We start from the raw sequence: 115343 nt of genomic DNA, 5'->3' as shown, positions 1-115343 counted from the left end.
TCTGCTCCGCAGTGAACGTGTAGGAGCCGAGCTCGCGGCGCTGGCCGACCTGAAGATCCTCGAAGAAGCGCATCAGACGACCTGCCCGCTGCGCTCACGCCGCTCGACGATGATCGGAGATTCCATCTCGCAAAGCCTCTCGCCGGCCTTGTTGCGCACGCTGCATTTGAACGTGACGATCCCGGTCGACGGCCGGCTGCGCGACACCCGGCACTCCTTCACCTCCACATCGAGCATCAGTTCGTCGTTCGGTCGCAATGGCGACAGCCAGCGCACCTCGTTGACCCCCGGTGAGCCCAGCGAGGCGGTGCGGCCGATGAAGCCGTCGAACATCATGCGCATCATCAGCGAGCACAGATGCCAGCCTGACCCTGAAAGGCCCTTGAGCATCGACTGCGAAGCAGCCTCGTCGTCCAGGTGCATCGGCTGCGGATCGAACTCGGACGCAAAGGCGATGATCTCGTCGCGCGAGACGTGTCGCGGGCCGAAGCTGCCGAACGGGCCTTGGGGAAAATCTTCGAAGGTGAGGGTCATGGGGTCGGGAATGGCTGAAAGAAGCCCGATTGTGGCCGCACTTTGCAGCAATCACAACCGGGCCGCTCGCATGGCTGAGGCCCGGTCACGTCGCACGAGAGTGCCAGAAGGCGCCAGATACCGGGATCAATTCGGCTGCCGCGCCTGCCGTCTGGCGCCGGATTCGAGCAGGACTTAAAGACGGATTTGCGTTGCGATTCGGAAGTGGCTGGGGGATCAGGATGTTGGAATTTCGCGATTTGTTCCAGTGGGACCGCTTCATCACGCCCACCATCATCAAGACGTTCTATTGGCTGGTGATTGCGCTCATCATTCTCTGGGGCATCCGCGGCATCTTCACCGGCCTTGCCGAGATGGCGATCAGCCCGTTCGGCGGCTTCCTGCTGCTGCTCTCGTCGCTCGCCGGCGTCATCGTCGGCATGGTGTTCTCGCGCATCATCGCCGAATTCGTGCTGATCGTCTTCCGCATCAACGAGCACCTCGGCGCGATCCGTGAGCAGGGGCGGATGTAGTCCGCCCCATGCGGCGCCTCAATTGTTGAAGCGGAAGTGCATCACGTCGCCGTCGGCGACGACATACTCCTTGCCCTCGAGCCGCAGCTTGCCGCCCTCACGCGCCCCGGCCTCGCCGCCGAGCGCGACGTAGTCGGCATAGGCGATCGTCTCGGCGCGGATGAAGCCCTTCTCGAAATCGGTGTGAATGACGCCCGCCGCCGCCGGGGCCTTGGTGCCGCGGTGGATGGTCCAGGCGCGGGCCTCCTTCGGGCCGACGGTAAAGTAGGTGATCAGGTCGAGCAGCTGATAGCCGGCCCGGATCAGCCGGTCGAGGCCGGCTTCTTCGAGGCCCAAAGTCTCGAGGAAATCGACGCGCTCCTCGCGCGACAGGGTCGCGATCTCCGATTCGATCTTGGCGGAGATCACGACGGCGATCGCGCCTTCTTCCTTGGCGCGCGCGAACACGGCCTGCGAAAAGCTGTTGCCGTCCTTGGCCGAGCCTTCCTCGACGTTGCAGACGTACAGCACCGGCTTCGAGCTCAGCAGGCCGAGCATGCCGAAGGCCCGCTCCTCCTCCGGCTTGCGCTCCAGCAGCCGCGCCGGCTTGCCGTCGCGCAGCAGCACCAGCGCGCGGGTGACGAGATCGTGCTGCTCCTTGGCGTCCTTGTCGCCGCCCTTGGCTTTCTTGGCGAGGTTGTCGACGCGCTTCTCGAGGCTGTCGAGATCGGCCAGCATCAGCTCGGTCTCGATGGTCTCGATGTCGGCGAGCGGGGCGATCTTGCCCTCGACATGGGTGATGTCGGAATCCTCGAAGCAGCGCACCACATGCGCGATGGCGTCGACCTCGCGGATGTTGGCGAGAAACTGGTTGCCGAGGCCTTCACCCTTGGAGGCGCCGCGGACGAGGCCCGCGATGTCGACGAAGGTCAGCCGCGTCGGAATGATCTGGCCCGACTTGGCAATGGCCGCGAGCTTCTCCAGCCGCGGATCGGGCACGGCGACCTCGCCGACATTCGGCTCGATGGTGCAGAACGGATAGTTCGCCGCCTGCGCCGCTGCCGTCTCCGTCAGCGCGTTGAACAGCGTCGACTTGCCGACGTTAGGCAGACCGACGATCCCGCATTTGAATCCCATGATCCGTCTCGCATCCTCTCACAGCGACAACCGCGCGCGCCTCACGCGGCGCCGGCGTCGCCCTTGTCCAGAAAACCTTTGGCCTGCAGCGCCAGATGCACCTTGTTGGCGAAGGTGGAGTCGCGCTTGCCGGTCAACAAACCTGCATTGTCGGCCACCGCCTCGCACAGCGCCTCGACCCAGGGCATCTCGGACTTGGCGAAGTCCGACAGCACGTGGCCGTGCACCAGCTCCTTGACGCCGGGATGGCCGATACCGAGGCGGACGCGGCGGTAGTCGTTGCCGAGATGCGCCGAGATCGAGCGCAGCCCGTTATGTCCGGCAATGCCGCCACCGACCTTCACGCGCAGCTTGCCGGGCGGCAGTTCCAGCTCGTCCTGAAACACGGTGACGTCGCCGATCCCGAGCTTGAAGAAGCTGGCCGCTTCCTGCACCGCGCGGCCGGACTCGTTCATATAGGTCGTCGGCTTCAGAAGAATGACGCGCTCGCCGTCGAGCGCACCTTCCGAGGTCTCGCCTTGAAACCGGCGGCGCCACGGCGAGAAGCGGTGGCGCCGGGAAATCTCGTCCACGGCCATGAAGCCGATATTGTGCCGGTTGCGCGCGTATTTCGCGCCGGGATTGCCGAGACCGACGAACAGCAGCATGGCGCGGCACCGGGATCTGCCGTCGCTCCGGGGCGCGCAGGACCAGCCCGCGCGCCCCGACAGCGGATCGGCTTACTTCTTCTTCTCGGGGGCCTTGGCTGCGGCGGCAGGAGCCTTCGCGGCGGCGGCAGGGGCCTTGGCACCGGCAGCCGGAGCGGCGGCAGCGGGAGCCGCGGCAGCGCCAGCAGCAGCCTTCTGCTCCTCGCCATAACCCGACGGCGGCACGATGGTGACCAGCGTGGCGTCGTCGCGCGACAGCGTCTTCACGCCGGTCGGCAGCTTGACGTCGGAGATGTGCAGCGAGTGGTTGATTTCCAGCGCGCTGACATCGGCCTCGATGAACTGCGGAATGTTCTCCGCGAGGCACTCGAGCTCGAGGGTGTGGGTCACGATGTTGACCGTGCCGCCACGCTTGACGCCCGGCGCGCCTTCCGAGCCCACCACGTGCAGCGGCACGCTGACGCGGATGGTCGCGCCCTGGCCGAGCCGCATGAAGTCGACGTGGATCGGGAAGTCCTTGACCGGATCGAGATGGAAGTCGCGCGGGATCACCCGGTGCTTCTTGCCGTCGAGGCTGATGTCGAAGATCGTGGTCAGAAACCGGCCTGCGAGGATGCGCTGGCGCAGCTCGCGGTCTTCCACCGAGATCGGCAGCGGGGGCTGGTTGTCTCCATAAATCACTCCGGGCACTCTCCCGGCGCGACGCTCTGCCCGTGCGGCCCCCTTGCCGACTGACGGACGGGCGGTCGCCTTCAGTTCTCTGACGGTCGCCATCTTGCTTAAGTCCTTGTTTTAAAAAGTTAAAGGCCGCAATGCGGCCCGTTGCTGGACGTCCTTCGGCAAGCCTCCAGGGGTGCGGGGGCCGCGGACGTGGCGGCGTTCTAGCGGCAAACCCGGGAAATGACAAGGAAATGAAGGGGCAGGCGGCCCCTTCGTCCCGTCCCGGTCCGATTTGCCCCCGGCATCAGCCATCCGCGCTGCCGGCGCCCGGCGTGCCGGCCGCTCCGCCGAGCTTGGCCTCCAGCGCCGCGATCCGCGCCTTCAGCGCCTCGTTCTCCTCGCGGGCGAGCCGGGCCATGTCCTTGACCGCCTCGAACTCCTCGCGCTTCACGATGTCGAGGTCGTTCAGGATCTTTTCCGCCTGGTTGCGGATGACGGAATCGACCTCCCGCTTCATGCCCTGGGCGGCGCCGGCGGCGTCGTTCATCAGGCGGCCGATCTCGTCGAAAAACCGGTTGTTGGTCTGGGTCATGCTCAAACTCCGCTTTCCGCCTCGCGCTCGCTCACAGGATGGCGATCCGTCCCGCCACCTTCAAGATGGGCCCGTCTTGTCATGCCGCGGTTTCCTTGTCATCGTACTTGTTGCGTCGGCCCGCCGCGCTGTATGAGCGGCCCTGGATGACATCGATGGATGACATCGCGCCGTCCTTGTGGCGGGGCCCGTTCAGAGCCCGCATCGCCCGCGTGCTTCCCCGGACACCGGAATGCCGTGCCCATGAAAGCCTGTAAATGACGCCTCTCCTCATCGACTTCCCCGTGTTCGATCCGGTCGCGATCGCGATCGGCCCGCTCGCCATCCGCTGGTACGCGCTGGCCTATATCTGCGGCATCGTGATCGGATGGTTCTATGCCCGCTCGCTCCTGAAGAAGGAGCGGCTGTGGGGCGGCCCGGCGCCGGTGTCCGCCGTCCAGCTGGACGACTTCATCCTTTGGGTCACGATCGGCATCATTCTGGGCGGCCGCACCGGCTATGTGCTGTTCTACAATCTCCCTCACTTCATCCAGGATCCGCTCGACATCTTCCAGCTGTGGAACGGCGGCATGTCGTTCCATGGCGGCTTCATGGGCTGCGTCATTGCCGTGATCTGGTTTGCCCGCCGCAACGGCCTGCCGATCCTCTCCCTCGGCGACATCACCACCGCGGTCGCGCCGATCGGCCTGCTGCTGGGCCGCATCGCCAATTTCATCAAACCGGAACTGTGGGGCAGGGCAGCTGATCCTGATCTCCCTTGGGCCATGATCTTTCCGACCGATCCCACCCATCTGCCGCGTCACCCGAGCCAGCTCTACGAGGCCGGCCTCGAGGGCCTGCTGCTGTTTTGCATCCTGGCTGTCATGATCCGGTTCGGGGCATTGAAGCGGCCCGGCTTGGTGCTTGGTAGCTTCGTCGCCCTGTATGGCACAGCCCGCATCGTCAGCGAGCTGTTCCGCGAACCGGATCCGCAACTCGGCTTCCTCTGGCGCGGCATGACCATGGGCATGCTGCTGTCGGTGCCGATGCTGATCGTCGGTGCGATCCTGGTGATCAGGGCGCTGCGCAAGCCCGGCGTACATCAGGCCACTCCCTCGCTGCAGGCCCATCCGTGATCGAGACGTCTCCGCTCCACACCGAGATCAAGCGGCTGATCAAGGCGTCCGGTCCGATGCCGGTCTGGCGCTACATGGAGCTGTGCCTGATGCACCCCGAGCACGGCTACTACATCTCGCGCGATCCGCTCGGACGCGAGGGCGACTTCACCACCGCGCCCGAGGTGAGCCAGATGTTCGGCGAGCTGCTCGGCCTGTGGGCGGCGTCGATCTGGAAGGCGGCCGGATCGCCGCAGCAGTTCCGGCTGATCGAGCTGGGGCCGGGCCGCGGCACCATGATGTCGGATGCGCTGCGCGCGCTGCGCGTGCTGCCGCCGCTGTACCAGACGCTCTCGGTGCATCTGGTGGAGATCAATCCCGTGCTGCGCGAGAAGCAGAAGGCGACGCTGACCGGGCTGCGCAACGTCACCTGGCACGACAGCTTCGACGACGTGCCGGAGGGGCCGAGCGTCATCTTCGCCAATGAGTATTTCGACGTGCTGCCGGTGCACCAGATGGTCCGGCGCGAGACCGGCTGGCACGAGCGCGTGGTCGAGCTCGACGAGGAGGAGAACTTCGTCTATGGCGCGGCCGCTGATCCGACCGCGGGATTCGAACTGCTGCTGCCGCCGCTGGTGCGCGCCGCGCCGGCCGGCGCGATCTTCGAATGGCGGCCGAACACGGAGATGATGGCGATTGCCAAGCGCCTCCGCGAGCAGCGCGGCGCCGCGGTGATCGTCGATTACGGCCATGTCCGCAGCGATGTCGGCGACACGTTCCAGGCGATCGCCCGCCACAGCTTCGCCGATCCGCTGAAGACGCCCGGCCTTGCCGACATCACCGCGCATGTCGACTTCGATGCGCTCGCGCGAGCGGCGGATGCCGTCGGCGCGCGCGTGCACGGTCCGGTCACGCAGGGCGAGTTCCTGCAGCGGCTCGGCATCGAGACGCGGGCGCTCACATTGATGCAGAAGGCCTCGCCCGAGGTCTCCGCAGACATTGCGAGCGGCCTGAAGCGCCTCACCGGCGGCGGCCGCGAGGGCATGGGCTCGCTGTTCAAGGTGCTCGGCGTGTCCGATCCGTCGATTCCCATGCTGGCCGGGATCAGCGACGAGCACACCAACGAGAAGACGGGAGGCGCGTGATGCTGGTGTCATCGGATGTGATGTCCGCGATCCCGGGGCTGCGCCACGCCTTCTTCACCCGCGAGGGCGGCGTCTCCGACGGCATCTATGCGGGCCTCAATGGCGGCCTGGGATCGAACGATCAGCCGGGCGCCATCAGGGAAAACCGCCGCCGCATGGCGCTGCATCTCGGCGTCGCGCCCGAGCAATTCCTCAGCGTTCATCAGATCCATTCGCCCGACGTCGTGGTTGCCACCGGACCATGGGAAGGTCCGGTCCGGCCGAAGGCCGATGCGCTGGTCACCGCAACGCCCAATCTGGCGATCGGGGTGACGACGGCCGATTGCGGGCCGATTCTGTTCGCCGATCCCGAGCGGCGCGTGATCGGCGCGGCGCATGCCGGCTGGAAGGGGGCATTGACCGGTGTGCTCGAAGCGACGCTGCAGGCGATGGAGCAACTCGGCGCCGAGCGCGGCCGGATCATTGCCGCCATCGGCCCGCTGATCCGCCAGCAGAGCTACGAGGTCGGCGCCGAGTTCGTCACCCGCTTCATCGACGACGATGCCGAGCATGCGCGCTTCTTCCTGCCCTCGGCCCGCGAGGGGCATGCGATGTTCGACCTCGGCGGCTTCATCCGGATGCGGCTGGAAAATGCCGGCGTGCTGCTGATCGACGACCTCGGCCTCGACACCTATGCGGATGAGCGCTTCTTCAGTTACCGCCGCTCGGTGCATCGCAAGGAGCCGGACTATGGCCGGCACGTTCATGCGATCATGCTGGAAGGCTGAAGCGGGGCGCGATTGTGGCCGCATGTGGATTGCTTAACCCTTTCTGTACAACTGAGTGCACTCTGTCCCAATCTGTGGCAGCCGCGACCTAGACGTTAATCGATTTTAACGATATCGCTCCCGACGATGAGGGGAGCGCCGACACCACTTCGACGGATCAGCCGCGCCGCGCAGCACGCCTGCGTTGCCGCCTTGCTGATCGCGTCTGCTGCAACGCTCGGCGGCTGCGCGAGCAGCAGCGGCCCGTCCAACGCCTATGCAATGGCGCCGTCGTCGAGTGGCGCCACCATCGCCTTCGAGCAGATCGACGGCCCGCCGCCGCAGATCTTCGACCGCATGGTCAGCGTGCTCGACAGCGAGTCCAAGCTGCGCAGCCTTGCCGTCGTCTCGCGCGAGGCGCCCGCCGCCTATCGCGTCCGCACCTATCTCTCCGCCCAGGTCGTGAGCGGCAAGAGCGTGATCGCCTGGGTGTTCGACGTCTACGATCGTAATCAGCAGCGCGCCCTGCGGCTGTCGGGCGAAGAGCCGGTCGGACGCGGCGGCCGCGATCCCTGGAACAATGTCGACGACATGGTGCTCAGGAAGATCGCACAGGCCGGATTCAGCGGGCTCGCCAACATGCTGAACGGCACGCCGCCGAGCGAGAGCGCGCCGCCGGCGGTGCCGGCCGCGCGCGGCCCTGCCGTTGCCGCCGTCGAATCCGTCGCGCCGTCGTCCGACGGCACCAGCGTCGCCGCCCTCGGCTACACCGACCATTAGGCAAAGAGGCGCATTTTGCGCCGCTTTTGACCGGGAAAAACACCTGCGGCGGGTTGCCAGCTGCGCAGTGTCCTTGATATCACCTCGCCCGTGCAAAACCGCCGGTTCCACGGATAACCCGATATGCTGAACAAGGTCTCCAGCGAGCCGCGAGGAGAATTCGCGATGTCGGCCAAGAACGGCTCCATCAAACTCGTCGCCGGAAATTCCAATCCGGCCCTGGCCGCCGGCATCGCCGCCGAGCTCGGCCTGCCGCTGACGAAGGCCGTGGTCCGGCGCTTCGCCGACATGGAGATCTTCGTCGAGATCCAGGAGAACGTGCGCGGCTCCGACGTCTTCATCATCCAGTCGACGTCCTATCCGGCGAACGACCTGCTGATGGAGCTCTTGATCATCACCGATGCGCTGCGCCGCGCGTCCGCGCGCCGCATCACCGCGGTCGTTCCGTATTTCGGCTACGCCCGTCAGGACCGCAAGTCCGGCTCGCGCACGCCGATCTCGGCCAAGCTGGTCGCCAACCTGATCACCCATGCCGGCGTCGACCGCGTCATGACGCTCGACCTGCATGCCGGGCAGATCCAGGGCTTCTTCGACATCCCGACCGACAATCTCTATGCCGCGCCGCTGATGGTGCGCGACATCAAGGACCGCTTCGATCTCTCCAACGTCATGGTGGTGTCGCCCGACGTCGGCGGCGTGGCGCGCGCCCGTGGGCTGGCCAAGCGCATCAACACGCCGCTCGCCATCGTCGACAAGCGCCGCGAGCGCCCCGGCGAGTCCGAGGTCATGAACGTGATCGGCGACGTCTCCGGCCACACCTGCATCCTGATCGACGACATCGTCGATTCCGGCGGCACGCTGGTGAACGCAGCGGATGCGCTGCTGAAATACGGCGCCAAGGACGTCTACGCCTACATCACCCATGGCGTGCTCTCCGGTGGCGCCGCGACCCGCATCACCTCGTCGCGCCTGAAGGAGCTCGTCATCACCGACTCCATCATGCCGACGGAGGCGGTGCGCAACGCCCCGAACATCCGCGCGCTGCCGATCGCCCCGCTGATCGCCGAAGCGATCGGCCGCACGGCGGCGGAAGAGTCGGTGTCGAGCCTGTTCGACTGAGGTTGGTCGATTGAGGTTGTCGAGTTCGACGGGGTGGCTGAGGCATCTCGGCCGAGACTGTCGAACTTCGTTCGATTGAGCTGACCGTCCCTACATCGGAAGCGTCGCCTTTAGTCCCCACTGTCATTCCCCGCGAAAGCGGGGAATCCAGTACGCCGCGACCCATCGATCCAATCACGAACGTCTCGGAGTACTGGATCGCCCGGTCAAGCCGGGCGATGACAACGGAGTGTTTGGCATCAATCCCGCCCACACGCGTCGTCCCGGCGAACGCCGGGACCCATACCCCCAGGGTGCTGATTGAGGCACGCTGACCGTTGACCTTTTGCTCATCATGATCGCCGCGGCGTATGGATCCCGGATCGGTGCCGCAACGCGTTGCCGCGCGCTGCGGCTTGTCCGGGACGACAGTCGAGGATGAGGCGCATTCACGGCTCCAACTACAATCTGCATCAGTATGGGGACGCGTCGCCTCGTTCTCGCGGCGCACATCGCGTCCGAGCTTTGCTCTCAGCACCGCCCTCCACATCGAAGGGCGCAGGGAAGGCCGGGCGCTGGCCGCGCCCGTGGCCCGCCTGCGAAAAAAATGCAGGCGGCAGGTACCACAGGTCTGGCCGAGAACGCCCGGCCCTCCCTGCGCGATGGTTTTGACGGCTGCTTCGCGTTCTCCCCGGTGCACCGGCTTTTGGCCACCGTTGCTCGCGCGACGCGTGAGCGTCGGCGCAAGCGTGATACCAGCGTCGGGGTATCAGGACCGCGCGACTTGACCGTGCATGCCGGATCGTTCGTCGGCGCAAATCACTTCACGCTGCGACCCGACATGCCCACCGCATTCCGCTGCCGACGTCCATGACGACCGCGATACGTCCCCTCCGACGCAACGGAACGGGCGGGACCATAATGCTGATTTGGCGAAAATGTCAAGCCATTTTTCATTTTCCGAAGGAAAGTGGCGGGAGGGATGGGAACGACGAGCAGCGACGCAGGACGGCCGTCGCCACAATCGAGGTGCGCTCCCTCTCCCCGTTCTTCACGGGGAGAGGGTTGGGGGTGAGGGGCAGCCGCACGGGCGGTGCCACTTCCTCAGCGACCTATCCCTTGTTCGCCATCTCTTGCTGAATGACAGTGAGGACCCCTTCAATATTTCCTAGAACATCGTTGTTCCAGAAACGAAGGACCCGATAGCCCTCCTCGGCGAGCCGATGATCGCGAACGACGTCTCCTGCGGACTCGCTGTGCTGCCCGCCATCAACCTCGATGATGAGAGATATTTCCCGACAGACGAAATCGCAGATGTATTCCGCAATGGGCCGCTGCCGAACGAACTTGTAACCTTCCAGTTGGCGGTTACGAATCCTGTTCCACAGCGCAGTCTCCGCGTCTGTCTGATCGACACGGAGCCGCCGTGCCCGTCCGATGGATTTGAGATCTGGGCCCCGCATGTGCCATGCCCCTCACCCGGATTGCTGCGCAATCCGACCTCTCCCCGCAAGGGCGGGGAGAGGTTGCACCGACCGTGTCGAGAAACAGTTCGCCAACGACGTGATAAACGCAACGGCCCACCCCGTTGTCATCATTGCCCGCCGCTGACGGTCCACTCCCCCTCCCCGTTCTTCACGGGGACGGGGAAGGGGCAGCCGCGCCGGAAGTATCAGTTGTGAGTTCGACTCTTGTTAGTCTCCGGCCTTTCGATGGACGCGTCCTACCGCTTCTTCCACCCGCCACGCTTGCCCGGTGCGCCGCCGGTCGAGCGTGGCGCGGGGCCGAACTCCGGGCCCGACTCGCGGGAGTTGGTCGGCTGGATGATCTTGCTGCTGCTGCCGAACGGTTTTGGCGGCAGCTTGGCGTTGGGGCGGTAGGGGAGGGATTCCGGGCCGTGCATCTCGTCGAGATGGGGTTTGTGGACTTTGGAGGTGGAGGGAGTCCCCGTGGGGCGCCCCTCACCCCGACCCTCCAAGGGCGAGCTTCGCTCGTCCCGACCCCGTGAAGGACGGGGAGAGGGGGCGGAGGGACCGTCTTCGCGGCGGGAGCCGCCACCGAGGATTTCGTCCATCGAGGGCGCCAGCGGGTCGCGCTCGCGGGACTTCGCACCGCCGCGCGCGGCCGCGCCGCGGCCCTTCATGGCCGTGGTCGGCAGATTGGCGGCGTCGCCGTATTTCTTGGCGCCGGCGTAGGCGCCCGCCTTGCTCTGCACGGTGCGCTGCTTGGCGGTGGGGTCGTCGACGACGGCGAGCTCGGTGGCGCGCAGGCGCTTGACCTCGTCGCGGAGGCGGGCGGCTTCCTCGAAGTTCAAATCGGCAGCGGCCTCGCGCATGCGGGTTTCGAGATCGGCCAGCACCGTCTCGAAATTGTGCCCGATCGAGATCGCGTCGTCGGTGGCGGTGCCGCCGCCGGTTTCGATCAGCACGTGGTCGCGCTCGTAGACCGAGTTGAGGATGTCGCCGATCGACTTCTTGACGCTCTCCGGCGTGATGCCATTGATGGTGTTGTACTCGACCTGCTTCTCGCGGCGGCGATTGGTCTCGGCGATGGCGCGCTCCATCGAGCCGGTCATCTGGTCGGCATAGAGGATCACCTTGCCGTCGACGTTGCGCGCGGCGCGGCCGATGGTCTGGATCAGCGAGGTCTCGCTGCGCAGAAAGCCTTCCTTGTCGGCGTCGAGGATGGCGACCAGCGCGCATTCGGGAATGTCGAGACCCTCGCGCAGCAGGTTGATGCCGACCAGCGCGTCGAACGCGCCCAAGCGGAGATCGCGGATGATCTCGATGCGCTCGATGGTGTCGATGTCACTGTGCATGTAGCGGACGCGGATGCCCTGCTCGTGCAGATATTCGGTGAGGTCCTCGGCCATGCGCTTGGTCAGCACCGTTATCAGCGAGCGATAGCCCTTCTGCGCGGTGGCGCGGACCTCGCCGAGGAGATCGTCGACCTGGGTGCGGGCGGGGCGAATGTTGACGGGAGGATCGATCAGTCCGGTCGGGCGGATGACCTGCTCGACGAACACGCCGCCGGCCTCGTTGAGCTCCCAGCCGCTCGGCGTCGCCGACACCGCGACCGTCTGCGGCCGCATCATGTCCCACTCCTCGAAGCGCAGCGGGCGATTGTCCATGCAGGAGGGCAGGCGGAAGCCGTATTCGGCGAGGGTTGCCTTGCGGCGGAAGTCGCCGCGGAACATGCCGCCGATCTGCGGGATGGTGACGTGGCTCTCGTCGGCGAACACCAGCGCGTTGTCGGGGACGTATTCGAACAAGGTCGGCGGCGGCTCGCCGGGCAGGCGCCCCGTGAGATAGCGCGAGTAGTTCTCGATGCCGGCGCAACTGCCGGTCGCCTCCATCATCTCGATGTCGAAGGTGGTGCGCTGCTCCAGCCGCTGCGCCTCGAGCAGGCGGCCCTGCGCGTGCAGCTGGTCGAGCCGGATCTTGAGCTCATGCTTGATCGACTTGATCGCCTGCACCAGAGTCGGGCGCGGGGTCACATAGTGCGAATTGGCGTAGACCTTGATGAACTCCAGCTCGTCCTGCTTGTGACCGGTGAGCGGATCGAACTCCTCTATATTCTCCACGGTGTCGCCGAACAGGTTCACGCGCCAGGCGCGGTCCTCATAGTGCGCCGGGAAGATGTCGACGACGTCACCGCGCACACGGAAGGTGCCGCGGGTAAAGTCGTGCTGGGTGCGCTTGTATTGCAGAGCGACGAGGTCGGCGATCAACTGGCGCTGGTCGATGCGCTCGCCCTTCTTCAGCGCAAAGGTCATCGCGGTGTAGGTCTCGACCGAGCCGATACCGTAGATGCAGGACACCGAGGCGACGATGATGACGTCGTCGCGCTCCAGCAGCGCGCGCGTCGCGGCGTGGCGCATGCGGTCGATCTGCTCGTTGATCGAGGAGTCCTTCTCGATATAGGTGTCGGTTCTGGGGACGTAGGCCTCGGGCTGGTAGTAGTCGTAATAGGAGACGAAGTACTCCACCGCGTTGTCCGGGAAGAAGCTCTTGAACTCGCCATAGAGCTGCGCGGCCAGCGTCTTGTTCGGCGCCAGGATGATCGCCGGACGCTGCGTCGCCTCGATCACCTTGGCCATGGTGTAGGTCTTGCCCGAACCGGTGACGCCGAGCAGAACCTGGGTACGGTCGTTGCGGGCGATGCCCTCGACCAGCTCCTTGATCGCCTGCGGCTGATCGCCCTTCGGCTCGTAGGCGGACTTGATCTCGAAGCGGACGCCGCCTTCGCTCTTCTCCGGACGTGGCGGCCGGTGCGGAGTCCACACTCGCAAGCTGCCGTCGTCCTTGCGGAACTCGGGACGGCCTTCGCGGATCAGCGACTCCAGCGCTTCCGCCGTGGCCTTGACGCCGAGCGCCTCCATCTTGTTGCGCGGCGGGCGCGCCAGGGCCTCGTCGTCGTCCTCGGCCGTCGGCAGGCCGAGCTGTCGCGCCAGCTCGGGATCGAGCGTCGGGATGGTGGCCGCCGTGCCGTAATTGGCCTGCGGGGCTTCGGACAGACCGGCCCGCTCCTCGCCGTCGCCCGCGACCTCAGCCCGACGCGCACCGCTGGGCTGCGGATTCGGCCGCAGCGGCATCGGGCGGTTCGCCGAATCGCGGCTTGCAACGTCGGCGCTCTTGTCCCTGGTCGACACGCGCGCCCGGTGCGCTGCGGCCTCGCCGCCGCTGCGGCGGTCCCAGGAATTGTCGGGCGGCGGCGTCAGTCCGGTCGAGGACCCGATCCCGCTCTCGCCGCGATTGATGGCGGGGTTGAGCAGCTCGGCGAGTGCCGGCGCGATCGGCTGAACGTCCGGGCGATGCGCCTTCGATTTCGGTGTGCGGCCGGGCTTCTTCGGGGTGTCGGGGGTCTTCGCCATGGGCGGAATATGGGACTGATGGAGCCGACATGAAAGAGCGATCGCGGGCCACCCACCGCCTTGCTGACAGCATGGTGGCAGCAGGATCTGTGGACAAGTCGCGGGTCATGAACCGGCGATCGCCCTGGGGAGCGATCGCCGGATTGATGGGCACCGGAGCGAGCGGCGCCGCGGATGACGGCTAATGCCGGGTGGGAGGCTCGACGATGTCGAGATGGACGCCGTGACAGGCGACGCATTGCAGGGCCCAGTACTCAGAGCCGCCGCGACCATTGATGACGCTGAGGATGCTCAGTTCCGCATCACAGTCCGGGCATCGCGTGCGAACCGAATAAGTGAGGTGTTTGACGGCAGGCTCAGCCATGAATTGCAGTCCGCATTACGAATACACTCGGCATTTCGAATTGGCGTTGTGAATGGCGGCTCGGAACCGTAGGGCGCAGGGGTGGACAGTTGGAGATGACACTCTCTGAGATTGCTCCACGCCGCGCTATCCGTCTTTTCCCGGGGTTCGATCGATATCCTCCGTCGGCTGTAATTTCGTCGCACTATCCCCAGCGTTTCCGGAACCGGTCGATGTGGCTCTTTGCATCGGCGATCGCCATGTCCGCATCCGACCAGGCAAAGCCGACTTCGAGAGATGGGAACGAAACACCATTGATCACCACCGGAGTCATGTCAGCGCGACGAATCCGCGCGTGCCACAAGCCTTTTCCTGCTTCGAACGGCTCGATGGCGAAGTCCTCGTACAAGTACGTCATTGCCCAGTCCTGGATGTCCCGAACGGCAATGACAGCATGAATACGTCTGGCCAAGTGTGAACGGGTTCACACCGCAGTGTCTTTTTTGACAGTATCCTTCCGCTGAGCGTTCCGTGTGGCGGATTGCGCGGCCGCGCGCATGATCCAGCGCCGAAACGCTGAAAAATCGCGCTGTCCGGCCTGGAAGCTGCGATAGACCAGATACCAGCGCTCGCCTTTTGGGACGGTCAGCGCGAACGGTGCAACCAGGCGTCCCGCGGCGAGATCGTCATCGATGTAGGGCCGGATGCCCATGGCGACGCCGAGGCCGTCGATCGCGGCCTGCAGCGCATGGCCGTAGTACTGGAACTCGGTGCCACGTGCGGTCACGCGGGTGACGCCGGCGGCCTTCAGCCACAGCGACCAGTCCTCGGCCGCGTGCGACACCCGCAGCAGGCTCGGACCCTTGAGATCGGCCGGCCGCTTCAGCGTCGCCGCAAGCCGCGGCGTGCACACCGGCACGAGATCGGCGGCGAACAGCGGCTCGGCGACGAGGCCGGGCCAGGCGCCGTCGCCGAGCCTGATGCCGCAGCTCCAATCGTCGCCGAACGGCACCGCCGCGCCGCCGGTGGTGATGCGCACCTCGATGTCCGGCTCCTCTGTGCTGAAATCCGCCAGCCGCGGGATCAGCCATTTCATCGCGAAGGTCGGGCCGACGCCGAGCGTCAGCACGCGCATCGACGACGGCGCCATGATCTGTGCGGTCAGGCTCGACAGCGCATCGAAGATCGGCGTCAGCCCGCTCTGGTAGGCGCGGCCGGTGGCGGTCAGCGCCAGCCGGTTGGCCTTGCGCTCGAACAGCACGACGCCGAGCCGCTGCTCGAGCAGGTTGACCATGCGGCTGATCGCGGCCGCGGAGACGTTGAGTTCGCTGCCGGCCGCCGCGAAGCTGCCGGTGCGCGCCGCCGCCTCGAATGCCTTGATGCCGTTCAGGAACAGAAGCCGCCGCATGCCGCCCTCAGGAAAACTGATGCAGGGCAAGATAACTCGGTTTGTGTCGCCGCCGCCAGTGCGACACTGTGCGTGCAGAGGAGATCAGCCATGACGCCCGTCCTGATTGCAGCGCTCGGATTGCTGATGGTCGCAACGGCGTTTTTGTCGGGGCTGTTCGGCATGGCGGGCGGGCTGGTCCTGATCGGCGTGCTCTTGGCCATCATGCCGTTGCCGGCGGCGATGGTGCTGCATGCGATCACGCAGATGGCCTCCAACGGCTGGCGCGCGGTGCTGTGGCGGCGGCACATCCGCTGGCGGCCGGTCGCGGTGTATCTGATCGGCTGCGCGCTGGCGCTCGGCCTGTGGTCGCTGATCCGCTACGTGCCGGACAAGCCGGTTGCGCTGCTGCTGCTCGGCGTCACCCCGTTCCTGGCGCGGCTGATGCCTTCGGGCCTCAAGCCCGACCCTGAAAGCGTGTGGCAGGGCGCGGTCTACGGCATGATCTGCATGGGGCTGATGCTGATGACCGGCGTGTCCGGCCCGCTGCTCGACACCTTCTTCCTCGGCGCGCGCTTCGACCGCAAGTCGATCGTCGCCACCAAGGCGACCTGTCAGGTCGCGAGCCATCTCACCAAGCTGATCTATTTCGGCGGCATCATCGACCAGGCGGCGCAGCTCGATCCGGTGCTCGCGGCCGTGGCGATCGCGGCGTCGATGCTCGGCACCACCCTGGCGCGGCGCATCCTCGAAGCGATGAGCGAGCAGCAGTTCCGGGTCTGGGCCAACCGCATCATCACGGCAGTGGCGAGCTACTACATTCTTTACGGCGGCTGGCTGCTGGTGATCGCGCAAAGCTCCATTGCAGCCGAATGAGGTAGCCATGACTGGATCAGCCGATGCCCTGGTGCTCGATTTCGTCGAGTGGATCGCTCGGGAGCCGCGCAGCCATGCGGAGGTGATCGAGACGTGGCGGACGAGCTGTCCGCGGCTGACGATCTGGGAGGATGCCGCCGACGCCGGCTATGTCGCGCGCAGGCCGGCCGCGGGCGGCGGCGTCATCGGCGTCACCGAGGCCGGCACGCAGCTGCTGCGCGACAATGGCCGAGTCGTGAGCTAGAACGTTCTCCTCGCAGGGAGAGGGGACCGAAGCATGTCACTGAAGCTGTTCGAACTCGTGGGCACCGATGCCGGGCGCCCGTTCAGCCCGTTCTGCTGGCGGACCCGCATGGCGCTGGCGCACAAGGGACTGACCGCGGAGACGATCCCCTGGCGCTTCACCGAGAAGAGCGCGCTCGCGCCGCATGGTTCGGAGAAGGTGCCGGTGCTGCTCGACGGCGACCGCACGATCGTCGATTCCTGGGTGATCGCCGGCTATCTCGAAGATACTTATCCCGATCGTCCCTCGCTGTTCGGCGGCGCCGGCGGCCACGCGATGGCGCGCTTCATGAACGCGTGGGGCGACATCGCAATCGTTGGCGGCATCTTCCCGCTGATCATCGCCGATATCCCGAAGAACCTCGCGCCCGAGGACGCAGCCTATTTCCGCACCTCGCGCGAGGCGCGGTTCGACAAACGGCTGGAAGAGGTCATGGCGCCGCGCGACCAGGCGGTGATCGGCTTCCGCAAATCGCTGGAGCCGCTGCGCCAGACCTTGAAGGCGCAGCCCTTCATCGGCGGCCATGCGCCAGACTATGCCGACTACATCGTGTTCGGCGGCTTCCAATGGGCCCGCGTGGTCAGCCCGTTCAAGCTGCTGGAGGAGACGGACAGCATCTACGCCTGGCGCGAGCGGCTGCTCGATGCATTCGACGGGCTGGCGCGCAAGTCGCCGGGATTTCCGGTCTAGCGAGAGAGCCGCGGCGGCCGGCGTTCGCACCACGCCGCCAGGCCTTCCGTCAGGTCGCGGCCGCCGACCAGGCTCGCGAACTGCTCGGCTTCGACCTGCAGCCCTTCTCCGATCGTCATGTTGAGGCCGCGCGTCGCCGCGGTGATCACGCTGGCAACGGCGTCCGGACCATGGCGGATGATGCGCTGGGCGAGCGCGCGGGCGGCCGGCAGCAGCTCGTCATGCGGCACCACCGCGTTGACGAGGCCGATGTCGAGCGCGTGCCGCGCCGGAAAGGGATCGCCGGTCAGCAGCAGCTCGAGCCCGCGCTTGCGTCCGATCAGCCGCGGCAGCCGCTGCGTGCCGCCGAAGGTCGGCGGCATGCCGAGCCGGATCTCCGGCTTGGCGAAGCTGGCGCGCGCGCTGGCCACGGCCAGATGCACCGCCTCGGTGATCTCGCAGCCGCCGCCGAACGCAAGCCCGTTCACCGCGGCGATGATCGGCTTCCTGAACGCCTCCAGCCGCGCGGTCATCGCCTGGCCGCGCCGCACGAAGTCGCGCAGCGCGGTGGCGCGCCCCTGGCGGACGCTGTCGGAGAATTCGTCGATGTCGGCGCCTGCAGAGAAGGCACGGTCGCCGGCGCCGGTCAGGATCACGGCCCTGATGCCGGCATCCGTCTCGATGCGGTCGAGCGCGGCCATCAGCGCATCGATCAGGGCGTAGCTGAGCGCATTCAGCCGCTCCGGCCGGTTGAGCGTGACCAGGGCGATGCGGTCGGAGATGTCGAGCAGGATGGGATCGGCCATGAGGCGCCTCTCTAGGCTGGCAGGTGATGCCGCCAAGACTAGGCGGGCCGGCGCGCAAGGTATATTCACTGGTCAGTATACATTGGCATGAGCGCAGTCATGGCCCGTTCGTCCGATCCGACCCGCACGCGCATCCTCACCGCGGCGAGCCGGCTGTTCTATGCCGAGGGCCGGCATCACCAAGAAGACGCTGTACTATCATTTCCGCAGCAAGGACGATCTCGTCGCGGCCTATCTCGCCGCGCGCGACCAGCCGAACCTCGAGCTGTTCAAGCGCTGGTTCGATGACGGTGAGGGTGCGTTGCCGGACAAGGTCGCCGCGATCTTCCGTCAGCTTGCTCGGGCTGCTCGACATCCGAAATGGCGCGGCTGCGGCTTCCTGCGCACGACGGCCGAGCTCGCCAATCTGCCCGGCCATCCCGCGATCAGGATCGGCGCCGCGCACAAGAAGAAGTTCGAGGCCTGGCTGCAGACGACGTTCGAAGCCGCCGGCATCGCGGCGTCAGGCGAGCTGGCGCGGCAGATGCTGCTGCTGCTCGACGGCGCATTCGCGGTCGTGCTGCTGCATCGTGATGCCAGCTACATGGAGACCGCGGGTGAGGCCGCGCGGGCGCTGACGACTGCGGCGCTGGCGCGACGCGCGAAATCCGCGGCCCCACGCCGGCCGCCTGCCGCGCGGTGAACCTGCCAGACGCGGTCTATGTCGGCGGCACGAACTGCAGGCGCAATCCCAGCATCTCGCGGACGGCGTCGAGATCCGGCAACACGGCTTCGCATTTCGCACGTGTCTCGTCGGTCGGCGGCACGATGTCCGGCACCATCAGCGTGATCGCGCCGGCGGCGTGGGCCGCGGCGACGCCGGGATTGGAATCCTCGATCGCCACGCAGGCCGGCGCGCGCGTCCGCAACCGCTCGGCGGCGAGCAGATAAAGGTCGGGATGCGGCTTGGCGCGACTGACGTCGTCGCGGGTCAGCACCGCATCGAAGCGGTGGTCGATGCGCGCGAGCCGCAGGTGCTCGGACGCGGTGCGGCGCGAGGACGAGGTGACGACGGCTTTGGGCAGGCCGGCTGCCTCGATCGCATCGAGCAGCGTCAGCACGCCCGGCTTCAGCGGCATGCCGGCATCCAGGATCTCGATGGTCTTGGCGGCGAACAGGCGATTGACTTCAACGAGCGGGAAGTTGTCACCGAAATGGTCGCGCAGCGTCCGCTCGTTGTCGGGGCCGGGAATGCCGATCATGGCGTGGCAGAGCTCGGTCACGCCTTCGCTATAGCCGAGGGCGTTGAACGCGGCGATCGATGCTTCGAGATAGACCTTCTCGGTGTCGAGCAGCGTGCCGTCCATGTCGAGCAGGACGGCGTCGACCTGCCACCGCGTCATGAGCTCCGCTCCGCCTCGCCGGCCAGCCGCTTCAGGCAATGGACGCACAGGCAGTCCTTGAACGGGCTCTGCCCGGCCTTCGGCAAGGGCAGGCGGATGGACTCCTCGAAGCACCAGCAGGCGCCCTCGGGATCGCACGTGAATTCCGTCCCGCACGACTCACAAGCGAGTTTTCGCGCGGTAACGTTTGCTAAACGATTTGTCACCTTCGGAACCACGTCCGATCGGTCCTTTTCATGCCCGGTTCATCTGCTGCCGCAAGTATAGTGCCGGGCTGCACAGGGCGCCAGCGCGCCGGTGTCGAACCCGTTCACGAGGTCGGCGCACTCATTCTGGCGCAGTTTTTGACGAGGACGAGGCATGGCCCGTGATCCCCAGGCGGCCCTCGTGGCGTTGAACCGCTTCGGCTTCGGCGCGCGTGGCGGCGCCTCGGGCGATTTCGTCAACGCGGCGTCGGATCCGCGCGGCTTCGTCAAGGCCGAGCTCCTGCGGCCCAATGGCGCGCTGCTGGAGGTGCCGGGTCTGCTGGCCACGCCCGCGCTCGCGGACGCCGTCTTTGCCTATCAGGACGAGGTGAAACGAGCCCGCGAGGCGGCGGCGAAGTCGGAGGCGGCACCGGAGCAGCCGGGCCAGACGCGCGGCCTGTCGATGAATGCAGCCGACATGCCGGTGGCCGTGCCGCCGGCGGCAGCGTCGCCGAGTGCCGGCATGGCGGCGGCCGGTGAAGCTGCGCCGGCGATGCAGGCTGCTCCTGCGAAGCCGGCACCGCCGCAGCAGCCGCCCAACGTCGTCCAGAAGACCTTTCGCGCCGAAGCGCTGGCGCGACTCCAGCGCGCCGTGCTCGCCGATTGCGGCATCACCGAGCGCCTGGTGGCGTTCTGGTCGAATCATTTCTGCATCTCCGCCGCCAAGGGCGAACTGGCGCGGATGTGGGCGGGCGCGTTCGAGCGCGAAGCCATCAGGCCGCACGTGCTCGGGCGCTTCGCCGATATGCTGAAGGCGGTCGAGCAGCATCCGGCGATGTTGTTCTTTCTCGACAACCAGGACTCGCTCGGGCCGGACTCGCGGGCCGGCCAGAACCGCAAGCGCGGACTCAACGAGAATCTCGCGCGCGAGATCATGGAGCTGCATACGCTCGGCGTTGGTGGCGGCTATACCCAGCAGGACGTGACGTCGCTGGCGCGCATCATCACGGGCTGGAGCTTTGCCGGCCGCAACAGCCGCAACGCCGCGCCCGGCAGCTTCGTGTTCAACGTCAATGCGCATCAGCCAGGGCCGCAGACCCTGCTCGGCAAGATCTATCAGGATAACGGCCTTGCGCAGGGCGAGGCTGCTCTCGCCGACCTCGCGCGCCACGCGTCCACGGCGAAGTTCATTGCCACCAAGCTCGCCCGTCATTTCGTCGCCGATGATCCGCCGCCCGCGCTCGTCACCCGGCTCGAGGCCGCGTTCAGAACGACCGACGGGGATCTCAAGGCGGTGACGTTGGCCCTGCTCGATTCCGATGAGGCCTGGTCGGCGCCGCTGACCAAGATCCGCTCGCCCTACGAGTTTCTCGTCGCCGGCGGCCGGCTGCTGGCGCGCGTGCCCGAGGATCCCGGCTTCTATCTCAATTCGCTGAACACGCTCGGCCAGCCGCTATGGGCGCCGGCCGGTCCAAATGGATTTGCCGATAGCAACGCGATGTGGGCCGCGCCGGAAGGCATGAAGCTGCGGCTCGACATCTCGGCACAGCTTGCGTCACGTCTCGGCAACAATCTCGATCCACGCGACCTGCTCGATCTCGCCGCGGGCAGTGCGACCTCGGCCGAAACGCGGCGCACGATCGAGCGGGCGGAGTCGCGCCAGCAGGCGCTTGCGCTGCTCCTGATGTCGCCGGAATTCCAGAGGAGATGACGATGGAGCGGATCACGACCTCGCTGCTGCCCTCGCGCCGGCAATTGATGCTGGCGGGCGCCTCCTTCGCCGCCTGGGCCTACTTGCCGAAATTCGCCCGCGCTGCCGGTTATCGCGATCCACGGCTGATCGTCGTGATCCTGCGCGGTGCGCTCGACGGGCTCGCGACCGTTGCGCCGATCGGCGACCCCGACTATGCGGGGCTGCATGGCGCGATCGCACTTGCGGCCGATGGACCGCACCCTGCGCTGCCGCTCGACTCGTTCTTTGCGCTGCATCCGTCGATGCCGGAATTCGCGCGCATGTACCGTGACAACAAGGCCGCCGTGATCCATGCGGTCGCCACGCCGTATCGCGAGCGCTCGCATTTCGATGGTCAGGACGTGCTCGAAAGCGGCTTTGCCGGACCGGGCCGGGTGCAGTCCGGCTGGCTCAATCGCGCCATTGAAGCGCTGCCGCGCGGGCCGCGCGTCTCCGGCGGGCTCGCGGTTGGACCGACGGCGCCGCTGGTGCTGCGCGGTGCGGCTCCCATCGTCGGCTGGGCCCCGGTGACCTTGCCGCAGGCCGACGACGACACCGCGATGCGCCTGGTCGACCTCTACACGCATCGTGATCCCGCACTGGCGTCTGCTCTGTCGCAGGGGTTGAAGCTGGAGAAGGTGGCGTTCGGCGACGACATGAAGCCCAGGCCGGGCGGCAATCAGATCGCGGCGATGCGCCAGGTCGCGCGTGGTGCTGCGAAACTGATCGCCGCCGATGACGGACCGCGGATCGCGGCGCTGGCGTTCGATGGCTGGGACACGCATGCCAATGAAGGCGGCGCGGTCGGCCGGCTGGCACAGCTGCTGTCGGGACTCGATGGCGCGCTCGCGGAATTCGAAGCCGGCCTCGGGCCGCGCTGGCGCGACACGGTGGTCGTCGTCGCGACCGAGTTCGGTCGTACGGCGCGGATCAACGGCACGCAGGGGACCGACCATGGCACCGGCACCATCGCATTGCTCGCCGGTGGCGCGGTGAAGGGGGGACGCGTCATCGCCGACTGGCCGACGCTGAAGCTGGCGAGTCTCTATCAGGGCCGCGACCTCGCGCCGACCACCGATCTGCGCGCCGTGTTCAAGGGCGTGCTCACCGATCATCTCGGATTGAACGAGAATGTCCTCGGCGGCGTGGTGTTTCCCGAGAGCGCGGCGGTGAAGCCGATCAAGGGGCTCATCGCCTGAGGCTGTGTCGGTCGGCGTTGCCGCCGGATGTTCAAGACATCGCCGCATCAGCGACGAATGCGGCAGGCGCATCGTTGCGTGAAGTCTGCTATCCCTGGGCGCTGCGGCACAACATCCAGGAGATATATCCATGTTCATCGCCATGAATCGTTTTCGCGTCGCCAAGGGCTCGGAAGCCGCCTTCGAGCAGGTCTGGCTGTCGCGCGACAGCCATCTCGACAAGGTGCCCGGCTTCGTCGAGTTTCATCTGCTGAAGGGCCCCGAGGCCGAAGACCACACGCTCTACGCCTCGCACACGATCTGGGCCTCGAAGACCGCCTTCGAGGACTGGACCAAATCCGAAGCCTTCCGCATGGCCCACAAGGGCGCCGGCGACAACAAGCCGCTCTATCTCGGCCCGCCGCAGTTCGAGGGCTTTGAGGTCAGGCAGACGGTGGGCGGGAAGAAGTAGCTCTCGTTTGGTTCCCGCTGCACCGCGACGGCGGTGCGCTCCCTCTCCCCGTTCTTCACGGGGAGAGGGTTGGGGTGAGGGGCAGCGGCGCGGGTGGTGGTCATTCGGATCGCATTGGTCCCCGTCTTCTGCTGGTATTTCAGTTGGTTCTTTCGACGCTGGCGAATACTTTCGATGAGAGCGGGGCACATGAGAGGCCTAGATCTGGACTCGCTCGGCGTCTCCGCACCGCACAGACGAAGGCCGAGAGCGCGCTGTGGAGTAGGATTCGTAACCGCCAGGTTGATGGTCACAAGTTCGTTCGGCAAATGCCGATCGGAGGATACATCTGCGATTTCGTCTGCCGGGAAAGATCTCTCATAATTGAAATCGATGGTGGTCAACACAGCGAGTCCGCGCGGGATTTCGTTCGTGACGGTCGCTTAGCTGACGAAGGTTATCGGGGTCTTCGCCTTTGGAACAATGACGTTCTTGGAAATATCGAAGGGGTGCTTGCGGCGATTCAACAGGAGCTGATGAGAGAAGATTGATCTGCTGGACAGCTGAAACCTCCCGTGCCGCTGCCCCTCACCCCAACCCTCTCCCCGTGAAGAACGGGGAGAGGGGGCACACCGCATGCGTGGCTACTCTCTCGCCAACAAACCCTTCCGTGATCACAAACGATGCCCGGGTCTGTTGAAGCGAGGCCTGTCCCTCGAAGCCGCTGATCGTCGCGCATGCGACGAAAGGCGCACCGGGGAACCGGACGCTCACGGCCTCGTTATTGCGTGTCGGAAACGGGCGACCGACGCGGGGCGGACCGCGCTCGTCGAGCTCGCCGTTTCATCCAGCCAACGCCCGAGCGTCGTGCGCGCTTCCTCGCTCGGAAAGAGAGTTTGATGATCAGCCGGCAGCCGCTCAAGGTTCGTACCACCGAGGAAGTTCTCGGCCTGATCAGCGCTTTGGCCGTCGCCATTTTTGCGGTCATCATCATCGCGCTGCTGTATTTCGGTCGCGACATCTTCGTTCCGGTGGCGCTGGCCATTCTGCTCAGCTTCGTGCTGGCGCCGCTGGTCGCGCAATTGCAGCGGCTTCGTGCTCCGCGGGGGCTGGCCGTTGTCAGCGTGGTCGTTCTCGCCTTCGTGGTGATCTTTGCGCTGGGCAGCCTGCTCGCCACGCAACTCGCCCAGCTCGCCAGCGAGTTGCCGAACTATCAATCAACGATGAGCAACAAGATCCAGTCCTTCCGCGACACAAAGGCCGGGCGAGGGACACTCGAGCGGGCATCGGACATGCTCAAGGATCTGGGCAAGGAGCTCGACAAGCCGAAGGAGCCGGAGGCCCGGACGCCAGGTGGACTGCGCACGACGACGTCAGCTCCCGTGGCCCCGATTCCGGTCGAGGTGCGCCAGCCTGATCCCGGCGCCCTGGACAGTCTTCGCACGCTGATTTCGCCGCTCATTCATCCGCTGGCGACCACCGGCATCATCATCATCTTCGTCATCTTCATCCTGCTCCAGCGCGAAGATCTGCGGAATCGGCTCATTCGCCTTGCGGGCTCATCGGACCTGCAGCGCACCACCGCGGCGCTCGACGACGCCGCCTTCCGGCTCAGCCGGCTGTTTCTCACGCAACTCGCCCTGAACGGCGGATTCGGCGTCGTCATCGGCGTCGGCTTGTGGCTCATCGGCATTCCCAGCGCCATTCTTTGGGGGATTCTGGCCGCAGCGCTTCGATTCGTGCCTTATATCGGCGCGGTCATCGCAGCGGCGTTTCCGCTCGCGCTGGCGGCAGCGGTCGACCCCGGCTGGACGATGCTGATCTGGACGCTGGCGCTGTTTGTGGTCGTCGAGCCGCTGCTCGGCCACGTCATCGAACCGATGGTTTACGGGCGCAGCACGGGTCTGTCCCCCGTGGCCGTGGTGGTCTCCGCCGCGTTCTGGACCGCCCTGTGGGGCCCCATCGGGTTGGTGCTGGCGACCCCGCTGACGGTCTGTCTCGTCGTCATCGGACGGCATGTGGAGCGCCTGGAGTTCCTCGACGTCATGTTCGGCGATCGTCCGGCGTTGTCCCCTCCCGAGATATTCTACCAGCGCATGCTCGCAAACGATCCGACGGAAGCGGCCGAGAAGGCCGAGGAGTATCTCAAGGAGCGCTCGTTGATTGCCTATTGCGACGAGGTTGCGGTGAAGGGGCTGCAGTTGGCCCAGGCGGACGCCGAACGAGGCGCGCTCGCCTACGACCGTCTTGCGACCATCCGCGACGCGGTGACCGAGTTGACCGTCGATCTCTCCGACCAGAATGACGCGCCGGCGGCGACAGGCGAGAGGACCACCGATCCAGAGGCGGCTTCAGCCATCGACGATTCGGCGAGCAACGGGGCCGTCGACACGTTGCCGGTGCTCAGCAAGGAGAGTCTCGCAGATGGGTGGCGAAGCGAACAGCCGCTGCTGTGCGTGGCTGGTCGAACCCCGATCGATGAAGCCGCTGCGGTGCTTCTCGCCCAACTGCTCTCGGCGCACGGATTGGGGACGAAGGTTTCGGGAGCGGAGGCGCTTTCGACGGCGAATGTCATCAAGCTCGAGCCGGCAGGAATTGCGATTGCTTGCCTGGTCTACCTCGGCCATTCCGGCGTTGCGCATATGCGCTACAGCGTCCGTCGTTTGAAGCGGCGGCTCCCCAGAGCCAGGGTGATGTTGGTCTGCTGCGCAGCGGATCTCGATGAGCAGGCCGTGAAGGCGCTGCAAGAGGCAACCAAGGCCGAGCTGGTCGCGGTCAGCATGGGCGAGGCCGTCAAGCTGTGCATCGACGCCGCGCAGGCCAGAACGTCTCCGCCGTTGCCGTCGGTCAAGCTGGATCCGACGACGAATGTTGCATGAGACTCGGTCGCGGCCGCTGCTCCACCGCCACCTGCAACTCTAAAAAGGCGCGGCCCCGGTCAGAGACGGCGTCTGACGGGGACCGCTGACGCGCGTGATCCGTGACGGGGGGCCGATCAAGCGCTCGGCCTGAGCGTAGGCGCGGGGCATGACGGCGGCATGACAGCCGCTGGCCTACACCGCCTTGCGGTAGACGATGAAGCCCGAACGTTCGGCGATCTTGTCGTAGAGCGCCTGTGCCGTGATGTTGGTCTCATGCGTCTGCCAGTAGACGCGGGGCGCGCCGGCCTGCCGGGCGGCGTGGTAGACGGCTTCGATCAGCGCGCGTCCGACGCCCTTGCCGCGGGCGGCTTCGCTCGTGAACAGGTCGTTGAGGTAGCAGAGCGGCCCGATCGATGTGGTGGCGCGGTGAAACAGATAATGCGTCAGCCCGATCAGCTCGCCGCCGCTCTCGGCGACCAGGGCGTGCACCGGCTCAGCGGCATCGAAGAAGCGAGCCCAGGTGGTGGCGGTGATCTCGGCCGCCAGCGCGGTCGGTCCGGAGCGGCCGTAGAAGGCGTTGTAACCGTCCCACAACGGCAGCCAGCGATCATAGTCGTCGCGCGCGATCGCGCGAATGGTCGGGGCGTCGGTCATCAGGGCTTCACCGTCGGCTGGAGTCGGACGGGACCTCGATACGTGCCGCTCGATCCGAGATCAACCGGGGACCGTCTGCACCGGGACGGTGCTGGGCGGCCCGATCAGCCGGACATGCATCGTCCGCGCTTCTTCGGTGAGCGGCGACAGCGACAGCTCGCCGCGGCGCTCGATGATGATGAGCAGTGAAGCCGCCAGCAGGATCGCGAGTGCCAGGGTCACGGCAACAATTACGACCGTTGATTTCATCGCCATTTGCAGCGCGAGACAATCATCGCCTGTTGTCGCGAAAACCGCGAAGGGTTGTCAAAATGGCTTCCTGGCTAAGCGGGCATCGAGATGACGGCCTGGATCGACAGCACAACGATGCTGACGCTCACACCCAATGAGAGCGTGCTGGCTGCAATCGTGGCCGCGACCACAGTGGTCAGGTCGGCAGAAAGGGTGAGCGTGACGTGGTCGTGAAAGCCGCTGACGGTCGCTGTGACCGGCCCTTCACTGTGTTCGGATGTCCCGGGCGACCCAGGGCCACGGACCCAACTGAACTTCGGAACGGAAGCACCACGCCACCGGGACATGAAGTCGAATCCCTTACCCATACATCCGCGAGCGAATCACTCGCAGAGGTAAATTCTAAGGTAACGCTGGGCAGGATTGGGGCGGCAACTGGCCAAAAATGGCAAAAAGATGGCGTTACCGGTATCTGTTCCCGCCCGCGCGTGTATTTTTCCCGCGGTTCTACGGGCGGTCGGTAGTCTTACGGTGCACCGTCAATCGTAGTCGGCGGCAATGCCCGCTGAATCGATCATGGCCGGCTGCCAGTCCATCGCCACGAAACCGGGCGCATGCTCGACCCGGCGCAGCCAGTTGCGGATCTTCGGGAAGGTCGAGAGATCGAAGTCGCAACGGTCGGCGACATGGGTGTAGCCGTAGAGCGCGATGTCGGCGACGGTCAGCTGCTTCGCTGCAAAGTAGTCGTTGCTCTTGAGATGATTCTCCATCACCTGCAGCGCCGCGTAGCCGCGCTCCATCCAGTCCTCCAGCGCGTGGGTCTGCAGGTCACGCCCGCCCTTGACGAGCAGCAGCCAGAAATAGGCGGCGCCGATGTTCGGCTCCAGCGCGTGCTGCTCGAAGAACATCCATTGCAGCGCCTCGGCGCGCTCGATGCGTGATTCCGGCACCAGCGGCGTGCCGCCGGCGACATACCACAGGATCGCGTTGGACTCGGCGATGTAGCGGTCCTCGCCGACCTCGAGCAGCGGCACCTGGCCGCTCGGGTTCTTGGCGAGGAAGTCCGGCGTGCGGCTCTCGCCGCGGAGAATGTCGATCTCGATCGCCTGATAGGGCGCGTTCAGGAGCGCCAGCGCAAGGCGGACCTTGTAGCTATTGCCCGATCGCTGCATCGAATAGAGCTTGTACATCCGGCCGTATCGAGTTCGAGGAATCGTCGCGTTGGAGAATCACGCATCTGGACGCCAGATCGTCCCGCAATGCGGCCAGACAATGATGCCGATGGGCGCGGGCTGCAAGAGCCGAGGGATGGAAAAAGTCGAAAACAGCTACTGCACCGCACTCGCGAACAACAACTTTCCAACAGCTTCAAATAATCGAGATCACGCTTGTGCGATGCGCGCGTGTCCGTCGATCTCGGAGGCGCGATCGGCCAGCGCGCGGCGCAGAGTCAGCGCAAACAGACCCATCAGCACGATCAGACCGAGCGGTATCGTCGTCAGCCCGGCGACGCTGCGCGACAGCAGCGGCACGATCCACGCAGCGGCGAGCACGCTGAGCTCATAGTCGCGAAAGCCGTCGGCGAGGCCATGGCGAACGAAGAAGATGATCGCGACGGCCAGCACGACGAGGTCATAGTCGAGAACGTAAGGCGTTGCCAGCAGGCTCGCGCTGGCGAGCGCCGAGGCCTTCAGATCGAACGCCGCCTCGCTCTGCCACAGCCATGCAAGGCCGCCCGCGAGCGACAATGCGAGCAAGGTCTGCAGCGCATAGGCGGTGCGGACATCGGCTCCCCAGTGACGTGCCGCCGAGAACACGGACTGTATTTTCTCCCAGCCGGTGCCGCCTTGCTCGAGCACCACGGTCTGGGTGAAGGTCATCGACTGGAAGAAGGCATGCCAGACGTCGGTGCCCAGCACGGCGAAGCTGATCGCGATCAGCGCGGCCACCGTGACACCTGCTGCAGCGATCGTCGGCCAGCGCCCGCTTGCGAGCAGGGCGATCGGGATGAGCACGCCGAATTGCGGCTTGTAGGCCAGAAGCCCGATCAGCACGCCTGCGATCCACGGCCGGCCGCGCTCCATCATCAGCAACGCGCCGCCGAGCAGCGCGGCCGTGAAGAACGCGTTCTGGCCATGACCGATGTTGACGAACACCGCGGGGAAGGCGGCGGCGACCAGCAACGTCTCCGACCGCGGCAGGATCGCGCGCATGACAGCGAGATAGGCGAGCAGGCTCGACACCACCCACAGCGCCAGCCCCCCGGCATAGGGCAGCAAAGCCGTGACGGCGGCGATTGCGAAGAAGAATGGGGGATAGTGCCAGCCGAAGAACGGCACGTCGCGGCCGTCGAACACGGCCTTCTCCATCGCATGCTGCAACGGTGGGTCGTAGGCGTCGGCGGCCTTGCCGTGAAGGGTCAATACCCCTGCCGCATAGACATTGGAGAAATCGGTGCCGATCGGCTTGCCGTTGCGATCGATCAGGCCGTCGGAGAGCGCGATCCAGCCCGCGACCGCGGCGGCCGCGAACGCGAGCAGAAGCCAGCTGTAGGATCTGATCCGCGCGGCCGTCAGCCAGTTGCCGGATCGCAGGGCGCTCCCGATAGTGGTCATTTCGGCCTGAAAATTGGGACAATCGTTGGTCCACGCTAGCCGGGTCGCTTTAACGTTCCCTAAACTCTTGGGAGCCATGTGCCCAAGCTTCTTGCGATGCGGGCTTTCGGGCCGTAAAAGCAGGCGTTTCCCTGACATGACTGGTCGTGGCCCCGAGGGGGTGATCCACGACGCCTGCATAGGAGCTGATGATGTCCTTTCTCGCCGCTGCGCTCGACCGTGTGAAGCCGTCCGCGACCATCGCGGTCACGGATAAAGCGCGTGTCCTCAAAGCGGCGGGCCGCAACGTCATCGGCCTCGGCGCCGGCGAGCCGGATTTCGACACGCCCGACAACATCAAGCAGGCCGCGATCAAGGCGATCCAGGACGGCAAGACCAAGTATACCGCGGTCGATGGCATCCCCGAGCTGAAGGAAGCCATCATCGGCAAGTTCCAGCGCGAGAACGGCCTCACCTACAAGCCGAACCAGGTGATCGTCGGCGTCGGCGGCAAGCAGGTGCTGTACAATGCGCTGATGGCGACCATCAATCCGGGCGACCAGGTGATCATCCCGGCGCCGTATTGGGTCAGCTATCCGGAGATGGTGGCGCTCGCCGGCGGCGAGCCGGTGCCGGTGGTCTGCACCGCCGCCCACGGCTTCAAGCTGCAGCCGGAGGCGCTGGAGAAGGCGATCACGCCGAAGACCAAGTGGCTGATCCTGTGCTCGCCGTCGAACCCGACCGGCGCGGCCTACACCAAGGCCGAGCTGAAGGCGCTCACCGAGGTGCTGGTCAAGCATCCGCATGTCTGGATCATGACCGACGACATGTATGAGCACCTGGTCTATGACGACTTCGTGTTCACCACGCCGGCCCAGGTCGAGCCCTCGCTGTACGACCGCACGCTGACCGTGAACGGCGTCTCCAAGGCCTATTGCATGACCGGCTGGCGCATCGGCTATGCCGGCGGTCCGGCGCAACTGATCAAGGCGATGGCGACCATCCAGTCGCAGTCGACCTCGAACCCGTGCTCGATCGCGCAATGGGCGGCGGTGGAGGCTCTCAACGGCCCTCAGAGCTTCATCCCGGCCAACAACAAGGTGTTCAAGGAGCGCCGCGATCTCGTGGTCTCGATGCTGAACCAGGCTAACGGCATCGAGTGCCCGCGGCCGGAAGGCGCGTTCTACGTCTATCCGTCCTGCGCCGGCACGATCGGCAAGACCGCGCCGTCGGGCAAGGTGATCGACAATGATGAGGCCTTCGTCACCGAGCTCCTGGAGACCGAGGGCGTCGCGGTGGTGCATGGCTCGGCGTTCGGCCTCGGCCCGGCGTTCCGCATCTCCTATGCGACCAAGACCTCGGATCTCGAGGACGCCTGCAAGCGTATCCAGCGCTTCTGCGGCAATCTGAGGTAATCGGGCAACAGCGACCTTCGAATCTCCAAAGGTCAAGTTCCGCACAGAAAGGCGCCATGTTTTGAACATGGCGCCTTTCTTTTGTCCGGGCTCGAGTCCGGTGGCGTAGGGTTGAGTTTGATGCGGCTGCTTGTGCTGTCGATCGTGGCGATGGTGATGATGGTGCCGCTCGCGCAGGCCCATCAGGGCCGGCCGATGCGTGCGGGGGTTCTGGAGTGCGAGGGCCGACGGACGACCGGCAAGCTGGTGATGTCGCAGGCCCGTCTGCGCTGCGTGTTTCGCAGCCAGGGCCGCCAGCCGGAGCGCTATGTCGCCAAGGTCCGCCGCTACGGTCTCGATCTCGGACTGACGGATCAGACCCGGATGGCGTGGGCAGTCTACGCTCCCGTCAATGATTTCGGCCGCAGCGAGCTGCGCGGGCGCTATGGCGGGTTGTCGGCCAACGCCGCCGCGCTGGTGGGCTTCGGCGGCAGCTTCCTGGTCCGCGACACCGATCGCGCCACCCAGTTGCAGCCGATCAGCCTGCAGGGGCAGACCGGCATGAACCTCGCGGCGGGAATCACCGAGGTCGAGCTGGTGCCGCTGCTGCCGGTGCATCCAAGCCCGAGCCGATCGTCGTCCTACTTCTCACGCTATTATCGCTGAGCACGACGAGAATGCCTCGCAGCAGCGCGGCATCGGGCGAGAGCTGACGTTGTTCAGCCAGATGAACGGCGCGCCGCTTCTGGCACGGCTGTAAGCCTTGTGGCATAGATGTGATGGCTCGTGATCATCGGTTCGATTCACCGAGCGTCGCATCACATGTTCATTTCAGCCGGAGTTTATTCATGCGCTCGACCATCCTCGCCGGGCTCACTGCTGCAGGCCTCTGCATCGCCGGCGCTGCCCAGGCGCAAGATCGCGTGCGGATCGGCGTCCTCGAATGCCGCGGCGGCGCCAGCGTCGGCTTCATCGTCGGCTCGGTGACCCATCTCGGCTGCGTGCTGCGCGCCGACGGCCTCCCCGAGGACCGCTACGTCGCGACCATCCGCAAGGTCGGCCTCGACCTCGGCATCACCCAGGAATCGCTGCTCGCCTGGGTGGTCTATGCGCCGGTCGCGCGGCTCGGGCCGGGCGATCTTTCCGGCGATTATGCCGGTGCGCAGGGCTCGGCCGCGGTCGGTGTCGGCCTTGGCGGCAACGTGCTGGTCGGCGGCTCCGCCAACTCGATCGCGTTGCAGCCGCTCAGCGTGCAGGGCCAGGTCGGTCTGTCCGTCTCGGCCGGGCTGCAAAGCCTCGAATTGCGCCCGGGCCGTTGATCCTCCCTTTGCCGTGAACAGCCGCCTTCCCGCAATCGTGCGGGAAGGTGGCGTGCCTGCCGCACTGCAGCGACGTTTTTCGCGAGCGTCCTGCTTGCCAAAGCGGCAGACGAGGCAGAGCATTCGGCTTTGCCGACCCAATCAAGGGCCGAGCTCCACAATGAGGAGGCGGCGAAATGGGACACGACCTGAGAAGTCCCCGAGGTCCACGGTGCATCGCGCTGGTGGGCCCTTTCCAAAGCGGTAAAACCACTCTGTTGGAGGCGATCCTGGCGCGAACCGGCGCGATCCCGCGCACCGGCAGCGTCGACGCCGGCACCTCCGTCGGCGATGCCAGCCCGGAGGCGCGCCATCACAAGATGAGCGTCGCGATGACGGCGGCGACCACGACCTTCATGGGCGACAGCTACACCTTCCTCGACTGTCCCGGCTCGATCGAGTTCATCCACGACATGCGCGCCGCGCTGCCGGCGGTGGACGCTGCGATCGTGGTCTGCGAGGCGGATGAGAAGAAGCTGCCGCAGCTGCAGCTCATCCTGCGCGAGCTCGAGGAGCTGCGCATTCCGCGCTTCCTGTTTCTCAACAAGATCGATCGCGCCAATGCGCGCATCCGCGAGACGCTGGCGACCTTGCAGCCGGCCTCGCGCGTGCCGCTGGTGCTCCGCCAGATCCCGATCTGGAAAGGCGAGCTCATCGAGGGCTTCGTCGATCTCGCTCTGGAGCGCGCCTTCATCTATCGCGAGCACAAGGCCTCCGAGGTCGTCGCGCTCGAAGGCGGCGATCTCGACCGCGAGAAGGAGGCGCGCTTCTCGATGCTGGAGAAGCTCGCCGATCACGACGATTCGCTGATGGAGCAGTTGCTCGAGGATATCCCGCCGCCGCGCGATGCCGTGTTCGACGACCTCGCGCGCGAATTGCGTGAGGGCCTGATCTGCCCGGTGCTGCTCGGCTCGGCGCTGCGCGAGAACGGCGTGCTCCGGCTGATGAAGGCGCTGCGCCACGAGGCGCCCGGCATCGCCGAGACCGCCAGGCGGCTCGGCGTCAAGGACACCAAGGAGGCGCTCGGCTACGTCTTCAAGACGCTGCATCTGCAGCATGGCGGCAAGCTGTCGCTGACGCGGCTGCTGGCGGGCCATCTCGACGATGGTGCGACCTTGCATGCCGCCTCGGGCGAGGCGGCGCGCGTCTCCGGCATTCTCGCTGCGACCGGCGTCTATGACAGCAAGCGCGCGGGCGCGGAGGCCGGCGACACGGTCGCGCTCGGCAAGCTCGAGACCGTCAAGACCGGCGACACGATTGCGACCGGCAAGACGGCGCCAAAGGCGCTCGCGAAGCTCGATCCGTGTCCGCCGGTGCTGGCGATCTCGATCGCCGCCGTCGACCGCAAGGACGACGTCAAGCTCGGCCAGGCCCTGCTGCGGCTCAACGAGGAGGACCCCTCGCTGACGATGGTGCAGAACCAGCGCACGCATGACACGGTACTGTGGGGACAGGGCGAGATGCATCTGCGCGTCGCGCTCGAGCGGCTGCGGGACCGCTTCGGCGTCAACGTCAAATCGCATGCGCCCGCGATCGGCTATCAGGAGACCATCCGCAAGCCGATCACCCAGCGCGGCCGGCACAAGAAGCAGTCCGGCGGCCACGGCCAGTTTGGCGACGTCGTGCTCGACATCAAGCCGCTGCCGCGCGGCGAGGGCTTCCAGTTCGCCGAGAAGGTGGTCGGCGGCGCGGTGCCGCGCAACTACATCCCGGCGGTCGAGGAGGGCGTCGTCGACGCGCTGGTGCGCGGCCCGCTCGGCTTCCCGGTGATCGATGTCGCGGTGACGCTCACCGACGGCTCCTATCACAGCGTCGATTCGTCCGACCTCGCGTTCCGGACGGCGGCGCGGGCCGGCGTCAGCGAGGCGCTGCCGCAATGCCAGCCGGTGCTGCTGGAGCCGATCCACACGGTCGAGATCGTCTGTCCGACCGAAGCGACCGCCAGGATCAACGCGATCCTGTCGGCTCGGCGCGGCCAGATCCTGTCGTTCGACACCCGCGACGGCTGGCCGGGATGGGACTGCGTCCGTGCCATGATGCCGGAGGCCGAGATCGGCGAGTTGATCGTCGAACTGCGCTCGGCCACCGCCGGTGCCGGCAGCTTCACCCGCCAGTTCGACCACATGGCCGAGGTGACGGGCCGCGCCGCCGACCACATCATCGCTTCGCATCGCGACGCGGCATAGTCCCAAGCCTTGCAGCGTGGCCGGGCGCCCGTAAACCCGGCCACGGCTTCAGCGACCCCGCCGATATGGTCCGGCAAGTATCGGCGGCCCGCGTCGCCTCGCGTTGCGACGCAATGTGCACTTGTGCACCAACCGAGTTCCCAGCATGGTGTTATGATAACGCCATCCGATCACCGGACCTGATATGCCGTCATTGGCCGAACAATCGTGATCGGCTGCCGCCCAGGCCCCGTCGGTCACTTCGAGCCGGACGGGACGACGGCGCGGGCCCGAGAGTTCATCAGTTCCCAGCTCAGCCTCACGTGATTCAGAAGTTCTCGTCCGCTCCGTTCTATCTGCGCGCCGCCCAGGCGACGGAAAGGTTCCGCCGCCAAGTCCTGCTGGGCTACGCGATCGCCGTCGGCGCGGCGATCGCGGCCTTCGCGCTACGCCTTGCCCTGGTCGATACGCTGCCGGACGGCTTTCCCTATCTGACCTTCTTCCCGGCCGTCATCCTCACGACCTTCTTCTGCGGTGTCGGGCCCGGCACCGTGTGTGCCGCGTTGTGCGGGACACTGGCGTGGTACTTCTTCATGCCGGCGTCGGGCTATCAGAACGCGTTCGCGATCGGCTTCTACGCGATCATCGTCGCGGTCGACATCACGCTGATCCATTTGATGCATGAGGCCGCGCGGCATCTGCGCCAGGAGCGCGCCGTCTCCGAGCGGCTCTACGAAAATCAGCGCGTGCTGTTCCAGGAGCTGCAGCACCGCGTCGCCAACAACATCCAGTTCATCGCCGGATTGCTGATGATGCAGAAGCGGCAGGCGCTGGCTGATCCCTCGCGCGCCACTGCGATTCTCAGCGAGGCGCAGACGCGGCTCGAGACGATCTCGCGCGTTCATCGCATGCTGCATGATCCCGGCCGGATGGATCTCGACATCGGTCCCTATCTGCAGACCATCTGCAACGACGTGCTGGAGTCGAGTGGCGCGCGCCAGGTCGCCTGCGTGGTGGATTTCGCGCCGGCGCAGCTCGATCTGACCCGCCTGACTGCGCTGTCGCTGCTGGTCGTCGAACTCGTCACCAATGCGCTCAAGCATGCCTTCGGGCCGGACGAGGCCGGCACCATCACGGTCAGTCTGAGGCCGCTCGACGAGGCGCGCTATGCGCTGACGATCGCGGATGACGGCAAGGGCCTCGCCCCCGGCGCCGACCCCAGCAAAGGTAACAGCTTGGGCTTGCGGATCTGCGAGGGCCTTGCTGCACAGCTGCACGGCAAGCTCACCACCAGCAGCGGCCGTGGCACGACGGTTCGGCTCGATTTTCCCAAACAGGTTCCGGCCTGACGCCTAGAGCACGATGCGACTAGGTTCTGTACTCATAAATGGATTCCGTTAGCTGACGGACGGTGATTCACTCCCCTTAGGTGATTTGGGGGGGTGAAATGGCGCGGTTTGACCTGAGCGATCGAGAATGGGCTTTGATCAAGCCCTTGCTGCCGAATAAGCCGCGCGGTGTCGGTCGGGTCGACGACCGGCGGGTTCTCAACGGCATCTTCTATGTGCTGCGGACAGGCTCGCCCTGGCGAGATCTTCCGGAACGCTATGGCCCTTACACGACGGTCTATAACCGCTTTAACCGCTGGGCCAAGGCAGGCGTTTGGGTCCAGATCTTCGAGGTGTTGGCAGCTCGCTCGCCGCAGTCGATGGCGCTGATCGACAGTTCTATCGTCCGCGCCCATCAGCACGCCGCTGGGGGTAAAAAGGGGGCGAGGATCACGCCATTGGCCGTTCTCGTGGAGGACTGAGCACCAAGATCAATGCGGTCGTCGACGAGAACGGACTGCCGGTCCGGCTGATGCTAACCCCGGGGCAGGCCCACGATCTGCGTGCTGCGCCATTTCTGCTCCAAGGGCTCAAATGCCGTGATGTTGTGGCCGACCGTGGTTACGACGCCGATGCCCTCCTGCACATGATCAGAGCCCACGGAGCTAGGGCTCATATTCCCTCCACCAGCCAGCGAGTGGTCCAACGCTCCGTCAGCCGCCGCATCTATCGCAAGCGAAATCTGGTTGAGCGCTTCTTCTGCAAGCTCAAGCATTTCAGGCGCATCGCGACCCGTTTCGACAAGCTCGCTCGCAACTTTCTCGCGGCAGTCGCACTCGGCTCAACCCGCCTCTGGGCCAGGGCTTATGAGTCCACGCCCTAGATCATGATGCGATTCCACGGAATCGCATCATGATCCTATCCCTTTGTTTGAGCATGATCTTTTCGGAAAACCGGTTTCCACTTTTCCGGATCATGCTCTCGGTGGAAACGCATCATGCTCTCATCGCCAAGGCGCTGATAGGGACGACGGAAGGCACCGCGAATTCAGTCTCACCCTCCCCTGGAGGGGGAGGGTCGATCGCACGCGAAGCGGGCGAGCGGGGTGGGGTGATCTCTCCGCGAAACCGGCGCAAGAGGAGAGATCACCCCACCCCGGCTCACATTACGCTGTGCTCCATGTGAGCCGACCCTCCCCCTCCAGGGGAGGGTGAGAGCGGGGCCGACCTCGAAGCTGCGCGCTTGGCGATCGGAAAGGTGCGTCATGCGGCCTTGATGCTCCAACTCAATCCGCGCCGCAGGCAGCCCTGGCGGCCGCGCCCGTAGCCCTTGCCATTGCCTCCAGATGATGTATTTTACATCATTGTCTTTGTTTCAGACATCACTTATGGTGTGTACCACGTGAGGCCATCGTGATCACGTCGTTCCAGATGCGGGCCGCGCGTGCGCTGCTCGGGATAGATCAGAAAACCTTGGCCGAGCTGGCCGGCGTATCGCTGCCGACGATCCAGCGGATGGAAGCCTCCACCGGCAACGTCCGCGGCGTCGTGGATTCGCTGACCAAGGTCGTCGATGCGCTCAATCGTGCGGGCGTGGATCTGATCGGTGAGCATGCCCGCAGCGAGGATGGCGGGCGCGGTGTTCGCCTGAAGGACCCCGGGCCGCCCAACCGCGTGGGCCGTCAAACTGACATTGCGCGCGATGGCGCGAGCTAGCTTCATCGCGCGGCACGGAGGCCGTTGAGCGCTCCGTGTGAGACGCATCGTCGGTGCATGGCGCTCGGACGATGCGACGGGAGCGTGATGGGCATGAGCATCGCAAACGAGCACGGCGCGCAGCGGCGGGTCGGACATCATGAGCCGACCTTTGCCGAGCTGTATTCCCCAAAACTTCTCACGGTGCTGCGTGAGGGCTATGGCCTCGCCGATTTCCGCGCCGATGCGCTCGCGGGCCTGACGGTCGCGATCGTCGCGCTGCCGCTGTCGATGGCGATCGCGATCGCCTCCGGCGTCTCGCCAGGCCGCGGCCTCTACACCGCCGTGATCGGCGGCTTCCTGATCTCGCTGCTCGGCGGCAGCCGCTTCCAGATCGGCGGCCCCGCCGGTGCCTTCATCGTGCTGGTCGCCGCGACCGTCGACCGGCAGGGTCTCGATGGCCTGCTGCTCGCAACAATGATGTCCGGCGTGATGCTGGTGATCGCCGGCTATCTGCGGCTCGGCACCTACATCAAGTTCATTCCCTATCCGGTCACGGTCGGCTTCACCGCCGGCATCGCCGTGATCATCTTCGCCAGCCAGCTGAAGGACCTGTTCGGCATTACGCTTACGGCCAAGGAGCCGGGCGAGCTGATTCCCAAGCTCACGGCGCTCGCGCATGGCGCGCCGACGGCAAACATGGCGGCGGTCGTGCTGGCCGCGCTGTCGATCGCGATCATCGTCGGGCTCAAGCGTCTGCGGCCGACATGGCCCGGAATTCTCATCGCGGTCGTGGTCGCGGCGGTCTTCACCTATGCGCTGCAGCTGCCGGTCGAAACCATCGGCACCAAATTCGGCGGCATTCCGCGCGAGCTGCCCGCGCCGACGCTGCCGGCGATGTCGCTCGCCAAGATCCAGGCGGTGTTTCCCGATGCGATCGCCTTCGCTCTGCTCGGTGCGATCGAATCGCTGCTCTCGGCCGTCGTCGCCGACGGCATGACCGGCCGCCGCCATCGCTCGAACTGCGAGCTGGTCGCGCAGGGCTTTGCCAATGTCGGCTCGGCGCTGTTCGGCGGCATCTGCGTCACCGGCACCATCGCGCGCACCGCGACCAACGTCCGCGCCGGCGCACGCGGCCCGGTGTCGGGCATGCTGCATTCGCTGTTCCTGCTGGTGTTCATGCTGATCGCGGCCCCCTTGGCGAGCTACATCCCGCTGTCGGCACTGGCCGCGGTGCTCGTGGTCGTCGCCTGGAACATGGCCGAGAAGCACGAGTTCGCGACCCTGGTCCGCTCGTCCTGGGGCGATGCCACGGTGCTGCTCGCGACCTTCGGGCTCACGATCTTCCGCGATCTCACCGAGGGCATCCTGGTCGGCTTCGCGCTCGGCGCGGTGCTCTTCATCAACCGGATGGCGCAGATGACCGGCGTCGAGGATGGCTCGCCGCTGGTCGCCGAGGATCGGGCGGACTTCGAGGATGGCGCGCGCGTGCCGTACAATCCCAAGCTCAGCGCCGACAAGGATGTGCTGGTCTATCGCATCACCGGCGCGTTCTTCTTCGGCGCCGCCTCGACGGTCGGGACCGTGCTCGACTCCATCGCCGACCGCCGCAAGGCCTTCGTGGTCGATTTCGCAGCCGTGCCGTTCCTGGATTCGACCGCCGCCAACGCGATGAGCCGCGTCGCCGCCAAGGCCAAGCGCCAGGGCATCCGGCTGTTCATCACCGGCGCCTCGCCGACGGTGCGCCGGGCGCTGTTGACCCACGGCGTGCGGCCGCCGCTGGTACGCTATCGCGAGACCATCGAGCGCGCCGTGGCCGACATCAAGGGCAAGGACGCGCCGCGGGAGGAGATCGCCGACGGGCTAGCGGCGAGCTGAGGCTTGACCTGGGCCGCCACGGCAGGCTGCGCGTGACGTCTGCCGCGCTCGTCCCCGAGGGGCCACCTCCAGGCTCCGAGCATTGACTCCGGCCGGAGCTTGTCCGATGTCACGGCCATGACCCTCGCCGCCAAACCTCGCGCCGCGTGCCTGATCGGCTGGCCTGCCGCGCATTCGCGCTCGCCCTTGATCCATCATCATTGGCTGCACCAGCTCGGGATCGCCGGCGGCTACACCATCGAAGCCGTGCCGCCGGAGGAGCTGGCGGACTTCGTCACCCATCTCGACCGGCGGGGCTTCGTCGGCGCCAACGTCACCATCCCGCACAAGGAACGTGTGCTGGAGCTGTCCGAGCCGGACGCGCGCGCCCGCGCCGTCGGCGCTGCCAACACGCTGTGGTACGAGCACGGCATCCTGCGCGCGACCAACACCGACGTCGAAGGTTTCATCGGCAATCTCGATGCTGCCGCCCCCGGCTGGGACCGCACCGACGAGGCGCTGGTCCTCGGCTCCGGCGGCTCGGCCCGGGCCGTCGTCTTCGGCCTGCTCGAACGCGGCATCGGCCGCGTTCACGTCATCAACCGCACTGCCGAGCGCGCCCAGGCGCTGGCCGATCAGTTCGGCAGCCGTGTCGCCGCCGAAGGCTGGGACCGCGTCGGTGCGCTGCTGCCGCGCGCTGGGCTGTTCGTCAACACGACCTCGCTCGGCATGCACGGCCAGCCGCCGCTCGCGCTCGACGTCGCGCTGCTGTCGCCGCATGCCGTGGTGGCCGACATCGTCTACGTCCCGCTGGAGACGCAACTGCTCGCGACCGCGCGGGCGAGGGGGCTCCGCACCGCGGACGGGCTCGGCATGCTCTTGCATCAGGCGGTGCGCGGTTTCGAATTGTGGTTCGGCCGCCGCCCGCAGGTGACGCCGGAATTGCGCGCGCTGGTCGAGGCTGATCTCCGCAAGAGATAGCGGATGATGCGCCGTCCACGGTGGGCCCGCGATGCAATATCGCCGCAATGCCACAGTCGATTTGATCCGTTGGGCAAGCTACAACGACGCCCGGATCTGAGGACTGAGGATGATACGATCGGCTATTGGTATTTTGGTCTTCTTGTTGCTCTGCGTGGCGCCTTGCACCGCCGCCCCGCGCGTCGCGCTGGTGGTCGGCAATTCGGACTACCAAAACGTCGGCAAGCTCGCCAATCCAGCCAATGATGCGCGCCTGGTCGCCGAGACGCTTCAACGTCTGGGCTTCACGCTGGTTGGTGGAGCGGCGCAGCTCGATCTCGACAAGCCGCGCTTCGACCAGGCGATCCAGGCCTACAGCAGGCAGCTCCTGGGCGCCGAGGTCGCGGTGTTCTACTACGCCGGTCACGGCATTCAGGTGCGCGGGACCAACTATCTGGTTCCCACCAGCGCCAATCCTGCCCGCGAAGCCGATGTCGATTTCATGATGGTCGATGTCGGGCTCGTCCTGCGGCAGATGGAAGCCGCCGGCACCAAGCTCAACATCGTGATCCTCGATGCCTGCCGCAACAATCCGTTCGGCGGACGTGGGCTGCGATCGAGCGATGGCGGCCTCGCGCAGATCCGCGCGCCCGAGGGGACGATTCTCTCCTATGCGACGCAGCCCGGCAATGTCGCGCTGGACGGCGATGACGGGCACAGCCCGTACACGCGCGCCCTGGTCGATGCCGTGCAGCGGCCGGGGCTGGACGTGCTGCAGGCGTTCAATCAGGTCGGCCTGACGGTGAAGAAGGCGACGGCCAGCGCGCAGCAGCCCTGGGTCGCCTCGTCGCCGATCGACGGCACGTTCTACTTCGCAGGACCAGCCGCCGGGCAGGCGACTGCGCCTGTCGCCGCAGCCGCGACCCCTCCACCGGTCCCGGCTCCCGCATTGGCCAGTGCGCCGCGTTCGGCCGAGTTCGTCTTTCCCGACTCCGACCAGCGCTTGCTGTCGGCCGCCGACCTGCAAGGACGGACGAAGGAGGAGCTGCGCATCGCCCGCAACGAGATCTTCGCGCGCCGCGGACGCCATTTTTCGTCACCCGAGCTCACGGCCTACTTCAGCAAATTCGCCTGGTACATGCCGCGGACATGGGACCCCGTGCTGAACCCGGTCGAGGCGGCCAATGTCGAGATTCTCGATCGCGCCGAAAATGGCGGGACGCAGCCGAGCGGTTTTCTGTTTGCCGACTCCGACCGCCGCCTGCTGACACCAGGCGAGCTGGCGCGGCTCTCCAAGGCGGAGCTGCGGCTGGCCAAGAACGAGATCTTTGCCCGGCGCGGACGGTTCTTCGACGCGCCGGATCTCAAGGCGTATTTCGGCCGCTTCGCCTGGTACGCGCCATCGACCTGGAATCCGATTTTAAACGGTGTCGAAGAGGCCAACGTCAAATTGATCGATCAGATGAGCAAGCGGCCGTGATCGGTCGTACCGCCTGCTGGCTCGCGCCGGTCTGCGTCGGCCTGCCATTGCTGACGGCCTCGGTTGTGCGCGCGGAGACGGCTGCCGATCTGCTCGACCGCCTCGTGCAGGCCTATCCGCAGGCGCTGGCCGGCCATGATGGCGACGCCATCATCTGGCGCGACGGCACGCGCATGCCCGCCGGCCAGCTCGATCCGCAGCGGTCCTTCGACGACAGGCTGCGCAATGCCACCATTCTCGATCAGCTCAGCCAGCCCTATCCGCGCGGCCAGCCATCCACACCGGCCGTCAACGCCGACCCCGGTCGCTTCAGGAACGAGGCGTTCTTCAAGAAGATGTACGGCGACTGCACCGCAGGCGGTGTGAGTCGAAGCCTGGTCACGATCACCTGGCTGCCGAAGAGCTGGGGCAAGACCGTCAGCGTCACCCGCGTCAACGGCGTGGCGGAACGGCTGAAGCAGATCTCCGCCGAGATCGATGAGCTCGACCCCAAGATCAGGCGTGCCGCCTTTCCGATCGCCGGTGTTCTGTCCTGCCGTCCCGTGGCCGACACCGGCCGGATGAGCATGCATGGCTATGCCGCGGCGATCGACCTGAACCTGGACTATTCCGACTATTGGCTCTGGAGCGCAAAGAAGTCGTCACTCATTCCCTACAAGAATCGCTTTCCGCAGCAGATCGTCGACATCTTCGAGCGACACGGATTCATCTGGGGCGGCAGGTGGTATCATTACGATACGATGCATTTCGAGTATCGGCCGGAGCTGCTGCCGCCGCAGGCGCGTTGAGCCCTGGCCCGCGCCGTTGAATGGACGCGGGAGAGAGCACGCGTTCTCACAATGGCTTGAGAATGGAATAAGCAGCGCGAAGCGGCGTCTCAATCCACGTACGCTCGCCGGGCCGCTTGCGACCTGAATGAGAGCCCAAGCCTAGAGCCTCGGAGTTTCCCGCATGTCTTTCCGTCTCGCCCTGATCCGTCCCGCTGTTGCACTCGCCATGGTTGCGACCACCTCCATGCTCGCGATCGCTCAGCTCGCCCCGGTGCCAACACGGGTCCGCGGCGCCATCGAGAGTGTGGATGCCGATACGATGACGGTGAAGGCCCGCAGCGGCGAAATCTTCAAGCTGCGCATGGCCGGTGACCTGCGCGTGTCCGGTGTCGTCAAGGCTGACCTCTCCGACATCAAGCCGGGATCGTTCATCGGAGCCACCACCGTGCCTGGCCCGGACGGCGCGCCGAAAGCGGTCGAGATCCACATCTTTCCCGAGGAGATGCGTGGCACCGGCGAAGGCTCGCGTCCGTGGGACCTGAAGCCGAACTCGAGCATGACCAACGCGACGGTGGCCGAAAGCTCGGTCTCGACCGATGGTCACACGCTGCTGGTCAAATACAAGGGCGGCGAGAAGCGGGTCGACATCACGCCGGAGACGCCGATCGTCACTTTTGTGCCAGGCGACAAGTCGGAGCTGAAGACGGGCGCCAAGGTGATCGCCACCGTCAAGCAGTTGCCTGACGGCGCGCTCGAAACAAGCCGCGTCAGTGTCGGCCGCGATGGGCTGACGCCGCCGATGTAGGAAGACGGTGCGCTCCCTCTCCCCGTTCTTCACGGGGAGAGGGTTGGGGTGAGGGGCAGCGGCGCGGGGGGGCAGTTTTTCTTGCTGCGAACTGATCTTCTGTTAGCTCGGCAATGATAGTCCATGCGCGCTCGATGCCTTCATCGACGCGAAGTCGCTGTGCCCGTCCGACGGACCACTATCTGAGCTTCTTCAGTGCCATGCCCCTCACCCGGATTGCTGCGCAATCCGATCTCTCTCCGCAAAGAGCGGGGAGAGGTTGCACCGTCCGCGCTGACGCCGCATCGGCTCCAACTAGGGCGTGGACTCATAAGCCCTGGCCCAGAGGCGGGTTGAGCCGAGTGCGACTGCCGCGAGAAAGTTGCGAGCGAGCTTGTCGAAACGGGTCGCGATGCGCCTGAAATGCTTGAGCTTGCAGAAGAAGCGCTCAACCAGATTTCGCTTGCGATAGATGCGGCGGCTGACGGAGCGTTGGACCACTCGCTGGCTGGTGGAGGGAATATGAGCCCTAGCTCCGTGGGCTCTGATCATGTGCAGGAGGGCATCGGCGTCGTAACCACGGTCGGCCACAACATCACGGCATTTGAGCCCTTGGAGCAGAAATGGCGCAGCACGCAGATCGTGGGCCTGCCCCGGGGTTAGCATCAGCCGGACCGGCAGTCCGTTCTCGTCGACGACCGCATTGATCTTGGTGCTCAGTCCTCCACGAGAACGGCCAATGGCGTGATCCTCGCCCCCTTTTTACCCCCAGCGGCGTGCTGATGGGCGCGGACGATAGAACTGTCGATCAGCGCCATCGACTGCGGCGAGCGAGCTGCCAACACCTCGAAGATCTGGACCCAAACGCCTGCCTTGGCCCAGCGGTTAAAGCGGTTATAGACCGTCGTGTAAGGGCCATAGCGTTCCGGAAGATCTCGCCAGGGCGAGCCTGTCCGCAGCACATAGAAGATGCCGTTGAGAACCCGCCGGTCGTCGACCCGACCGACACCGCGCGGCTTATTCGGCAGCAAGGGCTTGATCAAAGCCCATTCTCGATCGCTCAGGTCAAACCGCGCCATTTCACCCCCCCAAATCACCTAAGGGGAGTGAATCACCGTCCGTCAGCTAACGGAATCCATTTATGAGTACAGAACCTAATCCGCCAGCACCTTGCGATCGATCTCCGCCACCGTATTGACGCCGCACAGGCCCATCGTCGTCAGCAGCTCGTTGCGGATGATGTCGATGGCCTTGGCGACGCCGGCCTGGCCGCCGGCGCCGAGGCCATAGGCATAGGCGCGGCCGAGCATGCAGGATTTGGCGCCGAGGGCGAGCGCGCGCATCACGTCCTGGCCGGAGCGGATGCCGCCGTCGAACATGATCTCGATCTTGTCGCCGACGGCGTCCGCGATGCCGGGCAGCACGTGGATCGACGACGGCGCGCCGTCGAGCTGGCGGCCGCCATGGTTCGACACCACCAGCGCCTGCGCGCCCGTTTCAACAGCGAGCTTGGCGTCCTCGATGTCATGGATGCCCTTGATGATCAGCTTGCCCGGCCAGATCGAGCGGATCCAGTCGACGTCCTTCCAGTTCAGCGAGGTGTCGAACTGCGCGGCGGTCCACGCCGAGAGCTTGGTGAGATCCTCGGTGTTCTTCACGTGGCCGGCGATGTTGCCGAAGGTGCGGCGCTTGCCCTGCAGCACGCCCTGCACCCAGGCCGGCCTGATGGCGAAGTCGAACAGCTTGGACAGCGTCCATTCCGGCGGCACGCTCATGCCGTTCTTGATGTCCTGGTGACGCTGGCCGATCACCTGCAGGTCGACCGTCAGGCACAGCGCGGTGCACTTCGCCGCGATGGCGCGCTCGACCAGCGCCTTGATGAAGCCGCGGTCCTTCATGACGTAGAGCTGGAACCAGAACGGCTTCTCGACGCTGCCGGCGATGTCCTCGATCGAGCAGATCGACATCGTGCTCTGGGTGAAGGGGATGCCGGCCGCTTGCGCCGCGCGGCAGGCGTGGATCTCGCCGTCGCCGTGCTGCATGCCCAGAAGGCCGACCGGCGCCAGGATCAGCGGCATCGACGAGGGCTCGCCGAGGATGGTGGTCGACAGGTCGCGCTTGGAGACGTCGACCAGGATGCGCTGGCGGAATTTGATCTTCTGCAGATCCTCGCGGTTGGCGCGCAAGGTCTCCTCGGCATAGGAGCCGCGGTCGGCGTAATCGAAGAACGCCTTGGGCACGCGGCGCTTGTGCAAGAGGCGCAGGTCTTCAATGCAGGTGATGTGCTTCATCGCAGTGTTCGGCTCCCCACCGACGTCTCGTTTCTTGAGCTGGCAGATCTTGGGCTGGCACGTCCTCTAGCATCTTTGCTTCGGCTGCCAAATCCACACCTTGGAACGGCAGCCCACCCGCCGGAACGAAGCGCAGGGGCGCGATCGCGATACGGCTTGCCAGAAACCTGCATCCGGCTGGCCGGTGTTTCCGCGTTGCCACCATGCGGGGGGCGGCGCAGAGGCGTCCCGATCACCGGCGCCTGTTCCAGAAAAATTAGCCTTAACAGGAGGTTACCGGGGGAGAGGCAGTTTCCTGGTAATGATTCATCACATTTTTTGAAGCCAGGGCGGGTTTAACGGGACTATAACCCGCGGGCTGACCGGATGGGCCGTGCCGTGATTCGCGGGCCGCCGGTAACGAAATCCAGAAAGCCGTCGCTGGGGGTCAAATGAGCCGTAACTATTTCGGGACCGATGGGATTCGTGGCCGTGCCAACGGCCTGATCACGCCGGAACTCGCGCTCAAGGTGGGGCAGGCCGCAGGTCTTCTGTTCCAGCGGGGCGAGCACCGCCACCGGGTGGTGATCGGCAAGGACACGCGTCTCTCGGGCTACATGATCGAATACGCGATGGTCGCGGGCTTCACCTCGGTCGGCATGGACGTGCTGCTGGTCGGCCCGATGCCGACGCCGGCGGTGGCGATGCTGACCAAGTCGATGCGCGCCGATCTCGGCGTCATGATCTCGGCCTCGCACAACCTGTTCGAGGACAACGGCATCAAGCTGTTCGGGCCGCAGGGCTTCAAGCTGTCCGACGATGTCGAGAAGCAGATCGAGCAGCTGCTCGATGAGTCGCTCGACAAGAAGCTGGCGCAGAGCGCGAGCCTCGGCCGCGCCCGCCGCATCGACGGCGTGCACGACCGCTACATCGAATTTGCCAAGCGCACGCTGCCGCGCGATCTCTCGCTCGACGGCCTGCGCGTGGTGGTCGATTGCGCCAATGGCGCGGCCTACAAGGTCGTGCCCGAGGCGCTGTGGGAGCTCGGCGCCGACGTGATCTCGATCGGCGTGGAGCCGGACGGCTTCAACATCAACAAGGAGTGCGGCTCGACCTCGCCGGAAGCTCTTTGTCGGAAAGTTCGTGAGATGCGCGCCGACATCGGCATCGCGCTCGACGGCGACGCCGACCGCGTGATCCTGGTCGACGAGCGCGGCCACATCGTCGACGGCGACCAGCTGCTAGCGGTGATCGCGCAGAGCTGGAAGGAGGACGGCCGCCTGGCGCAGCCCGGCATCGTCGCGACCGTGATGTCCAATCTCGGACTGGAGCGCTTCCTGCAAGGGCAGGGGCTCGAGCTGGTGCGTACGCCGGTCGGCGACCGCTACGTGCTCGAGCGCATGCTGGCCGACGGCTACAATCTCGGCGGCGAGCAGTCCGGCCACATCATCCTGTCGGACTACGCGACGACCGGCGACGGCTTCGTCGCGGCGCTGCAGGTGCTGGCCACGGTGCAGAAGCTGCGCCGTCCGGTCTCCGAGGTCTGCCACAAGTTTGATCCGCTGCCGCAGATCCTGAAGAACGTACGCTATCGCAGCGGCAAGCCGCTCGATGCCGACGCGGTGAAGTCGGCGATCGATACCGGGCAGAAGCGTCTCAACGGCCATGGCCGCCTGCTCGTGCGCTCCTCCGGCACCGAGCCGGTCATCCGCGTGATGGGCGAGGGCGACGACCGCAATCTGGTCGAGGAGGTCGTCGACGAGATCGTCGCCGCCGTCGGCAACGCGGCTGCGGCGGCCGCGTAGTCTTTCGCATCTCTCAGCTTTCAAAGCCTGCCATCGTTGTTCGATGGCAGGCTTTTTTGTTGGTGATGTCGCCTCGCGCCGACGGACGTTCAAGAACGGGGGAGGATGCGAGCGCTCTGTCGGTTTGAGCTGATTAGTTAGCGTGTGTCGGACCAGGACGGCTTGGCTAATAGTTTGTTAGGATCTGTTGCGTGACCGTTAACGGTTCCCGCGCGCTCACGAAACATCAACCTTAATTATTAGGGTTAAGCGCTGCTTAAGCATTTGGTGCGATTGTACAGCCGTCAGTTGTGATGTGGGGCCCATTTCCGAACGCCTCACCGGCCAAAGGGACGAAGCCAATGCGTAGCGTTATGTCTTTGATCGCCGCCGGAGCGGCCTCTCTGTTTTCAACTCTGGCCTTTGCGGCCGACATGCCCATCATGCCTCCTCCGGTCTACGCGCCGCCCCCGGCGGCCGATTTCGGCGGCTGGTACCTGCGCGGCGACATCGGCTTCAGCAATCAGAAGGTCAAGGACGTTCATTACAGCCGCGAGTCGGCCTATACGCCGATGACCTCGTTCGAGCAGACCTCCGGATTCGACACCGCCGGCATCTACGGCGTCGGCGTCGGCTATCGCTTCAACAGCTGGTTCCGCGCCGACGTCACCGGCCAGTATCGCGGCAATTCGAACTTCAAGGGCACCGATCGCTTCAACGCGACGGCGGGCGGCGTGCCGTATAGCGGCATCGACAACTACACGGCCAGCAAGTCGGAATGGGTCGTCATGGCCAACGCCTATGTCGATCTCGGCACCTGGTGGTGCGTGACGCCGTTCATCGGCGCCGGCGTCGGCGGCTCGCGCGTGACGATCTCGAACTTCACCGACACCGGCATCAACAACCTGCCGTTCACGACCACGAGCTTCGCCACGGCGCCGACCTCCTCGAAGTGGAACTTCGCCTGGGCGGCCCATGCGGGTCTGGCCTACAACGTCAATCCGAACCTCGTGCTCGAACTGGCCTACAGCTATGTCGACCTCGGGCAGGGCCAGACCGGCGTGCTGTCGACCTATACCGGCACCACCACTGGCAACAACTTCAAATTCAAGGACATCACCTCGCACGACCTGAAGCTCGGCGTGCGCTGGAATTTCGACAATCCTCCGCCGCCGCCGATGCCGGCGCTGATCCGCAAGGGCTGAGACGAGCAAACGTCATTCTGACTGAACGAACGGCGCGGGCTTCCCGCGCCGTTTCGCTTTTCCGACCGGTCCGAAGAGGCGTGCCCTCGCTGAAAGAATTGCCGGTAGCCGCGTTCCGGCAACGGATGATTAAGGTTAACGCGCGATGATCGCTCATCGAGAGTTCAGTGCTGATTGGAGCGTGACGATGCGTAGCCTGGTGGTGGCGGTTTCGGTGTGCGGCATGGTCTCGGCTGCCCAGGCCGCCGATATGCCCGACCTTCCGATCCTGAGAGGTGGCCTGACCGAAGGCCTGAGCAATGCGCGGGTCAACTGGGACGGCTACTATGTCGGCGTCCAGGGCGGTTATGGTTCGTCCGACGAGAATTTCAACGGCTCGACCAAGAACATGACGGCGGCGGTGCTGGCCAATACGCTGATCGAGAGCGAGATGCAGGTGTCGTCCTGGAACACCAATCTCGGCAAGCAATCTTCACGATCCTCGGGCTTCGGCGCCTTCGTCGGCTACAACAGCCAGTGGGACGACGTCGTGCTCGGCGTCGAGGCGAGCTATCTGCATGGCAAGTTCGGCGGCAGTGCCTCGTCGAGCCGCTCGCTGGTCAGCAGCGCCGCGCTGTCGGACGGCAACTACCACAGCGTGACCTCGACCCAGACCTCGCAGATCTCGATCAAGGACATGGCGACCATCCGCGGCCGCGCCGGCTACGCGCTGGGTTGCTTCCTGCCCTATGCGTTCTTCGGCCTCGCGCTCGGCAACGCCGATCTCGGACAGACCGTGACCGTTCAGGACCGGGTCAGCGCCACCCAGCTCGGCACCTACACGGCGCTTACGCCGCTCAGCTCCAACAACATTCAGCACAACCACCTGATCTACGGCTACAGCGCCGGCCTCGGTGTCGACGTCAATCTGGTGGGTGGCCTGTTTGCGCGCGCCGAGTACGAATACATCCGCTTCACCTCGACCGTCGACACCAGCATCAACACGGTGCGCGCCGGCGTCGGCTACAAGTTCTGAGCCTGTCGTCGCGACGATGGCAGACCCCATGTCGATCACCATTCGGCCCGCGCGGCGCGAGGACGTCGGCGCCATCGTGGCGATGCTGGCCGACGACCATCTCGGCCGGGCGCGCGAGCGCGTCGAGGAGCCGCTGCCCGATACCTACTACGCGGCGTTCGACGCGATTGCGCGCGATGCGAACATCACCCTGGTGGTGGCCGCGGACGCGGGCAGGGTGGTCGGCTGTCTGCAATTGTGCATCCTGCCGGGCCTGAGCTCGCAAGGCGCGTCGCGGGCGCTGGTCGAGGACGTCCGCGTCGCGACCGACCGACGCAGCCTGGGGATCGGCGAGCAGCTGCTGCAATGGGCCATTGCCGAGGCGCGCGGCCGCCGCTGCAATCTGGTCGAGCTGATGACGCACCAGAGCCGCACCGATGCGCAGCGCTTCTACGAGCGGCTCGGCTTTGCCAAGAGCCATTTCGGCATGGTGATGCGGTTCTGATCAGGAGCGCAAACGGTACGCAGCAATAGCATTCGGGCCGAACGCCTTGTCGCGAATCCCCGGAGGAAGCTGCGTCAGGCATTGCTCGAGCGCCTGCCTGATCTCGTCATACTCGCCCGCGAGCAGGCAGACCGGCCAGTCCGAGCCGAAGATCAGCCGGTCGGCGCCGAAGCAACGCGCGACGTGCGACACGTAGGGCTGCAGCCGCTCCGCGTCCCAGTCGGTCCAGACGGCTTCCGTGGCCAGTCCCGATACCTTGCACCAGACGTTGCCGTATGTCGCGAGCTCGGCGATGCGATCGGCCCAGTTCTGATCGAACCCCGTGGCGATTGGCGGCTTGGCGGCGTGGTCAAGGACGAAGCGCGCTTCTGGAAAAGCGCGCACCGTCGCGATCGTGGCCGGCAGCTCGCGCGTGCGCACCAGCAGGTCGTAGGTCAGGTCGTGCGCGAAGACGCGCTCCAGTCCGCGTCTGACGTCGCCGCGATCGAGCCACGCCGGGTCCGCCTCGTCATGAACCTGATGGCGCGCGCCGACCAGCTTTTCGCCACCCGGCAGCTCGCGCAGCCGGTCGATCGTCGATCCCACCGACGCATCGGTCAGATCGACCCAGCCGACGACGCCAGCAATGAACGGCGTGTCATGGGCGATGCGCAGAAACTCCTCGGTCTCTTCGAGCGACGACCGCGTCTGCACCAGGATGCTGGCATCGAGACCGTTCTCTGCCAACAGCGGGGCAAGGTCGGTGGGACCGAACGGGCGGCGGATTGGGGCCAGCGCGTCGCCCGCCATCCACGGATAATCAGCACGTGAGGGATCCCAGAAATGCTGGTGAGCGTCGATGGCGCGGCTCATGGTGCCTCTCCCGGCAGCGGCGCGCGCGGGTCGACCAGATTGCTGGCACGGAGCGCGCGCCAGAACGCCGCGGGGATGACCGTTTCGGCCATCGCAAGGTTGTCGGCCGCCTCCTGCGCATTGCGGGCGCCCTGCAGGCCGACGGTCACGGCGGGATGGGCGAGGCAGAACTGGATGGCGGCCGCCTTGAGGTTGACGCCGTGCTCCTTGCAGAGCGCGTCGAGCTGACGCGCGCGCGCGACCAGGGCGGCATCGGCGTCCTCGTAGTTGAACTTGGCGTGGCCATGCGGATTGGCCAGGATGCCGCTGTTGTAGATGCCGCCGAGCAGGATGGCGATGTTCTGCCTCCGGCAGACCGGGAATAGCGCCGTGAGCGCGCCCTGATCCAGCAGCGTGTAGCGGCCGGCGAGAAGGAAGCAGTCGACCGCAACGGCCTCGGCGAATCGCGCCAGCATCTCCGACTGGTTCATGCCGGCGCCGATCGCCTTGATGCTGCCGTCATCACGCAGCCGCTGGAGCGCCCGGAAGGCGCCGGCCAGGGCTTCGTCATAATGATCGTCGGGATCGTGCACCAGCAGGATGTCGATTCGATCGAGGCCGAGCCGGACCAGGCTCTCTTCGACCGAGCGCATCACGCCGTCATAGGAATAGTCGAACCGCGGGCGGAGCGGCGGCGTGCCCTTGTAATGCGGATCTTCCGCCGCTGCGCTCGGATCCGGGCGCAACAGCCGGCCGACCTTGGTCGAGATCACAAAACTGTCGCGCGGCTGCTGCCGCAGGAACGCACCGAGCCGCTGCTCGGCGAGACCGAAGCCATACAACGGCGCCGTGTCGAAAAAGCGCACGCCGCGCGACCAGGCCATCGCGATCGTCGCCTCGGCATCGGCATTGCTGACTGGCTCGAACAGGCCGCCGAGCGGGGCAGTGCCGAGGCCAAGCCGTGTGACGTCGAGTGAGGTCCTCCCGAGACGGACGCGTTGCATTCTTCTATCCTTGTTGTTGGGCGCGTGCAGTTCGCGTCATTGTGCATGAGCAGGTCGGACGACACAACGTCACGGCGTTGTGCGATACGGCATGGACGAGCAGGGGGGAACGATGCCGGACATCAATCCACTGACGGCGCTCGGCGTCGTCGCGGCAACGGCGGCGACCGACGCGGTGTATGTCATGTTCACATCGGCCGTGGTCGCGCGGCGGCGATTGCCGGCCGCGAATTGGAGCGCGATCTGGTACACGCTATCGTCGTTCGCGGTGATCAGCTACACCGAGAACTGGATCTATGTGGCCTTCGCCGCCGTCGGCTCGTGGATCGGCGCCTACGCGTCGATGACGTTCCTGCACCGTCCGCCCGCGGGCCAGGCACCGATCGGGTCGGCACCGGATTAGTTCGCGTCGTGCGGCAGGACATCTCCCGCTGACATTCGGGACAACTTCTCGAAGCGCAGTCGGGCGCGCCATATGCCAGCACGACTGCGTGAACGCGTGCGCGAAGTTCCTTGACGTGGAACGGCGCTTCCCTTAATCACCACGGCGGGACACCTCCCCCCAACGGGAGGCTTACTATCTGGAAGGATAGACGATGACTGCAGCGAAGCCCTCGCAGCGGCCTGCCGTGCCGCATTTCTCCTCCGGCCCCTGCGCCAAGCGCCCCGGATGGACCTCCGAAAATCTCAAGGACGCCCCGCTCGGCCGCTCGCATCGCGCGAAGATCGGCAAAGCCAGGCTCAAGCAGGCGATCGAGCTGACGCGCGACGTGCTCGAAGTGCCGGCCGACTACAAGATCGGCATCGTTCCGGCGTCCGACACCGGCGCGGTCGAGATGGCGCTGTGGTCGCTGCTCGGTGCGCGGCCCGTGACCACGATCGCCTGGGAATCCTTCGGCGAAGGCTGGGTCAGCGACATCGTCAAGGAGCTGAAGCTCAAGGACGTCACCAAGCTGCACGCCGGCTATGGCGAAATCCCGGATCTGTCGAAGGTCGACCCGGCCAGCGACATCGTCTTCACCTGGAACGGCACCACGTCGGGCGTGCGCGTGCCGAATGCCGACTGGATCAGCGCGAGCCGCGAAGGCCTGACCATCTGCGACGCCACCTCAGCCGCATTCGCTCAGCCACTAGATTGGCCGAAGCTCGACGTCGTCACCTTCTCCTGGCAGAAGGCGCTCGGTGGCGAGGCCGCGCATGGCATGCTCATCCTGTCGCCGCGCGCGGTGGAGCGTCTCGAAACTTACAAGCCGGCCTGGCCGCTGCCGAAGATCTTCCGTATGACCAAGGGCGGCAAGCTCAATGCCGGCATCTTCGAAGGCGAGACCATCAACACGCCGTCGATGCTGTGCGTCGAGGACTATCTGGACGCGCTGAACTGGGGCAAGTCGATCGGCGGACTCAAGGCGCTGATCGCGCGCGCCGACGCCAACACCAAGGTGCTGGCGGACTGGAAGGCGCGCACGCCCTGGATCGATTTCCTCGCCAAGGATCCGGCGATCCGCTCCAACACCTCGGTGTGCCTGAAGGTGGTCGATCCTGCGATCACGGCGCTGTCGGCCGATGCCCAGGCCGACTTCGCCAAGAAGCTGGTGTCGCTGGTCGAGAAGGAAAACGCCGGCTTCGACTTCGCGCATTATCGCGACGCGCCGGCCGGCCTGCGCATCTGGTGCGGCGCCACGGTGGAAGCGAGCGACGTCGCGCTGCTGACGCAGTGGATCGACTGGGCGTTCGCCGAGGCCAAGGCCGCGCTGCCGAAGGCGGCCTGACACGCGCTGGTCTCGCCGTCATTGCGAGCGCAGCGAAGCAATCCAGGGTGGCACAGACAGTCTGGATTGCTTCGTCGCTTCGCTCCTCGCAATGACGGAGTTGACGACAACGTAGGGGTAGGCAAAGGCGCAACGCGCCGTGCCCACCAATGATCTCACCTGACGCGAGAGAGCGGTGGGCACGTTGCGCTTTGCCCACCCTGTATGTTTCCCCATTTCCGCGCGCTGCGCGGCCCCCTCACAAAGGGGGCGTGAAGGATCATCGTCATGTCAAAGCCCAAAGTTCTCATCTCCGATGCACTGTCGCCCGCGGCCGTACAGATCTTCAAAGACCGCGGCGTCGAGGTCGACTTCCAGCCCAATCTCGGCAAGGACAAGGACAAGCTTGCCGACATCATCGGCGACTATGACGGCCTGGCGATCCGCTCCGCCACCAAGGCGACCGCCAAGATCATCGAGCGCGCCAAGCGGCTCAAGGTGATCGGGCGCGCGGGCATCGGCGTCGACAATGTCGAGATTCCCGCGGCGACGGCCAAGGGCATCATCGTGATGAACACGCCGTTCGGCAATTCGATCACGACCGCCGAGCATGCGATCACGATGATGCTGTCGCTGGCCCGCGAGATCCCGCAGGCCGACGCGTCCACGCAGGCCGGCAAGTGGGAGAAGAACCGCTTCATGGGCGTCGAGATCACCGGCAAGACGCTGGGCGTGATCGGCTGCGGCAACATCGGCTCGATCGTCTGCGACCGTGCGCAGGGCCTGCGCATGAAGGTGATCGGCTTCGATCCGTTCCTCACCGAGGAGCGCGCGCTCGATCTCGGCGTCGAGAAGGTCGAGCTCGACGAGCTGCTCAAGCGCGCCGACTTCATCACGCTGCATACGCCGCTGACCGACAAGACCCGCAACATCATCGATGCCGCGGCGATCGCCAAGATGAAGCAGGGCGTGCGCATCATCAATTGCGCGCGCGGCGGCCTGATCGACGAGCAGGCGCTGCTCGAGGCCCTCGACAGCAAGCACGTCGCAGGCGCAGCCCTCGACGTGTTCGCCGAGGAGCCGGCGACCAGCAATCCCCTGTTCGGTCATGCCAACGTGATCTGCACGCCGCATCTCGGCGCCTCGACGACGGAAGCGCAGGAGAACGTCGCGCTGCAGATCGCCGAGCAGATGTCGGACTACCTGCTCACCGGCGCGATCTCGAATGCGATCAACTTCCCGTCGATCACCGCGGAAGAAGCGCCCAAGCTGAAGCCGTTCATCGCACTCGCCGAGAAACTCGGCTCGTTCGCGGGCCAGCTCACCGAAAGCAGCATCACCAAGATCCAGATCACCTATGAAGGCCACGTCGCCGAGATGAAGACCCGGGCGCTGACCTCGGCGGTGCTGGCCGGCCTGCTCAGGCCGATGCTGGGCGAGGTCAACGTCGTCTCGGCGCCGGTGATCGCCAAGGAGCGCGGCATGATCGTCGACGAGGTGCTGCGCGCCGGCGAGAGCGACTATGAGAGCCTGATCACGGTCGCGGTCACGACCGAGCATCAGGACCGCGCGGTGTCGGGCACAGTGTACGCCGACGGCAAGCCGCGCCTCGTCGACATCAAGGGCATCCGTGTCGACGCCGAGTTCGGCAAGTCGATGATCTACGTCACCAACGAGGACAAGCCGGGCTTCATCGGCAAGTTCGCAAGCCTGCTCGGCGATGCCAAGATCAACATCGCGACCTTCCACCTCGGCCGCGTCGCGCCGGGCAGTGACGCGATCGCACTGGTCGAGGTCGACGGCGCGGTGCCGGCGGAGCTGCTCGCCAAGATCCAGGCCCTGCCGCAGGTCAAGCAGGCCAAGGCGCTGGCGTTCTGATCGCCGGAGGCTGTCCTAGTCGAGCCAGCGGGGCAGCACGGCAGATTCTGCCGTGCTGCCTTTGTCATTTTCAGCGAAGTCGAATGATCATCTCCGCCGGACTCGTTTGAACCCGGCCAGCTTTCCCTGCGTCTAACGCCCGACGAAGGACCGGCTGATCCGGTCTTGAGGGTGTTGGGCTGCGGAGAATGTGATGACCATGCGAAACAAGGGCCTGATTGCCACCGGTCTCGTCCTGGGCGCCGCGCTGACGGCTGTGCCCGGCCATGCTGCCAACCTCGACGCCACGTCCACGGTGGATGCGGTCACCGTCTATCCCGACGGTGCCACCGTGAGCCGGGTCATCTCGCTGGATCTTCCGGCCGGCGACTCTACGGCCATTGCCAAGGATTTTCCGCTCGGGCTCGACGTCTCTTCGCTGCGGGTCGAGGGCGCGGCTGGAGCGAAGCTCGTGATCGGCACCGTCGATGCCAAGCCGCCGCGGGCGGCGCCCCCGGTCAATCTGCCTGAGATCGACAAGCGCATCGAGGCGCTGAAGGACGAGCGTGCCAATCTCGACGGCGCGATCGCCGCCGCGCTTGCGCGGAAGAAATTCGCCGAGCGGTTTGCGGAAGCCTCTCCCGCCGGCCTCGGCGAGAAGGGCGAGGCACGCCCCATCACGGAGTGGCGCAATGCATTTGCAGCCGTGGCCGAGGAGGTCGGTCAGGCCGACTCGGCCATAAGAGACGCCGAGCGCAAGCAGCGCGACATCGATCGCGAGATCGCGCGGTTGCAGGCCGATCGCGCGGCCAAACCGCCGAGCAGGATGGAGGTTCAGATCGAGCTGTCGGCAGCGACGGCGACCAAGGCGACCCTGCGCGTGACCTACGCCGTGCGCAACGCCCGCTGGGTGCCACTCTACGATGCGCGTCTGGAGACGTCCGCCAAAGACCGCAAGCCCGCGCTGGAGCTGGTGCGTCGCGCCGAGATTCAGCAGACCACTGGCGAGGACTGGTCCGATGTCGCGCTCTCGGTGTCGACGGTACGCACGGGCCGCGGCGGCAGCGCGCCGGAGTTGCGGACCGTGATCGCGCAGTATCCGCCGCCGCCGTCGCCGCCGATGGCGCAACTCGGCACGTTGGCCGACAAGGCGCCGAGGCAGCGAAGCATGGAGTCATATGCGCCGGCTGCAGCCGCGCCCGAGCCTGCCAAGCGGGCGGAGGAGCGCGAGACCGCCGTTGAGATCGGTGCATACCAGACTGCCTTCCGTCTTCCTGGACGCGTCAGCATCGGCACCAATGATGGCGCCAAGAGCCTGCGTATCTCCACCGCGACGATCACGCCGGAGCTGATCATTCGCTCGGCGCCGGTGGCCGATCCCACTGCCTATCTCGAGGCGAGCTTCACACAAGGAGAGGACGCGCCGCTGCTGCCGGGCAAGGTGTCGATCTATCGCGACGGCATGTTCGTCGGCAGCAGCAAATTGGCCGCCGCCGGCAAGGACGAGACCGTTCGCCTCGGCTTCGGGGCTGACGACAAGGTCAAGGTCGAGCGCACCGTGGTGAAGCGCAACGAAGGTTCGGCCGGCCTGATCGTGACGACGGCAAAGATCGACGAGCGCGCCTTCAAGACGACGATTCGCAACGCGCACGATTTCCCGGTCAAGGTCGCGATCCAGGATCAGCTGCCGGTCAGCGAGAACGAGGAGATCACGGTCGAGATGCTGCCGGCGACCACGCCGCCGACATCGACCAACGTGCGCGACCGCCGCGGCGTCACCGAGTGGATGCTCGATGCCAAGCCCGGCGAGACGAAAGAGCTCTCGTTTGCCTGGCGCGTCCGCTGGCCGAAGGACAAGACGGTGGTGATGAGCCCATCAGGTTAGCCGATCATGGGCGGATGGCCCGGTGTGCAGACATCCGCCCGCGTCACGCGCCCCGATGATCGTTCTATCAACTTGAGATCGGGGCGCGGACATTGGTGGTATCAGGAGTTTCGGATCCTGCTCCGGCTTGCTCCGCCCGATCGACGCAGCTGAGGCCTGATTGCGTCAGGTCTGCCCTCATCCGAACTTAAAGCCGTCGTAGATGCCGGCCATGCCGTGTCTTCACCCGGACGCGGATGCAAGTAGCAAGCGGCGGCATTCGGAAGCTACGACTGCAGGATACGGGAAAAAGAGCTTTCGCGATCAAGCGGCCGTAGGAAAAAATGACCGGCTTGTCCCGATCTTCGGGCAGACCAAGCCGATTCTTTCCTGATGTTTCCGGCATTCCAAATCGTCATGGCGATATCCGAATTACCGCAGCCGCTGACCATCCCGGTTGGCCGCATGCTTGCGTCCGGTCTGTGCGCGTCGTTCGGCGGACAGGAACGGAGGCCTCAGTCTACAAGATGCAATTTTTGTCTCTCGCCTCGTGCATCGCGCGGCGCTCGCTTAGCCCGGCGATTCTTGCTGCCGTCTTCCTGACGGGGAGTGCAAGTGGCGCCCTCTCGGCGGACAACGTGAATCTCGTCCGCGAGCTGGCCGGACGTGTCGGCCCGATCATCGGGTCGTCTCAGGCATGCACCAGCATCGCGACCCGTCGCGTGCAGGCGATCCTCGCCAAGTTTCAGGAAGCGATCCGCGAGGCGTCGACCAATCCGAATGATCGCAACGAGCTTGCCCGCGAGTTCGAGCGTAACATCGCGGAGGGACGTGCCGCGGTGAATGGCGGACGCGCCGACTGCCGGCTGGTCGAGCGCCAGCTCGCCGATCTCGAGCGGAGCGTCGGTGCGCCGCCGCCGGGCCCGGCGACCTCCGCTGCGCCGGCTGGAGCCAATGCGGCGGTGAGCATGGCAAGACCGGCCGCGCCCGGCGAGGTGCGGGGCGTGACCGACCAGGAAATCCGCTTCGGCATGGTCATCCCCTATACGGGGAGCGCCAAGGAGAACGGACAGAGCTACAAGCGCGGCATCGAGGTCGCGTTCGCCCGGAGCAACGCCGCGGGCGGCGTCCATGGACGAATGCTCAAGCTGATTGCCGCCGATGACGGCTTCGAGCCATCGCGGACGCCTGAGGCGATGAAGCTGCTCTGGGACAGGGAGCGCGTGTTCGGGTTCCTCGGCAATCTCGGCACGCCGACGGCGGCCGTCGCCGTTCCGTTCGCGCTCGAGCGCCGTGTGCTGTTCTTCGCGCCGTTCACGGGCGGCAGCGTGGTGCGGCACGATCCTCCGGATCGCTACGTCTTCAACTACAGGCCGAGCTTCGTCGAAGAGGCCGACGCCGCGGTGCGCTATCTGCTGAAGATGCGCAAGATCAGGCCGAACCAGATCGCGGTGTTCGGGCAGAACGACGATCTCGGCGAGCAGGGCTTTGCAGGCGTCGCAAGGGCCTATCGCGCCGCCGGCCTCAACGATGCGTCGATCGTGCGCCTGGTCTATAACCGCAACTCGATCGACATGGACGAGGCGGTCGCGCAGCTCAGGGCCCAGAAGGTGCCGATCAAGGCGATCGTCATGGTCGGGACCACGCGACCGGCGGCGAAATTTATCGAGAAGACACGCGATCTTTTTCCGGGCATGATCTACACCAATATGTCGATCGTCGGCGCCACCGCGCTGGCGCAGGAATTGATGCTGCTGGGACCGCGCTTCACCGAGAACGTCATCGTCACGCAGGCAGTACCGGCCGTGTCGGGCTATTCGAGCACCGTGCTCGAGTTCAAGGCGGCGCTGGCGCAGGCGTCTCCGGGCGAGGTCCCGGACTACATCTCGCTCGAAGGCTACGTCGCAGCCAATCTCCTGATCGATGCGCTGAAGCGTTGCGGGCCGCAGCTCGACACGGAACGGCTGGTAGAGACGCTCGAGAGCACGCGCAATCTCGACATGGGACTTGGCGCCTCGCTCAACCTGAGCCGCGGCGATCACCAGGCGCTGCACAAGGTCTGGGGCACCCAGCTCGACAAGTCGGGATCCTACCAGCCGATCGATCTGGAATGAGGCTGGCGCCCACCGCGCGGCTTGAGAAGACGGCACGGAGCGGCATGCGGCCAGGCCGGATGCCGCTCCGGTCGTGTCGGGCGGACTTGATCCAGGACAAGCGTGTGAGCGGCCTCGCTTGTTAAACGCAGTCGAGGCTCCATCGGTATCGATCATGGTCGGCTGCCGAGTCCTGGGAGCGCTGCCACGAGTGCCCGACATGGAATCCGATCCGAACACCCGCAAGCAGGCCATTGCCGTCGGCTACATCTTCCTGGCCGGCGTCGGCATGCTGCTGCTGCAATGGCTGCTGACGACCTACAATACCGTCGAGACGATTCCCTACAGCCAGTTCGAGCAGATGGTCGAGCAGGGCAAGATCTCCGAGGTCTCGGTCGGCCAGGACACCATCCAGGGCAAGTTCAAGGACAAGCAGGCAGACGGCAAGACCGCGTTCATCACGGCACGGGTCGATCCGCCGCTGGCCGAGAAGCTCGCGACCAAAGGCGTCACGGTGACCGGCGTGCCGTCGGGCGGCGTGATCCAGACGCTGCTGTCCTGGGTCGTGCCGGCGCTGATGTTCTATCTGATCTGGGTCTTCCTCGGCCGCAAGGTCATGGACCGCCAGGGCTTCGGCGGGCTGATGTCGATCGGAAAGTCGCGCGCCAAGGTCTATGTCGAGACCGACACCAAGGTGACCTTTGCCGACGTCGCGGGCGTCGACGAAGCCAAGTTCGAGCTGCAGGAGGTCGTGCAGTTCCTGAAGGATCCGAAGAGCTATGGCCGGCTCGGCGCACACGTGCCGAAGGGCATCCTGCTGGTCGGTCCGCCCGGCACCGGCAAGACGCTGCTGGCGCGCGCGGTCGCCGGCGAGGCGGGCGTTGCATTCTTCTCCATTTCCGGCTCCGAGTTCGTGGAAATGTTCGTCGGCGTCGGCGCCGCGCGGGTGCGCGATCTGTTCGAGCAGGCGCGCAAGGCCGCCCCCTGCATCATCTTCATCGACGAACTCGATGCGCTCGGCCGCAGCCGCTCGGCGGGGGCTCAGCTCGGCGGCTATGATGAGAAGGAGCAGACGCTCAATCAGTTGCTGGCGGAGCTCGATGGTTTCGATCCCAGCTCCGGTGTCATCCTGCTGGCCGCCACCAACCGGCCGGAGATCCTGGATCCCGCATTGCTGCGCGCCGGCCGCTTCGATCGCCAGGTGCTGGTCGACCGGCCCGACCGGAGCGGGCGGCTCGCGATCCTCAAGGTTCACGTCCGCAAGATCACGATGGCGGACAGCGTCGACCTCGACAAGGTCGCCGCGCTGACGGCGGGCTTCACCGGCGCCGATCTCGCCAACCTGATCAACGAGGCCGCGATCGCGGCGACGCGCCGCAAGGGCCACGAGGTGACGTTCGAAGACTTCACCACGGCGATCGAGCGTATCGTCGCGGGCATCGAGAAGAAGAGCCGCGTGCTCAGCCCGGCCGAGCGCCGCCGCGTCGCCTATCACGAGATGGGGCATGCGCTGGTCGCAGCCAATCTCGCCGGCGTCGATCCGGTGCAGAAGGTCTCGATCATTCCGCGCGGCGTCGGCGCGCTCGGTTACACGATGCAGCGGCCGACCGAGGACCGCTTCCTGCTCGCGGTCAGCGAGCTCAAGAACCGCATCGCAGTGCTGATGGGCGGTCGCGCTTCCGAGCAGATCATCTTCGACGGCGACGTCTCGACCGGCGCGGCCGACGATCTGCAACGCGCGACCGAGATCGCCATCGAGATGGTCACGAAGTACGGCATGGACTCGACGCTTGGTCAGCGCACCTACGCGCCGCGTCCGCAAGTGTCGTTCCTGCAGCCGCAGGACCAGATCGTGTCGGCGGCCGAGGACACCGGTCGCGAAATTGATCTCGCTGTCCGCGACCTGATCGCCGAAGGCGGTGCCCGCGCCCGGGCGATTCTCGACGGCCATCGGCAGGATCTGGAGCGCGGCGTCGCGCTCTTGATCGCCAAGGAGACGCTGACGGCCGAGGAGTTCGCGCCGTTGCGCCCGACCTCCGCTCCGGTCCCGTCCGGGGATGTCGCCGTGCCGAGCTGATCCGGGTTAATACGGGGGGCATTCGCAACCGAACCCTAACCATCGCCTGATCATTTGATCTGCAGGTTACCTTGACAGATCGTTGACATCGATGGGGCGGAGTTCGTCGCGTGCTGCTGAACAATATGAAGATCGCCCCCAAGCTGGCCATCGTGGTCGGTGTCGCTCTCCTGGGGCTTGCCGCGGCCGGTAGCTTCGCCGCCGACCTGATGCATCGGGAGATGGTCAACGCCCGCATCGAGCAGTGCAGGGCCATCGTCGAGACCGCGCGCAACATGGCGCTCGGCCTCATCAAGGAGGTCGAAGCCGGCAAGATGACGAAGGAGGCGGCGCTCGACGCGTTCATCGACCGCGGCCGGACGATGACCTTCGACAAGGGGGCGGGCTACCTGTTCGCCTATACGATGGACGGGATCGTGGTCCTGTCCCAAAACCCGAAGCAGCGCGGCGAGAACGTCATCGATTTCGAGCTCAACGGACGCAAGCTGGTCGTCGAGCTGCGCGACGGCGTTGCCAAGAACGGCGACGTGACCCTGCACTATGAATATCTGCGTCCGGGCCAGGAGCAGCCGACCCGGAAGATTTCCTATGCGGTCATGATCCCCGGCTGGAACACGTTCGTCGGCACCGGCGTCTATGTCGACGATCTCGATGCCAAGATGCAGCCGTTGAAATGGATGATTTGGATGGCCTGCGCCGGCATCGCGATCGTCGCCGGCGGCATCGCCTGGCTGATCAGCCGCAGCATCAGCGTGCCGCTGGATCGCCTCGGCGTCCGCATGCGGGAGATCGCCGACGGGCGGCTCGACGGCGAGATCCCCGGTGTCGGCCGCGGTGACGAGATCGGCGGCATGGCGGCCACGGTCCAGATCTTCAAGGACAATGCGGTGCGGATGCGCGAGCTCGAGCAGGCGGAGGCCGCGAACAAGCAGCGCGCCGAGACGGAGCGGCGCGCCGCGATGCAAAATCTTGCGGCCGACTTTGAGCGCAGCGTCAACGGCATCGTCCGCTCGGTGGCCTCGGCGGCGGAGGGCATGCAGCACACCGCGGAGTCGATGACGTCGACGGCGAGCGATGCGAGCTCACGCGCCTCTACGGTCAGCGCCGCCACGCAGAGCGCGAACGACAATGTCGGCACCGTGGCGTCCGCGGCCGAGGAGCTGTCGAGCTCGGTCAACGAGATCTCCCGTCAGGTCGCACGCTCCAGCGAGATCGCCAGCAAGGCGGTCGGCGATGCCGAGCGCACCAATGCCACCGTGCAGGTGCTGTCGACCGGCGCCGAGAAGATCGGCGAGGTCGTCAAGCTGATCCACTCGATCGCGGCGCAGACCAATCTGCTGGCGCTGAACGCGACCATCGAAGCTGCCCGCGCCGGCGAATCCGGCAGGGGGTTTGCCGTCGTCGCCTCCGAGGTCAAGGCGCTGGCCAACCAGACGGCGAAGGCGACCGAGGAGATCTCGGCGCAGGTCGCCGCGATGCAGACCTCGACGCAGGATGCGGTCGCCGCCATCGGCGGCATCACCCAGACCATCGCCCAGATGAGCGAGATCACCAACTCGATCTCGACCTCGATCTCCCAGCAGGGCGACGCGACCCGCGAGATCGCGCGCAACATCCAGTCGGTCGCCGCCGGCTCGAACGAGATCAGCGCGCATATCGGGGGCGTCACCAAGGCCGCGGAAGCGACCGGTATGGCCGCCTCCGAGGTGCTGGCGAGCGCGCGCGAGCTCGACAGCCAGTCCGGGCTGCTGCAGCAGGCCGTCGACGGCTTCATGGCAAAGGTACGGACGGCCTGATCGGAGCTGGCGCCGGCGTCGCAACGCCGGCGCGGTGAGGCCCGAAAGCCGGCTACTTGGCCTTGAGGAAGTCGCCGACTTCGAGCAGCACGAACTCGTTGTCGTCGGCCTTGTTGGGATTGCGGCTGGACGAGAACGGCAGGTTGTTGTCGTTGCCGACGATGATGTGGGTCTCGTCGACCTTGTCGACATTCTCGATCGTGAAGAACGGGAAGGTGAGCACGCCGTCGTTGAGCGGCTTGCGTGCCTTGTTGTCCGGGTCCTTGATCTTCATCAGATCGATGTAGGCGATCTTGCGGACCGGCTTGCCGACATTGGCATCGGACAGCTCGATCTTGTAGACGCGCTTGAACTTGGCGAGGTCCGGAAAGCAGTTGTCGCCGCGGGTGCCCTGCGCGCAGGCCTTGTCGCCGGTGCCCTCGCCATTGTCGCGCTCGATGATCAGCCCCTGGGCCGGATCGATCATGTTGAAGTCGCCGATGGCGTTGCCGTTCTGCTCGAACACATATTGCCAGTAGCGGCCGGTGAACTTCTCTGCGGCGACGTCGAACTCGAGGATGCGCGAGGCTTCCTTGCCGTCGACCTTCTCCCAATCCTTCTTCTCGGCATCCCACAGCGGACCTTCGAGCAGGCCGTAGATGAACTTGCCGTCGATGGACGACGCGAAGCCTTCATAGCCCTTCGAGCGGCGCAGATTGACGTTGGTGTAGCTCGCACCGGGTGCCCCAGGCGATTGCACCGCCCAGTGGTCGGGCGAGCGCACAGGCTTGCCGTCGGCGACCGTCTCGAACACCGCGAGCACCTTTCCGCTCTTGTCGGCCTTGATGACGTAGGGACCGAATTCGTCACCGATCCAGATGGCGTTGCCGATGATCTGGAAACCCTCGATGTCGAAATCGGAGCCGCTCAGATAGCGCTTGGCGGTGTTCTCATGGACGATGCGGAACGGCACCTTCTTGTCCGGATCGTGCAGGAAGATCGTCTCCAGTCGCTCGACCTTGCCGCTGGCCCAGTCGATCTTGTAGCGGTTCAGATAGAGCATCGAATCCGGTGAGTTGTAGCGCGAGCCCATGCCGTTGTCGGTGAGGACCCAGAAGCTGCCGTCCGCCATCTTCTTGATGCCGGAGTGGCCCTGCTGCGGCTGGCCCTTGAACGGCAGCGAGACGCCAGTCGGGCGCTCGTAGGACTTGCCCATCACGCTGCCGATGGCGTCGACGCGCTTGCCAGTGGTGTATTTGCCGGACGTCTTGAGATCATCGGGGGCATCGGCTGGGGCGTCGATGAAGGATTCGGCTGGTATCACGGCGTGCCCCGCCAGCGTCACGGGGAATTCACCTTCGCCTTGCGCGCGCGCCGCGCCGACGCCGAGAGCGAGGACCGCAACGGTGGTCAGTAGATATCGGTGCATGGGAAGCCTCCTGCGAGCTTGAACCATGCGCGTTGTGGACAGGACGCCTGACGCTAGGCTGACACTTCGATGACACCCAGATGATGAGGGCTCGCTGTCCTGGGGCCTCTTGCCGCACGCTCACGATTTGGGCGCCGCCTGCGGCCTCCGGAGCGGCACGCGCGACGCGATGATCACGCCGGCGATGACCAGCGCGTAGCCGATCAGGTGGAACGGCTTCAGCTCCTCGCCGAGCAGGAGGATGGCCAGCACCGAGCCGAACAGCGGCACGAGGTGCAAGAAAGGCGCGGCGCGGTTGGGCCCGATCAGGCCGATGCCGCGATTGAAGAACAGATAGGCCAGCGTCGAGGCGAACACCACGACATAGCCGAGCGTCAGGACCGACAGCAGATCGAGCTGCAGCACGAAGCCGGAGGCGTATTCCCAGGCGGCCAGCGGCAGCAGCAACAGCGCGCCCAAGGCGGTGCAGGCTGAGATCAGCGACAGCTGGTGCACGGCCGGCCGCCGCGTCATGACGGCGGAATAGATCCCGAACACCAGCAGCGCCCCGGCGAACATCAGGTCGCCGCGGTTGAACTGAATGGCGGCCAATGCGCCGAGGTCGCCGCGCAGCAGGATCACGAGCACACCGGTCAAGGAGATCGCAATGCCGGCGAACTGCGCCGCCGTCAGTCTCACGCCGAACAGCACCAGCGCCCAGAGCGCCACGAACAGCGGGGCCGAGGACTGGATCAGCAGCCCGTTGAGCGCCTGGGTGTACTGCATGGCCCAATAGGACAGCGCGTTGTTGATGGCGAAACCGGTCAGCGCCAGGACCAGCACCAGCCGCCAGTTTGCCAGCAAGATCCGCCAATCATGCGCGAGATGCGCCCGCGCGAAGGGCCATAGCATCAGGAAGGTGCCGATCCAGCGGATACAGGACAAGGTCAACGGCGGCACGTGGCCGGCGACGTAGCGTGCCAGCACGATGTTGCCGGCCCAGAACAGCGACGCCAGCGTCAGCAGCAGATAGGGCTGGTTGTTGAGCCAGGCGAACGGCGAGGATGGCTTGAGGTCGTCGGCGGGCAAGGGAGGCGGGATGCTCTGACGGGAGAAGCCGGGAGGGTGGGCCAAATCCCGGCTCAACGCAATGCGCCGTCGCGAATTGGTGCCATGCAGGCGCTCTCGTTCAGTGATCCGCGCCTCATGTCGCCTGCTTGCGCGAGGCCACGTAGACGCCGCTCAGCACCAGGGCAAAGCCGATGACGTGGAAGATCTGAGGCTGCTCGCCGAGGAACACGAACGCCATGATCGAGCCGAACACCGGCACGACGTGGAAGAACGGTGCGGCGCGGTTGGCGCCGATCAGGAGCACGCCGCGGTTGAAGCAGAGATAGGCGATGGTCGAGGGGAAGATCGCCACGTAGAGCAGCGACAGCAGGTTCTGGGCATCGAACGCCATCACCGGGCGGGCGTTGAGTTCCCAGATCAACAGCGGGATCAGGCTGGCTGCGCCGCAGCCGAAGGTGAAAGCGACCATCGACAGACCGTGGATCTGAGGCCGCTTGATCGTCAGCACCGAGTAGAAGCCGAACACCGCCATCGCGACCAGGAAGATCAGGTCACCCTTGTTGAAGCTGATGTCGGCGAGCGCGGTAGGGTGGCCGCGCGTCAGGATCAGCAGCACGCCTGCGAGCGACAGCACGATGCCGATCGCCTGCGCCAGCGTCAGGTGCACGCGCAGCAGCAGCATCGACCACATCGCGACGATCAGCGGGCCGCCGGATTGCAGCAGCAGCGTGTTGAGCGCCTGGGTGTATTCGAGCGACCAGTATTGCAGCGTGTTGAACGCGCCGATGCCGGTCACCGACAGCGCGATCATGATGCCCAGCTTGGACCGGATCGCCGGCCAGTCTTGCCGCAACTGCTTCCTGGCCAGCGGCAAGATCAGAAGGAACGCCAGCGACCAGCGCAGGAACGACAGCGTCACCGGTGGGATGTGACCGGCCGCGAGGCGGCCAACGACCGCGTTACCGGCCCAGCACAGCGCGGTGATGCTGAGCAGCACGTAGGGTTGGTTCGCGATCCAGGCGCGCGCAGGCGCGGCGGACGCAGGGGGATCGGCGGCGGTCATACGGCGGTTTTGGACCCGGTTCGTGCGCCGCGGCATTCGGCCCGGTTGTCCCGGCCGCTGTTTCCTCCCCGGCCTTCTCGACAGACACCAATTGCCGTTGCCCATCAAGAGGGCAGATGCATCGCGACCATGCAGCCAGGGCGGTCATGAATGTCCATGCTGACGGTGATGCCTGTGGTGACGTCGTGGACGTCCGGTTCTCACGGCGAAAGACTTGAGCGCTTCCGCGCTGACCAAGTAGGCGGCGACCAGGACCGCGATGCCAGCCAGCATGGCAACGGGCGGGGCAACGAAGCCGAACCATGCGCCCGCCGGCGTGAAGGGAACAATGAGCGCGGCGAACAGCGCGGTCAGCGACGAGGCCGTCAGCATCGGATCGGCCCGGTTGCTCCATGGTCGCCCGTTGGTCCGGATGATGAAGATGACGAGAATCTGCGTCGCCATGGATTCGAGGAACCAGGCCGTGCGGAACTCGTCGGGCGTGGCGTGGAACAGATAGAGCAGCGCGCCGAAGGTCAGGAAGTCGAACAGCGACGATAACGGCCCCATGATCCCGGCGAAGCGCAACAGCCGCTTCATGTCCCAGCGTTGCGGCCGCGCGGTCGCCTGCGGGCTGACGCGATCGAAGGGGATGCCGAGCTCGGAGAGATCATAGAGCAGGTTGTTGAGCAGGATCTGCGTCGGCAGCATCGGCAGGAATGGCAGCACGATCGAGGCGACCGCCATCGACAGCATGTTGCCGAAGTTCGAGCTCGCGCCCATCCGGACGTATTTCAGGATGTTGGCAAAGGTCCGCCGGCCCTCCTCGACGCCGTCGGCGACGACCTCGAGATCGGAGGAGAGCAGGATCATGTCGGCCGCGGATTGTGCCACGCCGGTCGCACCGTCGACCGACAGGCCGATGTCGGCCACCTTCAGCGCCGGCGCGTCGTTGATGCCGTCGCCGAGGAAGCCGACGACCTCGCCCGAGGCCTGCAGCGCCTTGACGATACGCGATTTCTGATCGGGGGCGAGCCGTCCGAAGGCGTCGGCCGAGCGAACCTGCACCGCGAGCGCCTCATCGCTGAGCTCGGCGATGTCGCTTCCGGACAACACGCGGTCGGCCTTCAGGCCGACCAGTCCCGCCAATCGTTTGACGACCACGGGATCGTCGCCGGAGAGTATCTTCAATGCGATGCCGGCGCGGGCGAGCTGTGCGATCGCGGCTGCCGCCGTCGGCTTGGGCGGATCGGCGAAGGCGCACAGGCCCTCGAAGATCAGTTCCTGCTCGTCCTCGGTCTCGATTTCGCGGGTCGCACCGCTCCAGGGTTTCGAGGCGATCGCGACGGTGCGCAGTCCCTCGTGGGCCAGTGCATGAACGCGCTCGCGCATCGCGTGACGACCATTGTCGTCGAGCGCGGCGATGGTGCTGCCCTGCCTTTGCTGCGTGCAGAGCTCGATGACGGCCTCCGGCGCGCCCTTCACGATCAGGATCTGCTCGGTGCCGCGGATTGCCAGCACGGAGCCGAGCCGGCGCGAGAAGTCGAAGGTCTGCTGGCCGCCCAAGGCCCATCCTGCCGCGGCCTGATCGGCACCTGCGAGCAGCGCGGTATCGAGCGATCCGCGATCGCCGCCGAGCGCGGCGGCAATCGCGCCGAGCTCCGCGGCGCGCGGATCGTTGCGGCCGTCCGCCGCGATGCTGCGGGCCAGCGTGATCTCCGCCGACGTCAGCGTTCCCGTCTTGTCGGTGCACAGCACCGACATCGCGCCGAGGTCGTGGATCGCCGCGAGCCGCTTCACGATCACCTTGCGCTTGGCCATGCGCAGCGCTCCGCGCGACAGCGTCACCGTCGTGATCATCGGCAGCAGCTCAGGCGTCAGTCCGACCGCGAGCGCGACCGAGAACAACAGCGAGTCGAGCACGTCGCGGCCAAACACCACGCGAAAGGCGAGCACGATGACGACCAGCGCCAGTGTGAGTCGTGCGACGACCAGACCGAACTCGTGCAGATCGCGCTCGAACGGCGTACGCGCCTGTGCTTCCGCCAGTGCCGAGGCGGCCGCCCCGAACATCGTGTTCGGCCCGGTGTTGACGACGAGAGTGACGGCTTCGCCGGTCTGCGCCACCGAGCCGCGGAACAGCGCGTTCGACGTATCGTTCTCGTCGCTGGGAAGGTCGGCCTGCTTGGTCACGGGATAGGGCTCGCCGGTCAGGGCAGCCTCGCCGGCGGCGAAAGCCTTGGACTCGAGAATCAATGCATCCGCCGGAACGATGTCGCCGGCGCGCACGCGCACGATGTCGCCGGGCACGACCAGGTCGACATCGATCTCGCGATAGGCGCCGTCGCGCTTGACCTCGGCCTTCAGGGCCACGGAGCGCCGCAGCTCCTCGGCGGCCTTGACGGCATGGCCCTCCTGAACGGTATCGAGTCCGATCGACAGCGTCAGGATCAGGACGATGATTGCGCCCCCGATCACGTCGCCTGTCACCATCGAGATGATGCCGGCGACGAGCAGAATGAGCGATAGCGGCTCGAGCAGCCGGCGCAACACGGCGCGCAGCGGGCCAACGACGTGCGACGGAGAGTCGGCGTTGCGGCCATAGAGTTGCAGCCGCTGTTGTGCGTCGGACTCGCCGAGTCCCTTCAAATCGCAGCCCAGGGACGCTCCGACCTGTGCGGGCGAGAGGCGCCAGAACCGGGGTAGGCCGGAGGTGGTTTCCGTGGTCACGCGCGCCCGTTCATGTTCGTGGACAGATGTTCACGGCTGAATTGCACGAAGCATCGTGCCCCGGTTGACCTAGCGCAACATCCCGATGCGCCCATGACCTAATTTCCAGGAACCGCGCCGCAGGGCTGGCGGCTGCAAGTTGACGAGCACGAGGACGAGATCCCGCCCGGTCCGCCGGGCGCATCTGTATTGATGGACATGGTCGACCAAGCTGCAGCCCTCACGCGTCAGAACAGCAAGCCAATGCCGAAGGTGTGGACCGCCTTGCTGGCGCATCGCTGGTTCATTCTGGCGGTCTTGCTGCTGCTCGGCCTCGGCGGCTGGCAGAGCGTGCGCCTCATGCTCGGCCCGGCGATCTCGGTCGATCAGGTCCGGCGCGGCGATCTGGTCGAGACGGTCGTTGCCAGCGGCCATGTCGAGACGCCATTCCGTGTCGAGATCGGCAGCCAGATCACGGGCACCGTCGATGAAGTTCTCGTGCTCGAAGGCCAGCGTGTCACCAAGAGCCAGCCGCTGATCTCGCTGGAAGCGCGCGAGCTCAAGGCTGCGGTGGTGCAAGCCCAGGGACAGGTCGCGCAGGCCGAAGCGCGGATGCGGCAGCTCGCGGAGCTGACCTTGCCCTCGGCGAAGGAGGCGCTGCGCCAGGCGCAGGCGACGCTGCTCAACGCGCAGCAGAGCTATGATCGGACCTCGCAACTGACCGGCAATGGCTATGCCACGCGCGCCGCGCTCGACGAGGCGCAGAAGACGTTGGATATCGCTCTGGCGCAGAAGCGCGCGGCCGAATTCCAGGTCTTCACCGCCAGCCCGGGCGGCAGCGACCACGTGATGGCGGAGACGCAGCTGAACCAGGCGCGCGCCAATCTCGACACGGCTCAATCGCGGCTCGGCTACGCGACGATCTCTGCGCCCCGCGACGGCGTGCTGATCACGCGCAATGTCGAGAAGGGGACCGTGGCCCAGCCAGGCAAGGCGCTGCTGGTGCTGGCGCCTGCCGGCGACGTCCAACTCGTCCTGCAGATCGACGAGCGCAATCTCGGCAAGCTCGCGCTCGGCCAGACGGCGCTGGCCTCGGCGGATGCCTATCCCGACAGGCGCTTCGCGGCCGTCGTCAGCTACATCAATCCAGGCATCGATCTGTCCCGCGCGTCCGTGCAGGTCAAGCTGACCGTCAAGGACCCGCCGGACTATCTGCGCCAGGACATGACGGTGTCTGTCGACATCGAGGTCGCATCGCGCAAGGACACGCTCGAGCTGCCGGTGCGCTCGGTTCATGATCTCACCTCCGGGCAGCCCTGGGTGCTCGGCATCAAGGACGGCCGCGCCGTCAAGCTGCCGGTGCGCGCCGGCATTCGCGGCAACAGTCATGTCGAGATCGTCGACGGCTTGAATGCGGGTGACGTCGCAGTGCCCCAGAGTTCGGGTGTCGTGACCGGACAGCGCTTTCGTCCGGTGCTGCCGTGAACCGCTGGCTGCCGTTCGAGTGGATCGCGGCGGTGCGCTTCCTGCGCGAAGGACGTCTGCAGACCTTGTTCATCATCGGAGGCATCGCGATCGGCGTCGGCGTGATCGTGTTCATGTCGGCGATGCTGGCGGGCCTGGAGGCCAACTTCATCAAGCGCGTGCTGACCTCGCAGCCGCAGATCCAGCTGCTGACGCCGGATCAGGTCGCGCGTCCCCTGCGCAACGGCAACGGCGTCATCGAGGATCCGATCGTGCAGCGCCCGAGTCAGCGCGTGATCTCGATCGATCAATGGCCGAAGATCCGCGACCAGATGCTGGCGATGCCGGAGATCACCGCGGTGTCGCCGACCATTTCCGGTTCGGCGCTGGCCATTCGTGGCGATGCCAGCCGCGCCGTGACCTTGTCCGGCGTCGAGCCGGAGAGCTACTTCAAGATCGTACGCGTGCCGGACTACATCGTCGCCGGCGAGCCGCGGCTGACCAGCGACGACATCATCATCGGCACCGAGCTGGCCAGGGAGCTCGGCGCGATCGTTCGTGACAAGCTCAATGTCCAGGCCGCCTCCGGCGCCAATCGGGTGCTGACGGTGACCGGCCTGGTCGATCTCGGCAACAAGGGCGTCAATCAGCGCGCGGCGTATGTCGCGCTGCGCACCGCGCAGTCGCTGCTCGGCATGGTCGGCGGCGTCACCACGATCGACATCACGGTGAAGGACATCTACGCGGCGGAGGATATCGCCCAGCGCATCCAGGCAGCGAACCTGGTCAAGGCCGACAGCTGGATCAAGACCAATGCGCAGTTCTTCACCGCGGTGCGCGCGCAGGAAACCTCGAACACGCTGATCCGGGTGTTCGTTGCGCTCTCGGTCGCGTTCGGCATCGCAGCCGTGCTGATCGTCTCGGTGATCCAGCGCTCCAAGGAGATCGGCATTCTCAGGGCGATGGGGACCTCGCGCGGCCAGATCCTGCGCGTGTTCCTGCTGCAGGGGGGGCTGCTCGGCTTCATCGGCTCGCTGTTCGGCGCCGCGATGGGAGCGGGTGCCTTGATCTATTGGCATGCGGTGCAGCGCCAGGCCGACGGTTCGGAATTATTTCCCCTGATCCTCGAACGTCGGCTCTTCATCATCACGGCCCTGATCGCGACGGTGACGGGGTTGCTCGCGGCGACCGCGCCGGCGTTGCGCGCGGCCAAGCTCGATCCCGTGGTGGCGATCCGTGGCTGAGGTCATCCTGCGTCTGGAGAAGGTCTGCAAGGCCTACAATGTCGGCCAGCCGACCGAGAGCGAGGTGCTGCACGACATCGACCTCGAAGTCGACCGCGGCGAGTTCGTTGCGCTGATCGGTCCGTCCGGCTCCGGCAAGAGCACGTTGCTCAACATCGTCGGCCTGCTCGACCGGCCGACCTCCGGGCGACTGACGATCAAGGGCCAGGACACCGCCGCGCTCAGCGACGCCGAGCTCACCCATCTGCGCGGCCACACCATCGGGTTCATCTTCCAGTCGCATCTGCTGATCTCCGCCTTCACGGCCAAGGAGAACGTCATGATGCCGCTGCTGGTCGATCGCGGCTTTCCGAGTCCGGAGATCGAGGCGCAGGCGGGCAGGCTGCTCGACCAGGTCGGTCTGGCGAAGTTCGCGGGCCATCTCGCAAGCAACATGTCGGGCGGCCAGCAGCAGCGCGTCGCGGTGGCGCGGGCGCTGGCGATGAACCCGGATCTGGTGCTGGCGGACGAGCCGACCGGCAATCTCGACACCAAGTCGGCGGAGGCGGTCTTCGCCCTGCTGCAACAGGTCAATCGCCGGGTCGGCACCAGCTTCCTGCTGGTCACCCACAACCTTGATCTGGCGCGGCGCTGCGACCGCATCATCGAGGTTGTCGATGGGCGCATTCAGGCCTGACCGGCGACGGTGCTGATCAGCAGCTGTGCGTCCGGTTCGCAACTTCGATCGTAGATTCGCCGCCGTTCCAGTGCTCAATGAGCATGCCTGGGTCAGGGCGCCGACAGAAGCGCCGGCCCGGGTCGCCCATCCGCAGCCGGGGCGGCATGAAATTTTGGGGCTTATCAAAGGCTTGGTGGCGCTGTTGTGTGCTCCGAGGGCCCGTTCTTGCTTGCCTAGCCCGGCGGCTTCCTTTATCCGGTGGGTCGCCTCGCAAGCGAGCGGTCCCGGCCGCGATTTGGGCTGGGCGCATGGTTGGCCAGGCTGGCCCCTCATCGGAAGCGATATCGTCCGAGCCGATCGTGCTGTTTTGGATCTTGGCAGAGGAAAGAGCTGCGAATGGCTAACGTCGTCGTCGTCGGCGCCCAGTGGGGTGACGAGGGGAAGGGCAAGATCGTCGACTGGCTGTCGGAGCAGGCCGACATCGTCGTTCGCTTCCAGGGCGGCCACAACGCCGGTCATACGCTCGTCATCAACGGCGCGACCTACAAGCTGGCGCTGCTGCCGTCGGGCGTGCTGCGCACCGGCAAGCTGTCGGTGATCGGCAATGGCGTCGTGTTCGATCCGCAAGCCTTTCTCGACGAGGTCAGCAAGCTGCAGTCGCAGGGCCTGTCCATCAGCCCGGACAATCTGCGCGTTGCCGAGAACGTCACCCTGATCCTGCCGCTGCACCGGGAGCTCGATGCGCTCCGCGAGTCCGCGAGCGCCGCGACCGCGATCGGCACCACCCGCCGGGGCATCGGTCCGGCCTATGAGGACAAGGTCGGCCGTCGCGCGATCCGCCTGATGGACCTCGCCGACCTCGACACGCTGCCGCACAAGATCGACCGCCTGCTCGCCCACCACAACGCATTGCGCCGCGGGCTCGGCCTGGAGCCGATCGACGGCAAGGTCATTCTGAACGAGCTGACCGCGCTGGCGCCGAAGCTGCTGCCTTATACCGAAACGGTTTGGCGGCTGCTCGACATCAAGCGTCGCGAGGGCAAGCGCCTGCTGTTCGAAGGCGCACAGGGCGCGCTGCTCGACGTCGATCACGGCACCTACCCTTACGTGACCTCGTCCAACACGGTGGCGGCGCAGGCTGCGACCGGCGCCGGCCTGGGGCCGGGCGCGATCGGCTACGTGCTCGGCCTCTGCAAGGCCTACACGACGCGGGTCGGGCAGGGACCGTTTCCCACCGAGCAGGACAACGAGACGGGCCGGAAGATCGGCGAGCGTGGCCGCGAGTTCGGAACGAATACCGGCCGGCCGCGTCGTTGCGGCTGGTTCGATGCCGTCCTGGTTCGCCAGGCGGTGCGGACTTGCGGCATTAACGGTCTTGCACTGACCAAGCTGGACATTCTCGACGGTTTCGACACCATCGAGGTCTGCACCGGCTATCGGCTGGACGGCAAGGAGATCGATCATTTCCCGGCAGGCGAAGGCGCTCAGGCCCGGGTCGAGCCGATCTACGAGACCATCGAAGGCTGGAAGCAGCCGACGGCGAACGCACGCTCCTGGGCCGATCTGCCGGCCCAGGCCATCAAATACGTCCGACGCATCGAGGAACTGGTGGGTTGCCCGATTGCGCTGCTTTCCACCAGCCCCGAACGCGAGGATACTATTCTGGTCCAGAATCCCTTCGAAGCGTGAAGGGACCCGACAGCGCAGCCCGCGAATTGAGTTGATATGGCCGACTACTACCCGCTGATAGCCCGCGCCATTGCCGGATTGGACCCCAACGCTCCCGGCGAAAGTCGGCGCGCGCTTTATGAGCGGGCACGGGCGGCGCTGATCGCGCAGCTGCGCAGCGTCCAGCCGCCGCTCAGCGAATCCGAGATCACCCGCGAGCGGCTGTCGCTCGAGGAGGCGGTCCGCAAGGTCGAGGCCGAAGCGGCTCAGCGCGCCCGCGAGGCACAGCGGGCCTCCAGCGGCGCGGCCCGTCCCGGCGATGCGCTGCGCCGGGCCGGCGCGCGCAATCCTGATGCTCCGGCGGCCCCCGCAGCTCAGCCCGGCCCGACGCCCGAACAACCGGCTGCTCCCGCTGCGCGACCGCGGCCAGCTGCTGGGTCCCCAGTCCCTCGCAACGACCGTCCGCCGACTGGTCCTGAGCCGGCCGAGACACGGTCCGCCCGTGCTCCGCGGCCCGAGTCGCCGGTTGCCGCGGCAGCCCCGGCTGCACCGGCTCGGCCGCAGCCGCCACAGGTCGCGTCCCAGGACGTGCCGCCGTTGCGCGAGCGTCCGGGCCCCCAGCGACGGGGGCAGGACAACAACGGCACCGCCGCTGCGACGCCGTCGATGCGTGGCTTCCGGGACATCACCGCCGACGTCGACGATCTCGGCAAGGCGACGGCCCAGGCCAATCGCGCCGCGCGCAAGACCTACGCCAATGTTCCGGCGACCGACCTCGACCGCCTCGACGGCGATGATGACCGGCCGCCGCTGCCCGCCGAGCCGGCCTATTCCTATGACGAGTCGGTTCAGGAAGCCGAGCGCTACGCGGTGCCGGCCACCGCCTCGGCCCGTCCGCGGACGGCCGGCGAACGCGAGGCCAAGAAAAAGCCGGAGCGCAGTGGATCGACCTTCCCGTTCAAGGCCGCCATTGCTGCCGGCATCGTGCTGATCCTGATCGGCGCCGGCATTCTGTGGGGCCGGCCGCTGGTCGGAACCGTCAGCAGCCTGTTCAAGTCGACCTCGACGGTCGAGGCGCCGAAGGACGCCGGGGCGCCGCTGAGCAAGCCGAAGATCACCGACCGCGTCGGCCAGTCGCCATCCTCGGACCAGATCGCGCCGGTGGCCCAGAAGGTCGTGCTCTACGACGAGGATCCGGCCGATCCGAAGGGCAAGCAGTATCTCGGCACGGTGGTCTGGCGCACCGAGCAGATCAAGGCGACAGGCACGCAGAAGGCTGACATCGCCGTGCGGGCCGACATCGAGATTCCCGATCGCAAGTTCAAGATGACGATGTCGTTCCGCCGCAACACCGACACGTCGCTGCCGGCGAGCCATACCGCCGAGCTGACCTTCATCCTGCCGCAGGATTTCGCGGGCGGAGGCGTCGGCAACGTGCCGGGCATCCTGATGAAGTCCAACGAGCAGTCGCGCGGTACGCCGCTGGCGGGCCTCGCGGTCAAGGTGACCGACGGCTTCTTCCTGGTCGGTCTCTCCAATGTCGACGCCGACCGGACCCGCAACGTGCAGCTCCTGAAGGAGCGCTCCTGGTTCGACGTTCCCTTGGTCTACACCAACCAACGCCGGGCGATCATCGCGATCGAGAAGGGGGCTCCGGGCGAGCGCGCCTTCAACGACGCCTTCGCGCTGTGGGGAGACTGACCGGGCGGCACGGGCTTCGCGCCGTCGGCGGATCGGCGAGGCAGGAGGTTTGTCATGAAGCGATATCTCATCTTCGTGGCCGTCGGCCCCGCGCTGGGCGGCTTCGCGCTGCTTCTGGTCACCACCTACATGTCCGGCTACTGGACCAAGACCGATCCGGGTGAAGTGGCCAAGCTGTTCAAGGTGTTCGCCACGTCGCTGCAATACAGCTATCTGTTCGGCTTCCTGCCGGCGCTGATGATGTGCGCGATCGACGACATCCTGTTCCATGTCCGCCGCATCACGCCGGCGATCCGGATGCTGATCGTGGGCGGCATCGCCTTCGTTTTCGCCGGCTTCAACTATGCGTCCCACGGCTCCGAATACGGCGCGCTCCAGTGGATCCTGTATGGCCTCGTCGGCTTCATTCCGGCGACGGTATCGTCCTGGCTGGTTCACAAATTCGTCGATGAGCAACTTCCGGACGCCTCGCCGGCCCGGCCCAGCGAGCACGGTGCGTGACGGCGTGACGCAACTTGCGCCGCGCTGCCGCGTTTCTATGTGATGGGTATGCAAGACCAGATCTCCACCTCGCCCCGCCGCGCCTCCGGACGTGCCTCGCAGGCGCATTTCAGCGCCAATGAGGCGCGGGGGCCGATCATCGACCAGGATGGACGGGAGGTCCCGCAGGGAGGCTTCCAATCGTCGTTCAATGGCGCCTTCGTCGGGCCGGGCGGCGTTCGCTTCGACTTCCAGGGCGCCAATCCGTTCGGCAATCTGACACGCGAGCAGCGCATCGCCCGGCTCGAGGCGGTGGCCAGGCTGCTCGACGTCGCCTTCGTCGTGCCCGGCACCAACATCCGCTACGGCATCGACGGCATCATCGGTCTGATCCCGGTCGTCGGCGACCTCATCGCGACCGCGCTGTCGCTGTGGCTGGTGCGTGAGGCCCGCGCGCTGGGTGCGCCCTGGCACGTCATCACGCGGATGCTCGGCAACGTCGCGGTCGAAGGCGTGATCGGCATGGTGCCGGTCGCGGGCGATGCGTTCGACGTGCTGTTCCGCGCCAACATGCGCAACGCCAAGATCCTGCGGCGGTGGTTGGATACCCAGCCGCGCTGACCAACGGCAGAAACCAATAAAGAGGTCTCCATAAAAAAACTGCCCCGCGCGAGGCGGGGCAGGGTGTCGTCTAGTGGCCTGGCTGCCGTCAGGCCGCATCGGCGTCGGGCGCCTTGTCCTCGACGGCGCGGCGCGGCAGCGGAAACGCCTCACTCTCATACAGGGTACGGATGCCGTTCTGGTCGAACCGGGCTTCCTCGACCTGCAGATAGGCGCCATTCAGCGAGTCCGCCGGCAACTCCTCCATGGCGAAGCGCACGGCCTCGGCCGCGGTGCCGAACCGCCGATAAGCAAAGCCCGCCCGCTTCTTCTTGCGAATGGCGGCGGGAAACAGTTCGGCAGAGGTGTTGAAGTTGAACGGACGCATTGGACGCATGGTCTGAGACCTCTTCTTGTCGGCTAAGAGCGCTGACGCGAGCTTTCGAACGATCAAGCTTGGCAATGACGCCAGCGATTGCGGGTGTGGAGGGCGGTATTCTTGCCGCTCCAGGCGGCCCAGCCCTGCATGTCAGTTACAGCCCCTAATATAGGCCGATTTGACAGAAATGCGAATCCTGCCCGGTCACATCGTAAATCCGGGCTGCTTCCGGTCGTATTGAAATATCCTATTTTTTCAACAACTTAATTGATCTGCAACTTGTGAATGCAGGGGAGGCCGATCCGCACGGTGAAAATCTCGCGCCTTGTGGCCGATTTTGACCGCTCCGGGCGCGCCGGGCCGGGCCTGCCGGCCTCCCGGTACCGTCGCAAGAACGGGCCCGGGAGCGCCGGAAAGCGCCGGACAACGATCAGCGCGGCTTCAGCTTCAGCGCCGCCGAGTTGATGCAGTAGCGCAATCCGGTCGGCCCCGGACCGTCGGGGAAGACGTGGCCGAGATGACCCGAGCATTTCGAGCACAGCACCTCGGTGCGGACCATGCCGTGGGTATAGTCGGTCTCCTCGTCGACAAGGCTCTCGGCCGCCGGCGCGGTGAAGCTCGGCCAGCCGCAGCCGGAATCGAACTTGGCGTCGGATTCGAACAGCGTCTGGCCGCAGCCGGCGCAGACATAGGTGCCGGCGCGATGCTCATGCTCGTACTCGCCGGAGAAGGGACGTTCGGTCGCCTTCTCGCGCAGCACGGCATATTGCATCGGCGTCAGCTCGCGGCGCCACTCCGCCTCGCTCTTGACCACCTTGTCGCTCGTCTTGGTGTCGCTCATCCTCTTGTCCTCCGGCGGATCCGCCTGGGTCCGCCCTGTCGTCGTGCCGGTCGGCCTCAATTCGTCGCCTTGGCGTCCCTGACCAGCGTCGGCTTGTCGATGTAGTTCTCGGCGAAGATCTTCTTCAGATTGTCGATCTTCGGCAGGTCGTTATAGGCAATATAGGGCTGGCTCGGGTGCAGCGTCAGATAATCCTGGTGATAGTCCTCGGCCGGGTAGAACGCCTCGAGCTTGCCGACCTTGGTGACGATCGGCTTGCCGAACACCTTGGTCTTGTCGAGCTGGGCGATATAGGCCTCGGCGACCTTCTTCTGCGCCTCCGAGGTGGTGAAGATCGCGGAGCGATATTGCGGGCCCGAATCCGGGCCCTGCCGGTTCAGCTGCGTCGGGTCGTGCACGACGGAGAAGAAGATCTGCAGGATCCTGCCGTAGGAGATCTTCTTCGGATCGAACTTGATCTGCACGGACTCGGCATGGCCCGTGCTGCCGCTCGACACCGAGCGGTAGTCGGCCGTCGCCTTGGTGCCGCCGGCGTAGCCGGACACGGCGCTGACCACGCCGGCGGTGTGCTGGTACACGCCCTGGACGCCCCAGAAGCAGCCGCCGGCCACGACCGCCGTTTCAATGCCTTCGGCCGCCGGCTGGTCCTGGGCCGGAGGCGGGATCACCACGGCTTCCTCGGCGGCGTGGAGCGGCTGCCATGCCAGGATGCCGGCGGCCGCGATCGCGCCGAGCAGGGCAGTCTTGACGAAAAGGGAGCGGGTGAGGCGCATCTTGGGATCCTCTTTGGTGACTTGTCTCGTCTCGCCGGCCGGAACAGTGGCCCGGTCAAGCCTCTGTCGCAAGATACGTCGTCGGTCACAGGGCGTTACAGGGGCTGCCACACGACTGCGTGAACAGGACGACGGGGCCGGGTTGCTGCGGCGCCCTGCTCCTCGCCTCTGGTCTTGGCCTCTGGTCTTGGCCGAACCGCGACGATATTCGTTCGACAAACGATCGACCCGCCCACGCGAGATCCATCCCGGCCATGCTGCGCCTCCTGCCGTTGCTCCTGCTGCTGATCGTTCCCGTCCTGCCTGCCTTCGCCGGTCCGGTTCTGAGCGATGATCCAGCCGTCTGCCGCAGCCGTCAGGCCGAGCTGGCTACGCGGGCGTCGGCCTGCGAGCGCCTGCTCGAGGGCGGCAATCTGACCGGCAAGGACCTCGCCTTGGCGCTCGACATTCGCGGCCTGGTCGCGCTCAACAAGCACGAGGACGACAAGGCCATCGAGGCGTTGACCGCCGCGCTGGCCGCCGATCCGGACAATGTCACGATCCTCAACCGGCGCGGCTATGTCTATGAGCGCAAGGGCAAGGATGAACTGGCGCTGGCCGATTACGACGCCGCCGTGCAGAAGCGTCCGACCTTCGGGATCGCCTACAACAATCGCGGCACCATCCATCTGCGCCGCGGTGCGCTGCAGAGCGCGCTCGACGATTTCAACGCGGCCATCCGCGCCGTGCCGACGCTCTATCTCGGCTACGTCAATCGCGGCCGCGTGCGCGCGCTCATGGGGGAGCACGACGCCGCACTGGCCGACTACGATCAGGCCGAGAAGATCGATGCGGCTGCGCCGCTCGCGGCGATGTACCGCAGCGAGACACTGACCGCGATGGGCCGTCCCGATGAGGCGATCGCCGGGTGGACCGGGATCATCGAGCGATCGCCGAAGAACCAGTTCGCCATCGTCGGCCGGGCCGACGCCCATCTCCGCAAGGGCGACCTCGATGCGGCGCTGAAGGATCTCAACGCGGTCCTGGCGATGAACCCGAACAACGTCCACGCCCATGCCAGCCGCGGCCAGCTGTTCGAGAAGCGTGGCAACGTCGCGCAGGCGCGCGCCGATTATCGTGCGGCCGCCTTCGCGCTGACCACCTACGATCCGTTCGACGTGGCCAGGGCGCGCAAGCTCGCCCAGGAACGGCTCGCAGCACTGACGCCGCAGATCGCCGGCGCCGGATCCAATGCGCGCCGCGTCGCGCTGGTGATCGGCAATGGCGGCTACAAGTCGGTGCATGCGCTGCCCAACCCGCCGCGCGATGCGAGACTGATCGCGGACACGTTGCGCGCGACCGGCTTCCAGTCGGTGACGCTGGTGAGCGACCTTTCCCGCGACAGGTTCTTCGAGGCGCTGCGCAGCTTCGAGGCCGAGGCCGAGAAGGCGGACTGGGCCGTGGTCTACTATGCCGGACACGGCTTCGAGATCGGCGGCGTCAACTATCTGGTGCCGATCGATGCGAAGCTCGCTGCCGACAAGGATGCCGAGACCGAGGCGGTCGCGCTCGAGCAGGTGCTCGCCGCCGTCGGCGCGGCGCGCAAGCTGCGCCTCGTCATCCTCGATGCCTGCCGCGACAACCCGTTCGCGCCGGGCATGAAGCAGACGCTGGCGCTGAAGCTGGTCGACAAGGGGTTTTCCAACATCGAGCCCGGTGCGGGCATGATGGTGGTCTACGCGGCCAAGCATGGCGCCACGGCGCTCGACGGCGATGGTGGCAACAGCCCGTTCGCGACCGCGCTCGCCAGGACCATCAAGGAGCCGCGTCTCGAGGTGCGCAAGCTGTTCGACATCGTCCGCGACGACGTCTGGGCGGCCACCAAGCAACGCCAGCAGCCCTTCACCTACGGCTCGCCGCCGGGGCGGGAGGATTTCTTCTTCGTCGCGGCGAAGTGAGTCCGGCAAGCGGAACACGCTCGTGGTGACGATGCCGATGAGACGGGTGATGCCCGCGTCGTCCTCCGCTGTCGTCCCGGCGAATGCCGGGACCCATACGCCGCGGCGGGCGTGGTGGAAGCGAGGTGGTCGACATTTGCGCGTCAAACCACGGCCGGTGGTTATGGGTCCCGGCGTTCGCCGGGACGACACTAATTGTTGTAGCGCGATCCCGGACATAACTACTCATTCTCGCAACCTCTGAGGCCCGAGTGATGCTTGATCGTCGTCCCTCCAACAGAGCGCAGTGGCGCGTCTTTGCCCGCTCTACAAACTGCACGAAGCCATCAGCTCGCATGCTCCTCGCGCTCATGGATGACGCTGGCGCGGCCGACGATGAGGTCGTCGACATGGCCGATGCGCGAGACGTCCTTGCCGGCGTAGGGCAGCGAATGCAGCACGCAGCGCATCGCGTTCAGGCGGGCACGCTTCTTGTCGTCGGACTTGATCACGGTCCACGGGCAGTCGGCGGTGTCGGTGGAGAAGAACATCGCCTCCTTGGCGCGGGTGTAATCGTCCCATTTGTCGAGCGAGGCGGTATCGATCGGCGACAGCTTCCACTGCTTGAGCGGATGTGCCTCGCGCTCCTTGAAGCGGCGTCGCTGCTCGTCGCGGCTGACCGAGAACCAGAACTTGATGATGTGCAGGCCGCTGCGTACGAGGTTGCGCTCGAATTCGGGCACTTGGCGCAGGAACTCGTCATATTCGGTCTGCGAGCAGAAGCCCATCACGCGCTCGACGCCGGCGCGGTTGTACCAGGAGCGGTCGAACAGCACGATCTCGCCGGATGTCGGCAGATGCTCGACATAACGCTGGAAGTACCACTGGCCGCGCTCGACGTCGCTCGGCTTGTCCAAGGCGACGACGCGCGCGCCGCGCGGGTTGAGATGTTCCATGAAGCGCTTGATGGTGCCGCCCTTGCCGGCGGCGTCGCGGCCTTCGAACAGCAGCACCAGGCGCTGGCGCGCGTCCTTCATCCAGTTCTGCAGCTTGAGCAGCTCGGTCTGCAGGATGAACTTCTGCTCCTCATAGTCCTTGCGGAGCATCCGGTACTTGTAGGGATAGCCGCCCTGGCGCCAATTGTCGGCGAGCTCGTCGGAGGTGTGACGCTTGTCCGGCTTGGTCTTGCCGTCGATCAGCGCCTTCATCAGCTTGGCATCATCAGGCGCCGCGCCGTCGAGCATGGCCTTGATCGGTGCAGAATCGGCGTTCAGCGCCGGCGGACCGTGGAGCACGCTCTCGAACGCCGACAGCTCGGTGATCTGCGCGGCCTGCGTCGATTCATTCACCAGCGACTGCCCGATTGGATCGAGCTTGGTCGCGGACTGCTTTCGCGCGACTCGCGCCGTCGCACTCGCTCGCCGGCCGTTCGACGTCTTGCTCTTCGTCGTCTTCGTATTTGCCATCCGCTTCCGCCCCGCCTGCTGGTGATGTACAGACATGTGAATCGTTTTGTATCCGCCAAGCGTGCTGCGGCAGCTTGACCTGGATCAACAGGTCGCAGGCTTTGCAGGAACGAGGCAGGACGATACCGCCGCTGCCTGCATCAAGGTTAAACGACGATGGACAGCCGCTTCGCGGCCCGCGTGATGCCGGTGTAGAGCCAGCGGGCGCGGGCTTCCTGGAAGGCGAAGCTCTCGTCGAACAAGACGACGTCGTCCCATTGCGAGCCCTGCGACTTGTGCACGGTCAGCACATAGCCGTAGTCGAACTCGTCATAGGGCTTGCGCTGCTCCCACGGGATGTCCTCGATGCCGCCCGCGAAACACTCGCCGCGCACCGAGACTTTCGTCACCTTGCGTCCGAAATCCTCCTCGGGCGCGACCCGCATCGTCACGATCTTGGACTTCGAGGTCGCACGCGACTTCACCCGCCACAGCCCGCCATTGAACAGGCCCTTCTTGCGGTTGTTGCGCAGGCAGACCAGCTTGTCGCCGGCGACGGGCAGCGCGTCCTCGATGTCGAGGCGCTGACGGAAGCGGTTGTTGTAGGCGCGGCGGGTGGCGTTGCGGCCGACCAGCACCTGGTCGGCCTCCATGACGCGTGACGGATCGAGCTCGCGGCGCTCCACCACCTCGCTCTCGCCATAGCGGCCGATGTCGAGCGTATTGCCTTCGCGCACGTCCATCGACATCCGCACGATCGGATCGTCCTTGGCCTGACGATGCACCTCGGTCAGCATCACGTCGGGCTCGCTGTCGGTGAAGAAGCCGCCGCCCTTGACCGGCGGCAGCTGTGCGGGATCGCCGAGCACCAGCAGCGGGCAGTCGAAAGACAAGAGGTCACGGCCGAGATCGGCATCGACCATCGAGCATTCGTCGATGATGATGAGCTTGGCCTTGGACGCCGGCGCGTCGTCCCACAATTCGAAGTTCGGCTGCTCCTCGCCGCTCTCCTGCGCGCGATAGATCAGCGAGTGGATGGTGGAGGCGTTGTCGCAGCCCTTGCTGCGCATCACCAGCGCCGCCTTGCCGGTGAACGCCGCGAACTTGACCTCGCCATCGACGCCCTCGGCGATGTGGCGGGCCAGCGTCGTCTTGCCGGTGCCGGCATAGCCGAACAGCCGGAACACCTGCGGCGTGCCGTTCCGGCCGGGCTTTTCCTTCAGCCAGTCGCTGACGGCCTTGAGGGCGGAATCCTGATGCGGGGAGAAGGTGGTCATGGCTCACAAGAATGGAGCCGCGGGGCGACTCGGGACATTCCGTGAACCTAAGGGCTGTTTCAGCGAGATCAAGCTGGAAGAGGCGCAGACGGTGCGCTCTCTCTCCCCGTTCCCTGGCGAAGCTTCGCTTCGCTGAGGCGGGGAGAGGGTCGGGGTGAGGGGCAGCCGCGCGGGTGGTGCGAGTGGTTGGACCTGTACCCCCTCACCCGGATTGCATCTTCGATGCAATCCGACCTCTCCCCGCAAGCGGGGAGAGGTAAGGGACCTACTGCCAGCCCGGCACGCCCCTCATGTCCGGCAGATGATGCGCGATGCCCTTGTGGCAGTCGATGCAGGTCTTCTGCCCCGTGAACAGGAAGCGCTGGTGGGCTTCGACGGCGCGCGGCGACTGCTTGGTGATGTCCATCGACTGGGAGCTGTGGCAGTTGCGGCATTCGAGCGAATCGTTCGCCTTGAACCGCGCCCATTCGTGCAGCGCCAGCTCGAGCCGGCGGTCGTTGAACTTCTCGCGGGTGTCGATCGAGCCGAACAGATGACCCCAGACCTCCTTGGACGCCTGCATCTTGCGCGCGATCTTGTCGGTCCAGTTGTGCGGCACGTGGCAGTCCGGGCAGGAGGCGCGGACGCCGGAACGGTTGGAGAAATGCACCGTCGTCTTCAGCTCGGCGAACACGTTGTCCTTCATCTCGTGGCAGCCGGTGCAGAACTTCTCGGTGTTGGTGATCTCGAGCGCCGTGTTGAAGCCGCCCCAGAAGATCACGCCGGCGACGAAGCCGGCGAGCACCAGCACGCCCAGCCCGAAGATCGAGCTCGGCTTGAGCAGCACGTCAATCAGGTCGAGCACGAACTGCCAGGTGCGGCGGATGAGCCCGAGCCGTTTCTCCGGGGCCGGCGTTCCCGTCCCCTGCGGGATGTCGGCGCTGCTCATCGCTTGGCACCGGGCTTGTCGTGCGACAGCACCGTGTCGATGTCGACGAAATCGTTGCTGACGGGGGGAGTGGCGACGCTCTGCGGCACGTGGCACTGGTTGCAGAAGTAGCGGCGCGGCGACACCGAGGCGAGGAACTGGCCGTCGCGGTCCATGAAGTGGGTGATCGACAGCATCGGCGCCTTTGATTCAGCGGTGCGTGCACGCGCGTGGCAGGACAGGCACTTGTTGCCCTGCATGTCGACCTGATAGCCGTCGATGGCATGCGGAATCACCGGCGGCTGCTCCGGATAGTTGCGCACCTCCTTCTCGGCGGTGTTCTTCATCGGCTGCATCGGCGGCGCCGGGCCTTCGTCGTTGAGCGGCGCAGGTCCCCGCAGCGAGGACGAGACGCTCTGGGCGAGCAGGGTGCTCGAGCCGGCGGCAAGGCCGGCTGCGAGCAGCATCACGGCAAGCTTCTTGATCATGTCGGTCACACCCGCTCGATGCGCACGGCGCATTTCTTGTAGTCGGTCTGCAGTGAGATCGGATCGGTGGCGTCGAGCGTCACCTTGTTGATCAGCTTGGACTCGTCGAACCACGGCACGAATACGAGCCCGCGCGGCGGCTTGTCGCGGCCGCGGGTCTCGACGCGGGCGCGGATGAAGCCGCGCCGCGAAGCGACCTTGACCTCGTCGCCGCGCCGCAGGTTTGCTTCCTGCGCATCGTCCGGATGCATGAAGCAGACGGCCTCGGGGAAGGCCTTGTAGAGCTCGGGCACGCGGCGCGTCATCGTGCCGGAATGCCAGTGCTCGACGACGCGGCCGGTCGACAGCCAGAACGGATAGTCCTTGTCGGGCGACTCCGCCGGGGGCTCGTAGGGCAGGGCGAAGATGCGCGCCTTGCCGTCGGGGAAGCCGTAGAACTGCACGCCCGTGCCGGCCTTGACGTAAGGGTCGGAGCCTTCGCGGAAACGCCAGCGCGTCTCCTTGCCGTCGACGACCGGCCAGCGCAGGCCGCGCTCTTTGTGATAGGTCTCGAACGGCGCAAGGTCGTGACCATGGCCACGGCCGAACGCGGCGTATTCCTCGAACAGGCCCTTGTGAACGTAGAAGCCGAACGCCTTCGACTCGTCGTTGGCATAGCCCGGCTCGATCTGGTCGAGCGGGAATTTGTCGACCTGGCCGTTTTTGTAGAGCACGTCGAACAGCGTCTTGCCGCGATATTCCGGCTTCTTGGCGATCAACTCTTCGGGCCAGACCTCCTCGATCTTGAAGCGCTTGGAGAACTCCATCAGCTGCCAGAGATCGGAGCGCGCCTCGCCCGGCGCCGACACCAGCTGATGCCAGAACTGGGTGCGGCGCTCGGCATTGCCATAGGCGCCTTCCTTCTCCACCCACATCGCGGTCGGCAGGATGAGATCGGCGGCGAGCGCGGTGACCGACGGGTAGGCGTCGGAGACGACGATGAAGTTGTCGGGGTTGCGGAAGCCGGGATAAGTCTCTTCGTTGGCGTTGGGGCCGGCCTGTAGATTGTTGTTGACCTGCACCCAATAGGCGTTGAGCAGGCCGTCCTTCAGCATCCGGCTCTGCAACACGGCGTGATAGCCGGGCTTGTCGGGGATGGTGCCCTCCGGCAGCTGCCAGATGTGCTCGGCCTTGGTGCGGTGCTCCTTGTTGGTCACGACCATGTCGGCGGGCAGGCGGTGCGAGAAGGTGCCGACTTCGCGCGCGGTGCCGCAGGCGGAGGGCTGGCCGGTCAGCGAGAACGGGCTGTTGCCGGGCTCCGAGATTTTTCCCGTCAGCAGATGGATGTTGTAGACGAGGTTGTTGCACCAGACCCCGCGGGTGTGCTGGTTGAAGCCCATGGTCCAGAACGAGACCACCTTGGTCTTGGGATCGGCATAGAGCTCCGCCAGCGCCTCCAGCCGGTTCAACGGCACGCCGGACATCTCCGCGGCCTTCTCCAGCGTGTAGTCGGAGACGAATTTTGCATACTCGTCGAACGAGATGTCGACCGCGTCGTTGGCCTTGGCGGCACCCGTCGCCTTCTTCTGCAGCGGATGCTCGGGGCGCAGGCCGTAGCCGATGTCGGTCTGGCCGCGCTTGAACACGGTGTGCGCCTGGACGAAGTCCTTGTTGACGCGGCCGGTCTTGATGATGTGGTTGGCGATGGCGTTGAGGATGTAGAGGTCGGTCTGCGGCTTGAACACCATGCCGACATCGGCGAGGTCGAACGAGCGGTGCTCGAAGGTCGAGAGCACCGCGACCTTGACATGCGGCGCCGACAGCCGGCGGTCGGTGACGCGGGTCCACAGGATCGGGTGCATCTCCGCCATGTTGGAGCCCCACAGCACGAACGCGTCGGTGGCCTCGATGTCGTCGTAGCAGCCCGGCGGCTCGTCGATGCCGAAGGTGCGCATCATGCCGGCCACCGCCGAGGCCATGCAGTGCCGCGCGTTGGGATCGATGTTGTTGGAGCGGAAGCCGGCCTTGAACAGCTTCGAGGCGGCGTAACCTTCCCAGATCGTCCACTGTCCCGAGCCGAACATGCCGACGCCGGAGGGCCCGCGCTTCTTCAACGCGTCCTTGTACTTCGACGCCATGATGTCGAAGGCTTCGTCCCAGCTGACGGGCGTGAACTCGCCGTTCTTGTCGTACTTGCCGTTGGTCTTGCGCAGCATCGGATGCGTCAGGCGATCATGGCCGTACATGATCTTGGACAGGAAGTAGCCCTTGACGCAGTTCAGGCCGCGATTGACCTCGGCCTTGATGTCGCCATGGGTGGCGACGACGCGGTTGTCCTTGGTCGCGACCATCACGCTGCAGCCTGTGCCGCAGAAGCGGCAGGCGGCCTTGTCCCATTTCAGCTCGCTGGCTTCGCGTTCGGTGACGAGGTTGGCCGCGAGCGAGCTCGCCGGCATCCCGGCGGCGGCCGCGGCAATCGCTGCGGCCTCCAGCTTGAGCATCTGACGGCGATCGATTTTTGATTCGGTCATGGTGGTCTCGGTTGATTAGCCGGCGTCGATGGCGTGGAAGACGAGGCAGGCGGAATGCACGCAGGGGATCGCGGAGATGGTCGTCATGGTGGCACCGAGCGCGCCCGCGTTCGGCGCATCGACGACGACGATCAGCTTGCCGCGCTCATCGCGGCCGTGAATTTCGCAGCCGGACATCGCAAGAATGTCGGCGGCGACCCGATCGAGCTGATCGGGACGGGTCTGCACGATGATCGAGGCGATTTCGCCCGTGACAGGCGCAACCACGGGCTCAGCGGTGAGCACCCGGCCGGTGATCAGCGCGCGCCGGTCGAGGCGAGTGCGGTGTGAGAGCATATGAGCCGTCCTTCCGGTCAATGTGCCGCGGGTGGGCCGGGCGGTCCGGCCATCATCTGGTAGACCCACACCGCCAGCCCGTAGGAGCCGACGGTGGCGACCGCGAGCGCGGGCATCAGCACTGCGGTGAGGAACAGAAAGGCAAAAATTTCCATGCGTCTGCGGCGCGCACGCGCAGTCGCATCGCTGCCAACGAGCGACATGAGAGGATTCTCAACTGTGTGGGTATGGGAGGGTTTGCGGCATCCGGGCCGCGCCTGATGATAGATTAAGGGAGACCATTGGAACCAGCGTTGACCTGGATCAAGCGCGGGGACCCCAGAGCACACCAGCGCACCGCTCCTGCGAACTCGGGCCCGCGTCGCCATCATGTTGGTTGATGAGCCGTGAAGATCCGTGACCGCATGTCTCCTTGCGAGAAACTCTCGCTGCTTTGCGTGGGGACCTCGATACGATCATCCCCTCTGGTCGTCAGCCGGGAGGACCGGCATTGCTATTTTTCAGGGGTGCTCGACAGGCGTTTCGCTCGCCACCATCATCTTGCGCATCGCATCAACGTGGATGCGCAAGGGTGATCGGAGAGGGCAATGAAGCGTCGCGATTTTCTGAAACTGTCATTGGCATCGGCTGCGGTGATGAGCTGCGCGGCGCCGCTGCGCGCCGAGGACAGGCCGAAGGAGATCCGCATCGGCACCCAGAAGGGCGGCTTCTTTCCCGCCGTGAAGGCGCGGCGCACGATCGAGTCCACGTTCAAGCCTCTCGGCATCGAGATCGTCTGGATCGACTTCCAGTTCGGCCCGCCGCTGCTCGAGGCGATCAATGTCGGCAGTGTCGATTTCGGCTATGTCGGCGATGCGCCGCCGATCTTCGCGCAGGCCGCGAGCGCCAACATCCGCTACGCCGCGGCCGTCAAGCAGAACGGCAGCACGCAGGCGATCATCGTGCCCAAGGACTCGCCGATCAGGACGCTGGCCGATCTCAAGGGCAAGCGCATCGCCTTCGGCAAGGGCTCCAGCGCGCATAATCTGCTGGTCGCGGCGCTCGAGAAGGCCGGCATCGCCTGGAGCGACATCACGCCTGCGCCGCTCGCGCCGGCCGATGCCACCGCCGCCTTCGTCAAGGGCTCGGTCGATGCCTGGTCGATCTGGGATCCGTATCTCGCGCTCGCCGAGCTCAAGGAGAATGCGCGCGTCATCGTGTGGGACAAGGACGTGCACAAGCCGAACTCGTTCTACATCGTCGGCAGCGACTTCGTTGAGAAGTATCCGGGCGTCGTCGCCAAGCTGAACGGTGCCTTCGCCGCCGAGGGCGTTTGGGCCAACAGCCATCACGAGGAGGTCGCCAAGGCGCAGGCCGAGGCCACCGGTGTCGATCTCGAAGCTGTCCGCCGCTTCGTCGACCGCTCGGTCTACAGCGTCGTGCCGATCGATGCCGACATCATCAAGAGCCAGCAGGCAGTGGCCGACCGCTTCGCCCGGGTCGGGCTCATTCCGAGACAGGTCAACGTCGCCGACATCGTCTGGAAGTGGACGCCGTCCACCTGACGCGTGATCGCCATCCGCATCCGAAAGAGAATGACATGAGCAACACTTCGAAGCCCAACGTGCTGTGGTTCCTGCCGACCCATGGCGACGGCCGCTATCTCGGGACGTCGCAAGGCGGCCGCGAGGTCAATTTCAACTATCTGCGCCAGGTGGCGCAGGCCGCCGACCAGCTCGGCTATTACGGCGTGCTGATCCCCACGGGCCGCAGCTGCGAGGATTCCTGGATCGTCGCCTCAGCCGTGGCGCCGTTCACCGAGAAGTTGCGCTATCTCGTTGCTGTGCGGCCGGGCCTGCAGTCGCCGGCCGTGGCCGCGCGCATGACAGCCACTCTCGACCGCGTCACAAATGGCCGCCTGCTCGTCAACGTCGTCACCGGCGGCGATCCGGTCGAGAACAAGGGCGACGGCATCTTCCTGTCGCATGAGGAGCGCTACGAGGTCACCCGCGAGTTCCTCACCGTTTACAACAAGCTGCTCGAAGGCGAGGCCGTCAACTTCTCCGGCAAGCACATCAAGGTCGAGGACGGCCGCCTGCTGTTCCCGCCGGTGCAGTCGCCGCGCCCGCCGCTGTTCTTCGGCGGCTCGTCGGATGCCGGCATCGACGTCGCCGTCGATACCGTCGAGAAGTATCTGACTTGGGGCGAGCCGCCGGCCGACGTCGCGGCCAAGGTCGCCAAGGTCAAGGCCGTCGCCGACACGCGCGGCCGCAAGCTGTCGTTCGGCATCCGCCTGCATGTGATCGTGCGCGAGACCAATGAGGAGGCGTGGGCCGCGGCCGACGATCTGATCAAGCACGTCACCGATGACACCATCGCCTCGGCGCAGAAGATCTTCGCGCGCATGGACTCGGTCGGCCAGCAGCGGATGTCGCAGCTGCATGGGGGGCGTCGCGACAAGCTCGAGATCAGCCCGAACCTGTGGGCCGGCGTCGGCCTCGTCCGCGGCGGCGCCGGCACGGCGCTGGTCGGCGATCCCGATACGGTCGCGGCGCGCATCCGCGAGTATCAGGACCTCGGCATCGATACCTTCATCCTCTCCGGCTACCCGCATCTCGAAGAGGCCTATCGCTTCGCCGAGCTGGTGTTCCCGAAGCTCGGGCTGAACGCGGTGGAGCAGGGCGGCAACGTGACCAAGCTCCGCGCGAATACGGGTCCGTTCGGCGAGACCATCGCCAATGAGCATCGTCCCCTGCAGCGGGCGTCGCAGTCATGAGCCTGATCGACAGCCTCCCCAAGGTTCGCAAGCTCAACGTGCCCAAGGCGGATGGATTGCTGCCCTGGCTGGTGCCGCTTGCGATCCTCCTGATCTGGCAGGCGGCGTCGGTCGCGGGCCTCGTTTCGCCCCGCGTGCTGCCTGCGCCGAGCGACGTCGCGCGTGCCGGCTGGAAGCTGTTGTGGTCGGGCGAGCTCGGCCGCAACATCTGGGTCAGCTTCTGGCGGGCCTCGATCGGCTTCCTGATCGGCGGCAGCATCGGCTTCGCCTTCGGTCTCGCCAACGGCCTGTCGCAGCTGTCGTCGAAGCTCACCGACACCACGCTCCAGATGATCCGCAACGTGCCGCATCTGGCGCTGATCCCGCTGGTCATCCTGTGGTTCGGCATCGACGAGAGCGCAAAGCTGTTTCTCGTCGCGCTCGGCGTGTTCTTCCCAGTGTATCTCAACACGCTGCACGGGATTCGCACCGTCGATCCGCAACTCATTGAAATGGGCCGCGTCTACGGCATGACCGACGGCGAGCTGTTTCGCCGCGTGATCTTTCCCGGCGCGCTGCCGTCGATCTTCGTCGGCCTGCGCTTCGCGCTCGGCATCATGTGGCTCACCCTGATTGTCGCCGAGACGATCGCGGCGTCCTCCGGGCTAGGCTACATGGCGATGCAGGCGCGCGAGTTCATGCAGATCGACGTCGTCGTTCTCTCCATCCTGATCTACGCCCTGCTGGGCAAGCTCGCCGACAGCGCCTCGCGGCTGCTGGAGCGGCTGACGCTGTCCTGGCATCCGGCGTTCAGCAAACATTGAGGTTCGTAAATGCAGCAAGCGCTCCGAATTCCCGTATCCGGCGTCGAGGCGATCGACGGCAAGGATGTGATCGGCCATGCTCAGGCTTTCCGCCCTGTGAGGAAGCCCAGCGTGAGCCCGGCCAAATCCGAGACGCGCGGCCTGCCGCTGGTGATCCGCGACTTGCGCAAGGCCTTCGGTGACAACGAGGTGCTGCGCGGCATCGACCTGGAGATTCCGGCCGGTCAGTTCGTCGCCATCGTCGGCCAGAGCGGCTGCGGCAAGAGCACGCTGCTGCGCCTGATCGCAGGTCTGGACAAGCCGACGTCCGGCACGATCAGCTTCGGCGACACCGCCGCGCGCCCCGAGGATGTCCGGGTCATGTTCCAGGAGCCGCGGCTGTTGCCCTGGGCGAGGGTGCTGGCCAACGTCGAGGTCGGGCTTGGCCGCGGCCGCAAGGCCGCCGGCGCGCATGACCGCGCCAGCCTCGCGTTGGAGGAGGTCGGTCTGGCCGAGAAGCGCGACCAATGGCCGGCGGTGCTGTCGGGCGGCCAGAAGCAGCGCGTGGCGCTGGCGCGTGCGCTGGTCAGCGGACCGCGCCTGCTCGCGTTCGACGAGCCGCTCGGCGCGCTCGATGCGCTGACCCGGATCGCGATGCAACGGCTGCTGGAACGGGTCTGGACCGATCAAACCTTCACCGCAATCCTGGTCACCCATGATGTCGCGGAGGCCGTGGCCCTGGCCGATCGCGTCCTGGTCATTGAGGACGGTCGGGTCGCCGAGGACATCAGCGTCGATCTGCCGCGCCCGCGACGGCGCGGGTCTGCCGAGCTCGCCGCGCTGGAAGGCTCGATCCTGGGCCAGTTGCTTGGACCGGGCACGGCAGGGTAGGAAAGATCAACGCAATGAACTCCATCGTCCGTCACATGCCCGATGCTACGGCGCTCCAGCCGGATTTCCGCTCTGCGATGCGCCAACTGGTCGGCGGCGTCAGCGTCATCACCGTCGGCCGGGGCGACGAGGTCACCGGCATGACCGTGAGCTCGCTGTCGTCGCTTGCGGTCGAGCCTCCTTCCATCATCGTCAGCCTCAACCGCAGCGCCTCATCCTGGCCGATTCTGCAGCGGGAACGCGTGTTTGGGGCCAATCTGCTGGCGGCGGATCAGATCGGCGTCGCCGAACGGTTCGCGGGTAAGGGAGGCCTGCGCGGCGCCGAGCGCTTCGCCGGCGCCGACTGGCGCAAGCACGTCACCGGCGTGCCGCTGCTGGTGGGAGCACTCGCGACGCTGGATTGCGAGGTCGAGGAGATCATCGAGCGGCATTCCCACGCCATCGTCATCGGCAAGGTGGTGCATATCGAGGTCGCGCCGCAATCGGCGGCTCTGGCGTATTGGCATGGCAGCTATGTCGCGGTTGATCGCGACGACGATCTCGGCCGGCTGGCCGCGCTGAGCGTGCCTGATCCGAGGCTGACTCCGTAACGGCGGGCCGACCGACGAGACGCGCTGGCGTCGAGGCGGAGGAGGCCGTAAAAGCCACTGTCGATGTCGGCAGCGGACTATCATGAAGCGGATCGGAACCTGGGCTCTCTACGTGATCGGTACGGCCGCGATCCTGTATCTGGCGCTCTATGCCTACGCCGTATTGACGCAGCGCGAGTTCACACCGGGCGATCCCATCCACATCTTCCGCAACCCCGAGGCGCCGAGCTATTCGTGAGCTGCCGCTGCGCGGCCCCGTCGTGGCGGCGGCTCGCGCAGCCACGGATCCTTCGACTGCTCGCAATCCCGCAGCTGCATCCAGTCGGCGGTGAGAAACTGCACTCGGCAGCGGCGCCAGACCCGCCTTTGTCCGGAGCCGTCCGGCGAGGTCTCGATATCGGAGAGCGAGAGATAAGGCGGCCGCCAGCGATAGCGCCGCTCTGTGTCCCAACCGTCGCAGCCGCCGGTGCCACATGCGAAGGTGCGTGAGATCAGCTTGCCGTTGCGTGCGAAGCACCAGCTGCGGGCTCCCCATTCCTCACCCGATGATGGCTTCACCAACGGCGGGTGCGAGGTCTGCTCCCAGCAGCCAGCCAGCACGCCGCGTGTCGCGGCGACGGCCGCGGAAACGGAAAGCGGCGCGCCCAGGAGGAGCGCGCCGCCGAGAGCGAGATGATGGAAGACGGCGAGGCTACACGGGGCTCGGCATGCGCGGCGTGTCGCCGGTGCCGGGGGGCGGGATCGGCACGCCGCCGTCGGCATATTCGTTGAGCTTGTTGCGCAACGTGCGGATCGAAATGCCCAGAATGTTGGCCGCATGTGTCCGGTTGCCCAGGCAGTGCTTCAGGGTTTCCAGGATCAGATCGCGCTCGACGTCGGCGACGGTGCGGCCGACCAGCGCGCGCGTGACCTGCTCCGCGGCCATCGTAGCATGAGCGACGGCCGGCTGTGTCTTGCCGATGTCGAGGCGGGCGCCGTCGGGGGTCAGGATCGCGTCCGGACCGATCTCGTCGCCCTGAGCCATCAGCACGGCGCGATGCATCGTATTCTCCAACTCGCGCACGTTGCCCGGCCAGCGGTTGGTGGTGAGGATGCGCTTGGCCTCCGCCGAGATCGGCCGCAGCGGCACCGCATTGGCCTCGGAGTACTTGCGCGCGAAATGCTGGGCGAGCTCGAGGATGTCGGCCGGGCGCTCGCGCAGCGGCGGGATCTTCAGGTTCACGACGTTCAGTCGGAACAGCAGGTCCTCGCGGAACGTGCCCTCGCGCACAGCGTCGGCGAGGTTGCGGTTCGAGGTCGCGATGATCCGGATGTCGACCGGGACCGGGCGGGTGCCGCCGACGCGGTCGATCACGCGCTCCTGGATCGCGCGCAGCAGCTTCGACTGCAGCCGCACGTCCATCTCGGAGATTTCGTCGAGCAGCAGCGTGCCGCCATTGGCCTCCTCGAACTTGCCGATGCGGCGCGCCACCGCGCCGGTGAACGCGCCCTTCTCGTGGCCGAACAGCTCGGATTCCAGGAGATGCTCGGGGATCGCGGCGCAGTTGATCGAGATGAAGGGGCGCTTGGCGCGGGCGGAGCGGGTGTGGACGTAGCGCGCCAGCACCTCCTTGCCGGTGCCCGACTCGCCGGTGATCATCACCGAGGCGTCGGAGCCGGCGATCTGCTGGGCCAGCTTGATGACCTTGGCCATGGCGTCGTCGCGATAGACGAGGTCGCGGCTGTCGTTGGCGACGGCGGCGAGCACGGCTGCGATCAACTCCGGATCGGGCGGCAGCGGAATGTATTCCTTGGCGCCGGCGTGGATCGCGGCGACCGCGGCGCGGGCGTCGCTGGTGATGCCGCAGGCGACGATCGGCACATGGATGTGCTCGGCGTCGAGCCGCATCACGAGGTCGCGGATGTCGAGCGCGACATCGACCAGCAGCAGGTCCGCGCCCTTGCCGCCGCGCAGCACCCGCATGGCCTGCTCGTTGTCCTCGGCATGGGTGACGGTGGCGCCGTTCTCCATGGCGATCTTGGTGGCCGCGGTAAGCTGGCCCTTCAGCGTTCCGACGATGAGAAGCCGCATGTTGGTCTCCTATTCGGTCGCGCCGCTCTCGATCAGCGCGCGGATCATGTCTGTCAGTTGCGGTCGGACTTGATGATTTCCGTCATCGTCACGCCGAGCTTGTCCTCGACCAGCACCACTTCGCCGCGCGCGACGAGGCGGTTGTTGACGTAGATGTCGATGGCCTCGCCGACCTTGCGGTCGAGCTCGAGCACGGTGCCGGGCCCGAGCTTCAGGAGCTCGCCGACATCCATCTTCGAGCGGCCGAGCACGGCCGAGACCTGCACCGGCACGTCGAACACGGCCTCGAGGTCGGCGGCGATGCGCGCGGCGTGCTCTTCTTCGTTGTAGCCGACGTCACCGCCCAGCGGCGGCGCGTCTGCCGCATTGAGGTCGGGAAGAGGGATCTCGTTGTCGCTCATGACTTAAACTCCCTTGGCCACCACAGCGGCCTAGTTCTTCTTGGACGCCATGTAGCGTCCGACCAGCTCGTTGATCTTGGCATCGATCGCGGCGCGCTCCAGCACGACGCCGCCGTCAGCCCATTCGATGCGGCAGTCGCCGGTCGCAATCTCCGGCTCGGCCAGGATCACGAGGCGTCCTTCGAAGCCGCTCTGCTTGGCGAGCTTGTCGATCTTCTCGCGGGCGAGCTCGTACAGCGCGTCATTGATGCGCAGCACGAGGTGCGGCGTGGCGACCAGATGGGCGAAGCAGTCGTGCACAAGGCCGGTGATCTCGCCGAGCGGCTCCGCATCGACCAGCGCCGCGCACAGCTTGCGGGCGACGGCGACCGCGACATCCACCGCCTCGGTTTCCATCCGCTGCTCGATGCCTTCGAAGCGGGCGGAGATGCCCTGCAATTGAATGTTGATCTGCTCCAGCGCCGCCGCGACGCGGCGGTCGGCCTCGACCTTGGCTTCGCGCTGCGCCGCCTCGTAGCCGTTGCGGTAGGCGGCGGCTTCGGCGGCCGCGACTTTCTGTGCGATCTCGGCGGACGTCGCCGCACGCTCCCGCGTCGTCTTCTCCGGCGCGGCGAAGTCGGTATCGAACAGGAATTTCGCGGGCTGAGCCATCAATACACCAGCTCGTCGTCGGCGCGGTTCTTGCTGAGCATGATCTCGCCCTTGGCGGCGAGGTCCTTGGCGAGATTGACGAGCAGGGCCTGCGCCTCGTCGACGTCGCGCAGACGCACCGGCCCCATCGCGGCCATGTCGTCCTGCAGCATCTTGGCGGCGCGCGACGACATGTTGCCGAAGAAGAAGTTGCGGACCTCCTCGTTCGCGCTCTTGAGCGCGATGCCGAGCTTGTCCTTGTCGACATTGCGCAGCAGGGTCTGCGCCGAGGCGGAGTCGAGCTTGATCAGGTCGTCGAAGGTGAACATCAGCGCCTTGATGCGCTCGGCGGATTCGCGGTTCTCTTCTTCGAGCGAGGTGATGAAGCGGGTTTCGGTCTGGCGGTCGAAATTGTTGAAGATCTCGGCCATGACCTCGTGGGCATCGCGGCGGCGGGTCTGCGACAGGTTCGACATGAACTCGACCCGCAACGTCTGCTCGACCCGCTCGATGACCTCCTTCTGGACGGCCTCCATGCGCAGCATGCGGCCGATGACGTCGAGCGCCATGTCCTCGGGCAGGATCGCGAGCACGCGGGCGGCGTGCTCCGGCTTCAGCTTGGACAGCACGACGGCGATGGTCTGCGGATATTCGTTCTTGAGGTAGTTGGCGAGCACCTCTTCCTGGACGTTGGAGAGCTTCTCCCACATGTTGCGGCCGGCGGGGCCACGGATCTCGTCCATGATGCCGGTGACGCGCTCGGCCGGCAGGTATTGCTGCAGCAGCCGCTCGGTGGCGTCGAAATTGCCCATCAGCGCGCCCGAGGCCGACATGCGCGAGACGAATTCGAGCATGAGATCCTCGACGACGTCGGCTTCGATCGTTCCCAGCGTCGACATCGCCAGCGACAATTCGCGCACCTCGTCGTCGTCGAGCTGTTGCCAGATCTTGCCGCCATATTGCTCGCCGAGCGCAAGCATCATCACGGCCGCGCGCCGCGGGCCGCTCAACGGCTCGGTCTTCTCGCGCTGCGCCTGCCGGCTCGCCAGCGTCGCGATGACGGTGGAGATGTCGTTGGCGTTGGCGTTGGTCTGTGTCTGCGGGAGCGACATGGCGGCTACGTTCTTCTCAGTTCAGGCGGTTCGCGTCGGTTGGTTCAGTTCTGCTGGGGCTCGGCGAGCCACTGGCGGATGATGGCGGCGGCTTCGCCGGGGTTGCGATCGGCCAACTCGCCCACCCGGTGCACGGACTGGGCGTGGACCTGGCCCTGGACCTGGGCGACGTCGATCATGTTGGCGGTCTGCTGGGCGTGGGCGGCGGCCTGGACGGTCTCGTCGGTGAGGGCAGGGACCCCGCCGCTCAACGCTGTGGCGACCTCTTCGGTGGAGATGATCTTCTTGACCAACGGACGCACGACCATGAACACGACCACGATTCCGAGCAGCATCATCACCGCGAGCTCGATGACGTACATCACGTCATCCTTGGTGAAGTGCAGCATGCCGAGGAAGCCGGTCGGCTCGTTGATCTGCGGCACGGTCGGGGCGTCTGCGAATTTCAGGTTGACCACCTCGACCTGGTCGCCGCGCTTCTGGTCGAAGCCGATGGCGGAGCGGACGAGGGCTGCGATGCGATCGAGCTCCTCCTTGCTGCGCTCCTTGTAGACCAGCTCGCCCTTCTCGTTCTTGGAGTAGGCACCGTCGACCAGCACCGCGACGGAGATGCGGTTGACCCGCCCGGCCTCGGTGACTTCGGTCTTCGTCGTCCGGGAGATCTCGTAATTGTTGGTCTCTTCGGTCTTCTTGCTCTGGTCGCGGGGCTGTTGCGGCGGCTGGTTCTGCTGATTGCCCGGCAGCTCGTTGTTGACCGTGACCTGCCCGTTGTTTTCGTTGGTGGCCGACTGCTCTTCGCGGGTCTGGCTCGACCTGAGCACGCGCCCTTCCGGATCGTAGCGGTCGGAGGTCTGGGTGATGCGGTTGAAGTCGAAATCGGCCGAGAGCTGGACCCGGGCGCGGCCGGCACCGACCACCGAGGATACGATGTCCTCGACCTGCTTGCGCATCCGCTTCTCGAAGCTGTTGCGCCGCTCGTCGCCGACCTGCTGGTCGATGTCGGTCTGGGTGCCGTCGGCCAGCAATTGACCGGCCTCGTCGACGATCGACACCCGCTGCGGCTTCAGACCGTTGACGGCTGAGGCGACGAGGTGGCGGATGGCCCGGATCTGGTTCGCCTCGAGCGCACCGCGCACGCGCACGACGATCGAAGCCGACGGCTCCGGGGTCTCGCGCGAGAACAGCGGCCGCTCCGGCAGCACGAGGTGGACGCGCGCCGCCTGGACGCGGTCGATGGCGCGGATGGTGCGGGCGAGCTCGCCCTCCAGCGCGCGCAGATGGTTGATGTTCTGGACGAAGCTCGTGGTGCCCAGCGCGTCCGACTTGTCGAAGATCTCGTAGCCGACGCCGCCGCCCTTGGGCAGGCCGCCTTCGGCGAGCTTCATGCGGAGACGGGTGACCTTGTCCTTCGGGACCAGGATGACGCTGCCTTCATTGCGGATCTCGAACGGAATGCCCTGCCGCTCCAGATCCTTGATGATGCTGGAGGAGTCGTCCATCGTCAGATCGGTGAACAGGGTCGTCAGCTGCGGCGCCGTCACGCGCATGATGACGAAGCCGAAAAAGCCGATCAACGCGGCGGTCACCGCGATCATGGCGGTCAGCCGCGCGGCGCCCAAACCCTTCAGGAAGTCCAAGAGACCTTGCAAGCAACTGCCCCATAGTTCGGCATTCGACGGGTGGCTGCTGGGAGGTCATTTGAGCTTCGCGGGCCTTTACGGCCGGTTGCAGAGATCGCGAAATTCAATCGTTAAACCCTTCGCCGCCACCCGCATTCCAGGTGGTGATCCGATGTCGCCCTCTGCTCCCGCAGTCGCGAGGCAGTCGCAGAGGTTGAATCGAACCACTGGGCAATTATTGCCTATGGGAAGGTTTCGATATGGTTAACGTCGGTTAAGAGGTCCTAACAAACTATCGACATGCAAAAAATCGGCTTGGCGGAGCCAAGCCGATTTTCGAAGACATCCCGTCGCGTCGTTAACGCTTTATTGACGATATTGCTGAATTCGGGTGGTGCGCAGCCCGGCGAGACCATGCTGGTCGATCGAGAACTGCCACGACAGGAATTCGTCGACGGTCAGGGTATATCGGCTGCACGCCTCTTCGAGGGACAACAATCCGCCGCGAACCGCAGCGACGACTTCGGCCTTGCGGCGTATGACCCACCTCTTGGTGCCTGGCGCAGGCAAATCCGCGATGGTGAGCGGGCTGCCGTCAGGCCCGATGACGTATTTCACCCTCGGGCGATGGGGTTCTGTCATGGCGTACTCACAAACTCTTAACCACTGAACTCACGGTAAGACCCTACGCCGCCTCGCTTAAAATTTGCCTAAGCAAAGGGCGCGAATCCGGCGCTCCGCGCGAACGCCGCCGCTCCCGGCCGCCAGAGGCCCCGGGAGCGAGATCGTGGTAAATGATTGGTTAAGAATTTCCGGCGGTTACGCCGGCATGTCGCAGCCCGGGCCGAGCTTGAGGTTCAAGATCAGCTGCAAGCGTATCCAGATTGTCAACCGCGCGCCCCCGCTTCAAGGGCTAGCTAACGATCCGCTGGATCTGATTCACGGTGTAGGTCTGGCCGCCGATCGACAGCAGCGGCGGCTGCTGGGTCAGATCCACCGAGGAGACCGTGCCCTTGACCTGGGTCGAGATGGCCACCGGCGTGCCGTTGGTCGCGTCGGTGCCGACCACGGAGATCTTGTATTGCCCGTCCGGCCACTGGACGCCGTCATTGCCCTGGCCGTTCCAATTATAGGTCTGGTTGTCGCCGGCGCTCGCCGAATATTTGCCGCTGAAGACGGTCTGGCCGACGCTGTTGGTGATGCTCACCGTCAGGTTGCTGTCCTTCGGGATGCTCAGATCCCAGCTCGCCTTGCCGCCGGTCATGGTCGTCGTCGAGCCATTCACCACGGCGGTCTTGCCGACGAAGGCCAGCGCCTGGGTGGCCTGCGTCGTCTGCTGCATCGAGATCAGCGAGGCCAGCTGGTCGTTGGTCTTGAGCTGCTGCTCGACGCCGGCGAACTGCACGAGCTGCTGGGTGAACTGGTTGGTGTCGAGCGGATCGAGCGGGTTCTGGTTCTGCAGCTGCGTCGTCAGCAGCGTCAGGAAGGTCTGGAAGTTGCCCGCGATGGTCGAGCCTGCGGTCGAGCCGAGGCTGCTGTTGGATCCGGTGGTGGATGTCTTGGTCGTGCCCGAGACTGCCGGGCTTGCCGTGATTGCGTCGCCGATGGCCATGGAAGCCTCCTGTTAAACCCTGATATCGACGCCACCCTGTGCGCCGAACATCCGTCCATAGGACCGTCCGGCGAACTGGACCGGGACGTTTTCGTCCTCGGTCACGATGAGGCGCTGGGAATTGCCGTTCTGTTGATTGTCGCCGCCGTTCTGGCCGGACGAGTTCTGGTCGCGCAGCGAGAATTGCAGCCCGCTGTTGTTGCTCTTGAGGCCGGCATCCTGCAGCGCCTGCTGCAACTGCGGCGCGGTCTGCTGCAGCATCGCCAGCGTTTCCGGTTTCTCGACCCGCAGATGCGAGGTGACCTGGCCGTTGCGGTCGACGTCGATGCGGACATCGATGCGGCCGAGCTCGGCCGGATCCAGCCTGATCTCGAAGCGGCTCTTGCCATTGAGCGCAGACGCCGCGATCTCGACGGCAAGGCCGTGCAGCGGCACGGGGGCGTTGGCCGCCGCCGTGGCCGTCAGATTGGCCGATGTGATCGGGCTGGTCGAGGCGGTGGGCGTCGAGAGCTGCGGCTGCAGGGCCGCAGTGGCCGGCACCGTCGGATCGGCGACTGGAACGTTGCCCTGGCCGCCGGCGTGCGCCGCGCTGCGCTCATGCGCCGCTGGTGCCGGGCCATTGCCGCCCTTGGCGAGCGGCTCGACCTCGCCGCCATCCGGCTTCGCCGCGACGGCAGGCTGCTGGCCGAGGTCAGTGCCCTGAGCTTGCGGCTGAGTGCCCTGTGTCGCTGGGGCGCCCTGCTCGGAGGTCTTGCCGATCTCACCGGGCGCAAGACCCGTCTTGACCTGCGCTCCCGGCTTGCCCGTCGCCTTGGTGCCGCCGGGGACCGCCGCATCCAGAGCCGCGGTGAAGGTCTGATCCGTCGACGCGGCCGCGTCGCCGGAGGCCGCCGTCGTCTCGGCGTCCGATGTCGAGGCTGCGGTCTCGGTGGTCTTCGCGGCGCCGGCAGCCTTGGCCGCTGCGGCCATCAGGCCGGCACTAGCATCGATCGTGCCATTCGGGCCGGAGCTGGCGGTTCCGACCGGCGCGGTCGGTACGGGGGCCGTGGAGGCGCCTTCACCGTCTGAAGCAGGCGCGGTGGTTGCGGGATTGGCGAGCGTAATCTCGGACGGAATCGCGACGGCAGCCGGCGTCGAAACGGGCGCTTGACCGACGGCAGCCGCGGCGGTCGTCGCGTCTGCGCCGGCCTGGTCGCCGTCCTTCTTGTCGGAGCTCTTCCCGTCGGAGGCGTCGGCCGTGCTCTTGGCTGATGTGTCGGTGGTCGTGTCGGAGGGCGCATCCGAGCCGGTCTTCTCGGTGCGTGACGTGCCGTCGTCGGTGTTGTCTTGCGCCTTGTCTGCCGACCTCGTCTGGCTGGTGCGGTCCGTATCGCTGGTGCGCGTGGTCTCGCGGCTGGGACTCGCGGCGTTGCTGGCGCGGGGCGCCGGCGCCGTGGAGGGGAGCGACGAGGTCGACGGATCCGGCGGCGTCGCGGCATCGACCAGCGCCGAGAAGCTGTCGGACGGCTGCGCGGCGTCCTGACGGGACGGTTTCGGCGCTGCGCTCTTGAGAACCGGGCCGGCCTGGATGTCTGACGTGACGCTGAACACCTTGGAACCTCTCGCGATGAAACTCGACGAGCCAGTTCAGCAAGGAGCGGGCCAAAGCGGCGTCTTTATAAAAAGCAATATATATCAGTATCTTATGGATGTGATGGGAATGGCCGGCCGACGCCGGCGGGTCGTCATTTCTGCCCGGCCGGCAAGATTTGCCGCGGCTCTCAAGGGCCAGCGCGATTGCTTCGCAGGAAGTGCGCCTATATTAAAGACCGATGCTTCTCGTGTTGTTTCCGACCGGGAGACCGGGTCCGGAGATCGCCGGGAGCAAGCCATCCGCACAGACGGCGCATGCGAGGCGTTCCCGCCGGGGACGACTCGTCTGACGCCGCGATCGCAGTGACCTGACCATGCTCAACAGTCTCGATCTCGAAGGCCGTCCCGAGGACACCAGGGTCGTCGTCGCCATGTCCGGCGGCGTGGACTCGTCGGTCACGGCTGCGCTGTTGAAGTCGGAAGGTTACGACGTCGTCGGCATCACCCTGCAGCTCTATGATCATGGCGCCGCGACCCATCGCAAGGGCGCCTGCTGCGCCGGCCAGGACATTCACGACGCCCGCAACGTCGCCGAGCGGCTCGGCATCCCGCATTACGTGCTGGACTATGAGGACCGCTTCCGCGAGTCCGTGATCGACAATTTCGCCGCCAGCTATGCGTCGGGCGAGACGCCGGTGCCGTGCATCGAGTGCAACCGCGCCATCAAGTTCGGCGACCTGCTGAAGACCGCGCGCGAGCTCGGCGCCTCCGTGCTCGCCACCGGCCATTACGTCGCCTCGCGGCGTCTGGCCGACGGATCGCGCGCGCTCACTTGCGCCGCCGATGCCGATCGCGATCAGAGCTATTTCCTGTTCGCGACCACGCGCGAGCAGCTCGACTATCTGCGCTTTCCGCTCGGTGACATGACCAAGCCGGAGGTGCGCGAATTGGCGCGGCGCTTCGGCCTCGAGGTCGCCGACAAGCATGACAGCCAGGACATCTGCTTCGTGACGACCGGCCGCTACACCGACATCATCGGCAAGCTGCGTCCGAACGCGATGGAGCCCGGCGAGATCGTCGATCTCGACGGCCGCGTGCTCGGCGCGCATCAGGGCATCGCCAACTATACGATCGGCCAGCGCAAGGGACTCGGCATCGCGGCCGGCGCGCCGCTCTATGTCGTGAAGCTGGACGTCGCGACCCGACGGGTCGTGGTCGGCCCGCGCGAGGCGCTGCGTACGCACCGCATCACCTTGCGCGAGGTCAACTGGATCGGCGACGGCGCGCTCGATGCGGCGGTGCGCGACGGCCTCGAACTCTTCGTGCGGGTGCGCTCGACGCGGCCGCCGCAGCCGGCTTGGCTGCGTGGCGCCAACGGTCACTATGAGGTCGAGCTGGTCGGCGGCGAGGAGGGCGTCTCGCCCGGTCAGGCCTGCGTGTTCTACGATGCTGCCTCCGGCCGCGCCCGCGTGCTCGGTGGCGGCTTCATCCAGAGCGCTGTTGCCGAGAGCAGCAGCGCGCGCGGCGCCGTCAGGCCGCAGCGCGTGGCCGAGCCGGTCCGCGGCTGATCAGCTTTCATCATTCAGGGCAGGGGCATGGGGGACATCGACCGCGCAGGGGTCGAAAAGGCCTACGAGCGCTGGGCGCCGATCTATGATCTGGTGTTCGGCAAGGTCTTCGATCAGGGGCGCCAATCGACCATCGCGGAAGCCGATCGCATCGGCGGCCGCATTCTCGACGTCGGCGTCGGCACCGGGCTGTCGCTGTCGGACTATGCCCGCACGACGAAGATCTGCGGCGTCGACATCTCCGAGCCGATGCTGCGGCGGGCGCAGGCGCGCGTGCGCGAGCTGAAGCTCTTCAATGTCGAGACGCTCGCGGTGATGGATGCGAAGCATCTCGCCTTTCCGAATGATTTCTTCGACGCCGTCGTGGCGCAATATGTGATCACGGCGGTGCCGGATCCCGAGGCGACGCTGGATGATTTCGTCCGCGTGCTGAAGCCGGGCGGCGAACTGATCCTCGTCAACCACATCGGTGCGGAGAGCGGCCCGCGCCGAATCTTCGAGCTGGCCTTCGCGCCGATCGCGCGCCGGCTCGGCTGGCGGCCGGAATTCCCGTGGGCGCGGCTGGTGAACTGGGCGGCAAAGCATGGCGGGGTGACGCTCGCGGAGCGCCGGCCGATGCCGCCGCTCGGGCACTTCTCGCTGATCCGCTACCGCAAGGGCTGATCGCCTCCCGACTGGCTCGCTGGCCACTGAAGTCTTGGCCGAGGGAACGCGAACGCCGGGTTGGCGTTGCTCTGTCATGAGCATCAGGCAGTCATTGTTCCTCTCCTTCGTGCTGGCCTCGGCCGCCACTGCGGCTCACGCGCAGGCCCCCCCGACACCGGCCACGCCGCCGCAGGCGACGGCGCCTGCTCCCAACGCGAATGCCGCCTGTGCCCCGAACGCGCGGGCGACGGCGACGCCGGACGGCATCACCACCGGCCGCGCCGGTGAGCCGCTGGGCGAGAAGCTCGCCAAGACCAATGGCGTGTTGTGTCCGCCGAGCGGCGTCGATCCGGAGATGCATGCACCGACCCCCGAAGGCGGCACCACGCCGGTGATCCCGCCGCCCGGCAGTCCCGGCGGCAATCCGAACCTGCAGCCGAAGTGAGCCGCACCGTTGCATCAGATTCGCCGTGGCCGGCCTCGCGATCCGCGACGCCGCCGCGCCGGCCCATGAGCTTGCGCCAAGGCCTTGACGAGTCGAATGGAAACCGCGCGGCGGGAAAACCGCTGCCGGCTGCGAGCTTTGCTTGACAGGGGCGGGAACGGCTCCTTATATGCCGCCCGTTCACAAGGCCCGCCGCACTGTTTCGCCGCGCCTTGATCGGACACCGTGGCGGGGTAGCTCAGCTGGTTAGAGCACGGGAATCATAATCCTGGGGTCGGGGGTTCGAGTCCCTCCCCCGCTACCAACTTTCCCCACACTCCCTTGATCGTTGCCTCGACATGTCTCTCCGCAGATCAGCGGGGGCGCGACGATGGACATGCGCGCGCCACCCGTGCGGCTGTCATCCCTTCGACACAGCGGCCGTCCTCAAAAGTTTCGGATGGCTTCGGCAGCTTCCCTGTCGTCCGTGCACGGACTTGTCGTCGCGGCGAGTGCCGTTCGAAGGTCGAGTTGCAAGGCCGCGGCGACGGTGACGGCATGATCTCGGATGTAGAAATGATTGCCCGGAAACATCCGAACGATGCAGGAACTCGCGGTCTCGTTGCGCCACCCGCGGAGATCGGTCGCATCGACCTCGACATCATCGAGGCCGCCATAGGCGACGATCGGAACTGACAGGGCGCCGCGCCTCTCCGGCACATACGTCTCGCAGGCACGGAAGTCGGCGCGCAGGATCGGAAGCAGCAGGGCCATGAGATCATCCGCTGCGATCACCTCGGGTGGGGTCGCGCCGAGCTCGCGCAGATGCGCAATGAAGTCCGCATCCGTGGCGTCATGGATCGCCCGCGTTCTTCGTGCTGTTCCCGGGGCCCGATGTCCGGACACGGCGAGCAGCGCAGGCCGTGAGCCGTAACGATGAATGAGACGATGACACAACTCGAACGCGACCAGGCTGCCCATGCTGTGCCCGAACAACGCGTAGCGCGATCGACAATCAGACGCGATCGTCTCCGCGACGTCGTCCGCAATGCGTGCGATCGACTCAAGCAACGGCTCGCGCATGCGGGTTCCACGTCCGGGATAGTCGATGGAAACAATCTTGATGTCGGGATGGAAGATGTCCTGCCACGCTCCGAACACGCGACCGCTTCCGCCAGCATAAGGCAAGCAATAAAGAGAAATCGTTGTACTCATGTGTATCTCATTGTGCGTAGTTGATGATGGGGAACGTCTGGTGTCGGCATGAGTTGCAGCTTCTCACTTCGATCGTGGTGACGTTGCCGTTGTTTGTAAATGTTTTGTGGTGATGCGCTCTGCGCGATGCCTTCGGCGGTTCAAAAAAACGTTAGACAGAGTTTACAACCTAAAGTGCATTCCAGCTCTACATTGGTATTGAAGTAGGGGGAGAATCCTGTATTAGTGAAGATACAGGACGAGCTAACAGGTCCGATCGCGCTCTTCGCGAGTCGTTCCTTCTTGCTCGGCTTGCTGGCCGATGTGTTGCGCTTCGTGAGGCGCGTGTTGCAGCGGTCAGTGATAACAAGGAGGTCAAGCTCATGCATGCCAATGCGAAGCCGACGGCGCCGGCCGAGGAAGAGTTCGTCGTCGTAGTCAACGATGAGGAGCAATATTCGATCTGGTTCGCCGAGCGGGCGATTCCCGATGGCTGGCGCGCAGTCGGGATGCGCGGATCGAAGGCCGAGTGTCTGAAGCATGTTGACGAGGTTTGGACCGATATGAGGCCTCTGAGCTTGCGCCGTCGCATGGCGGAAGCGTCCTAGCCTCGGCGTCTGCCCGCACCGCCGTGATCCCGGCTGAAGTTGGATCGGTGATGCCCGGCAGCAACGTCCTGGCGTTTCACATCAATCCGAGTGTCGCTGTTCGGCGTCAAGCCGCGGGCGTGGCTGATCCTGGTGGGTGGATCGGTGGTCTCGCGTTGCGTTGGCGTGGCGGCGGTCAGGGGCCGCGCCCAGTAGGGGTGTTGCGGCAGGGTGATGTGTTGCCTGCGAGTAACCGATGTTCGCCGTACTGCCGGCGGACGTAGTTGTGATGCGTTCGGCTGGGGACAAGGCCGATGATGAGATCCAGAACTGCAGTGACCAGCGGTGCCGTGAGTGCGGGTGCCGCGACAATGGCAGAAGCGCTGCGGTTGAGCGCGCGAGCGATGCCTGACCGGGCCGCGTTCCGCTTTCTGCCCGCGGCGTCGGAGACGGTCGATACCAGCTATGCCGAGCTTGATTGCGCGGCATCGCGCATCGCGGGGCGGCTGCGCGAGGCGGGACTGAAGCGCGGCGACCGGGTCCTGATGGTCTACCCGCCCGGGCTCGAGTTCGTGAGCGCGTTCTTCGGCGTGCTCTACGCCGGCGTCGTGGCCGTGCCGCTTGCCCTGCCGCGTCGCGCGGGCGGCGGCGGCGCGATCGCTGCGCTGATCGAGAATGCCGAGCCGGCGATGATGCTGACATCGGCGTCGCTACAGTCACGGCTCGATGGCCTGGTGTCCGCTTCGGGCCGTCCGCTGAAAACCCTTGCGACGGATACGCTTGCGCTCGAGGGCGTTGACGAGAGCGAGCTGATCGCCCCGTCCCCCGACGATCTCTGCGTGCTGCAGTATACGTCCGGCTCGACCGGGCTTCCGCGCGGTGTCGCGGTGACGCATGGCAATGCGGCGCGCAACGCGCTGCTGCTCGGCCATCAGGCCGAGCTCGATACAGGCTCAGTGTGGGTCAGCTGGGTGCCGCATTTCCACGATCTGGGCCTGTTCGGTAGCATCTGCACCTCGCTCTATCACGGCGCGACCGCGGTTCTGATGCCGCCAGCGGCCTTCGTCGCACGCCCGGTCCGCTGGCTCGAGGCAATCTCGCGGTTCGGCGGCACGATCACGATCGCGCCGAACTTCGCCTACGATCTCTGCCTTCGGCAGGTCGCCGAAGAAGATTGTGTCGGTCTCGATCTTCGGCACTGGCGTGTCGCCGGATCCGGCGCCGAGCCGATCAATCAGCAGACAATGGATCGTTTCGCCGACCGCTTCGGCCCCTATGGGCTCGATCGTCGCGCCATGTGTCCCTTCTACGGGCTGGCCGAAGCGACGCTGCTGGTGTCCGGCGGGCCTGTGTGGGGCGGGCAGTCGGCACTGACCGTCTCGCACACGGCGATGAAGCGGCGCGAGATCGCAGATGCCGGATGCGCCGATGATACATATAGGCTGCCGTCATGCGGTGTGCCCAGCCCCGAGCATCGCATCCTCATCGTCGACCCGGACACACGACGGCTCTGCGCGCCCGATGCGATCGGCGAGATCTGGATCGACGGCTCGACGACCGGGCCGGGCTACTGGCGAAATCCGGATGAGAGCGCGCGCGTGTTCGGCGCGCATCTCGCCGGCGGCGAAGGTCCGTATCTGCGGACGGGCGATCTCGGCGTCATGCGTGACGGTACGCTCTATGTCTGCGGGCGAATCAAGGACGTCATGATCGTCAATGGCCAGAACGTCTATCCGCAGGACGTCGAGCTGACGGCGCGCGAAGCCGTTCCTGAGATCGCCGAAGCCGCCGCGTTTACGACGCCCGATCGCGCATCCGAGCGGCCGATCCTGCTGATCGAGCAGCCGAGGCGCGGCTGGCGCGACGCTGCAGCCGTGCTCGAGACCGTACGGGCCGCGGTGTCGGCGCGGCATGGCATCGAGCTGTCGCGCGTGGTGGTGACGCAACATCGCCTGTTGCCGAAGACGTCGAGCGGCAAGATCCAGCGCTCCCGCGCCCGGGCCATGCTGGCCGAGGGATCGCTGCCGATCCAGGCCGAATGGAGTTCGGATCTGGATGAGGCCGCCATAGAGGAGCAACGGCTCGATGCGGTCGAGCTCGTCATCGCCCTGAAGGGGCAGACGAGGTCGCAGCAGGATCGATCGATCGAGGACTATCTGCGCGAGGTCGCGCGCGATCTGGCCGGCATCGACGCCGATCGACTCGCTCCGGACGATCCATTGATGGCGTTTGGCGTGACATCGCTCGGGCTGATGCGGATCAAGAGCAGGATCGAGAGCGACTTCATGGTGCGGATCGATTCGGCAAGGCTGTGGCAGGACTGCAGTCTCGCCGAGCTCGGACGCGAGCTGCAGGCGCGTCTGCCGGTCTCTCCGCTGTGGGCGGAGGCGGACATGCTGCGGGGTCTCGCTATGGAGGTCGCCAGAATGGACGACACCGAAGTCGCACGCGCATTGGGGGCAGGCCAGACCTGACCCATCGCTGATAGTCCTTCGCGACTATCCAAGAAGATCACCGATCGGTTGACGTCCTCGGGGCAGTCACGGAACGGCGTTGCCCAAAATACAATCTGAAGTTGCAAAAAGTGCTGGCGCCGGATCGAGCTTGTCGGCTCCGGACGTCGGAAGTCTCGAAAGCGTTACACCCAACAGAAGCAGGCGATCGCCGATGCAGAAGTTCGAGAGCCAGGCACCGTCGACGACGGCGATGAGAGACAGCCGCCGCGCATTGTTGCGACGCAAGGTCCGCGACCTGTTCGAACAGCAAGCGGCACGGATTCCGAGCGTTTCTCGGGACGTTGATCTGCCGCTGTCATTCGCGCAGGAGCGCCTCTGGTTCTTCGACCGGCTCGGCCGTCTCGGACCCGCCTACCAGATCGGCCTCGCCGTCCGCCTCAACGGTCCGCTTGACGTCGCGGCGCTGTCGGCGGCGCTGACCGAAATCGTGCGCCGTCACGAAAGTCTGCGGACCCGGTTCTGCCTGCGCGACGGCGGACCCGTGCAGCAGATCGATCCGCCCTGGCCGATCGATCTTGAGGCCGTGCGAAGCGCGGAGACATCGCCGCAGGCGTGGGCTCGCGGCCTGATGGAGGAGACGTTCGAGATCGACAATGACCGGCTGTTTCGATGCGGGCTGCTCAGGGTCGCTCCACACGAGCATATCCTGGCGCTCTCGATGCATCACATCGTCTCCGACGGCTGGTCGATCGGCTTGCTGTTTCGCGAGCTGGCTGCACTGTATGACGCCCATTCCGCGCAGCGCGCGTCGCCGCTTGCCGAGCTTCCGATCCAGTATGCCGACTATGCGAGCTGGCACCGCCGCTGGGTGGACGAGGAGGTGCAGCAGCCGCAGCTTGCCTATTGGGAAAAGCGCCTCGCCAATGCGCCCGCCGGTCTGGAGCTGCCGGCCGACCATGTGCGTCCAGCCGCACAGAGTTTCCGCGGCGCGGCCCTTCGCTTTTCCCTCGATCGCGACACCTCGGCGGCGCTCGCCGCATTCGGCCGCCGCGAGGGCGCCTCGCTGTTCATGGTGCTGCTGGCGGCCTTCAAGGCCTTGCTGTCGCGCTGGACGGGACAGAGTGACGTCATCGTCGGCTCGCCGATCGCCGGGCGGGTGCGCGCAGAAACCGAGCAACTGATCGGCTTCTTCGTCAACATGCTTGCGCTGCGCACGGATCTCGGCGGCGACCCTTCGTTTCGTGATCTGGTGCAAAGGGTCAAATCGACCGCGCTGGGCGCCTATCAGCACCAGGACCTGCCGTTCGAGAAGCTCGTCGACGCGTTGCAGCCGACACGGGATCTCAGTCGGCAGCCGATCTTTCAGACGGTTTTCGTGCTGCAGGACGTGTCCGTCGAGCAGTTGAAGATTCCAGGGCTCGAGGTCGAGCGCTTCGACGAGGGTGCGACATCCGTTCGGTTCGACATCGAGATGTCCATGACCGAGGTCGGCGGACGACTGACCGGATGTCTCCTCTATGCGACGGATCTGTTCGAGGCCGCCACCGCTGAACGGCTGGTGTCCCACTTCAGCGAGCTGCTCCGCTGCGTGATCGCAAAGCCCGACGCCCGATTGTCGCAGTTGCAGCTGATGCCGGATGACGAGCGCAGGCACGTTCTGGCGGAGTGGAGCGCCGCGCCGGCTCTGCCGGTCCCTCACCGCACGCTGCACGAACTGTTCGTGGCGCAGGCGGCGGGCTCGCCGGATCTTCCCGCGCTGGCCAAGGACGGCGACCAACTGACCTATGGCGAGCTGGACCGGCGCGCCAATCAGCTCGCACACCATCTCCGAGGCCTTGGTATCGGTCCCGACGCGGTCGTCGGCATCTGTGTCGAGCGATCGTTCGACATGATCATCGGCGTGCTCGGCATCCTCAAGGCTGGCGGTGCCTATCTGCCGCTTGATCCGAACTATCCCGCCGAGCGGCTCGCCTACATGATTGCGGACTCGGCGACGCGCGTCGTGCTGACGCATAGTTCGCTCGTTGACCGGCTGATCACCGGCGACGCCGTAACAGTCGGACTCGACGTCGTGAGTTCCGAGATCTCGCGGCTCCCGACCAGTGCTCCGGCCGTTGCGGTCCATCCGGACAATCTCGCTTACGTAATCTACACCTCCGGATCGACCGGGCGGCCGAAGGCGGTCATGGTGCCGCATCGTGGCGCGACCAACCTGGCCGAGGCGCAGCTCGCGCCGCTGAACATCGCTCCGCACAGCCGCGTCCTGCAGTTTGCTTCGTTCAGCTTCGATGCGGCGGTCTGGGAGCTGCTGATGAGCTGGCGCTGCGGTGCTGCGCTGGTGCTCGCCGACCGGCATGACATGATGCCGGGCGAGCCGCTGCACAATCTGCTGCACCGCGAGCGCATCGGAGCCGTTCTGCTGCCGCCCTCTGCCCTCGGCACGCTCCGCGCCGACTCCTTGCCCGACCTGAAGACGCTGCTCGTCGGCGGCGAAGCCTGCGCCGCCGAGCTGGTTGCGCCATGGACCGGGCCGCGCATCGTGCTCAACGCCTACGGACCGACCGAGGCGAGCGTCTGCACGACCGTGTATCCCTGCACGGTCGAACGGCGCGCGCCGGCCATCGGACGCCCCTTGGCCAACACCTGCGTCTACGTTCTCGATGACCATTCGGAGCCCGTGCCTGTCGGTGTGCCGGGCGAGCTTCACATCGGCGGTGCCGGGTTGGCCCGTGGCTATCTGTCACGCCCGGGCCTGACCGCCGAGCGCTTCATCCCGAATCCGTTCGAGCGCGGCGATCGACTCTATCGAACCGGCGATCTCGTGCGCTGGCGGTCGGATGGTGCGCTGGAGTTTCTCGGTCGTCTCGATCAGCAGGTGAAGATCCGCGGCTTCAGGGTCGAGCTCGGCGAGATTGAGGCCGCGCTGCTCACGGAGTCAAAGGTCAAGCAGGCGATCGCGCTGGCGCGGGAGGACAGGCCAGGGCACAAGCGGCTCGTTGCCTATGTCATGGCCGATCTCGATCGGCTGAAGCAGGAGCGCCGGGAGAGGGGCGCGAGCGAGGATGCGGACGGCGTTGCCGGGTGGCAGGCGCTGTTCGACGAGACCTACGGCGGCGCCGGCGAGCCGAAGGCGCCGAGCTTCGTGGGTTGGAACAACAGCTACACCGGCGATCCCATCCCGGAAGCGGAGATGCGCGAATGGCAGATGGCGACGGTTCAGCGTATCGCTGCCTTCGCTCCGCAGCGCATTCTCGAGATCGGATGCGGCGTCGGCTTGTTGCTGGAGCACCTGGCTCCCGCCAGCCGCATCTACCGCGGCACGGATATCTCGTCGGCCGCCATCGAAGGGCTGCGGCAATGGGCCAAGGGCCGGCCGGAGCTGGCCCATGTCGAGCTCGCCCAGCGTGAAGCCATCGCGCTGTCGGATCTCGTGCCGGCATCGGTCGACACCGTCATCATCAACTCGGTGGCGCAGTATTTTCCTGACACCGACTATCTGCAGGACGTGATCGCGGGGGTGCTGAGCGCCGTTGTCGACGGCGGCCGCATCTTCGTCGGCGACATCCGCCATTTCGGCCTGCTGCTGATGTTCCGCACGGCAATCGAAATCGAGCGTTCCAATCCGGCGGCTCGCGCCGATGATATCAGGGCGCGCGCGATCGCCGCCGCCAAGCGCGAGACGGAGCTCGCGATCGATCCAAGTTTCTTTTTGGCGCTACAGAGCCGCCTGTCTCGCATCACGGATGTCGAGATCCTCCTCAAGAGGGCAGAGGCCCATAACGAGCTGAGCCGCTATCGCTACGACGTCGTGCTTCACGTCGGCGGCGGGCAGCCTGCGGCCCCGGCGCGCACGATCGATTGGACGACGGAGACGCTGACCGGGGTGTCCGGCATTCTGATCGACGAACGACCCGCAAGCCTGGCCGTGCTGGACGTGCCGAATGCGAGGCTGGCGCTCGATCTGGCCCGCTTGCAATCGCTCGATGCTTGCGAGCCGGCAGCCCGCTCGATGGATCTGGCGCGCAGCATCGAGGATCGCCAGACCATGGGTGAGGATCCGGAGGCGTTTTGGATGCTCGGTGAGCGGCTCGGCTACGAGGTCCGCGTCAGCTGGGCGTCTGCGTCGGCGACTGGATGCTACGATGTCGTCTTTGTCGATCGCAAGCAAGTCGATGGTCCCGTGCGATTGCCGCGTCGGTCAGCGATGTTGTCACGCGTTTTCGGCAACGATCCCGGAGCGGCGTCTCTGCTGCATTCATACGTTCAGCAGCTTCGCCAGGCGTTGCAGCAGAGACTGCCTGACTACATGGTGCCGGCGGCCATCGTGCCGATCGATACCATGCCGTTGACGCCGGGTGGCAAGATCGACCGCGCGGCGCTGCCTGCGCCCGAGGGGCGGCCGGAGCTCGGCCGGCTGATCGCGCCGCGGACCGACAACGAGCGCAAGCTGGCGTCGATCTGGCGCGACATCCTGAAGCTCGACCAGGTCGGGGTGGAAGACAATTTCTTCGAGCTCGGCGGCGACTCCATCCAGTCGATCCAGGTCGTGGCTCGCGCCAACCGGGTCGGCCTGAAGCTGACGTCCCGGCAGATCTTCGAACATCAGACCATCGCAGCGCTGGCTGCTGCCGCGGGGCATGATCCCGACGCGGCAGAGAACGACGGTCGCAAGCTGGTATCGGAGACGCGCTTCGCCGGTGTGTCACCTGCGGATCTCGCTCAGGTGCGCGGTGCTGTCGACAATCCGTCCGACATCGAAGACGTCTATCCGCTCACGCCGACGCAGCAGGGCATGCTGTTTCACAGCCTGTACGAGCCGGAGTCGCGGGCCTACGTCACGACGCTGGGGTGCCGTCTCTCCGGCGACCTCGACGTCGATGCGTTTCGCCGGGCATGGGACAGTGTGGTCGAACGTCACGCGGTGCTGCGCTCTGCATTTCTTGGGCATCTCCACACGCCGCTGCAAGTCGTGATGCGCGCGGCCAGGCCGGCATTTGCGCTGGAGGATTGGCGACAGCTGTCGGACGCCGACAAGCGCACCCGCCTGGCGGATCTCGAAGAAGTCGATTGCGCGTGCGGATTTGATTTCGTGCGGCCTCCGCTGATGCGGCTGGTGCTCGTCAGGTTTGCCGAGCACGACTACCGTCTGCTGTGGTCGTGCCATCACATTCTGCTGGATGGCTGGTCGATCACGACCCTGCTCAACGAGCTGTTCGCCTGCTATGGCGCGTTATGCCGTGGTCAGACGCCGCGTCTTGCGCCGGCGCATCCATTTCGGAACTACGTTGTGTGGCTGCAGCACCAGAATGTCGCGGCTGCGCAGGCGTTTTGGCGGCGGCGTCTGGCAAGGTTCGAGGCACCGACCCCGCTTCCGCTCGAGCGGACGTCGCGCGTCGTGTCGGCTGCCGCGCGTCATGCCGAGTACGACGATGCCTTGCATGTCGGAGCGCAAGCTCTGGAAAGCTTCGCGCGCAGGCATCACCTGACGGTCAATACGCTGGTGCAGGGCGCTTGGGCGCTGCTGCTGGGACGGTATGGCGGCGGTGACGACGTGGTGTTCGGCGTCACCGTCTCGGGCCGTCCGGAGAACCTGCCGGACGTGGAGAATGCCGTCGGGCTGTTCATCAATACATTGCCGCTGCGGGTCGGATTGTCCGGACGGGTGACGGTGCTGGACTGGCTTGGCGAGATCCAGGTGCGGCAGAGCGAGCTGACGGACTATCAATATAGCGCGCTGGCCGACGTGCAGCGCTGGAGCGATGTTTCCGGTGGAACGCCGCTGTTCGACAGCATCGTCGTATTCGAGAACTATCCGGCAGAGCTGCAGGCTCAGGCGCGGGATCATACGATCCGCCTCGACATGATCCGCGCCGTGAACCGGATCAACTATCCGTTGGCGCTGCAGGTCGCGATGGGCGCGGCGCCGTCGTTGAAGCTGATGTATGACCCCGCGCGTTTTGGTGAATCGTCGATCGCGACATTGGCGCGTCATCTTCGTCGCCTGCTCGGCGAGATCATCGCCGATCCGGCGCGGCCAATCTCTGCGATCCCGCTGCTGAGCGGCGACGAGCGTCAACAGGTGGTGCGCGACTTCAACGCGACGGCGGTGAACTATCCATCGGCGCTGCTGCACGAGCAGATCGCGGCGCAGGCGAAGCGGACGCCCGAGGCGATGGCGCTGCGCTTCGAGGACCAGACACTCAGCTACGACGCGCTGGAGCGGCGCGCCAACCGGCTGGCGCATCATCTGCAGACGCTCGGGGTCGGGCCGGACGTGGTGGTCGGGATCTG

General features: G+C 65.9%; 104 protein-coding genes, 1 tRNA gene and 1 pseudogene (1 of these 106 running past the window's edge). 60 read left to right on the top strand and 46 right to left on the bottom strand.

Annotation, left to right across the window (positions count from 1 at the left end; genetic code table 11):
- Both QX108_RS25515 and QX108_RS25510 read right to left on the bottom strand, forming a co-directional pair.
- Positions 1–73: the start of a MaoC family dehydratase gene (locus QX108_RS25515; protein ID WP_315787464.1), read on the bottom strand. It extends 407 nt beyond the left edge of the window; 73 of the gene's 480 nt are visible here — the first part of the coding sequence; it begins with the start codon at positions 71–73; the stop codon falls past the left edge of the window.
- The gene (locus QX108_RS25510; protein WP_315726383.1) at positions 73–534 is read right to left on the bottom strand and encodes a MaoC family dehydratase; all 462 of its coding nucleotides are present in this window, start codon (positions 532–534) and stop codon (positions 73–75) included. The genes QX108_RS25515 and QX108_RS25510 overlap by 1 nt, the downstream gene beginning before the upstream one ends.
- A gap of 221 nt (positions 535–755) precedes the next feature.
- On the opposite strand from QX108_RS25510, the gene QX108_RS25505 reads away from it, so the two are divergent.
- Positions 756–1046, top strand: coding sequence for a DUF4282 domain-containing protein (locus QX108_RS25505; protein ID WP_172112402.1), 291 nt, complete (start codon positions 756–758; stop codon positions 1044–1046).
- 18 nt (positions 1047–1064) lie between these two features.
- Here the strand turns inward: QX108_RS25505 and ychF are convergent, their stop codons facing one another.
- The 4 genes from ychF to QX108_RS25485 form a co-directional block, all read right to left on the bottom strand.
- On the bottom strand, positions 1065–2162 hold the full coding sequence (gene ychF / locus QX108_RS25500; protein ID WP_009029536.1) for a redox-regulated ATPase YchF: 1098 nt from the start codon (positions 2160–2162) through the stop codon (positions 1065–1067).
- A gap of 41 nt (positions 2163–2203) precedes the next feature.
- Positions 2204–2809, bottom strand: a complete 606-nt coding sequence (gene pth, locus QX108_RS25495; RefSeq protein WP_315787463.1) for an aminoacyl-tRNA hydrolase — start codon at positions 2807–2809, stop codon at positions 2204–2206.
- 72 nt (positions 2810–2881) lie between these two features.
- Positions 2882–3583 (bottom strand): 50S ribosomal protein L25/general stress protein Ctc, encoded by a 702-nt coding sequence (locus tag QX108_RS25490; RefSeq protein ID WP_315787462.1) that lies wholly within the window; start codon positions 3581–3583, stop codon positions 2882–2884.
- A 190-nt stretch (positions 3584–3773) separates the two neighbouring features.
- Positions 3774–4061, bottom strand: coding sequence for an accessory factor UbiK family protein (locus tag QX108_RS25485; protein ID WP_172112398.1), 288 nt, complete (start codon positions 4059–4061; stop codon positions 3774–3776).
- Positions 4062–4318: 257 nt separating this feature from the next.
- Here QX108_RS25485 and lgt point away from each other — a divergent pair, with 257 nt between their 5' ends.
- The 5 genes from lgt to QX108_RS25460 all read left to right on the top strand — a co-directional run bounded on the left by lgt (position 4319) and on the right by QX108_RS25460 (position 8945).
- Positions 4319–5176, top strand: a complete 858-nt coding sequence (lgt, locus tag QX108_RS25480; protein WP_315721722.1) for a prolipoprotein diacylglyceryl transferase — start codon at positions 4319–4321, stop codon at positions 5174–5176.
- Complete coding sequence (locus QX108_RS25475; protein WP_172132318.1) at positions 5173–6300, top strand: class I SAM-dependent methyltransferase; 1128 nt, start codon at positions 5173–5175, stop codon at positions 6298–6300. Before lgt ends, QX108_RS25475 begins: the two co-directional genes overlap by 4 nt.
- A 20-nt stretch (positions 6301–6320) precedes the next feature.
- Positions 6321–7067 (top strand): peptidoglycan editing factor PgeF, encoded by a 747-nt coding sequence (pgeF, locus tag QX108_RS25470; protein WP_409998560.1) that lies wholly within the window; start codon positions 6321–6323, stop codon positions 7065–7067.
- Between the two features lie 195 nt (positions 7068–7262).
- Entirely contained in the window at positions 7263–7826 is a 564-nt protein-coding gene (locus tag QX108_RS25465) for a hypothetical protein (RefSeq protein ID WP_315726381.1), read from the top strand.
- A 165-nt stretch (positions 7827–7991) separates the two neighbouring features.
- Positions 7992–8945, top strand: coding sequence for a ribose-phosphate pyrophosphokinase (locus QX108_RS25460; protein ID WP_172112515.1), 954 nt, complete (start codon positions 7992–7994; stop codon positions 8943–8945).
- Between the two features lie 1091 nt (positions 8946–10036).
- On the opposite strand, the gene QX108_RS25455 is transcribed toward QX108_RS25460, so the two are convergent.
- From QX108_RS25455 to QX108_RS25435, 4 genes are all read right to left on the bottom strand, one after another.
- Positions 10037–10387 carry an endonuclease domain-containing protein gene (locus QX108_RS25455; protein ID WP_315787460.1) on the bottom strand — a complete coding sequence of 117 codons (351 nt, stop codon included), beginning with the start codon at positions 10385–10387 and terminating at the stop codon, positions 10037–10039.
- A gap of 260 nt (positions 10388–10647) precedes the next feature.
- On the bottom strand, positions 10648–13797 hold the full coding sequence (uvrB, locus tag QX108_RS25450; protein ID WP_315787459.1) for an excinuclease ABC subunit UvrB: 3150 nt from the start codon (positions 13795–13797) through the stop codon (positions 10648–10650).
- A gap of 548 nt (positions 13798–14345) precedes the next feature.
- Positions 14346–14558: a hypothetical protein gene (locus QX108_RS25440; protein ID WP_172112391.1), complete on the bottom strand. Its 213-nt coding sequence runs from the start codon at positions 14556–14558 to the stop codon at positions 14346–14348.
- Positions 14559–14624: 66 nt separating this feature from the next.
- Entirely contained in the window at positions 14625–15548 is a 924-nt protein-coding gene (locus QX108_RS25435) for a LysR substrate-binding domain-containing protein (protein ID WP_172112390.1), read from the bottom strand.
- Between the two features lie 90 nt (positions 15549–15638).
- On the opposite strand from QX108_RS25435, the gene QX108_RS25430 reads away from it, so the two are divergent.
- The 3 genes from QX108_RS25430 to QX108_RS25420 are packed head-to-tail and all read left to right on the top strand — an operon-like array spanning position 15639 to position 17376.
- A complete protein-coding gene (locus tag QX108_RS25430; protein WP_315787456.1) occupies positions 15639–16403 on the top strand; it encodes a sulfite exporter TauE/SafE family protein in 765 nt (254 codons plus the stop codon).
- A gap of 7 nt (positions 16404–16410) precedes the next feature.
- Positions 16411–16647, top strand: coding sequence for a hypothetical protein (locus QX108_RS25425; protein WP_315787454.1), 237 nt, complete (start codon positions 16411–16413; stop codon positions 16645–16647).
- Positions 16648–16680: 33 nt separating this feature from the next.
- Positions 16681–17376, top strand: a complete 696-nt coding sequence (locus QX108_RS25420) for a glutathione S-transferase family protein (protein ID WP_315787452.1) — start codon at positions 16681–16683, stop codon at positions 17374–17376.
- On the opposite strand, the gene QX108_RS25415 is transcribed toward QX108_RS25420, so the two are convergent.
- On the bottom strand, positions 17373–18161 hold the full coding sequence (locus tag QX108_RS25415) for a crotonase/enoyl-CoA hydratase family protein (protein ID WP_315787451.1): 789 nt from the start codon (positions 18159–18161) through the stop codon (positions 17373–17375). The genes QX108_RS25420 and QX108_RS25415 overlap by 4 nt on opposite strands.
- Before the next feature lie 99 nt (positions 18162–18260).
- On the opposite strand from QX108_RS25415, the pseudogene QX108_RS25410 reads away from it, so the two are divergent.
- Positions 18261–18843: pseudogene (locus QX108_RS25410) on the top strand (TetR/AcrR family transcriptional regulator).
- Positions 18844–18859: 16 nt separating this feature from the next.
- On the opposite strand, the gene QX108_RS25405 reads toward QX108_RS25410, so the two are convergent.
- Positions 18860–19543, bottom strand: a complete 684-nt coding sequence (locus QX108_RS25405) for an HAD family hydrolase (RefSeq protein ID WP_172112385.1) — start codon at positions 19541–19543, stop codon at positions 18860–18862.
- Entirely contained in the window at positions 19540–19749 is a 210-nt protein-coding gene (locus tag QX108_RS25400; RefSeq protein ID WP_409998559.1) for a cysteine-rich CWC family protein, read from the bottom strand. Before QX108_RS25400 ends, QX108_RS25405 begins: the two co-directional genes overlap by 4 nt.
- A gap of 154 nt (positions 19750–19903) precedes the next feature.
- Here QX108_RS25400 and QX108_RS25395 point away from each other — a divergent pair, with 154 nt between their 5' ends.
- The 5 genes from QX108_RS25395 (at position 19904) to QX108_RS25375 (ending at position 25968) form a co-directional block, all read left to right on the top strand.
- A complete protein-coding gene (locus QX108_RS25395) occupies positions 19904–21439 on the top strand; it encodes a DUF1800 domain-containing protein (protein ID WP_315787450.1) in 1536 nt (511 codons plus the stop codon).
- Positions 21436–22659, top strand: coding sequence for a DUF1501 domain-containing protein (locus QX108_RS25390; RefSeq protein ID WP_315787449.1), 1224 nt, complete (start codon positions 21436–21438; stop codon positions 22657–22659). The genes QX108_RS25395 and QX108_RS25390 overlap by 4 nt, the downstream gene beginning before the upstream one ends.
- Before the next feature lie 130 nt (positions 22660–22789).
- Positions 22790–23110, top strand: a complete 321-nt coding sequence (locus QX108_RS25385; protein WP_009026294.1) for an antibiotic biosynthesis monooxygenase family protein — start codon at positions 22790–22792, stop codon at positions 23108–23110.
- Between the two features lie 74 nt (positions 23111–23184).
- Positions 23185–23640 (top strand): endonuclease domain-containing protein, encoded by a 456-nt coding sequence (locus QX108_RS25380; RefSeq protein ID WP_315787446.1) that lies wholly within the window; start codon positions 23185–23187, stop codon positions 23638–23640.
- 348 nt (positions 23641–23988) lie between these two features.
- Positions 23989–25968, top strand: a complete 1980-nt coding sequence (locus QX108_RS25375; protein ID WP_315787484.1) for an AI-2E family transporter — start codon at positions 23989–23991, stop codon at positions 25966–25968.
- A gap of 174 nt (positions 25969–26142) precedes the next feature.
- On the opposite strand, the gene QX108_RS25370 is transcribed toward QX108_RS25375, so the two are convergent.
- The 5 genes from QX108_RS25370 to QX108_RS25350 form a co-directional block, all read right to left on the bottom strand.
- Positions 26143–26604 carry a GNAT family N-acetyltransferase gene (locus QX108_RS25370; RefSeq protein ID WP_315787444.1) on the bottom strand — a complete coding sequence of 154 codons (462 nt, stop codon included), beginning with the start codon at positions 26602–26604 and terminating at the stop codon, positions 26143–26145.
- A gap of 60 nt (positions 26605–26664) precedes the next feature.
- Positions 26665–26859 (bottom strand): hypothetical protein, encoded by a 195-nt coding sequence (locus QX108_RS25365; RefSeq protein WP_315787442.1) that lies wholly within the window; start codon positions 26857–26859, stop codon positions 26665–26667.
- A 68-nt stretch (positions 26860–26927) separates the two neighbouring features.
- Positions 26928–27182, bottom strand: a complete 255-nt coding sequence (locus tag QX108_RS25360; RefSeq protein WP_315721706.1) for a hypothetical protein — start codon at positions 27180–27182, stop codon at positions 26928–26930.
- A 192-nt stretch (positions 27183–27374) separates the two neighbouring features.
- Positions 27375–28025 (bottom strand): glutathione S-transferase family protein, encoded by a 651-nt coding sequence (locus QX108_RS25355; RefSeq protein ID WP_172112377.1) that lies wholly within the window; start codon positions 28023–28025, stop codon positions 27375–27377.
- 192 nt (positions 28026–28217) lie between these two features.
- A complete protein-coding gene (locus QX108_RS25350) occupies positions 28218–29450 on the bottom strand; it encodes a glycosyltransferase family 87 protein (protein ID WP_315726376.1) in 1233 nt (410 codons plus the stop codon).
- Positions 29451–29641: 191 nt separating this feature from the next.
- Between QX108_RS25350 and QX108_RS25345 the strand changes: the two genes are divergently transcribed.
- The 12 genes from QX108_RS25345 (at position 29642) to QX108_RS25290 (ending at position 43240) form a co-directional block, all read left to right on the top strand.
- Positions 29642–30844 carry a pyridoxal phosphate-dependent aminotransferase gene (locus tag QX108_RS25345; protein WP_315787439.1) on the top strand — a complete coding sequence of 401 codons (1203 nt, stop codon included), beginning with the start codon at positions 29642–29644 and terminating at the stop codon, positions 30842–30844.
- A 120-nt stretch (positions 30845–30964) separates the two neighbouring features.
- A complete protein-coding gene (locus tag QX108_RS25340) occupies positions 30965–31489 on the top strand; it encodes a DUF992 domain-containing protein (protein ID WP_172112375.1) in 525 nt (174 codons plus the stop codon).
- 182 nt (positions 31490–31671) lie between these two features.
- Positions 31672–32142 carry a DUF992 domain-containing protein gene (locus QX108_RS25335; RefSeq protein WP_172132334.1) on the top strand — a complete coding sequence of 157 codons (471 nt, stop codon included), beginning with the start codon at positions 31672–31674 and terminating at the stop codon, positions 32140–32142.
- A 176-nt stretch (positions 32143–32318) separates the two neighbouring features.
- Positions 32319–34367 carry an elongation factor G gene (locus QX108_RS25330; protein ID WP_315787436.1) on the top strand — a complete coding sequence of 683 codons (2049 nt, stop codon included), beginning with the start codon at positions 32319–32321 and terminating at the stop codon, positions 34365–34367.
- Between the two features lie 302 nt (positions 34368–34669).
- Entirely contained in the window at positions 34670–35695 is a 1026-nt protein-coding gene (locus tag QX108_RS25325; RefSeq protein ID WP_315787434.1) for a histidine kinase dimerization/phosphoacceptor domain -containing protein, read from the top strand.
- Positions 35696–35793: 98 nt separating this feature from the next.
- Positions 35794–36557 (top strand): IS5 family transposase gene (locus QX108_RS25320; RefSeq protein WP_315719298.1). Its coding sequence is split into 2 segments (ribosomal slippage): positions 35794–36129 and positions 36132–36557, totalling 762 coding nucleotides; the frame shifts between segments, so codons are not numbered across the junction.
- A gap of 529 nt (positions 36558–37086) precedes the next feature.
- Positions 37087–37389 (top strand): helix-turn-helix domain-containing protein, encoded by a 303-nt coding sequence (locus tag QX108_RS25315; protein WP_172112371.1) that lies wholly within the window; start codon positions 37087–37089, stop codon positions 37387–37389.
- A gap of 93 nt (positions 37390–37482) precedes the next feature.
- Positions 37483–39246: a SulP family inorganic anion transporter gene (locus QX108_RS25310; protein WP_315787696.1), complete on the top strand. Its 1764-nt coding sequence runs from the start codon at positions 37483–37485 to the stop codon at positions 39244–39246.
- Between the two features lie 117 nt (positions 39247–39363).
- Positions 39364–40206 carry a shikimate dehydrogenase gene (locus QX108_RS25305; protein WP_315787698.1) on the top strand — a complete coding sequence of 281 codons (843 nt, stop codon included), beginning with the start codon at positions 39364–39366 and terminating at the stop codon, positions 40204–40206.
- A 109-nt stretch (positions 40207–40315) separates the two neighbouring features.
- Positions 40316–41665: a YARHG domain-containing protein gene (locus QX108_RS25300; RefSeq protein ID WP_315787700.1), complete on the top strand. Its 1350-nt coding sequence runs from the start codon at positions 40316–40318 to the stop codon at positions 41663–41665.
- Entirely contained in the window at positions 41662–42453 is a 792-nt protein-coding gene (locus QX108_RS25295; protein WP_315787702.1) for a M15 family metallopeptidase, read from the top strand. The genes QX108_RS25300 and QX108_RS25295 overlap by 4 nt, the downstream gene beginning before the upstream one ends.
- 226 nt (positions 42454–42679) lie before the next feature.
- Positions 42680–43240, top strand: coding sequence for a hypothetical protein (locus tag QX108_RS25290; RefSeq protein ID WP_315726374.1), 561 nt, complete (start codon positions 42680–42682; stop codon positions 43238–43240).
- Between the two features lie 294 nt (positions 43241–43534).
- Here QX108_RS25290 and QX108_RS25285 read toward each other — a convergent pair.
- Together QX108_RS25285 and QX108_RS25280 are read right to left on the bottom strand one after the other, a co-directional pair.
- Positions 43535–44298 (bottom strand): IS5 family transposase gene (locus tag QX108_RS25285; protein WP_315719298.1). Its coding sequence is split into 2 segments (ribosomal slippage): positions 43535–43960 and positions 43963–44298, totalling 762 coding nucleotides; the frame shifts between segments, so codons are not numbered across the junction.
- Positions 44299–44373: 75 nt separating this feature from the next.
- Positions 44374–45510, bottom strand: a complete 1137-nt coding sequence (locus tag QX108_RS25280) for an alpha-hydroxy acid oxidase (RefSeq protein WP_172132340.1) — start codon at positions 45508–45510, stop codon at positions 44374–44376.
- 431 nt (positions 45511–45941) lie between these two features.
- On the opposite strand from QX108_RS25280, the gene glmM reads away from it, so the two are divergent.
- The 4 genes from glmM to QX108_RS25260 all read left to right on the top strand — a co-directional run bounded on the left by glmM (position 45942) and on the right by QX108_RS25260 (position 49977).
- Complete coding sequence (gene glmM, locus QX108_RS25275) at positions 45942–47294, top strand: phosphoglucosamine mutase (protein WP_172112365.1); 1353 nt, start codon at positions 45942–45944, stop codon at positions 47292–47294.
- A gap of 341 nt (positions 47295–47635) precedes the next feature.
- Positions 47636–48478, top strand: a complete 843-nt coding sequence (locus tag QX108_RS25270) for an outer membrane protein (RefSeq protein WP_315721697.1) — start codon at positions 47636–47638, stop codon at positions 48476–48478.
- 187 nt (positions 48479–48665) lie between these two features.
- Positions 48666–49493, top strand: coding sequence for an outer membrane protein (locus tag QX108_RS25265; RefSeq protein ID WP_315721696.1), 828 nt, complete (start codon positions 48666–48668; stop codon positions 49491–49493).
- Between the two features lie 28 nt (positions 49494–49521).
- Positions 49522–49977, top strand: a complete 456-nt coding sequence (locus tag QX108_RS25260; protein ID WP_315721695.1) for a GNAT family N-acetyltransferase — start codon at positions 49522–49524, stop codon at positions 49975–49977.
- Here QX108_RS25260 and QX108_RS25255 read toward each other — a convergent pair whose 3' ends face one another.
- Entirely contained in the window at positions 49978–50829 is an 852-nt protein-coding gene (locus tag QX108_RS25255; protein WP_315721694.1) for an amidohydrolase family protein, read from the bottom strand.
- Positions 50826–51812, bottom strand: a complete 987-nt coding sequence (locus tag QX108_RS25250; protein ID WP_315721693.1) for an aldo/keto reductase — start codon at positions 51810–51812, stop codon at positions 50826–50828. The genes QX108_RS25255 and QX108_RS25250 overlap by 4 nt, the downstream gene beginning before the upstream one ends.
- 112 nt (positions 51813–51924) lie before the next feature.
- Here QX108_RS25250 and QX108_RS25245 point away from each other — a divergent pair, with 112 nt between their 5' ends.
- The 7 genes from QX108_RS25245 to QX108_RS25215 all read left to right on the top strand — a co-directional run bounded on the left by QX108_RS25245 (position 51925) and on the right by QX108_RS25215 (position 63247).
- A complete protein-coding gene (locus QX108_RS25245; RefSeq protein WP_172112511.1) occupies positions 51925–52215 on the top strand; it encodes a hypothetical protein in 291 nt (96 codons plus the stop codon).
- Between the two features lie 193 nt (positions 52216–52408).
- On the top strand, positions 52409–53581 hold the full coding sequence (locus tag QX108_RS25240) for a phosphoserine transaminase (protein WP_315721692.1): 1173 nt from the start codon (positions 52409–52411) through the stop codon (positions 53579–53581).
- A 267-nt stretch (positions 53582–53848) separates the two neighbouring features.
- Positions 53849–55438 carry a phosphoglycerate dehydrogenase gene (gene serA / locus QX108_RS25235; protein ID WP_315784572.1) on the top strand — a complete coding sequence of 530 codons (1590 nt, stop codon included), beginning with the start codon at positions 53849–53851 and terminating at the stop codon, positions 55436–55438.
- Between the two features lie 199 nt (positions 55439–55637).
- Complete coding sequence (locus tag QX108_RS25230) at positions 55638–57302, top strand: mucoidy inhibitor MuiA family protein (RefSeq protein WP_315784603.1); 1665 nt, start codon at positions 55638–55640, stop codon at positions 57300–57302.
- Between the two features lie 506 nt (positions 57303–57808).
- The gene (locus QX108_RS25225) at positions 57809–59395 is read left to right on the top strand and encodes an ABC transporter substrate-binding protein (protein ID WP_315784570.1); all 1587 of its coding nucleotides are present in this window, start codon (positions 57809–57811) and stop codon (positions 59393–59395) included.
- A 199-nt stretch (positions 59396–59594) separates the two neighbouring features.
- Complete coding sequence (ftsH, locus tag QX108_RS25220) at positions 59595–61451, top strand: ATP-dependent zinc metalloprotease FtsH (protein WP_315784568.1); 1857 nt, start codon at positions 59595–59597, stop codon at positions 61449–61451.
- A 110-nt stretch (positions 61452–61561) separates the two neighbouring features.
- Positions 61562–63247: a methyl-accepting chemotaxis protein gene (locus QX108_RS25215; RefSeq protein WP_315784566.1), complete on the top strand. Its 1686-nt coding sequence runs from the start codon at positions 61562–61564 to the stop codon at positions 63245–63247.
- A 52-nt stretch (positions 63248–63299) separates the two neighbouring features.
- On the opposite strand, the gene QX108_RS25210 is transcribed toward QX108_RS25215, so the two are convergent.
- The 4 genes from QX108_RS25210 to mgtA all read right to left on the bottom strand — a co-directional run bounded on the left by QX108_RS25210 (position 63300) and on the right by mgtA (position 69477).
- Positions 63300–64655, bottom strand: a complete 1356-nt coding sequence (locus tag QX108_RS25210; protein ID WP_315784565.1) for an esterase-like activity of phytase family protein — start codon at positions 64653–64655, stop codon at positions 63300–63302.
- A 120-nt stretch (positions 64656–64775) separates the two neighbouring features.
- The gene (locus QX108_RS25205; RefSeq protein WP_315784563.1) at positions 64776–65723 is read right to left on the bottom strand and encodes a DMT family transporter; all 948 of its coding nucleotides are present in this window, start codon (positions 65721–65723) and stop codon (positions 64776–64778) included.
- A gap of 115 nt (positions 65724–65838) precedes the next feature.
- On the bottom strand, positions 65839–66768 hold the full coding sequence (locus QX108_RS25200; protein WP_315784561.1) for a DMT family transporter: 930 nt from the start codon (positions 66766–66768) through the stop codon (positions 65839–65841).
- A gap of 144 nt (positions 66769–66912) precedes the next feature.
- The gene (mgtA, locus tag QX108_RS25195; RefSeq protein ID WP_315784560.1) at positions 66913–69477 is read right to left on the bottom strand and encodes a magnesium-translocating P-type ATPase; all 2565 of its coding nucleotides are present in this window, start codon (positions 69475–69477) and stop codon (positions 66913–66915) included.
- 198 nt (positions 69478–69675) lie between these two features.
- Here mgtA and QX108_RS25190 point away from each other — a divergent pair, with 198 nt between their 5' ends.
- The 7 genes from QX108_RS25190 to QX108_RS25160 all read left to right on the top strand — a co-directional run bounded on the left by QX108_RS25190 (position 69676) and on the right by QX108_RS25160 (position 77292).
- Positions 69676–70941, top strand: a complete 1266-nt coding sequence (locus QX108_RS25190) for an efflux RND transporter periplasmic adaptor subunit (protein WP_315784558.1) — start codon at positions 69676–69678, stop codon at positions 70939–70941.
- Positions 70938–72164: an ABC transporter permease gene (locus QX108_RS25185; RefSeq protein ID WP_172112350.1), complete on the top strand. Its 1227-nt coding sequence runs from the start codon at positions 70938–70940 to the stop codon at positions 72162–72164. Before QX108_RS25190 ends, QX108_RS25185 begins: the two co-directional genes overlap by 4 nt.
- Positions 72157–72840 carry an ABC transporter ATP-binding protein gene (locus QX108_RS25180; protein WP_315784555.1) on the top strand — a complete coding sequence of 228 codons (684 nt, stop codon included), beginning with the start codon at positions 72157–72159 and terminating at the stop codon, positions 72838–72840. Before QX108_RS25185 ends, QX108_RS25180 begins: the two co-directional genes overlap by 8 nt.
- A 378-nt stretch (positions 72841–73218) precedes the next feature.
- Complete coding sequence (locus tag QX108_RS25175) at positions 73219–74511, top strand: adenylosuccinate synthase (protein ID WP_315721683.1); 1293 nt, start codon at positions 73219–73221, stop codon at positions 74509–74511.
- A gap of 36 nt (positions 74512–74547) precedes the next feature.
- Positions 74548–76191, top strand: a complete 1644-nt coding sequence (locus QX108_RS25170) for a hypothetical protein (protein ID WP_315784552.1) — start codon at positions 74548–74550, stop codon at positions 76189–76191.
- Between the two features lie 54 nt (positions 76192–76245).
- On the top strand, positions 76246–76692 hold the full coding sequence (locus tag QX108_RS25165; protein WP_315721681.1) for a DUF5413 family protein: 447 nt from the start codon (positions 76246–76248) through the stop codon (positions 76690–76692).
- A gap of 48 nt (positions 76693–76740) precedes the next feature.
- Entirely contained in the window at positions 76741–77292 is a 552-nt protein-coding gene (locus tag QX108_RS25160) for a DUF4112 domain-containing protein (protein WP_315721680.1), read from the top strand.
- Positions 77293–77380: 88 nt separating this feature from the next.
- Here QX108_RS25160 and QX108_RS25155 read toward each other — a convergent pair whose 3' ends face one another.
- The 3 genes from QX108_RS25155 to msrA all read right to left on the bottom strand — a co-directional run bounded on the left by QX108_RS25155 (position 77381) and on the right by msrA (position 79264).
- Entirely contained in the window at positions 77381–77668 is a 288-nt protein-coding gene (locus QX108_RS25155; RefSeq protein ID WP_172889812.1) for a hypothetical protein, read from the bottom strand.
- A gap of 412 nt (positions 77669–78080) precedes the next feature.
- On the bottom strand, positions 78081–78491 hold the full coding sequence (msrB, locus tag QX108_RS25150) for a peptide-methionine (R)-S-oxide reductase MsrB (protein WP_315784550.1): 411 nt from the start codon (positions 78489–78491) through the stop codon (positions 78081–78083).
- Between the two features lie 56 nt (positions 78492–78547).
- The gene (msrA, locus tag QX108_RS25145; RefSeq protein WP_315721678.1) at positions 78548–79264 is read right to left on the bottom strand and encodes a peptide-methionine (S)-S-oxide reductase MsrA; all 717 of its coding nucleotides are present in this window, start codon (positions 79262–79264) and stop codon (positions 78548–78550) included.
- Between the two features lie 254 nt (positions 79265–79518).
- On the opposite strand from msrA, the gene QX108_RS25140 reads away from it, so the two are divergent.
- Entirely contained in the window at positions 79519–81201 is a 1683-nt protein-coding gene (locus tag QX108_RS25140; RefSeq protein WP_315784548.1) for a caspase family protein, read from the top strand.
- Positions 81202–81527: 326 nt separating this feature from the next.
- Here the strand turns inward: QX108_RS25140 and ppk2 are convergent, their stop codons facing one another.
- The 7 genes from ppk2 to napE all read right to left on the bottom strand — a co-directional run bounded on the left by ppk2 (position 81528) and on the right by napE (position 88346).
- Positions 81528–82682: a polyphosphate kinase 2 gene (gene ppk2, locus QX108_RS25135; RefSeq protein ID WP_409998555.1), complete on the bottom strand. Its 1155-nt coding sequence runs from the start codon at positions 82680–82682 to the stop codon at positions 81528–81530.
- Between the two features lie 110 nt (positions 82683–82792).
- Entirely contained in the window at positions 82793–83902 is a 1110-nt protein-coding gene (locus QX108_RS25130; RefSeq protein ID WP_315784544.1) for an ATP-dependent RecD-like DNA helicase, read from the bottom strand.
- Between the two features lie 265 nt (positions 83903–84167).
- Positions 84168–84830 (bottom strand): NapC/NirT family cytochrome c, encoded by a 663-nt coding sequence (locus QX108_RS25125; RefSeq protein WP_315721674.1) that lies wholly within the window; start codon positions 84828–84830, stop codon positions 84168–84170.
- A complete protein-coding gene (locus QX108_RS25120; RefSeq protein WP_315787617.1) occupies positions 84827–85297 on the bottom strand; it encodes a nitrate reductase cytochrome c-type subunit in 471 nt (156 codons plus the stop codon). The genes QX108_RS25125 and QX108_RS25120 overlap by 4 nt, the downstream gene beginning before the upstream one ends.
- Before the next feature lie 5 nt (positions 85298–85302).
- On the bottom strand, positions 85303–87807 hold the full coding sequence (gene napA, locus QX108_RS25115; protein WP_315721673.1) for a nitrate reductase catalytic subunit NapA: 2505 nt from the start codon (positions 87805–87807) through the stop codon (positions 85303–85305).
- A 15-nt stretch (positions 87808–87822) separates the two neighbouring features.
- A complete protein-coding gene (locus tag QX108_RS25110) occupies positions 87823–88143 on the bottom strand; it encodes a chaperone NapD (RefSeq protein ID WP_315787616.1) in 321 nt (106 codons plus the stop codon).
- Between the two features lie 17 nt (positions 88144–88160).
- Positions 88161–88346 (bottom strand): periplasmic nitrate reductase, NapE protein, encoded by a 186-nt coding sequence (gene napE / locus QX108_RS25105; protein ID WP_315721671.1) that lies wholly within the window; start codon positions 88344–88346, stop codon positions 88161–88163.
- A gap of 384 nt (positions 88347–88730) precedes the next feature.
- Here napE and QX108_RS25100 point away from each other — a divergent pair, with 384 nt between their 5' ends.
- The 6 genes from QX108_RS25100 to QX108_RS25075 all read left to right on the top strand — a co-directional run bounded on the left by QX108_RS25100 (position 88731) and on the right by QX108_RS25075 (position 93399).
- Positions 88731–89687 (top strand): aliphatic sulfonate ABC transporter substrate-binding protein, encoded by a 957-nt coding sequence (locus QX108_RS25100; RefSeq protein WP_315787614.1) that lies wholly within the window; start codon positions 88731–88733, stop codon positions 89685–89687.
- Positions 89688–89722: 35 nt separating this feature from the next.
- Positions 89723–90898, top strand: coding sequence for an FMNH2-dependent alkanesulfonate monooxygenase (gene ssuD / locus QX108_RS25095; protein WP_315787612.1), 1176 nt, complete (start codon positions 89723–89725; stop codon positions 90896–90898).
- On the top strand, positions 90895–91701 hold the full coding sequence (gene ssuC, locus QX108_RS25090) for an aliphatic sulfonate ABC transporter permease SsuC (protein WP_315787610.1): 807 nt from the start codon (positions 90895–90897) through the stop codon (positions 91699–91701). The genes ssuD and ssuC overlap by 4 nt, the downstream gene beginning before the upstream one ends.
- 9 nt (positions 91702–91710) lie before the next feature.
- Positions 91711–92571, top strand: coding sequence for an ATP-binding cassette domain-containing protein (locus tag QX108_RS25085; RefSeq protein ID WP_315787609.1), 861 nt, complete (start codon positions 91711–91713; stop codon positions 92569–92571).
- Positions 92572–92585: 14 nt separating this feature from the next.
- The gene (locus QX108_RS25080) at positions 92586–93161 is read left to right on the top strand and encodes a flavin reductase family protein (protein WP_315721666.1); all 576 of its coding nucleotides are present in this window, start codon (positions 92586–92588) and stop codon (positions 93159–93161) included.
- A gap of 82 nt (positions 93162–93243) precedes the next feature.
- Positions 93244–93399, top strand: a complete 156-nt coding sequence (locus QX108_RS25075; RefSeq protein WP_315787608.1) for a hypothetical protein — start codon at positions 93244–93246, stop codon at positions 93397–93399.
- On the opposite strand, the gene QX108_RS25070 is transcribed toward QX108_RS25075, so the two are convergent.
- The 9 genes from QX108_RS25070 to QX108_RS25030 form a co-directional block, all read right to left on the bottom strand.
- Positions 93390–93761: a hypothetical protein gene (locus QX108_RS25070; protein ID WP_315787606.1), complete on the bottom strand. Its 372-nt coding sequence runs from the start codon at positions 93759–93761 to the stop codon at positions 93390–93392. The two genes, QX108_RS25075 and QX108_RS25070, sit on opposite strands and share 10 nt — an antisense overlap.
- Positions 93762–93852: 91 nt before the next feature.
- Positions 93853–95232 (bottom strand): sigma-54 dependent transcriptional regulator, encoded by a 1380-nt coding sequence (locus QX108_RS25065; protein WP_315787604.1) that lies wholly within the window; start codon positions 95230–95232, stop codon positions 93853–93855.
- Positions 95233–95285: 53 nt separating this feature from the next.
- Entirely contained in the window at positions 95286–95633 is a 348-nt protein-coding gene (gene fliN / locus QX108_RS25060; protein WP_015669138.1) for a flagellar motor switch protein FliN, read from the bottom strand.
- Between the two features lie 30 nt (positions 95634–95663).
- Positions 95664–96284: a FliH/SctL family protein gene (locus QX108_RS25055; RefSeq protein WP_315787603.1), complete on the bottom strand. Its 621-nt coding sequence runs from the start codon at positions 96282–96284 to the stop codon at positions 95664–95666.
- A complete protein-coding gene (fliG, locus tag QX108_RS25050; RefSeq protein WP_172112322.1) occupies positions 96284–97375 on the bottom strand; it encodes a flagellar motor switch protein FliG in 1092 nt (363 codons plus the stop codon). The genes QX108_RS25055 and fliG overlap by 1 nt, the downstream gene beginning before the upstream one ends.
- A 44-nt stretch (positions 97376–97419) precedes the next feature.
- Positions 97420–99024, bottom strand: coding sequence for a flagellar basal-body MS-ring/collar protein FliF (gene fliF / locus QX108_RS25045; protein ID WP_315787602.1), 1605 nt, complete (start codon positions 99022–99024; stop codon positions 97420–97422).
- Between the two features lie 336 nt (positions 99025–99360).
- Positions 99361–99636, bottom strand: coding sequence for a DUF1153 domain-containing protein (locus QX108_RS25040; protein ID WP_002714638.1), 276 nt, complete (start codon positions 99634–99636; stop codon positions 99361–99363).
- 271 nt (positions 99637–99907) lie between these two features.
- A complete protein-coding gene (locus QX108_RS25035; RefSeq protein WP_315721660.1) occupies positions 99908–100606 on the bottom strand; it encodes a flagellar hook assembly protein FlgD in 699 nt (232 codons plus the stop codon).
- A gap of 12 nt (positions 100607–100618) precedes the next feature.
- On the bottom strand, positions 100619–102196 hold the full coding sequence (locus QX108_RS25030; RefSeq protein WP_315787601.1) for a flagellar hook-length control protein FliK: 1578 nt from the start codon (positions 102194–102196) through the stop codon (positions 100619–100621).
- Here QX108_RS25030 and QX108_RS25025 point away from each other — a divergent pair.
- The 5 genes from QX108_RS25025 to QX108_RS25005 all read left to right on the top strand — a co-directional run bounded on the left by QX108_RS25025 (position 102183) and on the right by QX108_RS25005 (position 105140).
- Positions 102183–102545 carry a hypothetical protein gene (locus QX108_RS25025; RefSeq protein WP_315721658.1) on the top strand — a complete coding sequence of 121 codons (363 nt, stop codon included), beginning with the start codon at positions 102183–102185 and terminating at the stop codon, positions 102543–102545. The two genes, QX108_RS25030 and QX108_RS25025, sit on opposite strands and share 14 nt — an antisense overlap.
- A gap of 7 nt (positions 102546–102552) precedes the next feature.
- A complete protein-coding gene (gene mnmA, locus QX108_RS25020; RefSeq protein WP_315787600.1) occupies positions 102553–103746 on the top strand; it encodes a tRNA 2-thiouridine(34) synthase MnmA in 1194 nt (397 codons plus the stop codon).
- A 27-nt stretch (positions 103747–103773) separates the two neighbouring features.
- Positions 103774–104409 (top strand): class I SAM-dependent methyltransferase, encoded by a 636-nt coding sequence (locus tag QX108_RS25015; RefSeq protein ID WP_315721656.1) that lies wholly within the window; start codon positions 103774–103776, stop codon positions 104407–104409.
- Between the two features lie 76 nt (positions 104410–104485).
- The gene (locus QX108_RS25010) at positions 104486–104836 is read left to right on the top strand and encodes a hypothetical protein (protein ID WP_315721655.1); all 351 of its coding nucleotides are present in this window, start codon (positions 104486–104488) and stop codon (positions 104834–104836) included.
- A gap of 227 nt (positions 104837–105063) precedes the next feature.
- Positions 105064–105140: transfer RNA gene (locus QX108_RS25005), tRNA-Met, on the top strand.
- A gap of 122 nt (positions 105141–105262) precedes the next feature.
- Here the strand turns inward: QX108_RS25005 and QX108_RS25000 are convergent.
- Positions 105263–106030, bottom strand: coding sequence for a thioesterase II family protein (locus QX108_RS25000; RefSeq protein ID WP_315787599.1), 768 nt, complete (start codon positions 106028–106030; stop codon positions 105263–105265).
- A gap of 362 nt (positions 106031–106392) precedes the next feature.
- Here QX108_RS25000 and QX108_RS24995 point away from each other — a divergent pair, with 362 nt between their 5' ends.
- The 3 genes from QX108_RS24995 to QX108_RS24985 form a co-directional block, all read left to right on the top strand.
- A complete protein-coding gene (locus tag QX108_RS24995; protein ID WP_315787598.1) occupies positions 106393–106617 on the top strand; it encodes an MbtH family protein in 225 nt (74 codons plus the stop codon).
- Positions 106618–107000: 383 nt separating this feature from the next.
- Positions 107001–109070 (top strand): AMP-binding protein, encoded by a 2070-nt coding sequence (locus tag QX108_RS24990; protein ID WP_315787596.1) that lies wholly within the window; start codon positions 107001–107003, stop codon positions 109068–109070.
- 193 nt (positions 109071–109263) lie between these two features.
- Positions 109264–115343 (top strand): non-ribosomal peptide synthetase (locus tag QX108_RS24985; RefSeq protein WP_315787594.1); only part of this gene is annotated, 6080 nt, incomplete at its 3' end.

The organism is Bradyrhizobium sp. SZCCHNR1002 (assembly GCF_032381435.1).
GTDB classification, from domain to species: Bacteria; Pseudomonadota; Alphaproteobacteria; order Rhizobiales; family Xanthobacteraceae; genus Bradyrhizobium; species Bradyrhizobium aeschynomenes.
This window is presented reverse-complemented; position numbering and strand designations above follow the sequence as displayed.

What these genes read in the sequence shown, in the direction of transcription:
- QX108_RS25485 (WP_172112398.1), bottom strand. Translation starts at nt 4,061, where the DNA reads ATGACCCAGACCAACAACCGGTTTTTCGACGAGATCGGCCGCCTGATG.
- QX108_RS25250 (WP_315721693.1), bottom strand. Translation starts at nt 51,812, where the DNA reads ATGCAACGCGTCCGTCTCGGGAGGACCTCACTCGACGTCACACGGCTT.
- QX108_RS25460 (WP_172112515.1), top strand. Translation starts at nt 7,992, where the DNA reads ATGTCGGCCAAGAACGGCTCCATCAAACTCGTCGCCGGAAATTCCAAT.
- napA (WP_315721673.1), bottom strand. Translation starts at nt 87,807, where the DNA reads ATGACCGAATCAAAAATCGATCGCCGTCAGATGCTCAAGCTGGAGGCC.
- QX108_RS25110 (WP_315787616.1), bottom strand. Translation starts at nt 88,143, where the DNA reads ATGCTCTCACACCGCACTCGCCTCGACCGGCGCGCGCTGATCACCGGC.
- QX108_RS25440 (WP_172112391.1), bottom strand. Translation starts at nt 14,558, where the DNA reads ATGACGTACTTGTACGAGGACTTCGCCATCGAGCCGTTCGAAGCAGGA.
- QX108_RS25375 (WP_315787484.1), top strand. Translation starts at nt 23,989, where the DNA reads ATGATCAGCCGGCAGCCGCTCAAGGTTCGTACCACCGAGGAAGTTCTC.
- QX108_RS25200 (WP_315784561.1), bottom strand. Translation starts at nt 66,768, where the DNA reads ATGACCGCCGCCGATCCCCCTGCGTCCGCCGCGCCTGCGCGCGCCTGG.
- QX108_RS25370 (WP_315787444.1), bottom strand. Translation starts at nt 26,604, where the DNA reads ATGACCGACGCCCCGACCATTCGCGCGATCGCGCGCGACGACTATGAT.
- fliG (WP_172112322.1), bottom strand. Translation starts at nt 97,375, where the DNA reads ATGTCGCTCCCGCAGACACAGACCAACGCCAACGCCAACGACATCTCC.
- QX108_RS24995 (WP_315787598.1), top strand. Translation starts at nt 106,393, where the DNA reads ATGCATGCCAATGCGAAGCCGACGGCGCCGGCCGAGGAAGAGTTCGTC.
- QX108_RS25155 (WP_172889812.1), bottom strand. Translation starts at nt 77,668, where the DNA reads ATGCGTCCAATGCGTCCGTTCAACTTCAACACCTCTGCCGAACTGTTT.
- QX108_RS25210 (WP_315784565.1), bottom strand. Translation starts at nt 64,655, where the DNA reads ATGCACCGATATCTACTGACCACCGTTGCGGTCCTCGCTCTCGGCGTC.
- QX108_RS25330 (WP_315787436.1), top strand. Translation starts at nt 32,319, where the DNA reads ATGGGACACGACCTGAGAAGTCCCCGAGGTCCACGGTGCATCGCGCTG.
- ssuD (WP_315787612.1), top strand. Translation starts at nt 89,723, where the DNA reads ATGAGCAACACTTCGAAGCCCAACGTGCTGTGGTTCCTGCCGACCCAT.
- QX108_RS25340 (WP_172112375.1), top strand. Translation starts at nt 30,965, where the DNA reads ATGCGGCTGCTTGTGCTGTCGATCGTGGCGATGGTGATGATGGTGCCG.
- QX108_RS25490 (WP_315787462.1), bottom strand. Translation starts at nt 3,583, where the DNA reads ATGGCGACCGTCAGAGAACTGAAGGCGACCGCCCGTCCGTCAGTCGGC.
- pth (WP_315787463.1), bottom strand. Translation starts at nt 2,809, where the DNA reads ATGCTGCTGTTCGTCGGTCTCGGCAATCCCGGCGCGAAATACGCGCGC.
- QX108_RS24990 (WP_315787596.1), top strand. Translation starts at nt 107,001, where the DNA reads ATGCCTGACCGGGCCGCGTTCCGCTTTCTGCCCGCGGCGTCGGAGACG.
- ppk2 (WP_409998555.1), bottom strand. Translation starts at nt 82,682, where the DNA reads ATGTCTGTACATCACCAGCAGGCGGGGCGGAAGCGGATGGCAAATACG.
- QX108_RS25355 (WP_172112377.1), bottom strand. Translation starts at nt 28,025, where the DNA reads ATGTACAAGCTCTATTCGATGCAGCGATCGGGCAATAGCTACAAGGTC.
- QX108_RS25230 (WP_315784603.1), top strand. Translation starts at nt 55,638, where the DNA reads ATGCGAAACAAGGGCCTGATTGCCACCGGTCTCGTCCTGGGCGCCGCG.
- QX108_RS25170 (WP_315784552.1), top strand. Translation starts at nt 74,548, where the DNA reads ATGGCCGACTACTACCCGCTGATAGCCCGCGCCATTGCCGGATTGGAC.
- QX108_RS25425 (WP_315787454.1), top strand. Translation starts at nt 16,411, where the DNA reads ATGACTGGATCAGCCGATGCCCTGGTGCTCGATTTCGTCGAGTGGATC.
- QX108_RS25015 (WP_315721656.1), top strand. Translation starts at nt 103,774, where the DNA reads ATGGGGGACATCGACCGCGCAGGGGTCGAAAAGGCCTACGAGCGCTGG.
- QX108_RS25190 (WP_315784558.1), top strand. Translation starts at nt 69,676, where the DNA reads ATGGTCGACCAAGCTGCAGCCCTCACGCGTCAGAACAGCAAGCCAATG.
- QX108_RS25305 (WP_315787698.1), top strand. Translation starts at nt 39,364, where the DNA reads ATGACCCTCGCCGCCAAACCTCGCGCCGCGTGCCTGATCGGCTGGCCT.
- QX108_RS25240 (WP_315721692.1), top strand. Translation starts at nt 52,409, where the DNA reads ATGACTGCAGCGAAGCCCTCGCAGCGGCCTGCCGTGCCGCATTTCTCC.
- QX108_RS25390 (WP_315787449.1), top strand. Translation starts at nt 21,436, where the DNA reads ATGACGATGGAGCGGATCACGACCTCGCTGCTGCCCTCGCGCCGGCAA.
- QX108_RS25435 (WP_172112390.1), bottom strand. Translation starts at nt 15,548, where the DNA reads ATGCGGCGGCTTCTGTTCCTGAACGGCATCAAGGCATTCGAGGCGGCG.
- QX108_RS25225 (WP_315784570.1), top strand. Translation starts at nt 57,809, where the DNA reads ATGCAATTTTTGTCTCTCGCCTCGTGCATCGCGCGGCGCTCGCTTAGC.
- QX108_RS25270 (WP_315721697.1), top strand. Translation starts at nt 47,636, where the DNA reads ATGCGTAGCGTTATGTCTTTGATCGCCGCCGGAGCGGCCTCTCTGTTT.
- QX108_RS25120 (WP_315787617.1), bottom strand. Translation starts at nt 85,297, where the DNA reads ATGATCAAGAAGCTTGCCGTGATGCTGCTCGCAGCCGGCCTTGCCGCC.
- glmM (WP_172112365.1), top strand. Translation starts at nt 45,942, where the DNA reads ATGAGCCGTAACTATTTCGGGACCGATGGGATTCGTGGCCGTGCCAAC.
- QX108_RS25420 (WP_315787452.1), top strand. Translation starts at nt 16,681, where the DNA reads ATGTCACTGAAGCTGTTCGAACTCGTGGGCACCGATGCCGGGCGCCCG.
- QX108_RS25040 (WP_002714638.1), bottom strand. Translation starts at nt 99,636, where the DNA reads ATGACAGAACCCCATCGCCCGAGGGTGAAATACGTCATCGGGCCTGAC.
- QX108_RS25255 (WP_315721694.1), bottom strand. Translation starts at nt 50,829, where the DNA reads ATGAGCCGCGCCATCGACGCTCACCAGCATTTCTGGGATCCCTCACGT.
- QX108_RS25260 (WP_315721695.1), top strand. Translation starts at nt 49,522, where the DNA reads ATGTCGATCACCATTCGGCCCGCGCGGCGCGAGGACGTCGGCGCCATC.
- ftsH (WP_315784568.1), top strand. Translation starts at nt 59,595, where the DNA reads ATGGAATCCGATCCGAACACCCGCAAGCAGGCCATTGCCGTCGGCTAC.
- pgeF (WP_409998560.1), top strand. Translation starts at nt 6,321, where the DNA reads ATGTCCGCGATCCCGGGGCTGCGCCACGCCTTCTTCACCCGCGAGGGC.
- QX108_RS25345 (WP_315787439.1), top strand. Translation starts at nt 29,642, where the DNA reads ATGTCCTTTCTCGCCGCTGCGCTCGACCGTGTGAAGCCGTCCGCGACC.
- QX108_RS25350 (WP_315726376.1), bottom strand. Translation starts at nt 29,450, where the DNA reads ATGACCACTATCGGGAGCGCCCTGCGATCCGGCAACTGGCTGACGGCC.
- QX108_RS25300 (WP_315787700.1), top strand. Translation starts at nt 40,316, where the DNA reads ATGATACGATCGGCTATTGGTATTTTGGTCTTCTTGTTGCTCTGCGTG.
- QX108_RS25265 (WP_315721696.1), top strand. Translation starts at nt 48,666, where the DNA reads ATGCGTAGCCTGGTGGTGGCGGTTTCGGTGTGCGGCATGGTCTCGGCT.
- QX108_RS25510 (WP_315726383.1), bottom strand. Translation starts at nt 534, where the DNA reads ATGACCCTCACCTTCGAAGATTTTCCCCAAGGCCCGTTCGGCAGCTTC.
- uvrB (WP_315787459.1), bottom strand. Translation starts at nt 13,797, where the DNA reads ATGGCGAAGACCCCCGACACCCCGAAGAAGCCCGGCCGCACACCGAAA.
- QX108_RS25085 (WP_315787609.1), top strand. Translation starts at nt 91,711, where the DNA reads ATGCAGCAAGCGCTCCGAATTCCCGTATCCGGCGTCGAGGCGATCGAC.
- QX108_RS25140 (WP_315784548.1), top strand. Translation starts at nt 79,519, where the DNA reads ATGCTGCGCCTCCTGCCGTTGCTCCTGCTGCTGATCGTTCCCGTCCTG.
- QX108_RS25365 (WP_315787442.1), bottom strand. Translation starts at nt 26,859, where the DNA reads ATGGCGATGAAATCAACGGTCGTAATTGTTGCCGTGACCCTGGCACTC.
- QX108_RS25065 (WP_315787604.1), bottom strand. Translation starts at nt 95,232, where the DNA reads ATGCGGCTTCTCATCGTCGGAACGCTGAAGGGCCAGCTTACCGCGGCC.
- QX108_RS25000 (WP_315787599.1), bottom strand. Translation starts at nt 106,030, where the DNA reads ATGAGTACAACGATTTCTCTTTATTGCTTGCCTTATGCTGGCGGAAGC.
- QX108_RS25395 (WP_315787450.1), top strand. Translation starts at nt 19,904, where the DNA reads ATGGCCCGTGATCCCCAGGCGGCCCTCGTGGCGTTGAACCGCTTCGGC.
- QX108_RS25415 (WP_315787451.1), bottom strand. Translation starts at nt 18,161, where the DNA reads ATGGCCGATCCCATCCTGCTCGACATCTCCGACCGCATCGCCCTGGTC.
- QX108_RS25455 (WP_315787460.1), bottom strand. Translation starts at nt 10,387, where the DNA reads ATGCGGGGCCCAGATCTCAAATCCATCGGACGGGCACGGCGGCTCCGT.
- QX108_RS25160 (WP_315721680.1), top strand. Translation starts at nt 76,741, where the DNA reads ATGCAAGACCAGATCTCCACCTCGCCCCGCCGCGCCTCCGGACGTGCC.
- QX108_RS25360 (WP_315721706.1), bottom strand. Translation starts at nt 27,182, where the DNA reads ATGTCCCGGTGGCGTGGTGCTTCCGTTCCGAAGTTCAGTTGGGTCCGT.
- napE (WP_315721671.1), bottom strand. Translation starts at nt 88,346, where the DNA reads ATGTCGCTCGTTGGCAGCGATGCGACTGCGCGTGCGCGCCGCAGACGC.
- QX108_RS25055 (WP_315787603.1), bottom strand. Translation starts at nt 96,284, where the DNA reads ATGGCTCAGCCCGCGAAATTCCTGTTCGATACCGACTTCGCCGCGCCG.
- QX108_RS25430 (WP_315787456.1), top strand. Translation starts at nt 15,639, where the DNA reads ATGACGCCCGTCCTGATTGCAGCGCTCGGATTGCTGATGGTCGCAACG.
- serA (WP_315784572.1), top strand. Translation starts at nt 53,849, where the DNA reads ATGTCAAAGCCCAAAGTTCTCATCTCCGATGCACTGTCGCCCGCGGCC.
- QX108_RS25505 (WP_172112402.1), top strand. Translation starts at nt 756, where the DNA reads ATGTTGGAATTTCGCGATTTGTTCCAGTGGGACCGCTTCATCACGCCC.
- QX108_RS25310 (WP_315787696.1), top strand. Translation starts at nt 37,483, where the DNA reads ATGAGCATCGCAAACGAGCACGGCGCGCAGCGGCGGGTCGGACATCAT.
- QX108_RS25035 (WP_315721660.1), bottom strand. Translation starts at nt 100,606, where the DNA reads ATGGCCATCGGCGACGCAATCACGGCAAGCCCGGCAGTCTCGGGCACG.
- QX108_RS25280 (WP_172132340.1), bottom strand. Translation starts at nt 45,510, where the DNA reads ATGAAGCACATCACCTGCATTGAAGACCTGCGCCTCTTGCACAAGCGC.
- QX108_RS25075 (WP_315787608.1), top strand. Translation starts at nt 93,244, where the DNA reads ATGAAGCGGATCGGAACCTGGGCTCTCTACGTGATCGGTACGGCCGCG.
- QX108_RS25290 (WP_315726374.1), top strand. Translation starts at nt 42,680, where the DNA reads ATGCTCGCGATCGCTCAGCTCGCCCCGGTGCCAACACGGGTCCGCGGC.
- ssuC (WP_315787610.1), top strand. Translation starts at nt 90,895, where the DNA reads ATGAGCCTGATCGACAGCCTCCCCAAGGTTCGCAAGCTCAACGTGCCC.
- QX108_RS25245 (WP_172112511.1), top strand. Translation starts at nt 51,925, where the DNA reads ATGCCGGACATCAATCCACTGACGGCGCTCGGCGTCGTCGCGGCAACG.
- msrB (WP_315784550.1), bottom strand. Translation starts at nt 78,491, where the DNA reads ATGAGCGACACCAAGACGAGCGACAAGGTGGTCAAGAGCGAGGCGGAG.
- QX108_RS25080 (WP_315721666.1), top strand. Translation starts at nt 92,586, where the DNA reads ATGAACTCCATCGTCCGTCACATGCCCGATGCTACGGCGCTCCAGCCG.
- QX108_RS25405 (WP_172112385.1), bottom strand. Translation starts at nt 19,543, where the DNA reads ATGACGCGGTGGCAGGTCGACGCCGTCCTGCTCGACATGGACGGCACG.
- fliN (WP_015669138.1), bottom strand. Translation starts at nt 95,633, where the DNA reads ATGAGCGACAACGAGATCCCTCTTCCCGACCTCAATGCGGCAGACGCG.
- QX108_RS25010 (WP_315721655.1), top strand. Translation starts at nt 104,486, where the DNA reads ATGAGCATCAGGCAGTCATTGTTCCTCTCCTTCGTGCTGGCCTCGGCC.
- msrA (WP_315721678.1), bottom strand. Translation starts at nt 79,264, where the DNA reads ATGCGCCTCACCCGCTCCCTTTTCGTCAAGACTGCCCTGCTCGGCGCG.
- QX108_RS25130 (WP_315784544.1), bottom strand. Translation starts at nt 83,902, where the DNA reads ATGACCACCTTCTCCCCGCATCAGGATTCCGCCCTCAAGGCCGTCAGC.
- QX108_RS25335 (WP_172132334.1), top strand. Translation starts at nt 31,672, where the DNA reads ATGCGCTCGACCATCCTCGCCGGGCTCACTGCTGCAGGCCTCTGCATC.
- lgt (WP_315721722.1), top strand. Translation starts at nt 4,319, where the DNA reads ATGACGCCTCTCCTCATCGACTTCCCCGTGTTCGATCCGGTCGCGATC.
- QX108_RS25100 (WP_315787614.1), top strand. Translation starts at nt 88,731, where the DNA reads ATGAAGCGTCGCGATTTTCTGAAACTGTCATTGGCATCGGCTGCGGTG.
- ychF (WP_009029536.1), bottom strand. Translation starts at nt 2,162, where the DNA reads ATGGGATTCAAATGCGGGATCGTCGGTCTGCCTAACGTCGGCAAGTCG.
- QX108_RS25125 (WP_315721674.1), bottom strand. Translation starts at nt 84,830, where the DNA reads ATGAGCAGCGCCGACATCCCGCAGGGGACGGGAACGCCGGCCCCGGAG.
- QX108_RS25165 (WP_315721681.1), top strand. Translation starts at nt 76,246, where the DNA reads ATGAAGCGATATCTCATCTTCGTGGCCGTCGGCCCCGCGCTGGGCGGC.
- QX108_RS25175 (WP_315721683.1), top strand. Translation starts at nt 73,219, where the DNA reads ATGGCTAACGTCGTCGTCGTCGGCGCCCAGTGGGGTGACGAGGGGAAG.
- QX108_RS25385 (WP_009026294.1), top strand. Translation starts at nt 22,790, where the DNA reads ATGTTCATCGCCATGAATCGTTTTCGCGTCGCCAAGGGCTCGGAAGCC.
- mnmA (WP_315787600.1), top strand. Translation starts at nt 102,553, where the DNA reads ATGCTCAACAGTCTCGATCTCGAAGGCCGTCCCGAGGACACCAGGGTC.